This is a genomic window from Mangrovimonas xylaniphaga (assembly GCF_001280435.1).
Lineage (GTDB): Bacteria > Bacteroidota > Bacteroidia > Flavobacteriales > Flavobacteriaceae > Mangrovimonas_A > Mangrovimonas_A xylaniphaga.
This window is the reverse complement of sequence record NZ_LBIP01000018.1, coordinates 230686-346028: the sequence shown is the minus strand read 5'-3', so window position 1 is coordinate 346028 and position 115343 is coordinate 230686. Positions and strand designations below refer to the sequence as shown.

Annotated in this window: 96 protein-coding genes and 3 tRNA genes (2 of these 99 only partly in view); 51 read left to right on the top strand and 48 right to left on the bottom strand. The window is 37.7% G+C overall.

Features of this window, described 5'->3' with window-relative positions; all coding sequences use genetic code 11:
- Positions 1 to 74, bottom strand: partial view of a nickel-binding protein gene (locus ZA06_RS12565; RefSeq protein ID WP_053977817.1) — the 5' portion only. Its footprint begins 1009 nt before the window's first position; only the first 74 of its 1083 coding nucleotides appear in the window; it begins with the start codon at positions 72 to 74; its stop codon lies off the left edge, out of view.
- Between the two features lie 119 nt (positions 75 to 193).
- On the opposite strand from ZA06_RS12565, the gene ZA06_RS17195 reads away from it, so the two are divergent.
- Positions 194 to 325: a hypothetical protein gene (locus ZA06_RS17195; RefSeq protein ID WP_256385857.1), complete on the top strand. Its 132-nt coding sequence runs from the start codon at positions 194 to 196 to the stop codon at positions 323 to 325.
- Positions 326 to 397: 72 nt separating this feature from the next.
- Here ZA06_RS17195 and ZA06_RS12560 read toward each other — a convergent pair whose 3' ends face one another.
- Positions 398 to 1954 carry a DEAD/DEAH box helicase gene (locus ZA06_RS12560; protein WP_053977816.1) on the bottom strand — a complete coding sequence of 519 codons (1557 nt, stop codon included), beginning with the start codon at positions 1952 to 1954 and terminating at the stop codon, positions 398 to 400.
- A 72-nt stretch (positions 1955 to 2026) separates the two neighbouring features.
- Positions 2027 to 2200 (bottom strand): hypothetical protein, encoded by a 174-nt coding sequence (locus ZA06_RS16940; RefSeq protein ID WP_157503254.1) that lies wholly within the window; start codon positions 2198 to 2200, stop codon positions 2027 to 2029.
- A gap of 93 nt (positions 2201 to 2293) precedes the next feature.
- Here ZA06_RS16940 and ZA06_RS12555 point away from each other — a divergent pair, with 93 nt between their 5' ends.
- The 4 genes from ZA06_RS12555 to ZA06_RS12540 all read left to right on the top strand — a co-directional run bounded on the left by ZA06_RS12555 (position 2294) and on the right by ZA06_RS12540 (position 8253).
- On the top strand, positions 2294 to 3103 hold the full coding sequence (locus tag ZA06_RS12555; RefSeq protein ID WP_053977815.1) for a DUF1853 family protein: 810 nt from the start codon (positions 2294 to 2296) through the stop codon (positions 3101 to 3103).
- Positions 3104 to 3188: 85 nt separating this feature from the next.
- On the top strand, positions 3189 to 5282 hold the full coding sequence (recQ, locus tag ZA06_RS12550) for a DNA helicase RecQ (protein ID WP_053977814.1): 2094 nt from the start codon (positions 3189 to 3191) through the stop codon (positions 5280 to 5282).
- 105 nt (positions 5283 to 5387) lie between these two features.
- The gene (locus ZA06_RS12545) at positions 5388 to 7679 is read left to right on the top strand and encodes a type IA DNA topoisomerase (RefSeq protein ID WP_053977813.1); all 2292 of its coding nucleotides are present in this window, start codon (positions 5388 to 5390) and stop codon (positions 7677 to 7679) included.
- Complete coding sequence (locus ZA06_RS12540; RefSeq protein WP_053977812.1) at positions 7666 to 8253, top strand: pseudouridine synthase; 588 nt, start codon at positions 7666 to 7668, stop codon at positions 8251 to 8253. Before ZA06_RS12545 ends, ZA06_RS12540 begins: the two co-directional genes overlap by 14 nt.
- Positions 8254 to 8263: 10 nt before the next feature.
- Here the strand turns inward: ZA06_RS12540 and ZA06_RS12535 are convergent, their stop codons facing one another.
- From ZA06_RS12535 to ZA06_RS12525, 3 genes are all read right to left on the bottom strand, one after another.
- Positions 8264 to 8959, bottom strand: coding sequence for a hypothetical protein (locus ZA06_RS12535; protein ID WP_157503252.1), 696 nt, complete (start codon positions 8957 to 8959; stop codon positions 8264 to 8266).
- A 93-nt stretch (positions 8960 to 9052) separates the two neighbouring features.
- On the bottom strand, positions 9053 to 10576 hold the full coding sequence (locus tag ZA06_RS12530) for a DEAD/DEAH box helicase (protein WP_157503250.1): 1524 nt from the start codon (positions 10574 to 10576) through the stop codon (positions 9053 to 9055).
- A gap of 128 nt (positions 10577 to 10704) precedes the next feature.
- On the bottom strand, positions 10705 to 11184 hold the full coding sequence (locus tag ZA06_RS12525; protein ID WP_053978086.1) for an Hsp20/alpha crystallin family protein: 480 nt from the start codon (positions 11182 to 11184) through the stop codon (positions 10705 to 10707).
- Positions 11185 to 11828: 644 nt separating this feature from the next.
- Here ZA06_RS12525 and ZA06_RS17225 point away from each other — a divergent pair.
- Together ZA06_RS17225 and ZA06_RS12520 are read left to right on the top strand one after the other, a co-directional pair.
- A complete protein-coding gene (locus ZA06_RS17225) occupies positions 11829 to 12026 on the top strand; it encodes an ExbD/TolR family protein (RefSeq protein WP_316931781.1) in 198 nt (65 codons plus the stop codon).
- Positions 12023 to 12388, top strand: a complete 366-nt coding sequence (locus ZA06_RS12520; protein ID WP_316931780.1) for a hypothetical protein — start codon at positions 12023 to 12025, stop codon at positions 12386 to 12388. Before ZA06_RS17225 ends, ZA06_RS12520 begins: the two co-directional genes overlap by 4 nt.
- Here ZA06_RS12520 and ZA06_RS12515 read toward each other — a convergent pair.
- Both ZA06_RS12515 and ZA06_RS12510 read right to left on the bottom strand, forming a co-directional pair.
- Positions 12360 to 12812: a 3D domain-containing protein gene (locus tag ZA06_RS12515; RefSeq protein ID WP_053977809.1), complete on the bottom strand. Its 453-nt coding sequence runs from the start codon at positions 12810 to 12812 to the stop codon at positions 12360 to 12362. The genes ZA06_RS12520 and ZA06_RS12515 overlap by 29 nt on opposite strands.
- Before the next feature lie 31 nt (positions 12813 to 12843).
- Entirely contained in the window at positions 12844 to 14844 is a 2001-nt protein-coding gene (locus ZA06_RS12510) for an alpha-ketoacid dehydrogenase subunit alpha/beta (protein WP_053977808.1), read from the bottom strand.
- 149 nt (positions 14845 to 14993) lie between these two features.
- Between ZA06_RS12510 and ZA06_RS12505 the strand changes: the two genes are divergently transcribed.
- Genes ZA06_RS12505 through ZA06_RS12485 form a run of 5 tightly spaced genes read left to right on the top strand, consistent with a single transcriptional unit; the run spans position 14994 to position 18946 of the window.
- Positions 14994 to 15944, top strand: coding sequence for an isopenicillin N synthase family dioxygenase (locus ZA06_RS12505; RefSeq protein WP_053977807.1), 951 nt, complete (start codon positions 14994 to 14996; stop codon positions 15942 to 15944).
- A 7-nt stretch (positions 15945 to 15951) separates the two neighbouring features.
- Positions 15952 to 16281 carry a translation initiation factor gene (locus ZA06_RS12500; protein WP_053977806.1) on the top strand — a complete coding sequence of 110 codons (330 nt, stop codon included), beginning with the start codon at positions 15952 to 15954 and terminating at the stop codon, positions 16279 to 16281.
- A gap of 4 nt (positions 16282 to 16285) precedes the next feature.
- Complete coding sequence (locus ZA06_RS12495) at positions 16286 to 17221, top strand: hypothetical protein (RefSeq protein WP_053977805.1); 936 nt, start codon at positions 16286 to 16288, stop codon at positions 17219 to 17221.
- Complete coding sequence (locus ZA06_RS12490; RefSeq protein WP_053977804.1) at positions 17211 to 18086, top strand: nucleoside phosphorylase; 876 nt, start codon at positions 17211 to 17213, stop codon at positions 18084 to 18086. Before ZA06_RS12495 ends, ZA06_RS12490 begins: the two co-directional genes overlap by 11 nt.
- Before the next feature lie 2 nt (positions 18087 to 18088).
- Positions 18089 to 18946 carry a substrate-binding domain-containing protein gene (locus ZA06_RS12485; RefSeq protein ID WP_053977803.1) on the top strand — a complete coding sequence of 286 codons (858 nt, stop codon included), beginning with the start codon at positions 18089 to 18091 and terminating at the stop codon, positions 18944 to 18946.
- A 228-nt stretch (positions 18947 to 19174) separates the two neighbouring features.
- On the opposite strand, the gene ung is transcribed toward ZA06_RS12485, so the two are convergent.
- Positions 19175 to 19840, bottom strand: coding sequence for a uracil-DNA glycosylase (gene ung / locus ZA06_RS12480; RefSeq protein ID WP_053977802.1), 666 nt, complete (start codon positions 19838 to 19840; stop codon positions 19175 to 19177).
- A 33-nt stretch (positions 19841 to 19873) separates the two neighbouring features.
- Complete coding sequence (locus ZA06_RS12475) at positions 19874 to 20851, bottom strand: alpha/beta fold hydrolase (RefSeq protein ID WP_053977801.1); 978 nt, start codon at positions 20849 to 20851, stop codon at positions 19874 to 19876.
- A gap of 157 nt (positions 20852 to 21008) precedes the next feature.
- Between ZA06_RS12475 and ZA06_RS12470 the strand changes: the two genes are divergently transcribed.
- From ZA06_RS12470 to ZA06_RS12455, 4 genes are all read left to right on the top strand, one after another.
- Entirely contained in the window at positions 21009 to 23177 is a 2169-nt protein-coding gene (locus tag ZA06_RS12470) for an endonuclease MutS2 (RefSeq protein ID WP_053977800.1), read from the top strand.
- Positions 23174 to 23590 carry a thiol-disulfide oxidoreductase DCC family protein gene (locus ZA06_RS12465; protein ID WP_053977799.1) on the top strand — a complete coding sequence of 139 codons (417 nt, stop codon included), beginning with the start codon at positions 23174 to 23176 and terminating at the stop codon, positions 23588 to 23590. Before ZA06_RS12470 ends, ZA06_RS12465 begins: the two co-directional genes overlap by 4 nt.
- 140 nt (positions 23591 to 23730) lie before the next feature.
- On the top strand, positions 23731 to 24402 hold the full coding sequence (locus tag ZA06_RS12460; protein WP_053977798.1) for a hypothetical protein: 672 nt from the start codon (positions 23731 to 23733) through the stop codon (positions 24400 to 24402).
- 399 nt (positions 24403 to 24801) lie between these two features.
- Positions 24802 to 26952: a DUF4139 domain-containing protein gene (locus ZA06_RS12455; RefSeq protein ID WP_053977797.1), complete on the top strand. Its 2151-nt coding sequence runs from the start codon at positions 24802 to 24804 to the stop codon at positions 26950 to 26952.
- A gap of 179 nt (positions 26953 to 27131) precedes the next feature.
- Here the strand turns inward: ZA06_RS12455 and ZA06_RS12450 are convergent, their stop codons facing one another.
- The 3 genes from ZA06_RS12450 to aroC are packed head-to-tail and all read right to left on the bottom strand — an operon-like array spanning position 27132 to position 30370.
- Entirely contained in the window at positions 27132 to 27965 is an 834-nt protein-coding gene (locus ZA06_RS12450; RefSeq protein ID WP_053977796.1) for a sulfurtransferase, read from the bottom strand.
- A gap of 7 nt (positions 27966 to 27972) precedes the next feature.
- Positions 27973 to 29289 carry a dicarboxylate/amino acid:cation symporter gene (locus tag ZA06_RS12445; protein ID WP_053977795.1) on the bottom strand — a complete coding sequence of 439 codons (1317 nt, stop codon included), beginning with the start codon at positions 29287 to 29289 and terminating at the stop codon, positions 27973 to 27975.
- A gap of 19 nt (positions 29290 to 29308) precedes the next feature.
- Complete coding sequence (aroC, locus tag ZA06_RS12440) at positions 29309 to 30370, bottom strand: chorismate synthase (protein WP_053977794.1); 1062 nt, start codon at positions 30368 to 30370, stop codon at positions 29309 to 29311.
- A gap of 186 nt (positions 30371 to 30556) precedes the next feature.
- Between aroC and ZA06_RS12435 the strand changes: the two genes are divergently transcribed.
- The gene (locus ZA06_RS12435; protein ID WP_053977793.1) at positions 30557 to 31399 is read left to right on the top strand and encodes a UDP-2,3-diacylglucosamine diphosphatase; all 843 of its coding nucleotides are present in this window, start codon (positions 30557 to 30559) and stop codon (positions 31397 to 31399) included.
- Positions 31400 to 31401: 2 nt separating this feature from the next.
- On the opposite strand, the gene ZA06_RS12430 is transcribed toward ZA06_RS12435, so the two are convergent.
- Positions 31402 to 34317 (bottom strand): FAD-binding and (Fe-S)-binding domain-containing protein, encoded by a 2916-nt coding sequence (locus tag ZA06_RS12430; RefSeq protein WP_053977792.1) that lies wholly within the window; start codon positions 34315 to 34317, stop codon positions 31402 to 31404.
- Positions 34318 to 34470: 153 nt separating this feature from the next.
- On the opposite strand from ZA06_RS12430, the gene ZA06_RS12425 reads away from it, so the two are divergent.
- Entirely contained in the window at positions 34471 to 34977 is a 507-nt protein-coding gene (locus ZA06_RS12425) for a hypothetical protein (protein WP_053977791.1), read from the top strand.
- A gap of 76 nt (positions 34978 to 35053) precedes the next feature.
- Here the strand turns inward: ZA06_RS12425 and bshA are convergent, their stop codons facing one another.
- From bshA to ZA06_RS12385, 8 genes are all read right to left on the bottom strand, one after another.
- The gene (gene bshA / locus ZA06_RS12420; RefSeq protein ID WP_053977790.1) at positions 35054 to 36190 is read right to left on the bottom strand and encodes an N-acetyl-alpha-D-glucosaminyl L-malate synthase BshA; all 1137 of its coding nucleotides are present in this window, start codon (positions 36188 to 36190) and stop codon (positions 35054 to 35056) included.
- 3 nt (positions 36191 to 36193) lie between these two features.
- Positions 36194 to 39136, bottom strand: a complete 2943-nt coding sequence (locus ZA06_RS12415) for a glycoside hydrolase family 3 N-terminal domain-containing protein (RefSeq protein ID WP_053977789.1) — start codon at positions 39134 to 39136, stop codon at positions 36194 to 36196.
- 181 nt (positions 39137 to 39317) lie between these two features.
- On the bottom strand, positions 39318 to 39800 hold the full coding sequence (locus tag ZA06_RS12410; RefSeq protein WP_053977788.1) for a hypothetical protein: 483 nt from the start codon (positions 39798 to 39800) through the stop codon (positions 39318 to 39320).
- Positions 39801 to 39846: 46 nt separating this feature from the next.
- Complete coding sequence (gene serB / locus ZA06_RS12405) at positions 39847 to 41070, bottom strand: phosphoserine phosphatase SerB (protein ID WP_053977787.1); 1224 nt, start codon at positions 41068 to 41070, stop codon at positions 39847 to 39849.
- Positions 41071 to 41251: 181 nt separating this feature from the next.
- The gene (locus tag ZA06_RS12400) at positions 41252 to 42043 is read right to left on the bottom strand and encodes a (Fe-S)-binding protein (protein ID WP_053977786.1); all 792 of its coding nucleotides are present in this window, start codon (positions 42041 to 42043) and stop codon (positions 41252 to 41254) included.
- A gap of 56 nt (positions 42044 to 42099) precedes the next feature.
- Positions 42100 to 43410: a (Fe-S)-binding protein gene (locus tag ZA06_RS12395; RefSeq protein WP_053977785.1), complete on the bottom strand. Its 1311-nt coding sequence runs from the start codon at positions 43408 to 43410 to the stop codon at positions 42100 to 42102.
- An 18-nt stretch (positions 43411 to 43428) separates the two neighbouring features.
- Complete coding sequence (locus ZA06_RS12390) at positions 43429 to 44400, bottom strand: MlaD family protein (RefSeq protein ID WP_053977784.1); 972 nt, start codon at positions 44398 to 44400, stop codon at positions 43429 to 43431.
- 56 nt (positions 44401 to 44456) lie between these two features.
- The gene (locus ZA06_RS12385; RefSeq protein ID WP_053978085.1) at positions 44457 to 45578 is read right to left on the bottom strand and encodes an N-acetylmuramoyl-L-alanine amidase family protein; all 1122 of its coding nucleotides are present in this window, start codon (positions 45576 to 45578) and stop codon (positions 44457 to 44459) included.
- Positions 45579 to 45688: 110 nt separating this feature from the next.
- Between ZA06_RS12385 and ZA06_RS12380 the strand changes: the two genes are divergently transcribed.
- Positions 45689 to 48448 (top strand): putative LPS assembly protein LptD, encoded by a 2760-nt coding sequence (locus ZA06_RS12380; RefSeq protein WP_053977783.1) that lies wholly within the window; start codon positions 45689 to 45691, stop codon positions 48446 to 48448.
- Positions 48449 to 48452: 4 nt separating this feature from the next.
- The gene (locus ZA06_RS12375; RefSeq protein ID WP_053978084.1) at positions 48453 to 48833 is read left to right on the top strand and encodes a RidA family protein; all 381 of its coding nucleotides are present in this window, start codon (positions 48453 to 48455) and stop codon (positions 48831 to 48833) included.
- A gap of 82 nt (positions 48834 to 48915) precedes the next feature.
- On the opposite strand, the gene ZA06_RS12370 is transcribed toward ZA06_RS12375, so the two are convergent.
- The gene (locus ZA06_RS12370; RefSeq protein ID WP_053977782.1) at positions 48916 to 50700 is read right to left on the bottom strand and encodes a DUF885 domain-containing protein; all 1785 of its coding nucleotides are present in this window, start codon (positions 50698 to 50700) and stop codon (positions 48916 to 48918) included.
- Positions 50701 to 50776: 76 nt separating this feature from the next.
- Positions 50777 to 51355 (bottom strand): YdeI/OmpD-associated family protein, encoded by a 579-nt coding sequence (locus ZA06_RS12365; RefSeq protein WP_053977781.1) that lies wholly within the window; start codon positions 51353 to 51355, stop codon positions 50777 to 50779.
- Between the two features lie 194 nt (positions 51356 to 51549).
- Between ZA06_RS12365 and ZA06_RS12360 the strand changes: the two genes are divergently transcribed.
- Entirely contained in the window at positions 51550 to 52590 is a 1041-nt protein-coding gene (locus tag ZA06_RS12360; RefSeq protein ID WP_053977780.1) for a GMP reductase, read from the top strand.
- Positions 52591 to 52639: 49 nt separating this feature from the next.
- On the opposite strand, the gene ZA06_RS12355 is transcribed toward ZA06_RS12360, so the two are convergent.
- From ZA06_RS12355 to ZA06_RS12340, 4 genes are all read right to left on the bottom strand, one after another.
- Positions 52640 to 53509: an N-acetylglucosamine kinase gene (locus ZA06_RS12355; RefSeq protein ID WP_053977779.1), complete on the bottom strand. Its 870-nt coding sequence runs from the start codon at positions 53507 to 53509 to the stop codon at positions 52640 to 52642.
- Positions 53510 to 53594: 85 nt separating this feature from the next.
- Positions 53595 to 54596: a type I glyceraldehyde-3-phosphate dehydrogenase gene (gene gap, locus ZA06_RS12350; protein ID WP_053977778.1), complete on the bottom strand. Its 1002-nt coding sequence runs from the start codon at positions 54594 to 54596 to the stop codon at positions 53595 to 53597.
- Between the two features lie 15 nt (positions 54597 to 54611).
- The gene (gene pfkA / locus ZA06_RS12345) at positions 54612 to 55598 is read right to left on the bottom strand and encodes a 6-phosphofructokinase (protein ID WP_053977777.1); all 987 of its coding nucleotides are present in this window, start codon (positions 55596 to 55598) and stop codon (positions 54612 to 54614) included.
- 141 nt (positions 55599 to 55739) lie between these two features.
- Complete coding sequence (locus ZA06_RS12340; protein ID WP_240472273.1) at positions 55740 to 60122, bottom strand: translocation/assembly module TamB domain-containing protein; 4383 nt, start codon at positions 60120 to 60122, stop codon at positions 55740 to 55742.
- Between the two features lie 126 nt (positions 60123 to 60248).
- On the opposite strand from ZA06_RS12340, the gene tsaD reads away from it, so the two are divergent.
- From tsaD to ZA06_RS12295, 9 genes are all read left to right on the top strand, one after another.
- Entirely contained in the window at positions 60249 to 61271 is a 1023-nt protein-coding gene (gene tsaD, locus ZA06_RS12335; RefSeq protein ID WP_053977775.1) for a tRNA (adenosine(37)-N6)-threonylcarbamoyltransferase complex transferase subunit TsaD, read from the top strand.
- Between the two features lie 3 nt (positions 61272 to 61274).
- Positions 61275 to 61979, top strand: a complete 705-nt coding sequence (locus ZA06_RS12330; RefSeq protein WP_053977774.1) for a 16S rRNA (uracil(1498)-N(3))-methyltransferase — start codon at positions 61275 to 61277, stop codon at positions 61977 to 61979.
- Between the two features lies 1 nt (position 61980).
- Positions 61981 to 62622: a DUF4159 domain-containing protein gene (locus tag ZA06_RS12325; protein WP_053978083.1), complete on the top strand. Its 642-nt coding sequence runs from the start codon at positions 61981 to 61983 to the stop codon at positions 62620 to 62622.
- A 12-nt stretch (positions 62623 to 62634) separates the two neighbouring features.
- Positions 62635 to 63138 (top strand): TrmH family RNA methyltransferase, encoded by a 504-nt coding sequence (locus ZA06_RS12320; RefSeq protein WP_053977773.1) that lies wholly within the window; start codon positions 62635 to 62637, stop codon positions 63136 to 63138.
- A 23-nt stretch (positions 63139 to 63161) separates the two neighbouring features.
- Complete coding sequence (locus ZA06_RS12315; protein WP_053977772.1) at positions 63162 to 64250, top strand: AI-2E family transporter; 1089 nt, start codon at positions 63162 to 63164, stop codon at positions 64248 to 64250.
- A 1-nt stretch (position 64251) separates the two neighbouring features.
- Positions 64252 to 65430 carry a THUMP-like domain-containing protein gene (locus ZA06_RS12310; RefSeq protein WP_053977771.1) on the top strand — a complete coding sequence of 393 codons (1179 nt, stop codon included), beginning with the start codon at positions 64252 to 64254 and terminating at the stop codon, positions 65428 to 65430.
- Positions 65431 to 65534: 104 nt separating this feature from the next.
- Positions 65535 to 66197, top strand: a complete 663-nt coding sequence (locus ZA06_RS12305) for an HAD family hydrolase (RefSeq protein ID WP_053977770.1) — start codon at positions 65535 to 65537, stop codon at positions 66195 to 66197.
- Between the two features lie 142 nt (positions 66198 to 66339).
- Positions 66340 to 66423: transfer RNA gene (locus ZA06_RS12300), tRNA-Ser, on the top strand.
- Positions 66424 to 66432: 9 nt separating this feature from the next.
- Positions 66433 to 66507: transfer RNA gene (locus ZA06_RS12295), tRNA-Pro, on the top strand.
- 47 nt (positions 66508 to 66554) lie between these two features.
- Here the strand turns inward: ZA06_RS12295 and ZA06_RS12290 are convergent.
- The 4 genes from ZA06_RS12290 to ZA06_RS12275 are packed head-to-tail and all read right to left on the bottom strand — an operon-like array spanning position 66555 to position 71468.
- Positions 66555 to 66884 (bottom strand): Hpt domain-containing protein, encoded by a 330-nt coding sequence (locus ZA06_RS12290; RefSeq protein WP_053977769.1) that lies wholly within the window; start codon positions 66882 to 66884, stop codon positions 66555 to 66557.
- Between the two features lie 14 nt (positions 66885 to 66898).
- The gene (locus ZA06_RS12285) at positions 66899 to 67285 is read right to left on the bottom strand and encodes a response regulator (RefSeq protein WP_053977768.1); all 387 of its coding nucleotides are present in this window, start codon (positions 67283 to 67285) and stop codon (positions 66899 to 66901) included.
- Positions 67282 to 70188 carry a tetratricopeptide repeat-containing hybrid sensor histidine kinase/response regulator gene (locus ZA06_RS12280; RefSeq protein WP_053977767.1) on the bottom strand — a complete coding sequence of 969 codons (2907 nt, stop codon included), beginning with the start codon at positions 70186 to 70188 and terminating at the stop codon, positions 67282 to 67284. The genes ZA06_RS12285 and ZA06_RS12280 overlap by 4 nt, the downstream gene beginning before the upstream one ends.
- 47 nt (positions 70189 to 70235) lie before the next feature.
- The gene (locus ZA06_RS12275) at positions 70236 to 71468 is read right to left on the bottom strand and encodes an alpha/beta hydrolase-fold protein (RefSeq protein WP_053977766.1); all 1233 of its coding nucleotides are present in this window, start codon (positions 71466 to 71468) and stop codon (positions 70236 to 70238) included.
- Between the two features lie 187 nt (positions 71469 to 71655).
- On the opposite strand from ZA06_RS12275, the gene ZA06_RS12270 reads away from it, so the two are divergent.
- Both ZA06_RS12270 and ZA06_RS12265 read left to right on the top strand, forming a co-directional pair.
- Positions 71656 to 72414 carry a LytR/AlgR family response regulator transcription factor gene (locus ZA06_RS12270; protein ID WP_053977765.1) on the top strand — a complete coding sequence of 253 codons (759 nt, stop codon included), beginning with the start codon at positions 71656 to 71658 and terminating at the stop codon, positions 72412 to 72414.
- Positions 72415 to 72611: 197 nt separating this feature from the next.
- A tRNA-Arg gene (locus ZA06_RS12265) sits at positions 72612 to 72685 on the top strand.
- A gap of 109 nt (positions 72686 to 72794) precedes the next feature.
- On the opposite strand, the gene ZA06_RS12260 is transcribed toward ZA06_RS12265, so the two are convergent.
- A complete protein-coding gene (locus ZA06_RS12260; RefSeq protein ID WP_053977764.1) occupies positions 72795 to 74840 on the bottom strand; it encodes an HD family phosphohydrolase in 2046 nt (681 codons plus the stop codon).
- 212 nt (positions 74841 to 75052) lie between these two features.
- Here ZA06_RS12260 and ZA06_RS12255 point away from each other — a divergent pair, with 212 nt between their 5' ends.
- Together ZA06_RS12255 and ZA06_RS12250 are read left to right on the top strand one after the other, a co-directional pair.
- A complete protein-coding gene (locus tag ZA06_RS12255; protein WP_053977763.1) occupies positions 75053 to 76231 on the top strand; it encodes an acetyl-CoA C-acyltransferase in 1179 nt (392 codons plus the stop codon).
- A gap of 9 nt (positions 76232 to 76240) precedes the next feature.
- Complete coding sequence (locus ZA06_RS12250) at positions 76241 to 76990, top strand: C40 family peptidase (protein WP_053977762.1); 750 nt, start codon at positions 76241 to 76243, stop codon at positions 76988 to 76990.
- 55 nt (positions 76991 to 77045) lie between these two features.
- Here ZA06_RS12250 and ZA06_RS12245 read toward each other — a convergent pair whose 3' ends face one another.
- Together ZA06_RS12245 and gyrA are read right to left on the bottom strand one after the other, a co-directional pair.
- The gene (locus tag ZA06_RS12245) at positions 77046 to 78362 is read right to left on the bottom strand and encodes a tetratricopeptide repeat protein (RefSeq protein WP_053977761.1); all 1317 of its coding nucleotides are present in this window, start codon (positions 78360 to 78362) and stop codon (positions 77046 to 77048) included.
- Between the two features lie 44 nt (positions 78363 to 78406).
- Positions 78407 to 80950 (bottom strand): DNA gyrase subunit A, encoded by a 2544-nt coding sequence (gene gyrA, locus ZA06_RS12240; RefSeq protein ID WP_053977760.1) that lies wholly within the window; start codon positions 80948 to 80950, stop codon positions 78407 to 78409.
- Positions 80951 to 81211: 261 nt separating this feature from the next.
- Here gyrA and ZA06_RS12235 point away from each other — a divergent pair, with 261 nt between their 5' ends.
- Together ZA06_RS12235 and ZA06_RS12230 are read left to right on the top strand one after the other, a co-directional pair.
- Positions 81212 to 83761 carry an ATP-dependent Clp protease ATP-binding subunit gene (locus tag ZA06_RS12235; RefSeq protein WP_053978082.1) on the top strand — a complete coding sequence of 850 codons (2550 nt, stop codon included), beginning with the start codon at positions 81212 to 81214 and terminating at the stop codon, positions 83759 to 83761.
- Between the two features lie 233 nt (positions 83762 to 83994).
- Positions 83995 to 85050, top strand: a complete 1056-nt coding sequence (locus ZA06_RS12230) for a redoxin family protein (RefSeq protein WP_053977759.1) — start codon at positions 83995 to 83997, stop codon at positions 85048 to 85050.
- A 59-nt stretch (positions 85051 to 85109) separates the two neighbouring features.
- Here ZA06_RS12230 and ZA06_RS12225 read toward each other — a convergent pair whose 3' ends face one another.
- Positions 85110 to 86654 (bottom strand): bifunctional ADP-dependent NAD(P)H-hydrate dehydratase/NAD(P)H-hydrate epimerase, encoded by a 1545-nt coding sequence (locus tag ZA06_RS12225; RefSeq protein WP_053978081.1) that lies wholly within the window; start codon positions 86652 to 86654, stop codon positions 85110 to 85112.
- A 367-nt stretch (positions 86655 to 87021) separates the two neighbouring features.
- Between ZA06_RS12225 and thrA the strand changes: the two genes are divergently transcribed.
- From thrA to thrC, 4 genes are read left to right on the top strand one after another with little or no spacing between them, the layout of a single operon-like run.
- Positions 87022 to 89466, top strand: a complete 2445-nt coding sequence (gene thrA / locus ZA06_RS12220; protein WP_053977758.1) for a bifunctional aspartate kinase/homoserine dehydrogenase I — start codon at positions 87022 to 87024, stop codon at positions 89464 to 89466.
- Positions 89459 to 90121, top strand: a complete 663-nt coding sequence (locus tag ZA06_RS12215; RefSeq protein WP_053977757.1) for a class I SAM-dependent DNA methyltransferase — start codon at positions 89459 to 89461, stop codon at positions 90119 to 90121. The genes thrA and ZA06_RS12215 overlap by 8 nt, the downstream gene beginning before the upstream one ends.
- Positions 90122 to 90128: 7 nt before the next feature.
- Positions 90129 to 91055: a homoserine kinase gene (locus ZA06_RS12210; protein ID WP_053977756.1), complete on the top strand. Its 927-nt coding sequence runs from the start codon at positions 90129 to 90131 to the stop codon at positions 91053 to 91055.
- Positions 91052 to 92347: a threonine synthase gene (gene thrC, locus ZA06_RS12205; protein WP_053977755.1), complete on the top strand. Its 1296-nt coding sequence runs from the start codon at positions 91052 to 91054 to the stop codon at positions 92345 to 92347. The genes ZA06_RS12210 and thrC overlap by 4 nt, the downstream gene beginning before the upstream one ends.
- Position 92348: 1 nt before the next feature.
- Here thrC and ZA06_RS12200 read toward each other — a convergent pair whose 3' ends face one another.
- The 3 genes from ZA06_RS12200 to ZA06_RS12190 form a co-directional block, all read right to left on the bottom strand.
- On the bottom strand, positions 92349 to 94121 hold the full coding sequence (locus ZA06_RS12200; RefSeq protein WP_240472249.1) for a cytochrome-c peroxidase: 1773 nt from the start codon (positions 94119 to 94121) through the stop codon (positions 92349 to 92351).
- A 16-nt stretch (positions 94122 to 94137) separates the two neighbouring features.
- Positions 94138 to 95586, bottom strand: coding sequence for an alkaline phosphatase PhoX (locus ZA06_RS12195; protein WP_157503246.1), 1449 nt, complete (start codon positions 95584 to 95586; stop codon positions 94138 to 94140).
- A gap of 181 nt (positions 95587 to 95767) precedes the next feature.
- On the bottom strand, positions 95768 to 97234 hold the full coding sequence (locus tag ZA06_RS12190) for a carbohydrate porin (RefSeq protein ID WP_053977753.1): 1467 nt from the start codon (positions 97232 to 97234) through the stop codon (positions 95768 to 95770).
- Positions 97235 to 97431: 197 nt separating this feature from the next.
- Here ZA06_RS12190 and ZA06_RS12185 point away from each other — a divergent pair, with 197 nt between their 5' ends.
- Positions 97432 to 97923 (top strand): cupin domain-containing protein, encoded by a 492-nt coding sequence (locus ZA06_RS12185; protein WP_053977752.1) that lies wholly within the window; start codon positions 97432 to 97434, stop codon positions 97921 to 97923.
- Positions 97924 to 98112: 189 nt separating this feature from the next.
- Here ZA06_RS12185 and ZA06_RS12180 read toward each other — a convergent pair whose 3' ends face one another.
- The gene (locus ZA06_RS12180) at positions 98113 to 99261 is read right to left on the bottom strand and encodes a cysteine desulfurase family protein (RefSeq protein ID WP_053977751.1); all 1149 of its coding nucleotides are present in this window, start codon (positions 99259 to 99261) and stop codon (positions 98113 to 98115) included.
- Between the two features lie 152 nt (positions 99262 to 99413).
- Here ZA06_RS12180 and ZA06_RS12175 point away from each other — a divergent pair, with 152 nt between their 5' ends.
- The gene (locus ZA06_RS12175; protein WP_053977750.1) at positions 99414 to 100322 is read left to right on the top strand and encodes a hypothetical protein; all 909 of its coding nucleotides are present in this window, start codon (positions 99414 to 99416) and stop codon (positions 100320 to 100322) included.
- On the opposite strand, the gene ZA06_RS12170 is transcribed toward ZA06_RS12175, so the two are convergent.
- On the bottom strand, positions 100319 to 100873 hold the full coding sequence (locus ZA06_RS12170; protein ID WP_053977749.1) for a Smr/MutS family protein: 555 nt from the start codon (positions 100871 to 100873) through the stop codon (positions 100319 to 100321). The genes ZA06_RS12175 and ZA06_RS12170 overlap by 4 nt on opposite strands.
- Positions 100870 to 101223 (bottom strand): hypothetical protein, encoded by a 354-nt coding sequence (locus ZA06_RS17155; protein ID WP_240472247.1) that lies wholly within the window; start codon positions 101221 to 101223, stop codon positions 100870 to 100872. Before ZA06_RS17155 ends, ZA06_RS12170 begins: the two co-directional genes overlap by 4 nt.
- Positions 101224 to 101234: 11 nt before the next feature.
- Here ZA06_RS17155 and ZA06_RS12160 point away from each other — a divergent pair, with 11 nt between their 5' ends.
- Both ZA06_RS12160 and ZA06_RS12155 read left to right on the top strand, forming a co-directional pair.
- A complete protein-coding gene (locus ZA06_RS12160; protein WP_240472246.1) occupies positions 101235 to 101516 on the top strand; it encodes a DUF2752 domain-containing protein in 282 nt (93 codons plus the stop codon).
- A gap of 16 nt (positions 101517 to 101532) precedes the next feature.
- Positions 101533 to 101877 carry a CCC motif membrane protein gene (locus tag ZA06_RS12155; protein WP_053977747.1) on the top strand — a complete coding sequence of 115 codons (345 nt, stop codon included), beginning with the start codon at positions 101533 to 101535 and terminating at the stop codon, positions 101875 to 101877.
- A 61-nt stretch (positions 101878 to 101938) separates the two neighbouring features.
- On the opposite strand, the gene rocD is transcribed toward ZA06_RS12155, so the two are convergent.
- Positions 101939 to 103183, bottom strand: a complete 1245-nt coding sequence (rocD, locus tag ZA06_RS12150) for an ornithine--oxo-acid transaminase (protein WP_053977746.1) — start codon at positions 103181 to 103183, stop codon at positions 101939 to 101941.
- Between the two features lie 135 nt (positions 103184 to 103318).
- Between rocD and rlmD the strand changes: the two genes are divergently transcribed.
- The 4 genes from rlmD (at position 103319) to ZA06_RS12130 (ending at position 106690) form a co-directional block, all read left to right on the top strand.
- The gene (gene rlmD / locus ZA06_RS12145; RefSeq protein WP_053977745.1) at positions 103319 to 104731 is read left to right on the top strand and encodes a 23S rRNA (uracil(1939)-C(5))-methyltransferase RlmD; all 1413 of its coding nucleotides are present in this window, start codon (positions 103319 to 103321) and stop codon (positions 104729 to 104731) included.
- 37 nt (positions 104732 to 104768) lie between these two features.
- Positions 104769 to 105302 carry a DUF6452 family protein gene (locus ZA06_RS12140; RefSeq protein WP_053977744.1) on the top strand — a complete coding sequence of 178 codons (534 nt, stop codon included), beginning with the start codon at positions 104769 to 104771 and terminating at the stop codon, positions 105300 to 105302.
- On the top strand, positions 105268 to 106014 hold the full coding sequence (locus tag ZA06_RS12135) for a DUF6048 family protein (RefSeq protein ID WP_053977743.1): 747 nt from the start codon (positions 105268 to 105270) through the stop codon (positions 106012 to 106014). Before ZA06_RS12140 ends, ZA06_RS12135 begins: the two co-directional genes overlap by 35 nt.
- Before the next feature lie 142 nt (positions 106015 to 106156).
- Complete coding sequence (locus ZA06_RS12130; protein ID WP_053977742.1) at positions 106157 to 106690, top strand: lipid-binding SYLF domain-containing protein; 534 nt, start codon at positions 106157 to 106159, stop codon at positions 106688 to 106690.
- Between the two features lie 69 nt (positions 106691 to 106759).
- Here the strand turns inward: ZA06_RS12130 and ZA06_RS12125 are convergent, their stop codons facing one another.
- On the bottom strand, positions 106760 to 107917 hold the full coding sequence (locus ZA06_RS12125; RefSeq protein ID WP_053977741.1) for a THUMP domain-containing class I SAM-dependent RNA methyltransferase: 1158 nt from the start codon (positions 107915 to 107917) through the stop codon (positions 106760 to 106762).
- A 123-nt stretch (positions 107918 to 108040) separates the two neighbouring features.
- On the opposite strand from ZA06_RS12125, the gene ZA06_RS12120 reads away from it, so the two are divergent.
- Genes ZA06_RS12120 through ZA06_RS12110 form a run of 3 tightly spaced genes read left to right on the top strand, consistent with a single transcriptional unit; the run spans position 108041 to position 109919 of the window.
- On the top strand, positions 108041 to 108772 hold the full coding sequence (locus ZA06_RS12120; RefSeq protein ID WP_053977740.1) for a class I SAM-dependent methyltransferase: 732 nt from the start codon (positions 108041 to 108043) through the stop codon (positions 108770 to 108772).
- Between the two features lie 18 nt (positions 108773 to 108790).
- A complete protein-coding gene (locus ZA06_RS12115) occupies positions 108791 to 109465 on the top strand; it encodes a ZIP family metal transporter (RefSeq protein ID WP_082332033.1) in 675 nt (224 codons plus the stop codon).
- Positions 109466 to 109487: 22 nt separating this feature from the next.
- Positions 109488 to 109919 (top strand): DUF4268 domain-containing protein, encoded by a 432-nt coding sequence (locus ZA06_RS12110; protein ID WP_053977738.1) that lies wholly within the window; start codon positions 109488 to 109490, stop codon positions 109917 to 109919.
- Positions 109920 to 109924: 5 nt separating this feature from the next.
- Here the strand turns inward: ZA06_RS12110 and trhA are convergent, their stop codons facing one another.
- The 4 genes from trhA to ZA06_RS12090 form a co-directional block, all read right to left on the bottom strand.
- Positions 109925 to 110551 (bottom strand): PAQR family membrane homeostasis protein TrhA, encoded by a 627-nt coding sequence (trhA, locus tag ZA06_RS12105; protein ID WP_053978078.1) that lies wholly within the window; start codon positions 110549 to 110551, stop codon positions 109925 to 109927.
- Positions 110552 to 110559: 8 nt separating this feature from the next.
- A complete protein-coding gene (locus tag ZA06_RS12100) occupies positions 110560 to 111237 on the bottom strand; it encodes a DUF4294 domain-containing protein (protein ID WP_053977737.1) in 678 nt (225 codons plus the stop codon).
- Between the two features lie 210 nt (positions 111238 to 111447).
- Complete coding sequence (locus tag ZA06_RS12095; RefSeq protein ID WP_053977736.1) at positions 111448 to 115098, bottom strand: ABC transporter permease/M1 family aminopeptidase; 3651 nt, start codon at positions 115096 to 115098, stop codon at positions 111448 to 111450.
- A gap of 44 nt (positions 115099 to 115142) precedes the next feature.
- Positions 115143 to 115343, bottom strand: partial view of an ABC transporter ATP-binding protein gene (locus ZA06_RS12090; protein ID WP_053978077.1) — the final stretch only. It continues 687 nt past the right edge of the window; 201 of the gene's 888 nt are visible here — the last part of the coding sequence; the start codon falls outside the window, past its right edge; it ends in the stop codon at positions 115143 to 115145.

Below are 115343 nucleotides of genomic sequence, written 5' to 3'. Positions count from 1 at the left end.
TCTTGATGCATTCTTGCCACGTGCTCCGACGTTATCTCGGCAGGAATGTTGTGACGATCCATATAGATTGGCATATTGGTGGTTTTTATGCAATTTAACAAATTTAAAGTGATTTAACAATTAAAGCGCATTTCCTTCAATTTCATTTACTTATCTTTAAATAATTCTTTATGGAATATAAAAATGCTATAAAATGAAAAATCTACTACGTGCTTTATTGGCTGGCTTTGGGGCTAAAAAAATTGGAGGAGGAAAATGTGGTTGTATTGGTGTGATTATTGTATTTATTATCCTGTATTGGCTTTTGGGCTATGTCATAAATTAAATTCTATAAAAAAGGGGCAACTGTTTAGTTGCCCCTTTTTTATTTGTAATATTTATTTTAAGCCTTTACCAATTAATCTTCTGGTGGATATCCATGAATATCCTCGAATACTTCATCAAAATTCTTTCTTAAATACGTTTTTAAGCGCATACGGTAATCCTCATGTAACCATTTCACAAAATTATGGGTACTATTACTGATACATTGCGTATAACGCTCCAAACGGTGGTTGATATCGCCATCCAACAATTTCACCAAAGCCAAAGCATCGTAAACATCTTCGCTGTTTTCTACACAAATTTTGGCATGATGCTCTATAGAACGCTCTAACAACACTTTTGAAGATTCTCCATTATTGACTGAATCGATATAAGCCTGCTTCACATCAAAATAAACATCCTCAGACTTTGCAAATTCAGCTCGAATATCATCTGGCATTTCGTATCTGAAATTGCTTTCAATATCTTCATCATTGGTGATATTGTCTAAATAGTAATCTGGCGAACTGAATATTTTCTGCCAATCGATATCGGCACCCCAAGGTCCAAATCGATGCAGGTTGTTCCCCAAATCGATAATACTGAATTTACTCTTGTTTTTGAAGATCCTGGAACCACGACCAACCATCTGGTAATACAATGCCAAGGACTTGGTGGCTCTGTTCAATATGATGGTTTCTACAGACGGTTCGTCAAAACCTGTGGTCAAGATACTCACCGAAGTTAAAATGGCATCTGGGGTTTCCTTAAACCATTTTAGGATTTGTTTACGTTCCTTTTTAGAAGCCGTATTATCCAAATGCGCTACTGGATAGCCCGCTCTTTTAAACGTATCATACACGTACAAAGATGTATTGATACCATTATTAAAAATCAAGGTCTTCTTCCCTTTGGAATGCGCTTCATAGGCATACAACAGCTTTTTAAGCATGTCCGTATTCGTATACAAGTCTTCCGAAGATTTTACGGTATAATCACCGTTAGAACCAATTTCCAAAGTGGTTAAACCAACATTATAGGCGTAAGTTTCAGCACGTGCCAAAAACTCATTTTCAATAAGCGATTCAATGGTTTCACCCGTAATCAACTCATTGTAATTCTTTTTCATTGGGAAATCCTTGTTGGAACTAAGCGGTGTAGCCGTAACTCCTAAAATAAAGGACTTCTCAAAGTATTTAAACAATTTGGTAAATGAGTTATAGTGCGCCTCGTCAATAATCACCAAACCAACATCTGAAATATCAAGCATGTCCTCCTGTAAACGATTGTTTAAGGTTTCTACCATGGCCACAAAACAGCTATACTCCTTTTGATCATCAAGGTTAGCCTTACTGTGTATCACCTTGTTAGTAACCTTAAACTCTGTAAGCATTTTAGAGGTTTGCTTACACAACTCGATTCGGTGGGTCAATACCAAGACCTTCTTGTCATGATTTTTCAAGTATTGGCGAACCAATTCCGAAAAAATTACGGTCTTCCCTCCACCTGTTGGCAACTGGTACAAGAGGTGGTAATCATCTGGCGCTTCATCAAATCGCTTGAATACTTTTTCAATCGCTTTTTTCTGGTAACTGTATAAGTCTTTCTCAACGGTATTCTCCTTCACTTCTAAAACGGTAGTATCAGACATTGATATCAATTTATAGTTTAAATATTACACATTAACATGTTGAAATATAATAAATTACAATGAAATAATTTATTAAAAAGAGCTGTAAGATGTTTTACAGTTTACAAATACCAAATGGCTTTGTTCCTGTAACATAAATGGAATAATTACTTCTTCCATCGAGCCTGAAATATAAGCCCTAATGGATTGGAAGAGTTCTGTGAAAAGTGTATTACGGATTCCTAAATCTAATAATGCAAACATCATTTACGCAATTGGGCTGCAAAGGTAAAGTTATTATAGATGTTTTTGGAATTAAAACTCTAAAAGTTATCGTAAATTCGAATTTTAACACTTGTAATGGACTACAAAAAGTTGAAATTACGCTACATTGGATACTACGAAACACCTATACTCTGGAAAGGTGACACTATTTATGGTTTACGGCAGCTGGAATTGCAAAAGCTCCCCTTACAACCCTTCAATGAAGATATTAAAGGTCATTTACGTTTAGGGAAGCTAGCCGAACAATTTGTATCCCATAGTTTTAAAGCTCATCAAAACATCCAAGTTATTGCTTCAGGAATTCAAATTCAAAAGAACCAAAGAACACTGGGAGAACTGGACGCCATCATTACATTGGATGATACACCCATACATCTTGAAATTATTTACAAGTTCTATTTGTATGACGAACAAACGGGAACGAATGAGATTGAGCATTGGATAGGCCCTAACAAAAAGGACAGTCTCATTCAAAAATTGGAAAAACTGAAAAATAAACAACTTCCATTGTTACATCAACCTGAAAGTCAAAATTTCCTAAAACAGCTATCAATCGAGCCAGAGCTCATGGAGCAACGAGTTCTTTTTAAAGCACAACTCTTTGTGCCGTGGAACAAGGAACATATTGAGTTCTCTAAAATCAACCAAGATTGTATTCAAGGATTTTATATTAAGGAAAAGGAATTACCACATTTCAAAGATTGTAAGTGTTACATGCCTCCCAAATTGGACTGGTTCATAATCCCTCATCCAGAAGTAGACTGGCAAACATATACCGCTATTGAACCTTTACTTTTAAACCTTCTAAACCAACAAACCTCCCCACTTGTTTGGGTCAAACATCCCAACGGAATGATTTCAAAATGCTTCCTGGTTTGGTGGTGAGTGTTTATTAAATTTGATAACTCTTACCAATTTCCCTTTAATTACAATTACGATTTATCTAATTTGCGCAGCTCTTATCTATACTATGCAAAGCACCTTAATTTCCACACTAAAAACCTATTTTGGGTATGACACCTTTAGAAGCGAACAACAACAGATTATAGAAACCGTTGTTTCAGGAAAGGATTGCTTAGTAATTATGCCTACAGGAGGCGGAAAATCTATCTGTTACCAACTACCAGCTTTACTTTTTGAAGGCATCACTTTAGTAGTTTCTCCTCTGATTGCGCTCATGAAAGACCAAGTGGACGGTTTACTTGCCAATGGTATTTCTGCAGCCTTCTTTAATAGCAGTCAAAGTAGCGAGGAACAGCAGCAGATTCTTGAGAAAGTTTACAAAAAGGAACTCAAATTATTATATGTAGCCCCGGAAAGCCTTGCCGGCTTACAGCCAATTTTAACCAAACAGCATTTGAGTTGCATTGCCATAGATGAAGCTCACTGTATTTCAAGTTGGGGACATGATTTTAGACCTTCCTATCAAGCTTTGGGTTTTCTAAAAAACTCATTGCCTAATATCCCAATCATTGCTCTAACGGCAACAGCAGACAAAGCCACACGCGAGGATATTGTATCCCAATTAAACATTCCAACAGCAAAACAATTTATATCCTCATTTGACCGAAAAAATATAGCACTAGATGTAAGACCTGCCAATAACAGAATAAATCAGATAGTCAAATACGTGACCGACAGGCCGAATCAATCAGGGATTATATATTGTTTAAGTAGAAAAACCACCGAAAGCATTTCTAAAAAACTTAATGACTTTGGCTTTTCATCTTGCGCCTACCACGCAGGCTTGAGTCACGAGGAACGAGAGAGAGTTCAAGAGGATTTTATCTACGACAATATTAAAATTGTTTGTGCCACCATAGCTTTTGGAATGGGAATTGACAAATCCAACGTCCGTTATGTCATCCATTATAATATGCCTAAAAACATAGAGGGCTATTACCAGGAAATTGGTCGTGCAGGACGTGACGGTCTGGATTCCAATGCCATCTTATTCCATAGCTACGCAGATGTCATCCAACTGCGGAATTTTGCTCAAGGTGCCAGTAATGAAGAGGTACAGATTGCAAAATTAGATAGGATGAAACAGTTTTCGGAAGCTACCAGTTGCCGCCGAAAAATTTTGTTAAGTTATTTTGGAGAGTTACTTTCTGAGAATTGCAATAATTGTGATGTCTGTAATAATCCACCTCAGTTTTTTGACGGAACTATCATCGCTCAAAAAGCATTGTCAACAATTGCGAGGTTAAAAGAAACTGAAGCCATTGGGACCGTAATTGACGTTTTGAGAGGTGCCCAAAACGCTACCGTTCTAGACAAAGGCTATAACCAACTGAAAACTTACGGCATTGGCAGGGAAATTCCTTGGAATCATTGGCAAAGTTATATCATCCAACTCATCAACCAAGGCTATTGTGAAATCGCTTTTCATGAATTTAACGCTCTTAAACTTACGGCGTTTTCAAAGAACGTCCTATTCCAAAACGACACCGTATTGTTAACCAAAGTCCAGGAAATTAACTCTAAAAAAGCGACCAAAAAGGTGCCACCCCGAGCAGCTTTTGAAAACAGTGCCTTGTTTGAGCATTTGCGCCAACTGCGTCATCAAATTTCAAAAGCCAAAGGCATTCCTCCCTATCAAGTGTTTAGTGATGCAGCCTTAAAAGATATGGCGCGTCTTGAACCAACTACAGAAACCGATTTTCTGGAAGTAAGTGGTGTTGGACAATACAAGCTTAACGCATATGGTGAAGATTTCATAAATGCCATTATTACTTTTAAGACCCAGAAAAAAAATAGTAAAAAAGATACTTACCTAGCTACTTTCAATCTTTACAAACAAGGAAAATCTGTTGAGGAAATTGCTGAAGAGCGTCAGTTGCATCTCAACACCATCTTTTCCCATTTGGCAAAATTATATCAAGAAGGCAAAGACATAAATATGTATGATTTTGTTTCCAAAAGTGATGTGGAAGCCGTTAAAATAGCCAAGGACAAACTAAACACTCCCAAAGCTTTAAAACCCTATTTTGAATACTTTAATGAACAAATGGACTATTTTAAAATTAGAATAGCCCTAAGTATATTGGAAAAGGAATCATAGAAATATTACTTTTTCTCATCTCTGTTTTTCCTTTATAAATAAGAATGAAAAGCTCATAAAATATTACCTTGCGCCTTTATAATTACAAAGCATAAAATTTAGCCCGTGAAAGTCTGTATTGCCGAGAAACCAAGTGTAGCCCGTGAAATTGCTTCCGTTTTGGGAGCCAATACAAAGCATGATGGCTATTTTGAAGGCAATGGCTACGCGGTTACTTACACCTTTGGTCATTTGTGCACCCTTATGGAGCCCAACGACTATAAACCCCATTGGAAAAGTTGGGATTTGAACAACCTCCCAATGCTACCCGATAAGTTTAAAACCAAGGTATCTCCCAATGCAGGGATTCAAAAGCAATTCAAAATTGTAAAAAAACTGTTCGACCAGGCCGATGTAGTGATCAACTGTGGGGATGCCGGCCAAGAGGGAGAGTTAATTCAACGTTGGGTGTTAGATCAAGCCAATTACAAAGGCGAAGTACAGCGCTTATGGATTTCCTCCTTGACCACGGAAGCCATTAAAGAAGGCTTTGATAACTTAAAGCCTTCAACCCAATACGACAACCTTTTTTATGCTGGCTTTTCTAGAGCTATCGGAGATTGGCTTTTGGGTATGAATGCCACAAGGCTTTACACTTTAAAACATGGCGGCTACAAGCAGGTATTATCTATAGGAAGAGTACAGACCCCTACCCTTGCCATGGTAGTTAATCGCTTTAAGGAAATCGAGAATTTCCAACCGCAACCCTATTGGGAACTTCAGACTCTTTATAGAGACACCTTATTTAGCTATGAAGAAGGTCGTTTCCTGAAAATGGAAGAAGGAGAAGTCTTGGCCAACAAGGTGAAAGAGGATGAATTTGAAATTGAATCCATCACTAAAAAGAAAGGAAAGGAATACGCTCCTAAACTATTCGACTTAACAGGACTTCAGGTTTATTGCAACACCAAATTTGGGTTTTCTGCCGAAGACACGCTTAAAATCGTTCAACGTTTATACGAAATGAAAGTGGTTACCTATCCAAGGGTTGATACTACTTTCTTACCAACTGATATTTACCCAAAGGTACCTGGCATTCTTCAAAAATTGACCAATTACAGTACTTTGGTGCAGCCTTTATTGGGTAAGAAAATTAAAAAGTCTAGTAAGGTGTTCAACGATAAAAAAGTTACCGATCACCACGCGATCATTCCTACGGGAATGCAAAGCCAACTGCAATACAACCAACAACAGGTTTACGATATTATAGTAAGGCGTTTTATTGCTGTTTTTTATGATGAATGTGAAGTATCGAATACCACAGTCATAGGAAAAGCGGCCGAGGTTAATTTCAAAACAACCGGAAAGGAAATTCTGAAAAAGGGCTGGCGTGTTGTTTTCGAAAATCCTGATAAACCCGAAAAGGAATCGGATATTCTACCTGTATTTACCAAAGGAGAAAAAGGCCCACATGAGCCTTCCTTTTTGGAAAAGCAAACCAAACCACCAAATCAGTTTACGGAAGCCACCTTACTTAGAGCCATGGAAACCGCAGGAAAACAGGTGGATGATGACGAAATGCGGGAATTGATGAAGGAAAATGGTATTGGAAGACCTTCTACTAGGGCAAATATCATTGAAACTTTGTTCAAAAGGCAATACATTAAACGAAATAAAAAGCAAATCTTACCGACTGTAACGGGCATTGCCCTGATAGACATTATTCAAAATGAACTATTGAAATCTGCCGAACTTACTGGATTGTGGGAAAAGCAGTTGAAGGACATTGAAAAAGGCAGTTATAGTGCTAGTATGTTTATAAAAAACATGAAGCGCATGGTGGACGAGCTGGTCTATGAAGTACGAAGCGAAACCAAGCGTGCCAACCTTTCTCAAGCCTCCGTAGTAAAGCAACGTGCTGTTAAAGCAGTTGCCACGAAAAAGGCCGGGATTACAGCCGAAACATGTCCAAAGTGCAAAAAAGGACAGCTCATTAAAGGTAAAACAGCTTACGGTTGCAGTAATTATAAATCGGGGTGTGACTTTGTGCTTCCGTTTAAAGTGTACAACAAAACCATTTCTGAAAAGCAGTTTATCAGATTACTCAAAAAAGGATCCACCGTAAACTTAAAAGGGTTTAAGGATGGCTCTTCCTCACTTGAGGGATTGCTTCGTTTTGATGATAACTTCAAATTGGTTTTGGAACCTAAAAAGACCAAGAAGAAGGAAGTCCCGGAGGTATTGACTTGTCCAGAATGTAAAAAAGGAACTATCCTAAAAGGTAAAACTGCTTACGGATGTAGTGCCCATAAAGAAGGTTGTGATTTTAGGATTTCATATGAAGACATCAGAAACAGGGCTAACGGACAACAACTAACTAAGGAATTGGTTTTTAAAATTATAAATGACTCCATCTAAACCAGAACATAAACACTTCAAAATCTACAAACCTTTTGGAATTTTAAGTCAATTTGTTAGCAATGCCAAGCATGAACAAAAGAAAAAGTTCCTTGGCGACTTGCATGATTTTCCCGAAGGCACCATGGCTATTGGACGTTTAGACAAAAACTCTGAAGGCCTCCTACTCTTGACTACAGATGGACAATTGAGCTATGATATTTGTAGTTCAAAAATTGATAAGGAATATTACGTTCAGGTGGACGGTATGATTACCCAAGAAGCGATTATCAAACTTCAAGAAGGTGTTGAAATTGGGTTTAAGGGCATAAAATATATCACAAAACCTTGCGAAGTTACCTTTTTGGAAACCCCTCCAAATTTACCAGAACGCATTCAAAAAATAAGGGACGACAGACATGGCCCAACATCCTGGATATCTGTTATTATTAATGAAGGGAAATATCGCCAAGTTAGAAAAATGACCTCTGCTGTGGGCTTTCCAACCCTACGATTGGTAAGAATTCGTGTGGGAGATTTTACCCTTGATGACATGCAACCAGGTGATGTTATCCCTACAGAAGTGAGTTTATAATAAAAAGCTGTTACGGGGTTTCTTTAATAACAAGAATACTGGCTTTAACCCCAGTGAGCAAATTCCACTCCTTAGCCGACACTAAAGTACCATTATCATCATACACCTTGAATTCCGCAGTATTGGGCCCAGATTGCCCTTGATTTAAAGCTAAAAACACAATCCTGTTAAACCCTTCTTGTAAAGGAATGTCAAAAGATTTGTAATTTGAAGTCAGCACCAACCTTGGAACTACAATTTCATCGTTTACAAACACTCGAACCATGTCACCGTCAGGATACTCGTGATCTCGACACATGATATTGACAAACTTTCCATTGCTCCTATAATCTCCCAGAAATTGGTCAGCCATCGCTTCGGGTTTGATACCAATGTCAGCCGCAGCTTTGTTCCATCGTTGTTCGTAAATGGTTCCTGGATTGATAAGCGTACTATTGTCAATCATGGAGAATTCCTCCTTCAACTCCCTAACTTCAACTTTACTTTTTAAAGGAATACCATTGATATTATCGTCGGTTTTGGTCAACGAGGGAGCATCTGAACTGGGCTTTATCTTTAAATCTGTTGGTATAGAATCCTTTTCCTTAGTTTCTTTCGCAGGAATCTTAATGGACTTATTCTCCTTTTTATCTCCTACCTGGGCTTGAGATTGTGAATATGCCATAAACAGAAAAGCAATTAAAAACAGAATTTTGGAATTCTTCATAACTCTAAACATTTCTTTTTCTTGTAGGAAATCAAAGACTATACCTTTTTGCCGAAAATAAGGTGTTTTGCGGAAATAAATTTTAAACTTTAGTTAAAACTTCCCGTTAAAGCTCAAGCGTAATTTTCTGTTATACTCCTCGTGGAGCCAATCTTTATAATTGTCTGTACAATTCATAATGCAGTAGGAATATTGCTTGATACGATAGGCAATATCATCCTGTAAATGTTTAATTAAGGATCGTGCTTCGTAGACATCTTTACTGCTTTCAATACACATTTGGGAATGTTGCTGAATGGAGCGCTCAATAGCCACAATAGACTTCTGCCCCTCCTGAACTGCCTTTTGATATTCTGCTTTCATATCAAAATCGAAGCTTTTTACCCCTTTAAATTTTTGTTTGATAAGTTCTGGCATGGTATAGACGAAGTCTCGCTCTATATCTTCATCATTTCTGATGTTATCCAAATACAGGTCTGGATATTTAAAAATATGCTGCCAGTCTACGTGTTGGTCCCAAGGGCCAAACCTGATGATATTATTTCCAAGATCCAACACCAAGAAATCCTTTTTATTGCCAAGAACCCTAGAACCTCTTCCTATCATCTGAAAATACAAAGTCAAAGATCTTGTAGCACGATTTAAAATAACCGATTCAACAGTTGGCTCATCAAACCCTGTTGTCAAAATACTCACAGAAGTTAAAATGCCATCTGGCGTATTTTTAAACCATTTTAAAATATCCCGCCGTTCTTGTTTTGAAGCTGTATTATCCAAATGCCTTATATTTTCGTACCCTGCCTTTTTAAAGGAATAATACACTTCCTTGGAAGTATTGATACCATTATTGAAGATCAAGGTTTTTTTGCCTTTGGACATTTCTTCATAAGCATATAGCAGCTTACTCTGCATCACCGAGTTGGTATAAAGGGCTTCGGATGATTTTACCGTATAATCTCCATTCACCCCAATTTTCAAAGTGCTTAACTCTACATCGTAATTATAAATTTCGGCCTTGGCCAAAAAACCATTCTTTATCAATGTAGAAATATCATCGCCTACTATGAGTTCGTCATAATTGTCCTTCATTGGAAGTTTGATATTGGAACTCAACGGTGTAGCCGTCACGCCAAGAATAAAACAATCCTTAAAAAACTTAAAGAGCTTTCTAAAGGAATTGTAGTGGGCCTCATCGATAATCACCAAGCCAATATCTTCCAACTTCAACTTATCGTCATTCAGCCTATTGTTTAAGGTCTCTACCATAGCCACGAAACATTCAAACTCATCTTGATCCGGAAGTTCCTTCACTTTACTATTAATGACTTTGTTTTTCACCCCAAAACCAGACAGCATTCTAGACGTTTGTTTACACAACTCAATTCGGTGGGTTAAAATGACCACTTTTTTCTGATGATGCTTAATGTATCGTCTCACAATCTCAGAGAAAATCACAGTTTTCCCCCCACCTGTTGGCAACTGGTACAATAGATTATAACTATCCGATTGGGTTTGAATCACATCAAAAATCCGATTGAGATCCGCCAATTGATAATCGTATAAACGTTTCTTGTTTTTTAGTTCCTGGGTGAGCTGTAGAGTTTGAGACATAGACATAATTCCTAGAAAAAATTCTAGTAAAGTTAAGATTTTACATGATTTAATGGAATAGTTGTTAAAAACATTTGAAAAAAATAGGGAGGCTTTAACACCTCCCTTTAAATATAATAAATTGTAAGCGATGTTTAAGAAACCTCAATACGTTTTGCAGGTTTCTGCTTTGCTTCATCCCTTTTTGGAAGATTGACCTCCAAAATTCCATCTTGATAAGTAGCCTTAATTTTATCTGACTCTACGGTATCTGGCAAGGTAAATGTTCTTTTAAATGAAGAATAACCAAATTCCCTTCTGGTGTAATTCTCGTTTTTCTCTTCATCATGCGTTTTGACCTCTGAGGAAATCGTCAAAATTTTGTTCTCGATGTTAATATCAAAATCTGATTTTTTCATTCCGGGAATAGCCAATTCCAAATGGAAGGCATCATTGGTCTCTTTTATATTTACTGCAGGCGCTGTAATACCAGTGTTAAAATTGGACAAAAACTCTGTACCAAAACTAGGGTCAAACAAATTGTCAACCCAAGATGAAAAACTTGGCAGTGTGGCAACGCTTCTTTTGTTTGAAGTTGTTTTGCCTGGTTTAGGCAATGTTACTAAAGTACTCATGTTGTTCATTTTTTAAGTTAAACAAAAATTCACCTATCACTAAACAAAATAGATACCAAAGCAATATTTATGTTAAAAAACTGACATTTCTACACTGCACAAGTCATTTTGTCGGGCAAAACTCACTGTAAACCAATACTAAAGAACATTTTGACTGTTAAAATCTGTTAAAAACCAAAACTTCAGTGTTTTAACCGTAACATTTTTTAATTGGGGGCGTCTATAAAGTAAATCATCAATCATTAAAAACGAAATATCATGAGAACTTTAGACACAAATCAATTATCAGAAACCTTACACGGAAGCAAGAGCAATTCTTGGAATAACAAGAGACGATTTAGAATAACATTCTAAAAGCGAAAAGAAAAATTACCAATTACATCATCAATCAAATTTCATCATCAATCAAGAACCAACAGTTAACAATCATTAAAAATCAAAAGCTATGAAAGCGTTATCTAAAATTATTGACAGTACTCACAGTAGAGAAGATGATTTGGAAACGTTGAAGTGACAACAGAATTTTCATCAATCAATCATCAGGAAAATCGGCATAAATCCATTATTTATGCCGATTTTCTTTTTAACAAAATTTTATGGTATCGTTTTTGTGAAGGGTTCATTAAATCATAAATCCTCGACATATGAAAACTTCACGACACGCCGCACCCCAAGTAAATGCAGGCTCCATGGCCGATATTGCATTTTTATTGCTCATCTTCTTTTTGGTTACTACCACCATCTCCATGGACTCAGGCTTAAGCAGAAAACTCCGCCTCCTTGCCCTCCAAATACTGATTGCAATGCAGATGTTAAGGAACGAAACATCCTTAGAGTCATGATAAACCCAAATAATGACATTTTGGTGAACGAAAAAATTGTTGAGATTCAAGACCTAAAACAGGTTGTAGCCAACTTTATAGACAATAATGGCACAAAAACCTGTGACTACTGTCACGGAAAATCTGAAATCACGTCCTCCGAGAATCCTCAAAAAGCAGTGATCTCTTTACAAACTGCAGCGAAGACTAAATATGAGTTTTACATTGAAGTTCAAGATGAAATCACTAAAGCGTATTACGATTTAAGAGCCACATACGCCAGTGAAATCCTAAGAAAGCCTAGTGATAATTTAACCGAAAAAGATTTAAAGGAAGTAAAAGAAGCCTATCCTTTTATTTTATCTGAAGCTCAGACGGAATAGAGTCAGGTACGATCTCCACCTGATATTTGATTTTCACCTTTTTTCGCCCCCAATTTCTAGCAGAATCCACATCCACTCCCATATAGATATCAATTCTATTGGTCCAGCGGGTGTGCATTTTGTCTTTCACCAAAAATAACCCATCAAAACCTTCAATCATTACAGGCGTATCGTGTTTAAGGCCTTTTTTCAACAAATCCCTAGACACTGCAATATATTTTAATCCTGGTTTCAAACTATCGCCAAAAGCTGTAATGTGAGGATTGGAATTGGTCTGACTTTCGAGAGAATTGTATGCTGTCGCCGTAACCTTCAAAGTTTTCCATTCATGTGTTTTGGGTGGTTCAACTTCCTTTTTACATGATATTGCAAACACAAAAAACAGAACTCCCAAAACTTTTATAATACTAGTGTTGGACTGCATAATTTAAATTTTCAACAATGAACTTTTCAATCTAATAGGCAATCAATTCCTTAAGCGCCTCTTCAAACCTAGCTTTTGCCAAATATTGATTTTCCAATTGCGAAATAAACGGAATTGGGGTTTCCAAACTTGCTACACGCTTCACAGGCGCATCCAAATGCTCAAAACACTCCTCCATAATCATTGCCGACAAGTCGCTGGCAATACCTCCAAACAAAGAGTCTTCCTGAAGAATTATTACTCTCCCTGTTTTTCTCACCGAAGCAAACACCGTTTCTATATCCAAAGGCTGTAAAGTCCTCAAATCGATCAAATCTGCTTTAATATTTGGGTTAGCTTCTAAACTTTCCAAGGCCCAATGTACCGCCGCTCCATAACTAATAATCGTGACATCAGTACCTTCCTTCAAAAGAGCAGCTTTCCCCAATGGCAAGGTAAAATAATTAGTAGGAACTTCCTGTTTCACACTTCTATACAAAGCTTTATGCTCAAAAAACAGCACTGGATTGGGATCATTGATCGCTGTTGCTAATAAGCCTTTGGCATCATATGGAAATGCTGGGTATACTACTTTTAACCCAGGTGTTTTGGTAAACCAAGCCTCATTCGTTTGCGAATGGAATGGCCCCGCAGCAACACCAGCACCACAAGGCATTCTTACTACAACATCGGCCTGTTGCCCCCAACGGTAATGCGATTTGGCCAAATAATTGACAATAGGATTAAAACCAGAACTTACAAAATCGGCAAACTGCATTTCTACAACCGCCTTCATACCTGCAATAGACAGCCCCATCCCGACTTCAACAATGGCCGATTCGCAAATCGGGGTATTTCTTACGCGGTCTTTGCCAAAGGCATCCACAAAGCCTTCAGTGATTTTAAATACACCACCATATTCGGCAATATCCTGTCCCATAACCACCAAATCCTTATGGCGTTCCATGGACTGTTTTAAGCCTTCAGAAACCGCATCTATGAAACGAATTTCAGCAACCTTAGAGCCGGCTTCAACATGTTCATACTTAAAATCTTTATAGACATCCCCCAATTCCTTTTCTATATTTGGTTCTATAGGCGATTCATCATAAGCCATTTGCAAATGCGCATTGATTTCTTCTGCAATACTTTCTCTTGCAGCGGCTATTTGCTTATCGGTAATGACATTGGTTTCCTTTAAATACATCTCAAAATTGCTCAAAGGATCCTTTACTGCCCATTCGTCCATTAATTTCTTTGGAACATATTTGGTACCGCTAGCCTCCTCATGGCCACGCATTCTAAAGGTTTTAAACTCAATAAGAATTGGTCGCGGACGCTTACGGATACTTTCGGCCAATTTTGAAACCTTGGTATACACTTCAATAATGTTATTTCCATCTATAATAAAGGATTCCATACCATAGCCCTTTCCTCTATCGGCAATATCCTTGCAGTTATACTGCTCGTTAGTTGGTGTTGAAAGTCCATACCCATTGTTTTCCACACAAAAAATAACGGGCAATTGCCACACAGAAGCCACATTGAGCGCTTCGTGAAAATCTCCTTCACTAGTCCCTCCTTCTCCCGTAAACACCGCAGTAACCTGTTTTTTCTTTTTTAACAAACTCGCCAAGGCAATACCATCTGCCACACCTAATTGAGGTCCCAAATGGGAAATCATTCCTATAATATTGTATTCTTGAGTTCCAAAGTGAAAAGAACGATCGCGTCCATTGGTAAAACCACTGGCTTTTCCTTGCCACTGACTGAACAAACGATGCAACGGAATGTCCCTAGAAGTAAATACTCCCAAATTTCTATGCATTGGCAACACATACTCTTCCTTTTGTAACGCCATAGTTACCCCTACAGAAATAGCCTCTTGACCAATACCTGAAAACCACTTCGAAATTTTCCCTTGACGCAGTAAAATCAACATCTTTTCTTCTATCAAGCGTGGCTTTAACATCTGCTTATAGAGTTGGATCAATTTCTTGGAATCTAAATTCTTTTTATCGTAGGTAATGTTGCTTTTGATGGACGTTAGCATATTGATATTGTTTCTTTTCTCAGCCAAATTTAATTAAAAATTATATCTGCCTTTCTTAAACTTATTTTTTTTTACCCAAGACCATTTGTACTAAATTTTAGCTATGTTTTCGTTATTTTTGTATTATTACAACTATAAATACCTTAATAATGAACGCAATACCAAGTGTTGACCTTCAGGATTTTATTTCAGGAGACCCCATTAGAAAACAAAAATTCGTAGATGAAATAGGAAAAGCCTATGAAGATATAGGATTTGTTGCCCTTAAAGGCCATTTCTTGGACGACAAGTTGGTGGAGTCGCTTTATTCCGAAGTAAAACGCTTTTTCGATCTTCCCCTAGAAACCAAACAGAAGTATGAAATCCCAGGAATTGGAGGGCAACGCGGTTATGTTTCCTTTGGAAAAGAAAGTGCCAAAGGCAAAAAAGAAGGCGATTTGAAAGAATTTTGGCATTTTGGTCAATACGTGGAAGACAATCCCAAATTAGCCGAAACATATCCTGACAATGTTACTGTTGAGGAAGTTCCCGAATTTAATGCTGTTGGAAAAGAGGCCTACAAGATGTTGGAAAAAACGGCTAAATACGTATTGCGCGCTTTAGCTCTTAGGCTAGGGCTTGAGGAAACTTATTTTGATAATTATATCCACAACGGCAACTCTATTTTAAGACCTATCCACTACCCTCCTATTATAGAAGAACCCAAAGAGGCGGTTAGAGCGGCAGCCCATGGCGACATTAATTTGATTACTCTTTTGATGGGGGCACAAGGTCGCGGTTTACAGGTGCAAAATCACAAGGGCGAATGGATTGATGCCATTGCCCAACCTGACGAACTAATGATCAATGTGGGAGACATGCTATCAAGACATACCAATAATAAACTAAAATCTACTATTCACCGTGTGGTGAATCCTCCAAAGGAACTTTGGGGAACGTCTCGCTATTCCATTCCATTTTTTATGCATCCCGTTTCTGAAATGAAATTGGACGTTTTGGAAACTTGCGTAGATGAAGAACATCCCAAATTATACGAAGACACCACCGCAGGGGAATTCCTTCACGAACGTTTAGTAGAACTAGGACTCATTAAACAATAATTACTTTATGGATTTACAGGATCAATTAAAACACCTTTTCCCAGATCACAAACCTGAACCTGAAACCGAAACTGCCACACCAGAAGATGATATCTGGATGCAGGACGACCCCATTATTTGCAAATACGAAAAGCGTAAAGGAAAGCCTATCACCATCCTTGAAGGCTATACAGGTGCTACCGAAGATTTTAAACTCTTGGCCAAAGAACTCAAAACCAAGCTAAGCGTTGGGGGAAGTTTTAAAGACGATAAAATTATCATTCAAGGAGATTACAGAGATAAAATCATGCAGATTCTAAAAGAAAAAGGATTTGCCGTAAAACGCGTAGGAGGATAACTTTATGGAGACGCTTCACATTACAAATGGTGGTCAACTCACCAAAAAATTGTTAGAGTACGATATTACCGGTGACATTCTCACTTGGGACGAAATGCTTTGTGAAGGCCCTACCACCGAAGATATCGACTCCAAGGAGTTCGTTCAATTGCGAAAGGAATTCTTTAGGGATATTTACGGTTTGGAATTTGATGAAAAAAAATTCTACATAGACATCAATAAACTTAATAACCCCGAAAACTATTCGGAAATCATCTTGTGGTTTGAATACGATTTATTTTGCCACATCAATCTTATTGCAGTACTGAGCCTTATTCTTCAAAAGAAAATGAACCTCCCACTCTACCTCGTTTGCAGTGGGCGTGTGGAGGGTGAAAAGAACCTTAAAGGACTTTCGGAGCTTACCCAAGATCAACTCTTGGAACATTATGATGACAGGATACTCTTGAAGGATTTTGATATTAATATGGCAGATACTTTATGGAGTATTTACTGCGGAAAGGACCACAACCTGTTAAAACCCTACATTACAACAAATTCTTCTTTTGAATATTTAAGCAATTGCCTAAAAGCACATTTGGAGCGTTTTCCGGATTCTAGAAGCGGATTGAGCGCCTTGGAACAAAACATCCTAATTATTGTTAGGGACAACACCATAAAATCACGCCATCACCTGTTGGGCTACATTTTGAATTACCAAGGATATTACGGTTTTGGTGATATTCAAATTAACCGATTGATTGAGCATCTCTCCATGTTTTTTGATGAAAGTGAAACCGATATTTCACTGAACAGAAAAGGACATGAAGCCCTTTTAAATCAATCGAATTTTGCCATGGACATCAACAATAATATTTGGTATGGCGGTGTGAACCGCTTGGATTTCCAATTCAGCAAACAGGAGAACAAACTCATCAAAACCCCCATAAATGCCATTTAAAGCTTCGGAACTTATTTTAAATCCAGACGGTTCTATCTACCATCTCAATTTATTACCCGAAAATGTTTCCGAAACCATCATTTTGGTTGGAGATCCAGATAGAGTTGATCAAGTTTCTCAATATTTTGATTCCATTGAATTCAAAAAAAGAAAACGGGAATTCCATACCCAAACTGGCACTTATAAAAACAAACGCATAACCGTAATCTCCACAGGAATTGGAACCGACAACATTGACATTGTACTAAATGAACTGGATGCTTTGATGAATATTGATTTTTCCAAAAAGGAAATCAAAGAAAACCTTACTTCATTGGACATTGTTAGAATTGGAACTTCCGGCTCTATACAAGAGCATATTCCTGTAGATAGCTTTGTTATAAGCAAACAAGCTATTGGTTTTGATAATCTTTTGACATTTTACGATTGTAAAGGTTTAGAACTATTGAAAGATGTTTCTGAGAGCTTTATGCAACACACTAAATGGTCCAAAGACAAGTCAAAGCCCTATGTTATAGGATGTGACACTTCTTTGTTTGAACGTTTAAAATCACATGAAACCATTGATGGTTTTACAGGTACCAATGTTGGATTTTATGGCCCACAGGGAAGAATATTGAGATTAAGCATTGAAGATCGGGATTTGAACAGTAAATTAGCAACCTTTAAGCACAAAGGATTATCGATCACCAATTTAGAAATGGAAACTTCTGCTATCTATGGGTTATCAAAATTACTGAACCACAAAGCGGTATCTATGAATGCCATTATAGCAAATAGAGCTACAGGACAATTCAGTAACAATCCTAAAGAGACAATTTCGCGTTTAATACGCTATACATTAGATAAATTAACGGAGAATTAAAGATGAAGACCGTAAAAATAGGTGGAGTACCGGAACATTTTAATTTAGCTTGGTACTTGACTTTGAAAAATGGAGAATATAAGGATGCAGGCATCAATCTAAGATGGAAAGATTATTTTGGTGGCACAGGTGAAATGTGCAATGCCTTGCGTGAAGGAGAAATTGATTTGGCCGTAATTTTAACAGAAGGCATCATTAAGGATATTATTGAAGGCAACCCGAGTAAAATAGTACAAACCTTTGTAGCATCGCCACTTATTTGGGGAATTCATGTCGCTCATGATTCCCAATACCAAACCATAGAAGACCTTAAAGGCACTAGAGCTGCCATTAGTCGTTTTGGCTCTGGTTCTCATTTAATGGCCTACATCAATGCGCAAAATAATGGTTGGAACCCTGAAACGGATTTAGAGTTTGAAGTTATAGACAATTTGGATGGCGCTATAGAAGGACTCACCAACAATGTAGCCGATTATTTTATGTGGGAGAAATTCACCACTAAACCCATTGTAGACAACGGTATTTTTAGAAGGGTTGGCAATTGCCCAACACCTTGGCCCTGTTTTGTGATTGCGGTAAGAAATGAATTTTTGGAAACGAACCCAGAAACGGTTAAAACCATTTTGGACATCGTTAATAATACCACCAAAGGTTTTAAAGACATTCCAAATATAGACCAAACTATTTCGAAAAGATATGATCAAAAATTGGAAGATGTTCAGGAATGGTTAAGCTTAACCGAATGGTCACAAGAAAATCTGGACAAAGAAACTGTTGAAGTAGTTCAAAACAAGTTGTTTCATTTAAACATTATTAATTCTAAAGTAGACTATGAAACCCTTGTTTCTAAAGTTAATTAGAAGTTAACGATATATTATCAACGTTAAATTGGGGTTTATATAAAAATAAAGTCCTAAATTTAGGTTAAAATTTATCCAATCACCACCAACCTATGTTTTTAACCATTGTTTATATTCTTTCTTTTTTAGTCGCATTAAATTTTGCGCTACTCTTTTTTAGTTGCAACAAAACCACTAAAAAAACATCTCAAAAGGAAGTTAAACCAATACCGGTAGTAAAGAAAAAAGTTACCACTCAATCCGCTCCTGTCCAGCTTTCTCGAGCAGCAAGTTAGTTTTACTGAAGTGCTTATTTCCAAACCAATACCCTCTGTTGGCACTTAATGGAGATGGATGTCCAGAAGTTAAAACCTGGTGTTTGGATTGATCTATAAGTTTGATTTTCTTTTTGGCATAACCGCCCCAAAGTAAAAACACAACATTCTCTTTTTGTTCACTAATGCACTTTATGACCTGGTCCGTAAAGGTCTCCCACCCCTTATTTTGATGGCTTCCCGCTTCATGCGCCCTTACCGTTAAAGTAGCATTTAAAAGCAGTACCCCTTGTTGCGCCCATCGTTCCAAGTTACCCGAAACAGGATATGGCACTCCAAGATCGGTTTCAATTTCCTTGAAAATGTTGATTAAGGACGGTGGATGTGCAATACCATCGGTCACTGAAAAACAAAGGCCGTTAGCTTGTTTTGGTCCGTGGTAGGGATCCTGACCAATTATAACCACTTTAGCGTTTTCAATGGGACACCATTCAAAGGCTGAAAATATTTGCTTTTCTGGAGGGAAGCAGATGTGTTGACAATATTCATTTTTTACAAACTCGGTTAAATTTTCAAAATAAGGTTTACTAAATTCTTCTTCTAAATACGCTTTCCAAGTAGGCTCTAATTGTACTTCCATGTAATGTATTTCCTTAATTTTGGGTAATATATTTTATTTGTCCTCAGACCCTGAATCCAAAAATTCCAATATTTTGGTGTTCACCATTTCTGCTTGGTCAATGGATAAAAAATGACCTGCATTCGGAATAATTTCAGCGTCAATATTAGGAATATTTTCCTTGGCAACCTCTAAACTTTTTTCGTTATTTATCAAATCATCATCGCCAATCAATACTAAAATAGGCATTCCCAAGGAATGTAACTCCTCTTTGGAATAGGGCTTCATATCCACTACAAACCTATTGATAGAATCCAATTGACTCCCCAAGAAATATTGATCGATATACGTTTGATCTATCTTCTTCACATTTGCAGACATCGATTCCAAAACATTCTCCAAACGCTTTTTTTCTGGAGACAAGGCATATATAATATTGGCCAACAAGCCTGTGCTGGGCTGAATCCATTTAAAAGTCTGAGCAGGACTTAATAGAATCATTTTCTTAATTTTAGTTTGCTCATGTAAAGCTATTTTCACCGAAAGCCAACCTCCTCGAGAGGCTCCAATAATATTGAACTTCTCAAGTTGCAACTTTTGAAAAATCTCAAAATACCAAGACACAATCGATTCAATGTCCTTCACTTCTCCCATCAAATCAGATTTTCCTGGTTCAATGAGTAAATCAATAGCAAACACACGATGATTTTTAGACAAAGCTTTAGCATTGGGGTACCAACTTGTGGCACTGGCATTCATTCCATGCAACAAAACAATCGGCTCACCATTTTTTGGACCGCTTACGATTACATGGGCCATACCAAAACTGGTTGGCACGTAAAGTTCTTCATAATTCGTACCCCACAATTTCAAAGCCTTATCGTAAGCTTCAAAATATGGACGCTGCTCCTCATTCATTTGTAAGATATATGAAGGCTTTGCTTTAAATTCAGCATAATCATTGTAGTTCTTTTGACATTGAATTGTCAAAATCCCAACAGCAAATAGCCATAAAAGTGTCCTGATTTTCATGCGTATGAATTTATTCTCAAATCTAAGCATTTAAAATTCAATTACTGAGAAAACAATTCACCTCAAAACATGCAACCGCTTTTAAAACATAATACGTAACTTTGCTTTCTTGTAAAATTTAGATAGTTTCGTCTGCCCTTTTTATTGCAGGAATTCCATGATAAACATTCATAAAAAAACATTACAGGATATAGAGTTCAACGTTGTGCTCTCACAAGTATCTGAACATTGTATTACGGATTTAGGCAAAACTGAAACCTTAAAAATTGTGCCGTTTCCAGATAAGGAGACTTTACACATGGAATTAGGTTTCACCAACGAATATTTGTCCTCCTTTTATAATGAAAACCGCATTCCTAATCATGGTTTCGATTCCATTGCAAAAGAACTCCAATTTTTGAATTTGGAAGGGGCTTTTTTGGATCCTTATGGCTTCAAAAAAATTGTAAATATCTCTGTGACCACCAACGAAATATTGACGTTTTTAAAGAAGTTCGAGGATTACTACCCAAGTCTTAGTAAAAATGCGGCTTCCATTGAAATTACCAAAATTCTTATCGATAAAATAAACACGATTGTTGATCGATTTGGGGATATTAAAGATGGTGCCAGTGAACACCTTTACGAAATAAGGCAAGCCATTAATTTGATTAGGGGAAAAATAAACCAAAGTTTTGTTACGGCGCTAAATGCCTATACCAGTCAGGACTTTTTGGATGACATCAGAGAAAGTGTCATTGAAAACAAACGGGTTTTGGCTGTTAAGGCCATGTACCGCCGAAAGGTAAAAGGCAGTATTTTGGGAACCAGCAAAACAGGAAGCATCATTTATATCCAACCGGAAGCGACCTTTCATCATGTTCGGGAACTCAATAATTTGGAATTTGATGAAAAAGAAGAAATAGAGCGCATTTTAAAAGCCCTTACGGAATTTACAAGGCCATTTGTGGACCTACTGAAGCAATATCAAGCGTTTCTTGTAAAAATGGACGTTGTTTTTGCCAAAGCAAAATACGCTCAATCTATGAATGCTGTTTTGCCTGAAATAAATGATACCAAAACTTACACGGTTAGAGATGCCTTCCATCCACTATTGTTGCTTTCAAACAAGAAAAAAGGTCTAAAAACATTTCCACAAAGCATTGAACTTAATTCTGAAAATAGGATTATAGTAATTTCAGGACCTAATGCAGGAGGAAAAAGTATCACATTGAAAACCATAGGCATTCTGCAAGTAATGTTGCAAAGCGGGATGCTTATCCCTGTGCATGAACGCAGTTCTCTTTGTTTGTTTGACAGAATCCTCACCGATATTGGAGACAATCAATCCATAGAAAATCATTTAAGTACCTATAGTTATAGGCTAAAACAAATGAACTACTTCCTAAAGAAATGCAATCATAGCACCTTGTTTTTGATTGATGAATTTGGAACAGGAAGTGACCCTGAATTGGGAGGGGCTTTGGCTGAAACCTTCTTGGAAGAGTTCTACCATCGGGAAGCGTATGGCATCATAACCACCCACTACTCCAACCTAAAAATATTGGCCAACGAATTGCCATACATGCAAAACGCCAATATGATGTTCGATGAAAAGAGTTTGGAGCCCATGTTTAAATTGGTGTTGGGACAAGCAGGAAGCTCCTTTACTTTTGAAGTTGCCCAAAAAAATGGAATCCCGTACAGTTTGATCAATAGAGCGAAGAAGAAAATTGAACGCGGTAAAGTAAGGTTCGACCAAACCATTGCTAAACTTCAAAAGGAACGCTCTAAACTGGAAAAAACCGAAAGGTCCTTAAAAGTCAACGAGCAGAAAAAGCAAAATGAGGCGGAACGATTGGAAGAAATCAATTCCAAAATCCAGAAAAAGCTGGAAAGCTATCAAGAATTATACGACAGTAACCAACGCTTGATTTATTTAGGTCAAAAAGTAAACGAATTGTCTGAAGGCTATTTTGAGAACAAAAAGAAGCGCCAACTTATGGACGAATTGTTCAAATTGGTGCAAATAGAAAACTCCAAGCGTAAAAAGGTTTCGGCCAAAAAGAAAAAAGAACAAAAAGCCAAAGAACAAAAAGTAAAACAGGAAGCAGAAAAAAAGGTTGAAGAAATCCGACAAAGGAAAAAAGTAGCCAAGGAAAAAGCTGCCCAACAACCAGCTAAACCAAAAGTTGCTTTAAAAGTTGGCGACCGCGTGAGAATGCAAGACGGAAAAGCCGTTGGAAGTATTGACAAAATAGAAAAAAACAAGGCTACCGTAAACTATGGTATCTTTACCACGACTGTAAATATTGACCAGTTGGAACTTGTCCAAAGACAAAAATGATAACATTGCCAGCAAATAAAGAATTGATTCTGTTTGATGGAGTTTGCAACCTATGCAACACTTCCATACAATACGTCATCAAACATGACAAACAGAATAAGTTTGTATTTGCAGCCTTGCAGAGTGACATTGGAAAATCCGTAATTAAAGAACACGGTATTGACACAACCAAAATAGACTCCATTTTACTGCACAAGCCTAACAATAAAATATACTACAAATCGACTGCAGCACTTAAAATTGCCTCAAAATTAGGATTTCCAATATCAATTATGAGCATTTTTTTGATTGTACCAACTTTCATTAGAAATTGGGTATACGATTTCATAGCCAAAAATCGCTATAAATGGTTTGGCAAAAAACAATCGTGCATGATCCCCACACCAGAACTCTCCTCAAAATTTCTTGATTAGAGAAAATTTGGATTAATAAAATTCGTACATTACCATCATAAATTACTGATTATTAAAATTTTATTGTAATTTTAATTACCACCTAAATTTTGCATTCTGGTGGCACCAGAACCATATTATTAATCCATTTTTAACTTCTTATGAAAAATACCTTAAAAATCTTTTCGGTTTTATTGTTGTTTATTGTTGTTACGGGCTGCTCAAGTAGTATCAAAGTGTTGGATTCTTGGAAATCTGATAATGTAGCCCAAATCAAGGACAACAATGTTTTGGTCATTGCCAGAACAGATAATAATCAGGCGCGAATCGCTTTTGAACGCGATATTGCAGACAAACTTATCAGCAATGGTATTAAAGCTACTCCAAGCTATTCTGTGCTACCATCCACCATTAAATTGGAAGAAAAGCACACTGAAGTGGAGCTTGAAAATTTCAAAACCTTTCTAAAAAATGAAGGCTATAATGCCGTTGTTTTAACAGTAATTAAAGACTACCAAGAGGCCTCAAAAACCTATACCGATGGAGGTTACTATGCAGGGGCCACTTATCCAAGCTACTATCCTGGGTATTATGGAGGCTTTTATGGGTACTATATGCACCCTATGTCCTACTCCACCTATGGAAGTTATACACCAATGACCTCCACAACTGTTACCCAAAAAACTTTTATTTTAGAAACTGTGGCATATGACCTTGACCAACCTGATGGTAAGCAATTGGTTGCTGTGGTTACTACCAAAATTGAAGACCCACAGAGCGTCACTAAAAATGCCGAGAAATACACAGAGGAAATAGCAAAAGCGCTTAAATGACAAGGCAATTTGTTATTTTATATTCAATAAAAAAGGTCTTGAAATTCATCAAGACCTTTTTTAACAATTAACAACTAATTAAAAACTAATTTAACTCTATAAATTGCTTTTTAATAATGCTTACAACCAACCTCTTGAGTAATAAGACATTATTCTTTAACCATTTTAAAATTACATATTCCTACTCTTTTTTGTTAAAATTATCGTTTAGTGGCAAAAAAAATTGATTAACATATTAAAAATACAAATATCCTCCATAAACAACCATTTCTTACACAAACTTCATCCATTTAACTCATCGAAAAAAACATTTCACTAAACAAATTGGAGCCTTAACTCATTTCCTTTTCCTTACTTTCCTATTCCATGATAGTTTTATGACACTTTAAAACTACAATCATGAAATCATACGTTATCCTTTTTCTTTTCCTTACAGCTGTTTGCTTTGCAAATACAAATGAAACAGAGTCTTCATTAAAGGAAGTCACCGTCTACCTTGATGGTGCCCAAATAACCAGAACTGCCACTGTAAACTTACCTGTTGGAACTTCGGAATACACCTTTTCCAAACTTTCCCCTTATATTCAGGAAAGCAGCATTCAAGTTTCAGGCTTGCAAAACGCCTCTATTCTCTCTATCAATTATGGTATCAACTATCTTTCCAAACAACCAAAAACCAAAGAAATAGAAGCCCTTCAGGAGCAAATAAAATCCATTTTGGATCAAATTCAATTTGAAGATGATTTAATTGCTGGGTATAAAGAAGAATTGTCTATCATTCAACAAAATCGCCACTTGGGTAGTGACACGCAAGTGGTTTCTTTGGAAAAACTAAAGCAATTTGCCGCGTATTACAGACAACGAATTACCGAAGTGAATACTTTGATATATGAGTCTTACAAAAAGAAAAGTGATTACGAAGACAACATTGCAGACATTAGAAAACAGCTTCAAGAATATAATGTTGAAGAAAAAGTTCAGACTGGAGAAATCAAAGTGAAATTCAATACCACAATACCAACTGCCCTCAATATCACTTTAAAATATAATGTCAATAATGCGGGATGGTTCCCTACCTACGATTTAAAAGCCAACAGTATCAATGCTCCCATTGACATGCAATATAAAGCACATGTATACCAAAACACGGGTGTAGATTGGAACGATATAAAAGTGACGCTTTCCACCAGCGATCCCAACACCAACAACGAAAAACCAGATCTAGATCCTAAATACCTAAAATTTATAACCCGAAATAGTCATTACGAAAGAACACGAGCCACAAAAAGCTATAATTACAAATACAACCCAATGGTACAAACCGTATCTGGTATCGTAACTTCAGCGGCTGATGGATTACCTCTACCAGGAGTAAATGTTACGGAAAAAGGAACCAGCAATGGTGTACAAACCGATTTTGATGGCAAATATACATTGCGAACCACTGGAGGCAAAGAGCTTGTATTTTCCTTTGTGAGTATGATGACGGAAGAACTCCCTATTCATTCCAGCATTATGAATGTAGCCTTGGAGGAAGATGTGGAAGCCTTTGAAGAAACTGTGGTTGTCGCTTATGCAATAAGGCCAAAATCTGATAATACTCCTGGTTATACAAACAAAGTACAGGCCATGATGGATAATGCAAATTTAGATGATACTTCATATACAGGAGCAGTTAGTACCTTAAAAGGCAAAGTTTCAGGCCTAGACGTAAATATTAGAGGAATTAATTCAATCTCAAATTATAGTGAACCATTATATGTTCTTGATGGGGTTCCTATCTCCGAAAAGGAATTTGAAAATATATCACCAAACAGTATTGCTTCAGTAGAAATATTGAAGGGTAGCGAAGCTTCGGGACTCTATGGAAGTAGAGCATCAGATGGTGTCATTATGATTTCTACAAAAAAACTTACCGCTACGGGAGAAGTCATTGAAGAAGGTGTTACCAACAAGCGTTTCGAAATACAAAAGACCTACAGCATGCCTTCCAACGGAGACATCACAGTAATTGAAATTGATAAATTCTCGATTCCGGCAAGCTATTCCTATTATGCGGCACCTATCTTAAACGAAAATGTTTTTCTAACAGCAAAAATTGGGAATTGGGAACAGTACAACTTACTGCCCGCCGAAGCGAATATCTATTTTGAAGGCAGTTACTCAGGGAAAACCAATATCAACCCACAAACTACTACAGATACCTTAACCGTATCCCTTGGGGTTGATCCTAACGTGGTGGTGAAACGAAATCAAGTAAATGATTTTAAAAAGACCAATTTTATAGGAAACAATAGAATTATCAACAAAATGTATGAACTAGAACTAAAAAACAACAAACAGACTCCTATCGATATTGTGATTATGGACCGTATTCCAATCAGCCAAAACAAGGATATTAAAGTTGAGGACATCGAAACCGGAACCTCTCAGTACAATGATGAAAAAGGATTGATGGAATGGAAAACAGTACTTTCCCCTGGCGCTACAGATACTTTCAAATTTTCATACTCGGTAAAATATCCTAAGTACAGGCAAGTCAACCTATAAAGGCCCCCAAAATCCCAGCACGATTACATCAACTTAAGCCTGTCTTCCGTTAGGCAGGAACCTCTTAAGTTCCCAAGTGAGACATGTCTAATCTCCCTTGGGTAGCAAAAAACTGCTAGAACCATCGTGTTGGGATTTCTTTTTTATCAAAATTTAGACTGGATTTTGAATGCTGGAAATTAAGCTTCGGTTAACGATCCCCATTCCGTCCAAGAGCCATCATATACTGAAATATTTTCATATCCAGACAGTTCCGCGCCCAAAGCCAAAATACAGGCCGTAATGCCTGATCCACAGGAAAACGTGATAGCGTCTTCAGGTTTTGCTAAAGCAGCAAATAGCTCTTTTAAGTTTTCTACATTTTTAAACACCCCATTCTCAAGCAAGTCTGTGTAAGGTAAGTTCACCGAATTGGGAATAGAACCACTTCGCAAACCTGCTCTTGGCTCCACTTCCAAGCCTTTGAATCTACTTTCCGAACGGGCATCAATGATGGTTTGAGTACCTTCTCTGGATTCCTTCAACATATCCTCAAAAAACTTCATGAATTGTGGATGGTAACTTCCTGTAAAATTCCCTTTAACGCCCGTATAAGCTGCCTTAGGCTCCACTGCAAAACCAGACTTGATCCATTCTGGAAGTCCGCCGTCCAACACAGCTACATTATCATATCCAAAAGCTTTAAAAAGCCACCATGCCCTTGCACTTGAATAGATTCCTTGATCGTCATAGACCACAATTGCACTATCATTGTTGATTCCCAAGTTTTGGGCTTCCAAAACAAATTGTGCTTCGGAAGGAAAAGTATTTGGAAATTCCCCAAATGCATCACTGAATTTGTGTTTCAAATCAAAAAATCGCGCTTGAGGAATTTGCACTCCTGATTCCGCTTTCGAATCGGCTGCCACAGCTTTCGGAATGGTTGCGTCCAAAACAACCAAATTAGGCGCTTCCAAATGAGCATTTAGCCATTCGGCAGACACCAAAGGGCTAGGTAATATAATAGGTTTCATAATTAAATTAAATTGATGTTTGTTGCTTGGTGTAGTTATCGTCCCAATTCCTTACATGAGGTTCCCCAAGTTTTCCAACCGATTTGGCAACAATCATGGAAACTGCGGCATCCCCAGTTACATTTACCGTGGTACGACACATGTCCAAAGGTCTGTCCACTGCAAAAATCAATGCTAAACCAGCTTCAGGAATTCCTGCCTGAGCCAAAACAATCACCAGCATTACCATACCTGCTCCCGGCACTGCCGCACTCCCAATGGAAGCCAAAGTGGCCGTAGCAATAATTCCCAATTGCACCCCAAAACTTAATTCCATACCAAAGGCTTGAGCGATAAAGACTGCTGCAACAGCTTGGTACAAACTGGTACCATCCATATTGATAGTAGCTCCAATAGGCAAGACAAAGCTGGTCACTTCTTCTTCCACACCTAAATGCTCTTCAACCCGTTCCATGGTAACGGGAAGGGTTGCCGCACTACTACTGGTTGAAAATCCGAGTAATTGGGCTGGGGCAATTCCGTTTAGGAAGAAAAGTGGCGATTTTTTTGTGAATAAGAATACCAAAATCACATATACCACCATCATGAGCAATAAACCCAAAACCACACAAAACGCATACCATCCCAAAGCCGCAAACAAATCGGTGCTAGGAGATTCAACCACTAAAGCAGCCAAAAGTGCAAATACACCAAAAGGCGCAAATAACATGATCAGGTCAATGAGTTTAAGAATAACTTCGTTAAAACTATCAAAGAATAATTTGACAGGTTGTGCTTTTTCCTCAGGAATCAAAATAAGACCAATTCCAAAAATTATAGCAAAGAAAATCACTTGAAGCATGTTACCATTATCACTGGCGGCATTAAAAATATTACTAGGGACGATATCTTCCAAAGCCTGCAAAGGACCTGCATTTTTCTGTTTTTCAGCAGCGGCAATTTTGGAATCAGCATCGCCTTTATAACTTTCCACAAGTTCCATACGTGTCGCCTCAGTTATCGAAGCCCCGGGTTTTATAAAATTCACCACCAAAAGCCCAATAGAAACAGCGATGACTGTGGTAAAAATATACAACCCAATGGTACGACCTCCCATTTTGGATAATTTTGAAATGTCCTTTAAATCGGAAACACCTTTTATCAGTGAGGCCAAAATTAACGGCACTGCAATGAGCTTTAGCAAATTGATAAAAATGGTTCCAAAGGGTTTGATCCAATCGGTAATGAAGCCACTGCCCCATTCAAATTTAGCCATTACTAGGGCAAAGACTACCCCTAAAACCATTCCTAAAATTATTTGCCAATGCAATGCCAGTTTCTTCATAGAATCATTGTTCTTTTAATTATTGATAAGATTTATTGAGCAACATGAAATCGGCCAAAACCAAGGCTGCCATAGCCTCCACAATTGGTATTGCCCTAGGAACTACACATGGATCATGACGTCCTTTCCCTTGCATTTCTACAAGTTCGCCTTCTGCACTCAACGCTTCCTGCTTTTGCATTACTGTTGCCACAGGCTTAAAGGCCACCCTAAAATAGATATCCATACCATTACTGATGCCTCCTTGAATACCTCCCGAGAGGTTTGTTTTGGTAGAACCATCAGGATTAAACAAATCATTATGCTCACTACCTTTCATTTTGGTGCCACAAAACCCACTTCCATATTCAAATCCTTTAACAGCATTGATGGACAACATGGCTTTACCCAATTCGGCGTGAAGTTTATCAAATACAGGTTCTCCCAAGCCAACAGGCACATTGCGAATCACACAAGTTACCGTTCCTCCTATGGTATCTCCTTCTTTTCTGATTTTCTTGATTCTGGCAATCATTTGCTCAGCCACTTCAGCATCGGGACAACGCACGGCATTACTTTCCGTTTTGGAAAAATCAAGTGCTTGATAAGGCTGTTCCAAATAAATATCACCAACCGAAGAGGTATAGGCGTTTATTGTAATTTCACCAAGGACTTGTTTAGCAATGGCACCTGCAACAACCCTTGATGCTGTTTCACGAGCAGAGCTTCTTCCTCCTCCTCGATAATCTCTGGTGCCATATTTCTGTTGATAGGTGTAATCGGCATGGCTTGGACGGTACACATCCTTAATATGGCTGTAATCCTTCGACTTTTGATTGGTATTGTGAATTGTAAAACCAATGGGCGTTCCTGTAGTAACGCCTTCAAAAATACCCGACAAAAATTCCACAGTATCTGGTTCCTTACGTTGGGTAACAATGTCTGATTGGCCAGGTTTTCTTCTGTCCAATTCCTGTTGAATTGCCTCAAAATCCAATTGGATTCCCGGAGGACAACCATCGATAATTCCCCCAATTGCAATACCATGCGACTCCCCAAAAGTGGTGAGTTTAAATAACGTTCCAAAGGAGTTTCCTGCCATACTACTATTATTTTATGCTAATGTAATTGTATTCTCAGAGAATCAAAAATGTAAAACCACAAAGCTCCTATTTTATTCATTTCCACATAACAATATCTTAACAGAATGCTCACGGTTAATTAATTACATCTTAATCTTTAAGTAATAAAGAAAAGTGTTATTTGTACCAAACAACTTTATAAACTCTTGAAAATTAAAAGAAAAGTAGAAATCGCCGTAATCTCTGATGTCCATCTAGGAACCTATGGGTGTCATGCCAAACAATTATTGACCTATTTAAACAGCATTCAACCTAAAAAACTCATCTTGAATGGGGACATTATTGACATTTGGCAGTTCAGCAAACGGTACTTTCCAAAATCCCACCTAAGAGTTATCAAGAAAATTATGGACATGTCTGCCGACGGTGTTGAAATTATTTATGTTACAGGCAACCATGACGAAATGCTTCGTAAATTTAGCGACATGACCATCGGAAATATTTCTATAGTGGATAAAGCGGTTTTGGAATTGGACGGCAAAAAGGCATGGATTTTCCACGGGGATGTATTTGATGTCTCTATTCAGAATGCCAAATGGTTGGCCAAATTGGGAGGTTATGGATATGACTTATTGATATTATTAAACCGTCTCAGCAATTGGCTTTTGGAGAAATTGGGAAAAGAGAAATATTCCTTATCCAAAAAAATCAAAAACAGCGTAAAGCGCGCCGTGAAATACATTAGTGATTTTGAACAAGTAGCTTCGGACCTTGCTATTGAAAATGGCTATGACTATGTGATTTGTGGTCACATTCACCAACCAAAAATGGTGATTAAAGAGAATAAATACGGAAAAACCATGTACCTGAATTCAGGGGATTGGATTGAAAACTTTACTGCTTTGGAATACCAATTCAAACGTTGGAAAGTCTACAGTTATAACAATGACAAGCTATCTCCTTTCTATGCAGATGAAGATATCAAGGACATGGAAGTAAAGGATTTAATTGCTGCCATTACCATTGTAGACCAACACGCCAAACACTAATTTCAAATTAAAGCTTGTCTCAGAATTGTAATAGGATGTAAAGCTTCTACCGAAGTTCCATCTTTTATTTGGTGTCTACAACTGGTTCCATTCGCAGCAATAATGACATCTTTTGAAGCATTTCTAATTGCAGGAAAAAGAGTTTGCTCACCAATGTTCATGCTTACTTCATAATGTTCCTTTTCATAACCAAAACTTCCAGCCATTCCACAACAACCACTCGGGATTAGGGTAACCTTATAGTTTTTAGGGAAATTCAACGTATCAAAACTCGCTTTTTGATGGCTCAAAGCTTTTTGATGGCAATGCCCATGAAATTTAATGGTCTTGGGCTCTTGGGTAAACTGCTCTTTTTTAATGTTTCCTAAATTGATTTCATTCTGAAAAAATTCCTCAAACAAAAACGTATTGGCCGCAATAGAATTGGCTGCCTCCCTGTCATCTGCCAACGTAAGATATTCGTCCCTAAAAGTTAAAATTGCTGACGGTTCAATACCTACTAAAGGGGTTTCTTTTGAGATTTTACTTTTGAACAATTCTACATTTATATCTGCTACTTTTTTAGCCTGTTCCAACAACCCTTTGGACAGAAAACTCCTTCCTGATTCTACATTCTCCAAAACGATGACTTGGTAATTTAGGCGCTTCATCAACTCTAGAAAATCAACACCTATATTGGTGTCCAAATAGTTAACAAATTCATCATTAAACAGATAGACAGATTTTACAAAACCACCTTCAATAGATTGATTTTCAATCGATTTAAAAACACCGCTTAAACTCTTAGGTGAAATAAAAGGAAGCGTTCTTTCAGAGGCTACCTGCATAATATTTTTCAATCCAGAAGCGATGGTTTTGTTGGAAAACATAAAGTTAGTAAGTCTTGGTGACAGACTCCCAAACCTGTTCAGGGCATTATTGTAGACGAATAATTTGGTACGCCAAGAGATGCCGTTTTCTTTTTGGTACTGATATAAGAACTCCGCTTTCAAACGTGCCATATCCACGCTGCTCGGGCATTCACTGGCACAGGCCTTACAGCTCAAACACAAATCGAAAACCTCCTTTAATTCCTCATGGTTAAATCTATTTGGCTTTTCGCTATTGGTTAAAAATTCCCTTAAGGTATTTGCTCTGGCTCTTGTGGTATCCTTTTCATTTTGGGTTGCTCGATAACTTGGGCACATGGTCCCTCCAAATTCAGGTAGTTTTCTACAATCGCCCGAACCGTTACATTTTTCGGCTTCTCGCAGAATACCTTGAGACTCCGAAAAATCCAAAAAGGTTTCTATTTCTGGTTCCTTTCTATCCGCAACATATCGCAAAGATTGGTCCATCGGAAATGCTTCTACTATCTTTCCTGGATTGAATATGCCTTTAGGATCAAAAGCTGTTTTGATACGTTTCAGAATTTGATAATTCTCATCACCAATCATGAATGGAATGAACTCTCCTCTCACGATCCCTTCGCCGTGCTCCCCACTCATGGCTCCATTGTATTTTTTCACTAAATGGGCCACATCAGTCGTGATTTTTCTAAATAGCAATACATCGTCACTTAATTTCAAATTCAAAATGGGACGCAAATGCAACTCTCCAGCACCTGCATGCGCATAATAAATGGCCTTTTGGTCATACCCTTCCATTAGTTTTGTGAACTCACTAATATAGGCATCCAAATCTTCTAGCGCGACAGCTGTATCCTCAATACAAGCAGCCGACTTTTTATCGCCAACCATATTCCCTAAAAGTCCTAATCCAGCTTTGCGCAATTCAATGGCCTTATCCATCTCATCTCCATATAACAAGGCATTTGCATAACTTTTGGTTTGTACTTCAATATCTTTTAGCAAATAGGAAGTCATTTCCTCTACTTCCGTTTTGCTGTTAGCCCTCACTTCGCACATCAAAATAGCCTCGGGATCTCCTTCTATAAACTGCCTGTTTTGTTGCTGTGTTTTGTTGTGCTTGGTCAAATCCAGAATGGTTTTATCCATCATTTCGCAACTGTACAAATCGTGCTTCATTACTGGTACAACTGCCTTCATACAGTCGGCTATTGAAGTAAAATGAAGAGCTATCATGATGCTTTCTGTAGGTGACAAGACATCAAGTTGCAAAGTAATTTCTGTTGAAAAAGCCAAAGTCCCTTCACTGCCCGCCAAAAGCTTACACATATTAAATGAGGTCTCTGTTTCCGAAAATATTTCAGATTTTATCAATTCATCTATGGCATAGCCTGTATTCCTTCTGTGAATTTCTGGTTTGGGATAGGTGGTAATGATTCTCTCCTGAACTTCTTTTGATTCCAATTCTTCATAAATCGTCTTGTAAATATCTCCTTCTTTATCCTTTTGATGACGCTTTTGTAGGAATTCCTTTTTTGAAATCGATTCAAATAGAACAGTACTTCCATCACTCAAAATTGTTTTTAATGCCAATACCTTATCCCTAGTAACTCCATATTTAATGGAAGTCGATCCCGAAGAATTGTTCCCAACCATACCGCCAATCATACAACGATTGGATGTGGACGTGTTGGGAGAAAAGAAGAGACCAAAAGGTTTTAGATAGTTGTTTAAGGCGTCCCTAACCACTCCCGGCTGCACAGTTACGGTACGTTCCTTTTCATTGATGTTTAGAATCTTTGTAAAATATTTCGAGACATCCACAACAATCCCGGGCCCCACACATTGCCCAGCCAAAGAAGTCCCTGCTGTACGCGGAATCAAGGAAGTGTTATTGTTGCTTGCAAAGCTGATAAGAGCTTGAATATCCTTTTCAGATTTTGGATAAGCCACGGCCAAGGGTAACATTCTATACACCGAAGCATCGGTGGCATACAGGGCTTTCATTAAATCGTCATAATATAATTCGCCATCCAACTGCGCTTCTAATGTTTGCAAAGCCTTAGTCATTCCCTTACAATATTTTAAGTGATTTATGTGTTTAGAATTTCGACTAAATTAGAATAAGAAATCCAATTTTAACATATTTTCAACGTTATTCTTTATTAAGCCAATTCCAAAAGTTGTAATTTCGATTTAACAAATCTTAAACTTAAATTACTTATGAAAAAATTGTTTTTAATAGCATTAGCCTGTATTGGTTTTTCGTTTGCTTCCCAAGCGCAGATGATTTCTCCAAACGCCATTGGTCTACGCTTAGGTGATAGCGACGGGATTGGTGCTGAAATCTCTTATCAAAGAGCCCTTGGCTTGGACAATCGTTTGGAAATTGACTTTGGTTGGCGTGATGGTAATCACCATGACGGAGTTAAATTAACTGGAATCTACCAATGGGTTTGGAACATTGATGGCGGCTTTAATTGGTATGCAGGACCCGGAGGAGGATTAGCATCCTATTCTTATGATGACTACTATCACAATGACAAATGGCACCATGATGAGCATGACACCTTTATCTTTATTGGTGGAGATGTGGGAATTGAGTACAGTTTCGATTTCCCGTTATTGCTTTCTTTAGACCTAAGACCTGAATGGGGCTTTGGAAATGGAGACCACGACAATAATGATTTAGACTTTGATCTGGCCTTTGGGGTGAGATACCAATTCTAGAGCAAACAACATTCTTATAATAAAAAAACCACCTTTTACGGGTGGTTTTTTTATTACAGAACAGAAGTAAATCACTTTAAATGACCACGCTGTTTTTTAAAGTTCTTTCATAAATGGCCTCATACTGCGGCACTATTTCGTGAATGTCAAAATTTGCCGCTTGCGCTTTAGCTTGTTTTTTAAAGAGCTTAAGCGTTGATGGCTCACTTAAAATAGTTAGAGCATTTTTACTCATGCCCTCAACATCCCCCACAGGACTTAAAAATCCAGAGACACCATTGATGTTCACTTCTGGAATTCCTCCGGAATTGCTGGATATAACAGGTACACTAGAAGCCATGGCCTCTAGAGCAGCCAAACCAAAACTTTCAGTTTCCGAGGGCAATAAGAACAAATCTGAAAAACATAGAATCCTATCTATTTCATTACTATTTCCAAAGAATACCACTTTCTCCTGAATGCCCAATTCTTCACACAACCTTTCTGCGGGTTCTTTTTCCGGTCCTTCTCCTACCATCATCAATTTGGCTGGAATTTCCTTTTGAATATTATAGAAAATCTTCACTACATCTGTAATACGCTTCACCTTTCTAAAGTTACTGATATGGGTTATGATACGTTCCTCTTCATTGGCCATCATACTACGTTGACAGTTGGTGAAATTGTTTCTGTGTTTATCCATATCAATAAAATTGGTCACCACATCAATATCCTTTTTGATATCGAACAAACGAAGTGTGTCCTGCTTTAAATCTTCAGAAACAGAAGTCACCGCATCAGATTTATTGATGCTAAAAGTAACCGCCGGTTTATAAAAGGGATGACTTCCTACCAAGGTAATATCGGTTCCATGGAGAGTCGTTACTATTGGTACATAAATGCCCTCCTCAATCAACATTTTCTTGGCCATATAGGCTGCATAGGCATGTGGAATGGCATAGTGCACATGCAAAATTTCAATGCCATGTAATTTCACCATATCTACCAATTTGCTGGAAAGTGCCAACTCATATGGTTGATAATGGAATAACGGATATTCCGGCACATTCACCTCGTGAAAATGCACATGGCTTCCCAAAAGCTCTAACCTTACAGGCTGTTTATACGTAATAAAATGAACTTCGTGCCCACGTTTGGACAATTCTATACCTAATTCGGTAGCTACAACCCCACTTCCTCCAAAAGTAGGATAACATACTATACCTATTTTCATGATTTAATCTTCAATGGCCTCGTAAATGAGGCGTTGTATTTCAGTTCGAATATTTTCCCTCAGCAATAGATTCTTTCCTGCCGTTGGGTACGTTCTATTTGCCAAAAATACATATACTATTTCTTCTTCTGGGTCTGCCCAGGCATAAGTTCCCGTAAAACCTGAATGCCCAAAGCTTGTCATGGACAAACAACCACAGGTAGGACCACTATCTCCCAATTGTGGCTTATCGAATCCAACCCCGCGTCTGTTATCGGCATCGCAATAGTAACAGGTGTTAAATTTCTCAATAGTTTCAGGTTTTAGATAGCGCCTACCACCATAAAATCCTTTTTGCAGATACATTTGCATGATCTTGGCCACATCATTGGCATTACTAAATACCCCAGCATGACCACCAACCCCATTTTCCATGGCTGCACCCATATCGTGCACATAGCCTTGAATGGTTTGATAGCGGTAATAATCATCCACTTCAGTTGGCACTATTTGTGAATTACTGAACAGTTTGGACGGATTATATGTGGTGTGGTTTGCTCCCAAAGCTTTATAAAAATGTTCCTGAACCAATTCATCCAAAGGTTGGTCGTAAAACTTTTCAATATATTTCTTTAAAATATAATAGGGCATATCACTATAGCGGTAACCTGCTTTGGGAAGCAATTCGCTTTCCATTATTATTTTTTGCATGGTGTCTGGATAATCATATCTTAGATAGACTTCGTCCGCGACCTTAATATTGAACTTTGGGCTCGGTTTTCGTCTGTAATACTCTGGACTTGGCTTTTTCAAGGAATCCAAAGTAGCCGTATAAAAAGGAATCCAAGGCGTTAAACGAGCACAATGCGAGAGCATTTCCTTAATTGTAATGTTCCTTTTATTGGACTCTTTAAACTCTGGAAGAATTTTAGACAATTTAGTGTTCAAACTAAACTCACCACGCTCTTCCAATTCCATCACCAAAGGTAGCGTTGCCAAAATTTTTGTAAGCGATGCCAAATCGTAGATATCATTGGATTTTACCACTTCATCTCCTTCGTAAGTGTGTTTCCCGAAATTTTTATTGTAAATCACCTTTCCTTTTCTGGCAACCAACAATTGAATTCCTGGAGTCATTTCGTTGTAAACGGCATAATTAGCAACAGAATCCAGTTTCTTTAATTTTTCTGAACTCATCCCTACACTTTCTGGCAGACCATAGCCCAACAACTCTATATCGGTATATTCCACACCAACACCAACCTTAAAATACTCACCTGCCGATATGGGCAAATGTCCTTTTGCAGGCAAAGCTCCAAATAGGATTTGCGCCGATTTTTCCTGAGCAATCTTACTGTTTTGGTAACTAACCACAATACTCTCAATGTTTTCAATAGATTGCAGATCCATTAAGGCATATGGACGAGCAAACACATCCAAAATCACGTTATTGGTCCTGGCTATTTCATATAACCAAACCAATTCTTGATTGGTAAACTGGTACGGTTTCCAAGGAGATGCATTAGATTTATGCAGACCAATGATAACAGTATTGTAATTTTGAAGTTTGGTGAGAAGTTCATCTAATTTATCTGCACTTACTTCGTGCACCTTAGTATATTTTTGAAGCTCATTTAAAAACACCGATCCATCATCATCTCCAAATTTTACATAAGCAATCTTTTTAGTGTCCAAATGTCTAATAGGTAATACCTGCTGCTTGTTACGCACAACAGTAATAGCAGATTCCATCAATTGACTATATAGCAAATCGTCCTTAAGTCTGTTAAGGTCTTCCTCCAAATGTTCTGTCTCAATTGGCACATAATGGTCCAACCCAACTTTGTATTTGGCCATTAAAATTTTCTTTACCGAATGTGACAAACGCTCTTCAGAAATCACTCCTCTGGCATAGGCTTCTCCCAATTTGGATACACCAGCAGGCACATCTTCAGACATCAACAACACATCATTTCCTGCCAAAAAGGCCGTTAGGTCCACATCACCAGATTCGCTGTAATTAGACACTCCTTTCATTTCCAAAGCATCTGTAAAAATCAACCCTTGAAATTGAAGACGTTCACGTAAAATATCGGTAACAATTCTCTCTGACAAAGAAGATGGATAGCCTTGCCTAGGTTCTAAACTAGGTACATTTAAATGTGCCACCATCACACTGGACAAACCTTCCTTAATCAACCTTTTATAAGGGTAAAGTTCTATAGAATCAATACGTCTTTCATCAAACCCAATAGTAGGCAATGTTTTATGGGAATCCCCTTCGGTATCTCCATGACCTGGGAAGTGTTTGGCATTGGCCAAAACACCAGCGCTCTGCATTCCCCTCATAAATGCCAAGGCCTTGACCGTTACATTATCGCGATCTTCTCCAAATGAACGATTTCCAATAATGGGATTGGCCGGATTGGTATTGATATCCACCACAGGTGCAAAATTGAAGTGTACGCCCAAACGCTTACAGTGCTCCCCTACTTGATACCCGGTTTGTTGAACCAAGGCATTATCCTTAATAGCTCCCAAAGTCATATTCCATGGAAAGGCATAAGTGGAATCCAAACGCATGCTCAAACCCCACTCCGCATCCATACCAATAAGCATTGGAACTTTTGAAAGGGCTTGTAGCTCATTGTTGAGTTTGGCTTGTCTTACAGGACCTCCTTTGGAATAAATGATTCCACCAATATGATGTTCTGCAATTAAATTTTCAATCTTTTCCCTTGTCTTTGCATCTTGACTAGAAAACACCTGCACCATAAACAATTGCCCAAGCTTTTCCTCCAAGCTCATACCGTTGTAAATACTGTCCACCCATTTTTGTTGAGCCACAGGATTTTCTGCTAATAAGGGATTAATTGGAGTATTGGTTTGCATTGGACTTGACTGTGCCCAAGCGTAGTAAAAACAAGATAAAAGTATGATAGAAGTTAGGGGATCTATGTATTTCATAAAGGTATTTAGGCCAAAGAATTAATTATTAGCCAAAATAATACTTTTACAAGGAAGTGTAAAAAACTTTAAGACAGTTTTATAAAGAAGCTACTAACAATACCCAAAAATAAAAAGAAGCTGCTTTTGATTATAAAGGCAGCTTCTTTTTGATATCATGATAATTTTGGACTAAGGATTTTTATAAAAATCTAGAATGCCAACTATCCTTGGCAGGAACTTCCCAATTCTCATTAAACTCGGCAATATTGGTCACCAAATTATTGAAAACGATTGTATTTTGCGATACTGCCTTGTCCTTGGCCATCTTTTTAAAATCGATTAAACTTTTGTAAGCGATAAATTCTCCCTGTTTATAGGATACGTTCATTTTGTCCAACAAATCCACATTATACTCCTTTTCCAATAGTTGAATAAAATTTACCGAAGCATCAATGGAACATCCTGTAGCCTTGTTTAAACTTTGGTTTAAAGCAATTACAATAAAGCGCTTATACATAATTTTGAATCCTGCATGCAAATCGCTGCCGTGTGCTGTCCAATTATGGATAAATTCGTCTAATTTGGTCTCCAATTCCTGAATTTCTGTATCTGTAAAAGTTCTATTGGCCTGGTAGATCCAAACTCTAGATTCTTCTGGTAATGTATCGAAATCAACTAACATAGCTCTTTGTTTTTATGCACACAAAAGTACAACTTTACATCTTAATTTAATTCACCAAATCTATATGCCTGTCGTGGTAACCCAATAAATACAAAACACCATCCAGACCAATACTTGATATGGAACTTTGGGCATTGTTTTTTACTGTTGGTTTGGCATGGAAGGCAATTCCCAAACCTGCCAAATTCAACATAGGCAAATCATTGGCCCCATCACCAACAGCAATGGTTTGACTAATATTGATTCCCTCTTCTTCTGCTATTTTTTTAAGATATTCGGCCTTTTTCTCTCCGTCCACAATTTCTCCGAGATAACCTCCGGTTAAAGCACCATCTTTAATCTCCAATTGGTTAGCATACACATAATCTATCCCTAACTCCTTTTGCAAATAGTGACCAAAATAAGTAAAGCCTCCAGATAAAATAGCAGTTTTAAATCCGTAACTTTTTAAGGTGTCTATCAATCGTCTAGCTCCTTTCGTAATTGGTAGATTTACAGCTACAGACTGAAGCACTTCTTCACTTAAGCCTTCAAGAAGCTTCATACGCTTAGTAAAGCTTTCCTTGAATTCTATTTCACCTTGCATGGCAGATTCCGTAATGGCCTTCACTTGATCACCAACACCTGCCAATTCAGCCAATTCGTCAATAACTTCAGTTTGTATTAATGTAGAATCCATATCGAAACAAACCAAACGTCTGTTTCTTCTATAAATATTATCTTCCTGAAAGGCAATATCCACATCTAAATCATGCGAAATTTCCATAAACTTTTTGGTGAACTCAGATTTATCGTCAATCTGCCCTCTAATGGAAAGTTCAATACAGGCTCTAGGATATTCTTCTTCCTTAGACAAAGAAATACGACCTGTAAGTCGTTTAATCGCATCGATGTTGAGATTTTTTTCTGAAATAACCGCAGTAACCTTAGCAATCTGCTCAGCCGATAATTTTTCACCTAAAATGGTCACGATATAACGATCCTTTCCCTGCAAATTCACCCAGTTTTCGTAGTTCTCTAAGGTGATTGGAGTAAATTTTGCCGTAATCCCTAGCTCATAAGCTTTAAAAAGTAAATCCTTTAATACCGCAGCCGATTTGGCCTTAGATTTGATTTCAAACAAAATCCCCAACGAAAGCGTATCATGAATATTGGCCTGACCAATATCCAGTACCTTCGCATCATACTCTGCCAATACCGCCGTTAAATTGGACGTTAAACCAGGTTTATCCTGCCCTGAAATATTTAAAAGGAAAATCTCATTAGCCATACTATCGTTTTTTAAACCTTATAGCTGTAAAATTCAATATTCTATTTGAAAAATAAAAGCTTTGCATTAAACAAAGCTTGATATTTAAAGATTCAGTATGATTTCAAAAGATTTGCTAATCTTTCATCAAAGAAAGTGCTTAAAACAACCTTGAAAAATGAGATTTTTTAACGCCGAATACTTAAAGGTTTTCTGCATTTGCAATCAACTCAGCAACATCGAGCACCTGAATAGAATCTTCCTTCTCTTTAGCTTTCACCCCGTCTGTCATCATGGTATTACAATACGGACATCCCGTTGCAATAATGGACGGTTGTGTTTCCAAAGCATCTTCGGTTCTTAACACGTTAATGTCTTTGTCTCCTTTTTCTGGTTCTTTAAACATCTGTGCTCCACCAGCTCCACAACATAAAGCAGTTTGCTTATGGCGCTTCATTTCAACCAAATCCACTCCTAAAGCTGTCAACAAGTTTCTTGGCGCCTCGTAAACTTCATTGGCACGCCCTAAATAACAAGGGTCATGAAAAGTGATGCGTTTTCCGTTCAAGGTAGAACTGCTCTCTATTTTCAAACGTCCATTGTGCATCAATTCTTCTATAAATTCTGTATGGTGCTGCACTTGATACTGACCTCCCAAAGCTGGGTATTCGTTTTTAAGTGTATTATAGGAATGCGGGCAAGCCGTAACAATGCGTTTCACCTCATAGCCATTCAACAATTCTATATTCATCATGGCCTGCATTTGGAAAAGAAACTCGTTCCCGGCACGTTTGGCAACATCGCCAGTACAACTCTCTTCGGTTCCCAAAACAGCAAACTCTACTTGCGCTTTGTTTAACAACTTAACAAAAGCTCTTGTTATTTTCTTAGCTCTATCATCATAGCTTCCAGCAGACCCCACCCAAAACAAAATTTCAGGTTCTTTGCCTTCAGCCATATAATCGGCCATGGTTTTTACTATAAGTTGTTCCATCTTAATTTTCGTTTTGTAGTTTATACATTCCTATGTTTAAATGTTGGAATGCCATACTAGTTTTCATCTACCCAGTTTAAACGATCCATCTGGTTATACGGCCAAGGGGCACCGTTATTCTCGATATTGCTCATCATGTTGTTCAATTCCATTGGAGCAGCACTCTGCTCCATCACCAAATAACGTCTCATTTCCAAAATAATGGATAACGGATCTATGCTCACCGGACAAGCTTCCACACAGGCATTACAGGTAGTACAGGCCCAAATTTCTTCATGTGAAATATAATCTCCCAACAACTGCTTACCATCATCTTTGAATTCCCCATTGTTGGCATCGATATTTTTACCAACTTCCTCCAAACGATCACGGGTGTCCATCATGATCTTACGAGGAGATAATTTCTTCCCTGTCAAATTCGCAGGACATTCACTGGTACAACGCCCACATTCCGTACAGGTATACGCATTTAACAACTGTACCCAACTTAAATCCTGAACATCGCTTGCTCCAAATTTTGCAGGTACTTCCTCATCTGCACCTTCTTCCGGCATGGCATAAGGATCTGCATCGGGATCCATCATCATTTTTACTTCTGCAGTTACAGCTTCAACATTGTTAAATGCTCCTTTAGGTTTTACCTTCCCAAAATAAGTGTTCGGGAACGCCAGTAGAATATGAAGATGCTTTGAAAAGTATAAATAATTAAGGAAAACCAAAATTCCCAAAATATGCAACCACCAAGCACTACGCTCTATAACATGTAACGTCCCTTCGGACGCTCCGGAAAACAATGGGGCAATAAATTGACTAATGACATTTCCAGAATGCATCTCCTGAAAATGAATGTCGGTAGCATTCATAACCAAAAACAAGGTCATCAACACCATTTCAAAGTAAAGAATGAAATTCGCATCATTTTTAGGCCAACTGGTCATTTCTGGTTTCCAGAATCTTTGTAGCTTCATGATGTTTCTTCTAATCCAAAAGATGACTACTGAAACAAACACCAAAAAGGCCAAAATTTCAAAAGAGCCTATTAAAAACCCATAAAAACCTCCCATAAATGAGAACAAACGGTGCTTTCCGGTTAGACCATCAAGAATAATTTCAAGTACCTCGATGTTGATAATGATGAATCCTACATATACTATAATATGAAGAATTCCTGCCACCGGACGACGAACCATTTTACCTTGACCCAAGGCAATCCTGATCATGTTCTGCCAACGTTGATCCTTATGATCGCTGACATCCACATCTTGTCCCAATTTAATATTACGGACTAATTTCTTTACATTTTTAACAAAATAGCCGATGCCCAGTGCAAGAGCCACGGCAAAAAGTATGTTTGGAATATAGTTCATTTCTGTAAGTGTAGTCGTTTATTCCCCTGATTCGGAATCTTTGATTAGGTTACCTTCGGCATCATATTGATCGGCTTTCTTGCCAAACATCGAAAAATGCACATAACGTTTAGGGTTTAATTTTAGGTCTTGTAATAGCTCTTCCAATTGCTTGGTAGCCCCTTCCAAGTTATCATAGAGTTTGTCGTCCTTCAAGAATTTTCCCATAGTACCATCGCCATTTTCAATTCCTGAAAGCAATTGATTCAGGTTGTTCATGGAGCTTTGTAAATCTCTTGCTGCACCTGCCAAATCCACTTGTGAAATAGAATCTGAAATTTTGGAGAAGTTACCAAAAGTGTTTTCTGCGCTGGAAAGTGTGCTTTTTAAACTTTCCTGATTTTCCGCCAATATTTTATTCAAACCGTTAGCTGTATTTTTATAGGCAACAATGGTTTGATCCAATTCTGCCAAGGCCACACTCAAATTCTTCTTGTTTTCGGCACTAAAAATAGAATTGATATTTCTTATGGCTTCATCGGCACTTACCATTACCATTTCAATTTTTTCCTGTAAAGGTGTCAAGCGTTGGTTTACCAATTCAGAAAGACCGTCTTTAGTCTTCGATTCCAAGAAGGTTTCTGTTTTTGCAGGAGCTGCACCATCAAATGCAGGGATAATGGCCACGGCCTTCCCTCCTATCAATCCAGCTTCATATAATTCGGCCGTACTGTTTTTAGAGAACTCGAAATCATTGGTGATTAATAATTTCACTACCAATTTCCCTGAACCGTCTTCCTTGAATTTAATATTTTGAACCTTTCCTACAATCTGCCCATTAATTGTTACTGGAGCAGATGGCGTCAAACCTTCAACATTATCGTAAACGGCATAATATGTACGTGAAGAATCCAGTAGGTTCTCACCCTTTAAATAATTGAATAAAAAAATAAGTAAGGCTATTCCTGAGATAACCAATATTGCGGTTTTAACTTCTCTTGAGATTTTCAATGTGAATTTGTATTTGGTTGCTCACAAAATTAGTGATAAATATATTAAGAATACTTTTAATTGGTAGCTGTTTTAAGCGCTTCGGAAAGATCTATGCGCACACCATTTTTATAGGCTACAATAAAACTACCACTGTACCCCTTTTGTTTGGCTACCTCTTGGAACTTCTGAATTTCGTTATAATCGGAAGTTTCACCGTAAAAATACTTATAGGTATTTCCTGCCTCTTCCATAGAAGACACTTCCAATCCGTTGAAATTATATGGCTTTAATTTTAATCGTTTCGAGCTTGCCGCAATCTGAACCTTAAAGGTAACATCTTTATAAACTTTGGGTAATTCCGTTTCTATTTCCAATTCTGTTTCGGTGGCCATTGCCAACTCATCATCATCAAAAATATTTTCACCTACATTCTGCTCTAGGTACTTTTTATAACTCACTACCGCATTTTTAATAGAATTCGCCATTTGACTTTGCCCTGATCCCGAGTGTAAATACTGTCCTTCTGGCTTATAAGTCAAAAAACCTACCTCAATCAAAACGCTTGGCATGTAGGTATTATGTAATACCCACAAACTGGCCTGTTTGATACCACGACTTTTACGTTTTAAAGAATTTGAAAAATTATCCTCTATCATTCGTGCCAAAAGAATGCTATTATGGGTGTATTCTTCCTGCATGATAGAAATTCCAATCATGGATTCAGGAGAATTAGGATCGAATCCTGCGTAGTGCTTCTCGTGATTACTTTCCAAAAAGATTACCTCATTTTCCTTTTTGGCAATTTCAAAGTTTCGCTGATCATTAGCTTCTCCCAGAACAAATGTCTCCGTCCCGTGGGCCGAAGAACCGTGAGCATTACAATGAACTGACACAAACAAATCGGCATCTGCCCTGTTGGCTATGGCAGCACGTTCGCGTAATTCTACAAACACATCGGTTTTACGCGTATAGATTACCTTAACATTGGGTAATCTTTCTAAAGCAGCACCTAAATCCAATACAATTTTCAAGGCAATATCCTTTTCTTTATAGCCATTTCCCAAATTTCCAGGATCATGCCCACCATGTCCTGCATCCAAGACCACCACAAATTTGTCCCGATCCTTTCTTGGTGTTGTAGCAAATGTTAAAGAAATTGTAAATAATACGATTATTGATAATAAGTACGTTCTCATAAATGTTTTCAACGACAGAATATCTTTATTTATTACCTAAAAAATTGAGGCTGAGTTAATTTTTAAATTTTAATTGAATAATAATTAATCCCAAAAAAATATATGTAATTTTGGCTTTTCAAAAACCGAGCCATACTTTTACAAAAATACATTTAAAAGCGTTGCGTACAAACATCTTTCAAATACTTTTTAGCCTAAGTTTTACAGTGCTTATTAACACTTTGGCGTTCGCTCAGGACTTACCAAAACCAGTCGAAACCATTAAACCAAAAGTAGAAAGAGACACCCTTGATGTGGTTGCCGATTCCCTTCTGGCAGCCCCCCTAAATATAAAGGAATCAGACTCCATAAGTACCGATTCCATCCCGAAGAAAAAAGAGTTCCTAACGGGTATTGTAAAGTACCGAGCACAGGACTATGTTTCCATGAACCAAAAAACACAAAAAATCACTCTGTACAATCAAGCTGAAGTATTGTATCAGGATATGGAAATCAAATCGGGAGTTATCGTAATTGATTACAGCAAAAATTTGGTTTACGCGGGAAGATTGAAGGATTCTACTGGTGTTTATACCCAACCACCTATATTCAAACAGGGAAGCAATGTAGTGGAACCAGATTCCATTATTTTCAATACCGAAACCAAAAAGGCCTTGATTTTCAATTCCAAAACCGAACAAAGTGGCGGAACCATCATTGCCGATGTTACCAAAAAAGAAAATGATTCGGTATATTTTATAAAACGAGGAAAATTCACCACTTCAGAAAATCTAGATGACCCTGAATATTACTTTTTGATGCGTAAAGCAAAGGTAGTTCCCAATAAAAAAGTGGTTACTGGCTTTACCAACATGTTTATTTATGACGTACCCACGCCAATTGGTTTACCTTTTGCGTATTTCCCTATGACCAAAACGCAAACCTCTGGGATTATATTTCCTTCTTTTGGAGAACAAAACGACAGAGGGTACTTTTTACAAAATGGGGGATATTATTTCGCTATTAGTGACTATACAGATTTAGCAGTTTTAGGAGATTATTATACCAATGGAAGCTATGGTTTACGTCTAGAAAACAATTATGCGCTCAGGTATAAATTTAGAGGAAACCTTAGTTTTAGATATGAAAATTTAATTAGTAGCGAACGTGGTTTTCCGGATTATTCCAGATCTACAATTTACAACATTAGGTGGTCCCACAGTCAAGATTCCAAAGCCAATCCAAACTCGCGCTTTTCTGCCTCGGTTAACTTAGGAAGTAGTAACTACTACCAACAATCCATTAACCAATACAATGCTGCCAACTTTTTGAATAATACCATGTCTTCCTCGATCTCCTATTCCAAGACTTTTCAGGGGGAGCCACAAACAAACTTGAGCCTTACTGCCACTCATTCTCAAAATACTCAAACCGAACAGATCAATATGACACTTCCAACCTTACAGGCTAGTGTTGGTCGTGTTTTTCCATTTGCACCAAGGGAAGGCACCAAAAAGGGCGCATTTCAAAACATCAATTTTCAATACAATGTTCGGGGGGAAAATAGAATCCAAACCACCGATTCATTGTTCTTCAAACAAGAAATGTTTGATGATGCCAAAATTGGTATGAAACACAGCATTCCATTAAGTACCAACTGGAAATTGTTTAAATATTTCAGTATGAGTGCCAGCACCAATTTTGAAGAAAACTGGACCCTTAATACTATTAAGAAATATTATGACGAATTTGAAGACGAAGTGGTTACCATAGACCGTAAAGGTTTTGACAGCTTTAGAACCTACAACTTCGGGACTAGTTTAGGAACGACTATTTACGGTTTTTGGGATTTCAAATTGAAAGATCGAGACCCAAAAATACAAACTATAAGGCACATTATGCGTCCTTCGGTAAGTTATAACATCAATCCGGCTTTCGACCAATATTATGAAACCTACGAAGTGATTTCCGCAGACGGACTTACCACAAGAGAAGTAGAATATAGCCGTTTTGAAGGTTCTATTTTTGGATCTCCAAACAAAACCTATGGAAGCTCTGTAGGGATTTCCCTTTCCAACAATTTAGAGGCAAAAGTTAAGGATAGAGACTCTACAGCTACCGAAGCTAAAAAAGTGGTTCTATTGAACAACTTGAACTTCTCTACTTCCTACAACATTGCAGGAGATTCATTGAACTGGAGCCCTGTAAGGGTTTCGGGAGGAACACAAATTTTAAACAACAAGATGAGCATCAACTTCGGGATGACCTTAGATCCGTATGCTCTAGACAACAATAATCGTAAAATAGATAAGTTCAATATTGAAAATGGAGGAAGCTTGTTCCGTATGACTTCTGCCAGTATGAACATGAGCTACACCCTTTCCAGTGACACATTTAAAGGGGAGACCGAAGAAGACAAACGCGCCATTGAGGACAATGTAAGAAGCGGTGGACGTGCCGATGACCTTTTTGGGAAGAATGAGGACTTTGCAGATAAACGCTTGAATGATGATAGCGGTAAATCCAAAGCCGATGAAAACTCCGAATTCTATAAATATGAAATTCCTTGGAGTTTGCGCTTGGCCTATGCCGTGAACTACTCCAATTCTGCTAGGCAAAATGAAATCTCTTCTCATTCCTTAATGTTCTCTGGAGATATCGATTTGTCGCCTCGTTGGACGGTTGGTGCCTCTTCCGGTTACGATTTTAAAAATCAAGGATTCACTTATACCCAATTACGCTTTGAACGCGACCTTTTAAGCTGGAGAATGAACTTTAGTTGGATTCCATTCAGTAGTCGTAGCTCTTGGAATTTCTTTATCGGGATTAAATCAAGCCTACTTAAAGATCTTAAATACGATAAACGTAAACAACGTGACCAACAACTATAACATCATGAAAACAATCATCAACACTCCTAAAGCCCCTGCGCCAATTGGCCCTTATAACCAAGCCGTGTTAACGGGAAACACCCTTTACACTTCTGGGCAAATTGCCCTAAATCCAGACACTATGGAATTGGTGATGGATGATATCCAAACCGAAACAAAACAAGTGATGGAAAACCTTAAGGCCGTTCTGGAAGCAGCCGACATGAGCTTTGAGAATGTAATTAAATCTTCCATCTTCATTAGCGATATGGATAATTTCTCAAAGATAAATGAGGTTTACGGTGCTTATTTTGATGAAGCTACAGCTCCTGCAAGAGAAACTGTTCAGGTAGCAAAATTACCAAAGGCAGTGAATGTGGAAATCAGTATGATTGCAGTTAAATAAGGATTAAAATACAAAATAAAAAAGGCCCAATAATTATTTATTGAGCCTTTTTGTCTAGTAAATATAAGCTTAGCAACTTGACTTATTCATAAGAAGCTATCCAAGCATTTATTTTTTGTTCCAATAATTCCAAAGGCACGCAACCTGTTTCCAATACTTGGTCATGAAATGCTTTGATATCGAAGTTATCACCCAAAGTCTTTTGGCTCTTTTCACGTAATTCAATGATTTTTAACTGTCCAATTTTATACGACAGGGCTTGTCCCGGATTAGCCATATAACGTTCTATTTCACTAATAATCTTAGATTCGGATTTCGCTTCATTCTGCAAGGAATATGCTATGGCTTCTTCCCTAGTCCACCCTTTTGCGTGAATCCCAGTATCAACCACCAACCGAATGGCTCTATGTATTTCAGCTCCCAACATTCCCAAATATTGATAAGGATCCTTATACAACCCTAGCTCCGTCCCCATAGACTCAGCATAAAGCGCCCAACCTTCTCCAAAAGCACTATACCACAAGGTTCTTCTAAAATCAGGTAGTTCTTCATTTTCCTGTGCCAAGGAAATCTGGAAATGGTGACCAGGAATAGCTTCATGCAAAAACAAATCCTCCTTATCAAAAATATTGTACTCTGTCACATTTGGAATTGGTGTATAAAAAATTCCCGGACGGGTACCATCCAAAGATCCCGAGCTATAATTGGCGGCCGCCGATTTTTCCCTAAAAGGCTCTGTTCGTCTAACTTCAAATGGTGTTTTGGGCTGCTTCCCAAACAACTTATTCAATTGAGGTTTCATCACATTGTGGATACTGTCATAAAAAGCAATCACCTGTGAACGCTCGGTAAAAGGCATTAAAGCCTTATCCGTTCTTACAAAGTCAAAAAACGCATTCAAATCACCTTTAAAACCAACTTGCTCCTTGATTTTTTCCATTTCCTTTCGGATACGGGCAACTTCATTTAAACCAATTTGATGAATCTCCTCAGCGGTTAAATTGGTAGTAGTGTAGAACTTTATTTGATGATTGTAATAAGCTGTGTCGAGCGGTGTTGCAGCAATACCACTACTCTCTCGGCCAGCAGGCAAATAGGAGTCTTTAAGAAACTTTGCCATATCGCTATATGCAGGAATCACCTTGTCATTAATCATTGCCTGATATTCTGAAGTAAGACGATCTTTCGAAGCTTGATCAAAATCCTCAGGCATCAAGTTAATCGGGCCATAGAACAAATGTGCTTCTGCTGGACCATTTGCCAAGGATTCAAACTGAGGAATTACCTTTACAATCAATGCTTTTGGCAGTACATAACCTGCCGTCATCCCTTGCTGCATGTTGGATTTTGCTGTCGCAAGCCAAGTTAAATAGCCATCCACGCGCTTTAACCAGTTTTCGTAATCTTCAATAGTTTTAAATGGTTGGGCCGTAGAACCGCTGGCCAATTGATTGAAATCCAAATTCAAAGACCACATTTGGTCTATAGGCATTAAATCTTTCTTAAAACCTAAAGCCTCCAATTTAATATTGCAATCCCACAACAAAACTGCTTTACTCATTTGCTCTGATGGACTCAGCAAGGAATCAGCAATATCACCAAAAGCAGCTTTATATTTTTCATAAAATGCCTTTTCCTTTGCTTTATGGGCTTCCGAAAGATAATTGGGAAACTGATCATTGTAACGGTTGTCTCCCGCCTGTGTAGCTAACAGTGGATCCAATACCAGTTTCTCTTGGTTAAAATCCTTCAACAATTTGGAAAAAACAGTACTTGTTGAATCATCTTTAACCGCAGGGGAACCCGTCTCCTTTTTACATCCTTGCAGAGCCAGAAACACAGCACAGCAGATAATAATTTTCTTCATTGATTATTTGTTTTGTCCTCTAAGATATTAAAATAAGTGAAGTTTGAAGATCTTTATCAGCCAGTTAAAAAAACACTTAATCATTCAACCCTTTTCCTTCTAACATTTTTGGAATGCATTTTTCAATTCTAGAGCTTCGAGTCTTGGATTGTTTAGCACTTGAAAAGAATAACAAGTATGCGCGTTGTCTTCCGGGGGTCAGGCTTTCAAAAGCAGTTTTCAGGCTGGGATTGGAAGCCAAAACATCTTGAAATTCTTCTACCATGATAAATTCCGAAGTTGGTTTCATTTTAATTTCCAAACCAACCCGTTCCACTTCGATAGCCTCAAAAACATAAGCCTTTATGGTAGCCGACAAGTCCCTAATTTCTTGAAGGCTTGTAAAACGTAATTGCCTTGCAGCTTGCACGTTTTTGGTTTGCTGCACCAAAATACCTTCAGGGTCTTTTAACAGAGCTCCTTTATGGAATAAAAGGGCACAATAGTCCTTAAAACCATGAATCAAGACCACATTTTTTCCGTTTATGGAATAACAAGGTTTCCCCCATTTTAATTCCTCCGTCATGCCACATTCAGCAACAATGTTCCTTAAAACTTCAAATTCCTTTTGCCATTTTGAGGATTGGCTTAAAAATGCATCTACTTTGGGATTCATTTCTTTTAAATTTTAAGGCCAATTTAGAAATTTATTCCCTAATGACTTGCATATCTAGTTTCTCTTGGAATTTTATAAAAAAAACGTCTGAATTACATCCTCATAAATCTTCAATTGTTGACAACTATATATCTACAAAATACACCGTTTACAAAACAAACTTGTATTTTTAGGAATAACCAAATTATCATTCCATGCGTATAGAACAAGATTTAAAACTCGGTTTTAAGGATGTTATGATCAGACCCAAAAGGTCCACCCTTAAAAGTAGGTCCCAAGTGAATCTGGAACGAGAATTTACCTTTTTGAATAGTAAAATTTCTTGGGAAGGCGTTCCTATTATGGCGGCCAACATGGATACCGTTGGTACTTTTGAAATGGCCTTGGCTTTGTATAAAAAACAGCTTTTTACAGCTATTCACAAACACTACTCCCCTTCAGAATGGACCAATTTCTTGAACTCAGCACCTAGTGGTATCGAAGATTACATAGCCCTTAGTACAGGTACAGGCAAAAAAGACACCGAGCGTTTGCACGCCGTTTTCAGCCAAAATCCCCAAATAAAGTTTATTTGTATTGATGTTGCCAATGGTTATTCAGAACACTTTGTTCATTTTGTAAAACGGACTAGAGAAGCTTATCCACACAAAGTTATTATTGCTGGAAATGTTGTGACAGGTGAAATGGTTGAAGAACTTCTTTTGGCGGGTGCCGACATTATTAAAGTAGGTATAGGCCCTGGAAGTGTGTGCACTACTAGAGTGAAAACAGGTGTGGGATATCCCCAATTATCGGCCATTATTGAATGCGCGGATGCGGCCCATGGTTTGGGAGGTCAAATAATTAGTGATGGTGGGTGTGCCACACCGGGAGATGTTGCCAAAGCTTTTGGTGCCGCTGCCGATTTTGTAATGCTTGGCGGTATGCTTGCTGGTCATGATGAAAGTGGCGGACAACTTTTGGAGCGTGATGGCAAACAATACAAACAATTCTACGGGATGAGCTCTTCAACAGCCATGGAAAAACACGTAGGAGGTGTTGCTGAATACCGTGCCAGTGAAGGTAAAACCGTGGAAGTTCCTTATCGAGGTCCTGTAGATACGACATTGCAGGACATTTTGGGAGGCTTACGCAGTACTTGTACTTATGTAGGTGCCCAAAGACTAAAGGAATTAACCAAGCGCACCACTTTCATTAGGGTTGCCGAACAAGAAAACCAAGTTTACAATGGATAAAAAAAAGCCTTGAAGAATCTTCAAGGCTTTTTTATTGATGTATATTGATTTATACATGTTTCAATGCTTTAACGTGATAATCTACCAATCCTTCAATTGGTCTTCTCACAAAGTTACCAACGGTAAAGCCCATTTCTGTGGCTACTTCCTTAATGTGCTCTTGAGTGAAAAACGATATCGATCCCGCAAAATGTACCGGAACACTTTTCAATTCATCCTTAAACTGCATGATCATATTTTTTGCAAAAGATTTAAAACCTCTTACAATTAAATCGTGCATATATACGGATTCCTTGTTCAAAATCATAAACTCTGCGAAGGTTGCCAAATAGGCATTAGGGTTGGGTTGCTTGTAAAGATTGTATTTAATATGGTCTGCTTCCATATTATATTTATGGTCAAATGCCACTCTTAATGAAGAAGGCATATGCTTGTAATAATAATCTTTAATAAGCTCCTTTCCGTAGTAATTTCCACTGGCTTCATCCATTAATGAATAACCTAGAGATACTACCCTTTGGTGCAGCTTATTCCCATCGTAATAACTACAATTGGATCCTGTTCCCATAATACATACCACTGCGGCCTCATCATCATGGTTGATGGTAGACCTTACGGCTGCCATGGTATCTTCTTCAATCTCGATGTGTGTAGATGTAAATATTTCCTTTAAGACATCGCGAAGCGCCAATTTTGGTTTTTCAGTCCCACAACCCGCACCATAAAAGTACAAGTGTGTAGCTTTGTCTTTATAGGCCATAAGCTCCTCGTTCTCCAAAATCCTTACTCGAAGCTCATTGCGCTCCAAAATGGCAGGGTTGAGACCTTTGGTTCTTATTTTTTCCGAAAGTTGGTTCCCTTCCAAATCAACTGGCATCCAATCGCACTTTGTAGAACCGCTATCAACTATTAAAATCATAAGAATAAAATAAAAAAAGACCGTAGCATTCCATTTAGTTTCCCAAATTTTATACTGCGGTCTTCTATTCGTATAAAAAGTGTTATTATAATTTGCTTACATGTAAAGCTAAATCAATCAGTTTGTTTGAATAACCAAACTCGTTGTCATACCAAGACACAACTTTAAAGAACGTAGAGTTCAATTCGATCGCTGCATCGGCATCAAAGATACTTGTACGTGCATCGCTTACGAAATCTTGAGATACTACTAACTCATCTGTATACCCTAACACACCTTCCATAGCTCCTTCTGAAGCAGCTTTAAATGCTTTCTTGATTTCATCCAAAGAAGTTTCTTTTTCCAACTTCACTGTTAAATCAACTACAGAAACATCAGCAGTTGGTACACGGAATGCCATACCTGTTAGTTTTCCATTTAATTCTGGAATTACCTTCCCTACCGCTTTAGCAGCACCTGTAGACGCAGGAATGATGTTCAATAGAGCACTTCTTCCACCTCTATAATCCTTTCTAGAAGGACCATCTACTGTTAATTGTGTAGCAGTTGTAGCGTGAACTGTAGTCATTAAAGCTTCAACAATTCCGAAGTTGTCGTTCAATACTTTAGCTACAGGCGCCAAACAGTTTGTAGTACAAGATGCATTGGATACAATAGTATCTGAAGCTTTAGCCTCTGTGTGGTTTACTCCCATTACAAACATTGGAGCATCCTTACTTGGAGCTGAAATAACTACCTTTTTAGCACCAGCCTCAATATGGTATTGTGCAGTTTCCAAAGTAGTGAAGATCCCTGTACATTCAGCTACGATCTCTGCGCCTACTTCATCCCATTTAAGAGCTTTAGCATCTTTTTCAGCAGTGATTCTAACAGTTTTACCGTTAACAACCAAATGTCCATCCTTAACCTCTACAGTTCCATCAAATTTTCCGTGAACAGAGTCATATTTTAACAAATACGCCAAGTGATCTACATCCAATAAGTCGTTGATGGCTACTACTTCAACATCCGGTCTGTTGATAGTAGCTCTAAATACTATTCTTCCAATTCTCCCGAATCCGTTGATTCCTAATTTTAACTTTGACATAATCTTAATTTAATGTTATGTGGTCATGATATCTGACACACGAAGTAATTCTAAATTTATTTTTGATTGGCCTTTGATGGCTTGATCCAATGGTGTTAGTGCCATTTTATCATCCAATAACCCGACCATAAAGTTGGTTTTTCCTTCCATAAGGCTTTCTACAGCTTTCACTCCCATTCTACTTGCCAATACACGATCGAAACAAGATGGTGAGCCACCACGCTGCATATGACCAAGTACAGATACACGTACTTCATATTCACCTAGGTTTTCCTCTACGTAATCCCTAAGTTCAAAAACGTTCTTTCCTATTTTATCACCTTCGGCTACAATTACAATACTAGAGGTCTTTCCTGAACGCTTGCTACGTCTTAGCGATTCCAACAAACGATCCAATCCTAAATCTTCCTCAGGAATCAAGATTTCCTCAGCTCCAGCTCCAACACCCACGTTTAAGGCAATGTGCCCTACATCGCGGCCCATAACTTCAATAAAGAACAATCTGTTATGTGAACTGGCCGTATCTCTAATTTTATCAATGGCATCTACACCTGTATTCAAGGCTGTATCGTAACCTAAGGTATGTGAAGTTCCATAGATATCATTATCGATAGTTCCAGGAATCCCCATGATTGGCATATCAAATTCGCTACTAAAAATCATAGCTCCGGTAAAGGTTCCATCTCCACCAATGGCAACCAAAGCGTCTACTCCTGCCTTTTTCAATTGCTCGTAGGCTTGCTTTCTACCTTCTGGTGTTCTAAACCTATCAGAACGTGCCGACTTAAGAATGGTTCCTCCCTTATTAATGATGTCCTTAACACTACGGGCATTCATTTCTACAAATTCACCTTCAATCATACCTTCATATCCACGGTATACACCTATGGATTCAATGTTGTGGTATGCACAAGTTCTCACAACCGATCGAATAGCGGCATTCATTCCAGGAGCATCTCCTCCCGAGGTAAATACGGCTATTTTTTTTATGCTTTTACTCATTAATTTTTATGTTTTGAAAAGTCAACATAACAAAGATAACCAATAAATACGACCATTTATGATATTTTTATTTTGGTACGAAAATTCAAACGATTTCGTTAATAACTTATTTAAATACCTAAGAAATTAGTACTAAATATGCTATTTGTTGGTCGTTTTTTCTTTGACGTTAATAAAATCTGGGAAGTTGTCGTCGGCTGTATTTTCGTTAGTATCATCTTTCTTTTCTGAAACTTTCTTTTTGTTTTTTCCTGTAAAGATGATTTGAAGCAATTCCTTAAAAGTATCAAATTCTACATTATAAGACAAGCCCATTCCTTGGGTATATCCAATTTCCTCTCCAAAATTGCGAATACTGTTCTCTCTATTGAAGAATTTTGCAGATAAAGTTCCCTCTTCATTGAGCAAAACCTGGATCTCTACATCACCTGCAATTACACTTTGTTCCACTCCACCAATAGGCACCCCTACTTTTCCATTAATAAGCACCTTGTCACTAAGCTGCGTACTCAAGGTTAACCCTAAACGATCGTCCGTAGCATAATCTGGGGTTACTTCCCCCGGTTGTAAATTCACACCAATTTGTAGTTTGCCATCTTCATCTTCAAAAAGACTATTGAAAAGACTGTTCACACGATCGGCAATTGTTCCATAGGCCTGTTGCCCCAAACTAATTTCACTAGCAAAGGCACCAAAGGACAATAAATTCAAAGCTTGGAACTCACGACTCTCTTTTGTTTCCAAACGATATTCCAACTCCGACTTGATGGTAGATCCCACATTAGGGAAGTTGAAGCTGAATTCCGGCTCTGGTTGTTCCAACTGCCCCTGTAGACTAATTTCTACATTCACAGGAATACTTCTATTAATAGGATTATCCAATAGCACCGAAGGATTCGCTTGTGTTTTATAAACGGCCGTCAAGTTAATTTGGGCCTTCATTGGGTCACCTTCCCAAAGAATATTTCCACCGGGTTCTACTTCAAGCTCCTTTTGAATTAAGCCTCCATAGGCAAAATTGTAAATTCCCTTTGTAACCGCAAAGTCTCCCCACATATTAAACTTACCATTGGTATTGATTTCAAACAGTAAGTTCCCGTTACCAGAACCTTGAATGGTGCTTCCCGAATTTCGATCGATCACAATCTCAATATCGGCATCTGGCGTTACAATAAGATCAAAATCCAACTCCAACCCTTTCACTTCCGGAGCTACATAGTCCTCCCCTTTTAAACGGGCTTCCTTCTCTTCTGGCGTTAAAAAATGTATATAGGAATTATCTCCATAGGTTTCCAAATCATTCAATGGCACCTTAAACACCGTTCCCTTTTCTGTGCTACCATCAAAGGTTATCACCAATTCATCGGCTGGACCTTTAATAGTGGCTTCTCCTTCCACGAACCCAGTTCCATAATATAAAGCTTCTTCAGAGTCGTCTGTATTCAAAACCAATAGACGATCCGTTGCCAATTCCAAGCCCAGGATCCAATCATCAAAATTCACATGGGAAATATATCCGTTCAGGTAAGCTCTAGAGAAGTATTTTGAATCGGTAAGCGCGACGTCCTGAAATATAAACTTTTGCTGCTCCAAAGTCACCCTAGAATCGAAATCGAAACTATAATCGACATTTAGGTATGGAATAGTTATCCCTGCATTATCCAGATATAGATCCCCACGAATATCCGGCTTTTTAAGACTCCCCAACACTTGGGCCTCTCCCGAGACCATCCCCCTAATATTGGTAATGATTCCAGCTCCCAAAGGCGCCAAAGGATCCAATATAAAGCGATCAAAATCAATATTGACATCTATATAGGAATTGGCCTCACTAACATCCACCTCGCCATGGGCTTCCAATGACCTTAAACGGTCACTCTTCAACACAAGATCCAAACTGTAATTGGTCAGGGATTGATTTCCTTCAATGTCGGCCTTTAAATTTCCTAAATCGTAGTTATTTGCCTTAAAATTATCTATGGTGATACTTGAAGACGGTAAATACACACCATGCTTCTGAAGAACTTGCAATTTCCCATTAACAATTCCCTCCAAAAGCAAACTGTCAAGCCTTGGTGTGATTTTCATTAATTCAACTTCAGAGAAGTTTAAACTCAAATCCTTATAAGTAGAATCTCTTACAACTCCAGAAAATTCAATTTCTTCATCTAAATTGGATAATACCAAATTCTTGAAATTAAATTCCTTGAATTTACGGTCAAAGACTATTTTATTAAGCGTGTCCTTCTTCTCGTTGATCTGCCAAGTAAAATCCTTAAATGTAGCATTGGATTTTTGGAAACCTACAACAGACTTATCCATTTCGTCGATGGTATAGAACATACTCAAGTCATATTCGTCTCCATTATGGGCACCTCCCCTAAAATTGGACTTTATAAATAAGGTGTCGTTTTGGGTTACGTTAATCAAACTAAACCTTGACACGTCATAATATTTTGTATGCAGCGAATCCAACTCTACATAGGTGTTGTAAACAGGATTGCTATTATCAACTGTTAAATTGACGTTTTGGGCGAAATAATCAAAGACCTTTATCTGTGGAGAGCTAAAAGATAGTTTAAACCCTTTTTCACTGTTTTCTATACGTCCTTTTATAAAAGTGTTTTCTGCCAATTCCACATTATGGAAAAAGGCCTCTACAATTTTATTATATATATTGAATTTGAAATTGATGTATTGATGTCCCTTAACTTCATTAGGAACATATTTTGAATACAGACTTCCAAACGAATTTCTCACCAATTTGCCCAAATCCTTAAACTTAAAATCACCTCTTATAGTACCCTCAATAATATCGGGAGAATTGATCCTGATAACTCGTTTGTTTTCCTCAAATCTGGACTTTATGTCAAAATCTTCAAAGTAAAACTCATTACTCTGGTTGATATAGGTTGTATTTTTAAACCTTAGGCTTCCCCTGGCATCATCCACACTAGAACCTTGCATGGACATAACTACATTTCCCTTGAAAATGGAAACACTATCCTTTTGCACAAAATTCAAGGCTTTCAAGTTGGCATACGCTACATCTGCCTTAAAATCTAAGGTTTTGATGTCCTTGGACAAATCTGCCAAACCATCAAATCTAAACTTAAAATTAGGATCGCTGGAATTAATAATTCCATTAAACACATCACTCTCCAAACGCCCAGCTACATCAATATTTTGATAGTCATAATTATTTAATACCAAGGAAAATACTTTCCCTTGAATTTGTGTTTTTAAGTTCTTAACCAAGAAACCTTTTCCATCTACATCAAGATTAAATGAAGTGGTTCCTACTTCCTCTCTTTCTATAAGCTTCCCCAAATCGAATTCCTCAAAAACCACATTACCCACATACTTCGCATTATCCACATCATTCAAATGCTCCATATTCAAATCGGAGGATACATGTCCAAGTTCTGTATCCATTTTCAATTTGGCGTCGATAGTTGTGGCCGTTATAAAGGAATCACCAGTAATCGTAAAATCTCCCAATTTGGAAAAAACGGTTGGAATGGAATTACCCAAAACATTAGGCAACAACCCTGTTAAATCGTAGTAATTTGAAGTAAGATTGGAAAACTTTCCATCCATGGAAAAAGTCCCGGCCTCATTATTGAAAAGGTTTTTAAAATTGATATCACCATAAATTTTGCTTCTACGGCTGGTCGTTAAGCGTAGGTTATTGGTGTTTAAATCATTAAGGGTTCCACTAATTTCTACATTGAATTTTGCCTGTTGATTTTCACCAAATTCGTTGTAAAAAGTATTTAACTCATCCAACTGGACTTCGGAATTTTCAAATTTGGCGGTGATGTCCACTTTATCCGTAAAAAACTGTAAATCCTCACGCAAATAATCAAACCTTAAGGATCCTTTTATATTGGAATTGGTAGTTTTAATCTGAAGATTATCAAAATTCATATAATTGACCGTGTATTGAAAATCGGTAATCATATTCTGGATTTTCACCCCTCTACTATCAACGAAATTTAAGGTGTTGATTCGGGTGCTTACATTACTTCCGTCAATCAAAAAATTGGTAGCGTTAATGTTTAAATCATTAAACTCCAAAATCTTTGGATTCTCCTTGTTTTCATCCGAAAATTTAAACACACTATTATAAATAGACACATCACTTGAGGACATCAAGAAATTACCTTTCACCTTGTCTGGGTTGTCCTCATCAAAACGAGCTACAAAAACATCCAGATTGGTCTGTTTTTCCCCTTCATAAGTTTTGATATTGAACACCAAATTCATGATATCTATATCTCCAAACACCAATTTCCCTTCAGATAAATTTCTATAATTAAGGATGGAGGTATTCAGTTCCTGAACACTAATCAACGTATCTTTCTTGTAGTCTTCAATATAAATCTGCTTCAGCTCCACATCGCCATTAAACTGCAAACCAACCCTTTCTATGGAAATATGCGTTCCAAACTCATCATTAAGTCGTTTGGTAGCATATTTACCCAAAGAGGTCTGAATTGCTGGAATGGAAAGTATTAGCACCAAAATGACAAACAACAGTAAAACTATTGCAACGAGCTTTGATACTATTTTTAAAAATTTTTTGATACGTATTAATGTTTTAACTTTGAAGCCAAAATTAACAATTATTGTGCCTAATTTTCAGTAATGACTTCACAAAATATTTACATACTTGCTATAGAATCCTCTTGCGATGATACGGCAGCGGCTGTAATGCTGAACGGAAAAATTTTGAGCAATGTTGTGGCCAGTCAAAATATTCATGAAGAATATGGCGGCGTTGTCCCCGAACTTGCCTCTAGGGCCCACCAACAAAACATCGTTCCGGTGGTGCACCAAGCGTTAAAAAAGGCCAATATAGATAAATCCCAGTTAAGTGCCATAGCCTTTACAAGAGGTCCTGGACTTATGGGCTCACTTTTGGTAGGAACCTCTTTTGCAAAATCTTTGGCTTATGGACTTAATATTCCATTGATTGACGTCAACCATATGTCGGCTCATATTTTAGCACATTATATTGAAGAAGAAGGTTTCAACAAACCACCTTTTCCTTTCTTGGCCATGACCATTTCTGGAGGTCACACACAAATAGTAAAGGTGAACTCCTATTTTGATATGGAAGTAATTGGTGAAACCATCGATGACGCCGTGGGAGAAGCTTACGATAAAAGCGGAAAGATTTTAGGGCTTGGCTATCCTGCCGGGCCACAAATAGATAAACGCGCTCAAGTTGGAAACCCAAAAGCATTTAAATTTACAAAACCGAAGGTAGATGGGCTAAATTTTAGCTTTTCGGGATTAAAGACGGCAATTTTGTATTTCATTCAAAAGGAAACCAAAAGCAATCCTGATTTTATAGCACAAAACCTGGACGATATTTGCGCGTCCATTCAATATACTATTATCGGAATTTTAATGGACAAACTAAAACTTGCCAGCAAAGAAACAGGTATCAAACACATCGCCATTGGTGGTGGAGTGTCTGCCAATTCGGGCATTCGAAAAGCACTTAAGGATGGTGAGAAAAAATTTGGATGGACTACCTATATCCCAAAATTTGAATACACTACAGACAATGCAGCCATGATTGCCATCGTTGGACATTTAAAATATTTGGAAGGTGATTTTTCCGATTTTAACGTAACCGCTACAGCTCGTTTAAAAATTTAATTTATGCAGTTGTTCTACAACCCAGAGCTTTTAGAAACTTCCTCCCAAATTTCTTTTGATAAAGAAGAAAGTCGGCATATCGTAAAAGTGCTTCGGAAATCCCAAGGAGATGTATTGCACATTACTAACGGACAAGGCTGGCTGTTTACTGCTGAAATAGAGCTTGCAGACCAAAAACACTGTCGTGCCAATATTACCTCTAAAACCTTTCAAGAAAAACGAAACTACAAGCTCCATTTGGCGGTAGCTCCCACAAAAATGAACGATCGCTATGAATGGTTTTTGGAAAAGGCCACCGAAATTGGCATCGATACCATTACCCCCATCATTTGTGAACACAGCGAAAGGAAAGTTATCAAAACAGAACGGTTTGAAAAGATTTTACAATCGGCCATGAAACAGTCCTTGAGCAATTATATGCCGCAACTGGAAGCTGCTATTCCTTTTAAAGATTTTGTCGAACAGGAATTCAGTGGACAAAAATTTATTGCGCATTGCGAGGAATTGGATAAAAAATCTCTAAAATCACAATTGATTCCAAATACGGAAGTCACCATTTTAATTGGCCCCGAAGGAGATTTTAGTGTGAAAGAAATTGAAATGGCTCTTAAGAATGATTTTATTCCTGTAACTTTGGGTAACACCCGACTTAGAACAGAAACAGCGGCCATCGTTGCCTGTCACTCGGTTGCCTTTACAAATGAATAATATGAAAAAGTACCTAGCCCTTGTAATTTGCCTATTTCCATTATGTTTTTCGGCTCAAAATTTGGCCGTTGCCAAATATAAGGGCGGTGGCGATTGGTATGGAAATCCTACCTCCTTACCCAATCTTATTGCTTTCTGTAATGCCAACATCAACACCCAAATGAACAGCACACCAGAAACGGTTGAGATAGGTAGCACCGATATTTTTCAATATCCGTTGATACATATGACTGGGCATGGCAATGTGTTTTTCAGCCCCGAAGATGCCGAGAACCTTCGGAACTATTTAATGTCAGGAGGATTTCTTCATATCGATGACAATTATGGTATTCGTCCATATATTACCAAGGAACTAAAAAAAGTATTTCCTGACCTAGAACTTGTTGAAATCCCAAAAACCCACGAAATCTTCAATATCGCTTACAAGTTCCCCGAAGGTCTTCCCAAAATTCATGAACACGATGGCAAACGCCCACAGGCTTTTGGCATTTTTTATGAAAACAGATTGGTATTACTATTTACCTATGAAAGTGATTTAGGTGATGGTTGGGAAGACACCGAAGTACATAATGACCCGCAAGATGTTAGGGAAAAAGCTCTTAAAATGGGCGCCAATATAGTAAAGTATGCCTTTGAGCATTAATATCACACCACAGTGACACAACTTACCCACTACACTTCCAATTTTACTAAAAAGCAATTTCCAATCACTATTGTCTGTGACAATATTTCTAATGCACCAAATATTGGAAGCTTGTTCCGAACCGCTGATGCCTTTGGAGTGGAACAACTCATTTTTTGTGGGAATGATATCCCTATGGGCCGTAAAATGACAAAAACAGCAAGAGCTACAGAAAAAGTAGTTTCGTTCAAAATTGAAGAAAATACATTGGAAGTTGTGTTAGGTCTAAAACAGAAGGGATTTCAAATTATTGCGCTTGAAATTACCTCTAATAGTATTCCTTTACACACCTTCAATTATAGTGACCAATCCCCTATAGCCTTGGTAATTGGAGATGAGAATTTTGGTGTGTCGGAAGAAATTCTAAAAAACTGCGACCACATATTGCACATTGAAATGTTTGGACAAAACAGCAGTATGAATGTTGTGCAAGCAACAAGTGTGGCACTCTATGAACTTACAAAGCAAATTATGTAATCCAATTTTCTATATTTACAGATATGGATTCAAAAGTAATTGCAAACGGAATTTTAAGGGCATTAGGCATTATCTTAGCCATTGTACTCATCCTATTCTTTTTATACAAAATTCAATCGGTAATCACTTATATCGTGATTGCAGGGGTAACGTCTTTAGTAGGAAGACCAATAGTCATCTTTTTAAGAAAGCGGCTTAAATTTGGTAATACTGCTGCCGTAATTGTTACCATGCTAATTTTGGTTGGCTTGTTGGTTGGGCTTATTGGGATGTTCATTCCTTTAATTGTAAAGCAGAGTCATAATTTAGCTTTGTTGGATATCAAAAAACTAGAAGATAATATTGAAAGTCTCTATATCCAAGTCATTGATTATTTTCACATTTATAATATCAATATGGAAGAATCCTTCAAGTATTCCAATTTGATTGAAAAGCTTGATTTCGCGGCCATTCCAAATTTTATCAATGCTATTATTGGTGGCTTTGGAAGTTTTGGAATTGGGCTTTTTTCTGTATTGTTTATTTCATTTTTCTTCCTAAAGGATAGTAAACTTTTGGAGAATAGTATACTCTCATTTATTCCAGATAGCAAGGAAACTCGTTTGAAAAAATCCTTTGATAAAATCAAGGATTTATTATCTCGCTATTTTATTGGATTGATCATACAGATTTCAATTCTATTTTTCATTTATACAATAGGACTGCTTATTGTAGGCGTTGAAAACGCTGTGGTTATTGCTTTCCTGTGTGCTTTAATTAATTTGATACCATACATCGGTCCGCTAATTGGCGCTGTTATCATGGTAACACTTTCTATGACTTCCAATCTTGGCGGAGGTTTGAGCACTGTCATTTTACCAACCACTTTTTATGTGCTCATCGTGGTTGCCGTTGGCCAGTTAATTGATAATTTTATAAGCCAACCATTTATTTTTTCAAAAAGTGTAAAATCTCATCCATTAGAAATTTTCCTAGTGATTATCATTGCTGGCATCCTTTTTGGAGTCGTTGGAATGGTTGTAGCCGTGCCGGCCTATACAGCCTTAAAAGTTATTTTAAAGGAATTTTTGTACGATATAAAATTGGTACAAAGACTCACAAAAGATCTCTAAATTGAATCCTGACATTTTAAATACCACGCACCAAGAATTTATACTTACACATTTAAATTCTGACACAGTTGCTTTGCTATTCAAAAACCATCCAGAGATTTCAGTTGACATCAAACTTTTGGTAGAACAGATTGAAGCTAAAAAACGCTGTCAACATAAACTTCCAACTTGGTTTAATGCACCTCTCATAGTTTATCCCAATAAACTCAATATTGAACAAACTTCCTCTGAAGCTACAGCAAAATACAAAGCTGGGCTTATTGAAGGGAAGTCCTTAATTGATTTAACAGGTGGCTTTGGAGTAGATTGTTATTATTTTTCCAAAAAGTTTCAAAATGTCACGCACTGCGAATTGAATTCTGAACTTTCGGAAATCGTTACGCATAACTATTCCCAATTAAATGTCAATATTAAAACATTGAACGTTGATGGTATTGAGCATTTAAAAAAACATCAAGATACTTACGATTGGATTTATATAGATCCTTCCAGACGCCATGACAGCAAAGGCAAAGTCTTTTTTTTAAACGACTGCCTGCCCAATGTGCCTTTACATTTGGATATGTTGTTTCAACGTTCCAAGAACATCATGATAAAGACCTCCCCTCTTTTGGATATTTCTGTAGGAATGGGAGAATTAAAGCATATCAAAACCATTCATATTGTCGCCCTTAATAATGAAGTTAAAGAGTTGTTATGGGTTTTGGAGGACAATTTTAAAGGAGATATCGAAATAAAAACGGTTAATCTTACACAGGCTATCGAAGAAAAGTTTGATTTCAACTTTAATGAAGAAAAAAATGCTAGCGCCGTATTTGGCGAACCACTTTCATATTTATACGAACCTAATGCAGCCATTTTAAAATCAGGTGCTTTTAAATCTGTTTCAGAAAAGTTAGGAGTTCCTAAACTCCATCAGCATACACACCTGTATACCTCAGAAACCTTAATTGAATTTCCTGGACGAAGTTTTGAAATTGTTAAAACACTCACTTTTAACAAACAACTTATGAAAAAGGAAGGAATCTCGAAAGCGAATATTACCACTAGAAATTTCCCCGAAACGGTTCAACAACTTAGAACTAAATTGAAAATAAAAGATGGTGGAGAACTCTATTTATTCTTCTCCACCAACTTAAACGATGAAAAAATCGTGATTTTTTGCAAGAAAACCTCTTAATTACACTCTAACTTTCCTATTTCAATAATCATCTGATTATTAGCTCAAATCAATAGTTAGTTTGTTCCAAAGGTTCTGACTATCTTCGCGCAAAATTTTTATTGATGCTAAAAGTAGTCTTATTCGATATGGACGGTGTTATTGTGGACACCGAACCATTGCACCACAAGGCCTACCACAAAATGTTTGATGACTATGGTATTGACGTTTCAGATGAATTGTATGAAACTTTTACTGGAAAATCTACAAGGAATGTGTGTAAGTTTCTTTGTTCGCATTTTGGACTGGATGAAGATCCTATAAATCTCGAAAGGAAGAAACGCAACCATTTTAATCATTTGTTCGATTATGATGAAAGTTTGCAGCTTTTAGACGGTGTGTTGGAACTAATTCAAGAATACCACGCCAATGGACTGACCTTAATTTTGGCGTCTTCTGCAACCATGAGCACCATTGATCGCGTCTTTAAAAGATTTGAGTTAGATCAATATTTTAAAGCCAAATTAAGCGGCGCCGATTTAAAAGCCTCCAAACCACATCCCGAAATATTTTTAAAGGCTGCAGAAGTTTCTGGACACGAAAAACACCAATGTATGGTGATTGAAGACTCTACCAACGGTATTGTAGCGGCCAATAGTGCCGCCATTTTTTGTGTTGCCTATAGAAGTGAAAATTCCAAAAATCAAGATTACACCCTAGCGAATTTGCTAATTGACGACTTTAAGGAAATTTCATTTGAAAAAATTCAAAATTTACAGATCGTCTAAACATATTGGCTTCAAGCTATTTAAAACTCTAGTGGTTTGAAATTTCAAAATATTGACGAAAAAATTCAAAAAATAGTTGTGAGATACGCAATGTTATCCTACATTTGCATCCGCAATTAAGAAAGGTTCTTTATTTAATATTGGAGAGGTGCCAGAGTGGTAATGGAGCAGATTGCTAATCTGTCAACGCGAAAGTGTTGCCAGGGTTCGAGTCCCTGTCTCTCCGCTTTCTTTTCGGGGTGTAGCGTAGCCCGGTTATCGCGCCTGCTTTGGGAGCAGGAGGTCGCAGGTTCGAATCCTGCCACCCCGACAAAAAGCTGAACAATAATTTTGTTCAGCTTTTTTTATGGAATTCTTTCAAGTTTCCAAATAGCCTTCCAAAACTTGTTTAGATTGCCTATGGACAACCAAAGCTTGCTCAAAAATTTCATTTATGGAATATGTATCTTGAGCTTTTGACTTCTCTTCAATTTTCAACAACAATTCACTCAAATTAGTCAATCCCATATAAGTTATCTGTGGTTTAAGAGAATGGACATTCGCACAAACCTTTTCCCAGTCTTCAGCAGCAATCCCTTCACCAATGGAATTGAACAGCACAGTTGCTGTATCTAGATAAAGTGCAATATACTTCTTCATCTTTAAAGTATCCCCCCCCGTAAACTTCTCTAAAAAAGATAAATCCATAGACATCATTCTCTTTAAATATTCGCCTTAATAATACTATTCACCTTTTCAAATGCTTCTTCATCTTTTATCACATAGTGCAACACACCTAAACCAATGGCTTTAGCCGCCGTGTAGTAGCTTTCCTGTCCAGAAAGCATTACTACTACAGGATGACTTTTCATTTTCTTTATTTCACTCAACATATCCAATCCATTTAGATGGACTGAATTACTGGAGCTTAAATAATGATCCAAAATAATAAGAGCTGGATTTTCATATAAAGCCTCTAAACAAGCCTCTCCAGACATAAAACTCTTTACCTTCAACGAGGGATTATGTTGCGTTAAATAGTCACTAAGCATCATAGAAAACAAAGGCTCGTCATCTACAATAAATACTTTGTTTTTATATTGATTCATGATTTTAATACTTTATGTTCTTTGTCAGTTACCTTATAGATTTTCTGAAGCAAATCTGCCACATCAAAAGGCTTGGGAACAAAATCATTCATTCCCGCTTCAAAACATCTTACCACTTCTTCCTTCAAGACATTTGCTGTCATAGCAATAATGGGAATATGGCCTACAGAATCCTTCAGTTGACGTATGGCTTTTGTACACTCAAAGCCATTCATAACAGGCATTTGAACATCCATTAAAACAACATCAAACAATTCAGTTTGCAATTTATCCAAAGCCACTTCTCCATTTTCGGCAATCCTTACTTCAACACCTTGGATATTGTCCTCTAATTCTTCTTTTGCCACAACGGCATTAAAGGCATTATCTTCAACCAACAATACTTTAAGCCCCTTCAATTGATCTTTCAAAATTTCTAATTCGTCTTTATGTGTCTTGCCATTTAAATTTGAAGGAATAATAAAGGGCTCATACGGAATCACAAAATGAAATGTACTCCCCTTACCTCTTTTACTCTCCGCCCAAATTTTCCCTCCATGCAGTTTAACTATCTTCTTAGATATACTCAAACCTAATCCGGTGCCACCAAACTTTCTACTGGTATCTGTTTGGGCCTGTTCAAACGATTTAAAAACATTCACAAGTTTATCTTCTTCGATTCCAATACCAGTATCTAAAACAGAAAAATGAACTTGAAGATTTCCTCCACTTTCCTCTATTTTAGATTCTACTTTTACAACAACTTGGCCAGCAGATGTAAACTTAATAGCATTCCCAACAAGATTTAAAAGCACCTGTCGCAATCTAACGGAATCCCCCTTTACCATTGGAATATGTTGATCAAAATCGACATTTAGGGACACTCCTTTCTCTTCCGCTTTAAACTTCATTATTTGGACTACTTTATGGACTTCTTCTGAAATTGAAAAGGGAATTTTCTCCAACTCGATTTTACCGGATTCAATCTTGGACAGATCCAATACATCATCAATAATTACCAAAAGGGAATTCAACGATTCTTTAATGGCATTTAAATAATCCAATTGTTCCTTTTTGGGGTTTCGTCTTAATAAAATATCCGTCATTCCCTTAATGGCATTCATTGGTGTCCTTATTTCATGACTCATATTTGCCAAAAATTGATGTTTTGCGCGCTCTGAGGATTTTGCCTTTTCCTTTTCAGCTTCTATAACACGATTTTTTTCCTTTAAGACACCTTGGGTCTTTTTGATAAAATTCAAACGGTTATACAGGCCCAAAGCAACCAATAACGCTAAAATTGCAGCCCCAATAATTAAATTTCTAAAGGTTTGCTCCTTGCCCAATTGCTTCTCAAATCTCAACTCTCTTTCCAAGGCCTCCTTTTCCACTACCAAACTATCCTTAAACCTCTCTTGATTAAAAGCATTTTCAAGCTCCAAACGTGTTGTTCCCTGGCTATTTCTAAATTTTGTAATGGAATCATTTGCGGCAACAACCTTTTCATAAGCCTCAAGCGACTTTTGATAATTACCAAGCTCCTTATAAGATTGGGCTAATATTTCATAATTCCGTTTATCATCAAGCAAGGTTACATGAGGATATGTCATTCCTTTTTTAATGGAAGAAACAGCCTTTTTAAATTCACCAAGTCCTACATAAGCCTTCCCTATTTCTTGATACATTAATGGTTGCACCCTACTAGCCAAATTATCTTTGTAAAAGGGCTCTAAATCCAACAACTGCAACAATGCTTCCCTGTGCCGAGCAAGCCCATTAAATACTTTAGATTTTACCAATAAGGCATAATTCATACATTGCTCACAAGTCTTATCTTCACTAGCTCTTGGAGCCATCAACACTACTGCAGAGTCTATGTATTTCAATGCCATTTCTGGCTCTTTCATTTCTGTTTTAACGGAAGCCATTGATAAGTAGATTCTGGCCAAGTTCCTACTTTCGTCTTTTTGCTTGGCTATTTCCAAGCCTTTTAAAGTGTATTTTTGTGCTTCCTCAAAATTTTCAATGTTTGAATGAATTTCTCCCATAGACACCCAAACATTCTCCAAATTATCAATTTCAAAATGCAATTCTTCAGAAAGTTTCAATGCTTCTTGGAACGCCTTTAAAGCTTCTGGATATTTTTCATTCAACACATAAAATTCCCCTAAACTCAAGTACATCGGAATCAATTTATCACGAGCCTCTGGCACATCCAATACCGTCTCAATCCGATTAAAAAGTGGTCTTGCTATTTCGGAATCTAAATTTCTCAATACCTCCGAAAAGAACCCCTGCAATTTATAGTTTCTTACAGTTTCCGATTTTAACGTTGCGGGAAGATTCTTGAACAAAATGGATTTAATAGAATCATTTTCTATAAATCGACTCATGGAACTATATAAATTCAATTGTTCCTCTGCCATCAAATTTTTTGAATTCAGATCCAACATGAGTTGGATGGCTCGTTCTTTCGAAAGATTTTTGCAATTAAAAGCCAATAAGCTTTCTAAAGCACCTCCTATAACCGCATAATCCTGCTCCTCCATGCCTATCTCCAAGGCTTTCATCAAATAATCACAATCCATAGACTGATTATTATTGATAAAACTATAAGATCCTTTTAGTAGATATACTTTTCCTCTATTAAAGGCTTTGCTTGATTTATTGCTTAAATCAAGAGCTGCATCGCTTCCAAAATTCAATTTATCCACAATACCGAATAAATCCTTAGGTGCGATTCCCTTATTTTTTTCAGGATCCACGAGGTAGCTATAAAGCTCGTCATAAGCCTCCAACCTCATTTCTGGAGTTTTGGAAGTATTATTAAAAACCTGAAAAATAGAATCTATAGGTGCTATTTGCCCTTGTACTGAATTGACAAAAAGAAAAACAAAAAAGAATAATGTAATCAAATGTTTCATCTTAGTAAGTTACTAATTTTAACAATTAAAAGGTCAACATGGCTGAGCTACTGCTGTTTAAGCTGTTCCAATTTTTCCCTGGTAAGTGGGTATTCCTTTAGTTCTAGAGCCTTTTGGTAACTTTCAGCAGCCTTTTCCTTATTGTTTGTTGCCACGTAGTAATCACCAAGGGAATCAAACACATTAAAACTATCCGAATGGATCTTTGCATTATATGAGAAGAACTGCCCCGCCCTATCATATAATTTACCATTCAACATGCCATATCCCAACCTATTTATCAAGCTTTCATCTGGCTTAACTTCATAGCCCATGTATCTTGAAACATTTTGATAATGCCCCGCAATTTGCGCCACCATATCAACATCCATATTTTCAAAATCCTTTTCATTAATTTCAATTCTATGGAATTCAAACAAAAACCGTAAACCATCATATTCCGTAATCAATGGTACCGATCCATGTGTATCATTTTCGTAAAATTGACTTTTGTATCTAAACCCTTCTATTAAATTATCCTTTAAATAGCTGTCTAAAGACAAAATAGATCGTATATGAAGCGTCTCCTCTGTTGTGTCTTTACTTACTGTTGAAATATCGTAACCTTCTACCAAAGTATTCGCGTAACCTAGGTAAAGAGATGTTCCTTTTAAATCATTTAAGTTTGGACGGTTTTGGATTTCCTTTAAGATTTCTTGATTGTTCCACCATATCGATGGGTCAATGGCAATATAATTTTGAAACATTTGAGGCCTTTGGAACATGGTGTAAATGGCCATCATTCCTCCAAGAGAATGTCCTACCAACATACTATAGGGAGCCGTAGGATACTTTGATTCTATATAAGGCTTCAATTCCTTTTCAATAAAGTCCAAAAACAAATCACCTCCACCTGTATTTTTTCTCATATCATCTGGGTTATACCCTGATCTTTCAACCATTTGTGTTGGTGATAAATCTCTAAATCTATTTGTATTGTGTATTCCCACAATAATCATTTCAGGCAAAACCGTATTACCATTTGCAGTACTCAATTGCTTTATCATACCTACAACGGAATAGAAATGTGTAGGACCATCCAACAGGTACAAAATAGGGTAAACCTTATTAGATTGATAGATACCAGAGTTCTTTTCTGGATTATATATCCAGACTTTTCTGTGCTCATTCAACACTTTAGAGAATATACTATCCTCAACGCCAAAGTCTACTGTCTTTTGCTGTTGTGCACTCACTAACAAAGTAAAACACAACACAATTGATGTCATTAAAGTTTTCATAATTTGGAAGTATTAATGGTTATTCTTTTTACTTAATGGAAAAATTTCCCATTTTTAAGGTTCTATAAATTTAGAAACCAACTCTTTTTAATGATGCTTTTGAATTATCGAGCGGCCTTAATTATTATCAAGTGGTAACTATTTTATGGTTTATGCATACCCCTATTGGGATAAATTCCAGTTTAAAATGAGTATTAAAACCTTACTAATAGATGACAACCCCTTCATTTTGGAGCTGTTAAAAGATCATTTAGCTGAAAACCATAAACATTTAAATGTGGTAGGTATAGCTACCAATGGCGAAGAAGGCATTGAAATGATACATTCTCTAAAACCCGAATTGTTATTCCTTGATGTAGAAATGCCAGACATGACAGGGTTTGAAATGCTTAACACTGTTACCAATATTGACTTTAAAACCATTTTCATTACTTCACATAGTCATTATGCCATAAAAGCTATACGGTTTAATGCATTGGACTATCTTTTAAAACCTTTTAATACCGAAGAACTAAAAAATGCCATCAATAGGTTTTCCAATCAAAAAAATAGAATCTTAAATCAAGAAAAGGTAAAAAATGCCTTATCAAACCAAAAGGTAAAACACATTAAAGACCAAACGCTATTATTGCCTAACCATTCGGGAACCTTACGTTTAAAATTAAAGTCTATTAAATACATTGAAGGCGATAGAAATTACAGTAAATTGATTTTGCAGAACGGAAACCAAGAATTGTCTTCGAAAAATTTGGGCTATTTTGAGGATATTTTAGGCGATTTTGGGTTCTTTAGATGTCACCGATCAATGATGATCAACCAACATTTCATAGAAAAAATGGAAAATCAAGCATTTTTTTTTCAAGACGGCACTTCAATTGAAATCTCTAGGAGAAAGCTTAAATCTGCAAAAGAATGGTTTCATCATTTTCGCGAAGACAGGCACTAAACTACTCACCCTTAAATCATTTAAAAAACAATAGCAGCCTAAAACTTTTTCAAAGCAGGCAACACCCAAATGAACCAAAGCAAGTACATGAAAGATGCTCAGAAAAAAAAATTCAAAAAAATCAAAAACAGAGTTGTTTTGTATGAAGTATGTACTTATATTTGCACCGCCTTTTTGAGGAACGCTCTTAAAGTTTTGGTCGCGTAGCTCAGTTGGATAGAGCATCTGCCTTCTAAGCAGACGGTCACAGGTTCGAATCCTGTCGCGATCACAAAAAGCCTTACTAGAAATAGTAAGGCTTTTTTGTTTTTATGTATATCGTTAAGATATATTCTTCGAGGGGAACAATACCTCTCTAGCCAATTTTAAGAACAATATTCCTATTCTGGGTATTCAATCCGTAAATGGTAAATATTGGCCAATTTGCTCTTTAAAACCTTCTTGATAGCTTCAATTTCCTTAAAGGTAATGTTGGCATTCAAAAACTGACCACTCTCCATCTGCTTCCCTATAATGGATTCTACAAACTTGTCGATTTTGGTTGAAGAAGGTTCCTTTAAACTTTTGGAGGCCGCCTCTACGCTATCGCACATCATTAAAATGGCAGTTTCCTTACTAAATGGCTTTGGTCCTGGATACCTAAATTCTTCCTTATTCAAATTCTCATCAATTTCACGCTCCTTTAAGTAAAAATAATACACTAGACTCATTCCATGGTGCGTTCTTATAAAATCAATCACGCGGTCTGGCAGGTTGTTCTTTTTGGCAATTTCAATACCATCTATCACGTGATCTATGATAATTCTAGCACTTTCCTTTGGAGACAATTCATCATGAGGATTGATACCTGTAGATTGGTTTTCGGTGAAATAGGTAGGATTCTTCATTTTACCAATATCGTGGTACAAGGCTCCTACCCTCACCAACATGGCATTCGCTCCAATTTCATTGGCCGAAGCTTCAGCCAAATTGGCCACGTTTAAGGAGTGGTGAAAAGTTCCTGGCGCTTTATTGGCCAATTCCTTCAACAGTTTAGAATTGGTATCTGAAAGCTCCAATAAAGACACATCTGACACCAACCCGAACAATTTCTCATATATGTAAATTAAAGGCTGAACGAACAAAGTGGCAAGTCCACACAAAATAAACAATCCAAATGTTCCCCATTTTAGGCTAGCCACACTTCCTTCATGAATCACGAAAAAGGCGAAATAGGCAATAATGTAAATAAGGGTAATCTGCCCTACGGAAATAAACAAATTGGCTCGTTTATAAAGTTCTGAAACCGTTAAAATGGTTACAATTCCCGCAATAATCTGAAGGAAAATATACTCATAACTATTAGGCACAATAAACCCAAGGAGCAATACCGTAAGCACATGAGAAAACAAGCCTAAACGCGCATCAAAAAAGGCTTTCAACACCAAAGGAAGAATACACAACGGAATTACATAAACATACCTCGAATCGTAATTTACCACCAAGGTGGTCAATAATATCACGAATACAATATTGAAAAAAATGAAGGTGACTTTGGTATTGTCCAAAAACACTTCCATTCTATATTTCCTAAGGAATAAAAGCAGCATCAATAAGGCCAAGGCCACCAATAATGTGTAAGCAAAAATTACCCAGTTGTAGTTGGACTCACTCCAAACTTGGGATTCGTATTCTGATTTTAAGGATTCTAGAATATCATATTTCTTGCCTTCAACCAATTCACCTTTCGAAATAATCAAAGTTTCCTTTTCAATACTTCCCCTTGTTGGTGACACACGATCCAACTCTTCCTTCAAAGCATTATCTGTAATGGCTTTGTTCAAAGAAATATTTGGTTTGACAATATCGAAAAACAAGGACACAAAATTGGAATCATATTCAGATAAGTCTTCTTCAGCAAGTGATTGTTCCAAAATATTTATGAAAGCATTGGTCTTGGTAAGATCTTTATAGGTGATCGAGGCCACTTGGGTTTGGTTGTCCAAAAGCACAACGTTTTTGTCTGGTCCATAATTATAGCTGTCATCTAAAACACCATTTTTATATATACGCTCTATAACATCCTTCCCTATTTTGTACAATGCATTACTTTTTTGCTTGACACTGTCGGGAAATGCTCCTTTAAACTGGCTTTTATAGGATTGTAAAACGGTGCTTTTTACACCTTCATTTACATTGAAATAAATGGTACTGTTCTCTTGAATGGTCCTTTTTTCCTCATTGATTTCTGCTTGGGATTTTTTTATGGCAAAATTGAAGGGTGCATATAAGTTTTCAGACTGCCAAGGTTTTCCTTGTTCGAAACTGTATTTGAATTTTCCACTTTTAGGAAAGAGATATACAATCAATAAAGTGGTAGCAATAAACAGCAGTACTTTATACAAAAGCGCATGGTTTCTGTACCATTTATTTATTAGTTCATTCATAGCGTAGTATTGACACAATTTCAAATGTAAGAAATAAAGCCAAACTATTAAATTTTAAGAAATTCTAATTCCCGTCCCCTCGCTTATTCATTTTACAGCTATGCATTTCACAATGAATTACTTAAAATTTACGATAACGTTATAATACCATTTCGTTCCTAACTCTGTAAAAAAATGATTAATTTTGCTCGAACTAATACAAATGCATAACAATGAGTAAAGACGTCGTAATTGTGTCTGCAGCAAGGACACCAATAGGTAGTTTTTTAGGAAGTTTATCAACTATACCAGCCCCTAAATTGGGAGCTATCGCCATAAAAGGAGCTTTAGATAAAATCAACTTGAAACCAGAACTGGTACAGGAAGTTTTAATGGGTCATGTGGTTCAAGCCGGAGCTGGTCAAGCACCTGCTAGACAAGCAGCTATTTATGCAGGAATTCCTGATACAGTTCCTTGTACAACCGTAAACAAAGTATGTGCGTCTGGAATGAAAGCTGTGATGCAGGCTGCCCAATCTATTGCTTTAGGTGATGCGGATATCGTAGTTGCCGGAGGTATGGAAAACATGAGTTTGATTCCGCATTATATGCATGCCCGCATGGGAACAAAATTTGGTCCTGCAAGTTTAATTGACGGGATGCAAAAAGATGGTTTGGTAGATGCTTACGACCAAAATGCCATGGGTGTTTGTGCCGATGCTTGTGCAACCGAATATAACTTCTCCCGTGAAGACCAAGATGCTTTTGCTATTCAGTCTTATGAAAGATCTGCTGCTGCTTGGGAAGCTGGAAGATTCGACAATGAAGTAGTTCCTGTTGAAGTGCCTCAACGTCGTGGTGATGCTCTAGTTGTGAACAAAGATGAAGAGTTTACAAACGTAAAAATTGACAAGATTCCTTCTTTACGCCCTGCCTTCACAAAAGAAGGAACTGTTACTGCAGCCAATGCTTCTACCATTAATGATGGTGCTGGAGCTGTAGTCTTGATGAGCAGAGAAAAGGCTGAAGAATTAGGATTGCCCCCATTGGCTACCATAAAAAGTTATGCCGATGCAGCTCATGAGCCAAAATGGTTTACAACTGCTCCTGCCAAGGCCCTTCCTAAGGCATTGGACAAAGCAGGCATTGCTATAGAGGATGTAGATTTCTTTGAATTTAACGAAGCCTTTTCTGTAGTAGGATTGGCTAACATGAAACTTCTAGGATTAAATGATGATAAAGTAAACGTAAACGGTGGAGCCGTTTCATTAGGACATCCACTTGGGTGTTCTGGTGTTAGAATTATCATCACCCTTATAAATGTTTTGGAACAAAACAATGCTAAAATTGGAGCGGCTGCCATTTGTAATGGTGGCGGAGGAGCTTCTGCAATTGTTATTGAACGTAACTAAAACAGATACATGCAATACGGAATTTGTAACTTAAGCATTGTTCCTTTACGATTAGAGCCTTCCGATAAGAGTGAACTCGTTTCACAGGTTTTGTATGGAGATTTCTTTAAGGTGTTGGAACAGCGCAAACATTGGAGCAAAATCCGTTTGCATTTTGATAATTACGAAGGTTGGATAGACAACAAGCAATATCTTGAAATTGATCAAGAGAACTATAATACCTTGAAAGGTGAATTGCCTAAACTTTCCTCCGATCTTGTTGAATTTGTACAAGATGTCAATGACAACTTAATCACCATACCGTTAGGTTCGTCATTAAATGGCTTATCTGTGTTGGAACATCAACACGATGGTAATTTGGTTCAAGGAATTCAACCTAGAGAACAGCTGCTTAAAACTGCATTCACCTATTTGAACGCTCCTTATTTGTGGGGAGGAAAAACACCTTTTGGAATAGACTGCTCTGGTTTTACACAAATGGTTTACAAACTTAATGGTTACAAACTTTTACGAGATGCTTCGCAGCAAGCCACACAAGGGGAAGCATTAAGTTTTATTGAAGAAAGTGAACCTGGAGATTTAGCCTTTTTTGACAATAACGAAGGACATATTGTTCATGTTGGCATCATCATGGCTAACAATTACATTATCCATGCGCATGGTAAGGTAAGAATTGATCGTTTGGACCATTCTGGAATTTACAATGTAGACAAAAGGATGCACACCCATAAATTAAGAGTCATCAAAAAAATAATCTAACAAAAAAAGCTACTTGAAATTAAGTAGCTTTTTTTTATGATATATCCTTCAAGTTTTAGTTTCCGCTTTGGATCGCTTCAACTTTTGCTTTCATCTTTTTATAGTTATCAGTATCTCCAATAGCACTATAAATATTCATTAACGTTTGAGCCGCTTGCAAATTGTTAGGTTTTAACTGTAATGTTTTTTCTAAATAAGGAACAGCATCTCTATACAATTGCATACGTTGCTCCTTCAATTCGTCATAACGTCTATTATCAGCCGAAGAGTTACCCAAACCATTCATTTCTTCAATGATGCTTTGCTCACCGGCTAACGTTACAACTGCAAGGTTATTGTAAGCATCAACATACCCAGGATCTAATTCAATAGCCTTTTTGTAATATGCTTTTGCAGCTTCTGTTTCACCTGCTTCTGCAGAAATAACACCTAAGTTATATTGTAACTCTGGATTATTTGGATCTTTAACAGTTGCTTCCTGCATTAAACCTTTGAATTTCTCTTTATTACCCATTTTCAAATGCAAATTGGCTTCAGTCAACAATAAGTTAAAATCATCTGGATTCTGCTTTCTAGCATCATCAATTGCTTCAATAGCTTTTTCAGTATCCCCTTTAGACACATAAATCAAAGCGATGTTTTTGATGATTTCGGCAGACTTTGGATCTGTCTTTCTTACTGAAGGCTTGATGTGAGTTCCTGCCTTTACACTAATATCACGTAAAGATGCTGAACCGAAAGTTTCAACCTCATTACTTGCTTTATTTATAGCTGTATACTCAGTTTCAACTCCTTCATAACCTAAATCTCTTAATTCTTCATAATACTCCAAAGAGGTATCATAATCTTTAGCAGTTACAGCAGTAGAAGCTGCATAATAAAGATATAAAGTGTCTTGTGGAGACATTCTGTAAGCTTGCTCGAATCCTTTTGAAGATTTCATATAATCTTTCGCCTCAAGTGCAGAATTTGCATCGGTTAAGAATCCATTTAACATCTGTTGCTTCATTTCATCAACATCGCTAGAATACTTTACTTTACCATCGGCACTTTCAATAGCTTTAACTTTATCCAAACTTTCAATTGCTTGTTCTATATCAGCTTCTGATCCAGTCCCATTAGCATACAAAGCCTGACCTTTAAGGAAATAAAATTTAGCCTGAGTTTTAGAATCTGTACCTGATATTAATGACTCTGCTGAATTGATTGCCGTTTTGGCATCTGCATAATTTCCAGATTTAATAGCCTTTTCAGCATCCTTAAGTTCATTCTTTTGTGCATAGGTGAAAGAACCTGCCAAAAGAGCCAAAGCAACTGCCAGTTGCTTTTTATTCACAATACTTCTCTGAATTGAGTATTTATGATTGTTCATTGAAAAATTCATTTTGAATTACTATTTATTAATATTAGTTATTTTTATTCTTGTGCATTGTCGATGGCTGCACCATCTTCATTTGCGGTTTCGATATCTTCTGCTGCTCCTTCAATCTCTTCTTGCTCGTCCTTCATTACCTTAGCAACAGCGGCGATAGAATCTTTTCCTTTCAAACTGATAAGTCTAACACCTTGTGTAGCTCTTCCCATTACACGTAAATCCTTAACCGCAATTCTAATGGCGATACCAGATTTATTAATGATCATCAAATCATCTTCATCAGTAACGGTTTTTATAGCCACAAGACTTCCTGTTTTTTCAGTAATGGAAATAGTTTTCACACCTTTACCTCCACGGTTGGTAATTCTGTACACTGGTTCTCCATCTTCCGGATCGTCAATATAGGTACGTTTTCCATAACCGTTTTCAGACACTACCAAAACAGATTCTTCCTGAGGATTCTCAATGGCAATCATACCTATTACTTCATCTGTATCCGTAGCTAAAGTAATACCTCGTACTCCAGAAGCACTACGTCCCATAGGTCGTGTTTTCGCTTCCTCAAATCGAATGGCCTTACCTGATTTCAATGCCAGCATTACTTGACTGTTACCAGTAGTAAGTCTTGCTTCTAATAGCTCATCGTCCTCCTTAATGGTAATAGCGTTGATACCATTGGTTCTTGGTCTAGAATACTGCTCCAATGACGTTTTCTTAACCTGACCTTGTTTGGTAGCCATGATTACATAGTGGCTATTGATGTATTCTTCATCCTTCAAATCTTGAGTACAGATGAACGCTTTCACCTTATCATCCTGCTCTATGTTGATCAAGTTTTGGATAGCTCTTCCCTTAGAAGTTTTACTTCCTTCTGGAATTTCATAAACACGCATCCAGAAACATTTTCCTTTTTGGGTGAAAAACAACATGTACTGGTGGTTGGTCCCTACAAACAAATGCTCCAAGAAATCTTCGTTTCTTGTTGTTGATGCTTTTTGCCCAACTCCTCCTCTATGTTGAAGCTTATATTCACTCAATGATGTACGTTTGATATAACCCGCATGCGAAATGGTAATTACCACTTGGGCATCAGGAATCATATCTTCAATACTTAAATCACCTCCAGCATACTCGATAATAGAACGTCTGTCGTCACCATACTTTTCCTTAACTACCAAAAGTTCTTCCTTGATGATTTCCATTCTTCGCTCTTTCTTAGCAAGAATATCCTTCAAGTCTTCAATAGTCTTCATCAATTCTTCATATTCAGTACGAAGTTTGTCTTGCTCCAGTCCTGTTAACTGACGCAATCTCATTTCAACAATTGCCTTCGCTTGAATTTCTGAAAGCTTGAAACGCTCGATCAACTTCTCTCTTGCTTCTTCTGCATTTGAAGAGGCTCTGATTAATGCAATAACTTCATCAATATTATCCGAAGCAATAATTAACCCTTCCAAAATGTGGGCACGCTCTTCAGCTTTGCGCAATTCGTAAGTTGTTCTTCTTACTACAACCTCATGTCTGTGCTCCACAAAATGATAAATCAAATCTTTTAGATTCAACAATTGTGGACGCCCATTCACCAGTGCAATATTATTAACACTGAACGACGATTGAAGCGCTGTATATTTGTAAAGTTTGTTTAAAACAATGTTTGGAATAGCATCTCGTTTAAGTACATAAACGATACGCATTCCGTTTCTATCGGATTCGTCACGAATGGTAGAAATTCCTTCCAGTTTCTTATCGTTAACCAAGTCGGCCGTCTTCTTGATCATTTCGGCCTTATTCACCAAATAAGGGATTTCTGTTACCACAATGCATTCGCGGCCTTGAACTTCCTCAATATTGGCAATACCTCTAATAACGATTCTTCCTCTACCTGTTTTGAATGCTTCCTTAACACCATCATACCCGTAAATAGTACCTCCTGTTGGAAAATCAGGCGCCTTAATATGGGTCATCAACTCCTCTATTTCAATATCGTTGTTATCAATATAAGCAACAGTTCCATCTACAACTTCAGAAATGTTGTGTGGAGGCATATTGGTAGCCATCCCTACTGCAATCCCTGAAGCACCATTCACCAACAATCCTGGAATTCTGGTAGGCAATACAGTTGGTTCTTGTAAAGTATCGTCAAAGTTAAGTTTGTGGTCTACGGTTTCCTTTTCAATGTCTGCCAACATATCTTCGGAAATCTTACGCATACGCGCCTCTGTATAACGCATTGCTGCAGGGCTATCTCCGTCAATGGAACCAAAGTTCCCCTGCCCGTCTACCAACATATAACGCAAGCTCCATTCCTGAGCCATACGTACCATTGTATCATAAACAGAACTGTCTCCGTGAGGGTGGTACTTACCTAAAACCTCTCCAACAATTCTGGCCGATTTTTTATAAGGTGAATTGGATCTTACACCAAGCTCATGCATCCCAAACAATACACGTCTGTGCACTGGCTTCAATCCGTCTCTAACATCTGGCAAAGCACGTGACACAATGACCGACATTGAATAGTCAATGTAGGCCGATTTCATTTCATCTTCAATGTTAATTGGAATGAGTTTTTCTCCTTCTACCATATATATTTAATTAGATTTTTTGTAGGTTTTCAAATCGTGCTAATATAAGTATTTTGTTAGTCCTTATCCGACTTTTAAGAGGGTTTTTTAACTTTTTTTATTAACAAATATAAGGCCTTCTTTCGTTAATAAGTAAAAGTCTAAAAGTTTTGAATTTTTAAACTTTTTTCCTCTATTAGCTTTTATGAAACATTTAAGGTACAGTTTTTGCCTTTATAACTATGTTTTTTATTATTTTTAATGCAGAAAGGATTTTTAATTATGGACGATAATTTTTCCCCAAGAGTCAAGGACGTCATTGCTTACAGTAAAGAGGAAGCACTACGACTTGGCCATGATTTTATAGGTACCGAACATTTAATGCTGGGCCTACTTCGTGATGGCAGTGGAAAAGCAATTGATATATTGAGTGCCCTTGATATAGATTTGAACCATTTAAGGCGCAAGGTTGAAATATTGAGCCCAGCAAATTCTAATGTGGCAACTGCCTCTAACGAAAAAAAGAACCTACATCTCACTAGGCAGGCAGAGCGTGCTTTAAAGACCACCTTTTTGGAGGCAAAACTGTTTCAAAGCACATCTATCAATACAGCGCATTTGCTGCTATGTATCTTAAGAAACGAAAACGACCCCACAACCAAGCTTTTGAACAAGCTAAAAGTGGATTATGATAACGTTAAAGAGCAATTTAAATTTATGATTACAAACGATGATGACTTTTTGGAATCTCCAAAAGCCGAGTCTTACTCAGACGACGATATGGCCGATGACGATGATTCTAAACAAAACCCTTTTGGTCAATCTTCATCTAAAACAACAAAAAAATCTAAGACCCCAGTTCTAGACAATTTTGGTAGAGATCTCACCGTATTGGCAGAAGAAGGCAAACTAGACCCTGTTGTTGGTAGAGAAAAAGAAATACAACGTGTGTCTCAAATATTGAGCAGACGTAAAAAGAACAACCCGCTTCTTATTGGAGAACCTGGAGTTGGTAAATCTGCTATTGCGGAAGGTTTGGCACTGCGTATCGTAAAACGAAAAGTATCTAGAATCCTTTTCAACAAGCGAGTAGTGACTTTAGACCTGGCAAGTTTGGTGGCAGGAACGAAATACCGTGGCCAGTTTGAAGAGCGCATGAAAGCCGTGATGAACGAGCTTGAGAAAAATGACGACATCATTCTTTTTATTGACGAGATTCATACCATTGTAGGTGCCGGAGGTGCTACAGGAAGTTTGGACGCTTCAAATATGTTCAAACCAGCTTTGGCACGTGGAGAAATTCAATGTATAGGCGCTACCACTTTGGACGAATACAGACAGTATATTGAAAAAGATGGTGCTTTAGAGCGTCGTTTCCAAAAGGTAATTGTAGAACCTACAAGTGTGGAAGAAACTATTGAAATCCTTAACAACGTTAAGGAAAAATATGAAGACCACCATAATGTAGATTACACTCCTGAAGCCATTGAGGCCTGTGTAAAATTGACTAATAGATACATGACCGATCGATTTTTACCGGACAAGGCTATAGATGCTTTGGATGAGGCTGGATCGAGAGTACATATTACCAATATTGAAGTTCCGAAGCAAATTTTGGAATTGGAGAAAAAGCTAGAAGAAGTTAGGGAAACCAAAAATACGGTTGTTAAAAAACAAAAGTATGAAGAGGCAGCCAAACTTCGAGATGACGAAAAACGCCTGGAGAAAGAATTGGCCGTGGCCCAAGAAAAATGGGAAGAAGAAACCAAACTTCACCGTGAAGTTGTTACTGAAGATAACGTTGCTGATGTGGTATCGATGATGACAGGTATTCCCGTTAACAGAATAGCACAAACAGAAAGCAACAAATTAGCCAAGTTACCTGAACACATCAAAGGTAAAGTTATTGGTCAAGATGAAGCTGTAGCTAAGGTTGTAAAGGCAATTCAACGCAACAGAGCTGGTCTTAAGGATCCTAACAAACCTATTGGGTCGTTTATCTTTTTAGGGCAAACTGGAGTTGGAAAAACCCAATTAGCCAAAGTATTGGCCCGAGAATTATTTGACAGCGAGGATGCTCTTATCAGAATTGATATGAGTGAGTATATGGAGAAATTTGCAATTTCCAGACTTGTCGGAGCACCTCCGGGATATGTAGGTTATGAAGAAGGCGGACAATTAACCGAGAAGGTTCGTCGTAAGCCTTACGCCGTAATCCTTTTGGATGAGATTGAAAAGGCGCATCCAGATGTATTCAACATGCTTTTACAGGTATTAGATGACGGGTATCTTACTGATAGTTTAGGAAGAAAAATAGATTTTAGAAATTCTATTATCATCATGACTTCCAACATTGGCGCTAGAAAACTTAAAGATTTTGGACAAGGTGTTGGTTTTGGAACTGCTGCAAGAGAAGCCCAAGCTCATGACAACTCAAAAAGCATTATTGAAAATGCCTTGAAAAAAGCATTCGCGCCAGAATTCTTAAATAGAATTGATGATGTCATTGTGTTCAATGCTTTAGAAAAATCAGATATCGATAAAATCATTGATATTGAACTTGCCAAGCTTGTTGAGCGCATCAAAGGTTTAGGTTACGAACTTAAATTGAGTGATAAAGCCAAAGATTATATCGCAGATAAAGGCTTCGATAAACAGTATGGAGCGCGACCTTTAAAACGTGCTATTCAAAAGTATATTGAAGATGCTTTGGCAGAAGAAATCATCAATGCCCAATTACAGGAAGGCGATACTATTTTTATGGACTTAGATTCAAAAACTGAAGAGTTAACCATAAAAATAGAAAAGGCTGAAAAGCATACAGAGTCTTAAATAGATATTTTATATTTATTAAAAGGGTCCTTGTAAAACAAGGACCCTTTTCTATTTTAACACAACCTCAAGGAAACCAATTCACTTCCCCTATTACATATAAAATACACAACCAACAATTCATACTTTCCCTCCCCCAATACCTAAAAATAACTTTAATTGTTAATAATTGATTAATTAGCATACAGGGAAACATATTTCTATTATTTTTGAATGAACACAAAAACTTTATCATGAAGAAAACATTGTCCCTTTTACTGATTGCTTCGGCATTTGCATGTAAGCAAGAAGCACCACCTAAAGATTACGTTACTTTTTCAGGACAAATAACAAAACCAAACAGTGATTCCCTTACTGTTAGAAACCGTACTTATTCAAAAACTATTAAGGTAGCTACAGATGGTAGCTTTAGCGACACTCTTAAAGTAGATCCTGGCGTATACAGCTTGTTTGATGGTGCTGAAAGCACTATGATGTACCTAAAAAATGGTTACGACATCAAACTTACATTGGACACCAACCAATTTGATGAAACTGTATCCTATTCTGGAGCAGGATCGGAAAACAGCAACTTTTTAGCTAAAAAATCCCTTAAGGAAGAAGAATTACTTGACCTTGATAAATTAAGCCAATTGGACAACATGGAAGCTTTGGACAATTCCATTGAATCCATTAAAAATGAATTGACTACATTTTACAATTCAGATGCCACTGTGGACTCCACAATCGTTGCTGATGCCATGAAAAATGTAGATCCTATGCTTAAATCTTATCATAGATATTTAGCGAGTTCCATTACTTTGAAACAAGACCTTCCACAAGGAAGCCCTTCTCCAGTTTTTGAAAATTTCGAAAATCACAAAGGAGGGACCACTTCCTTAAGTGATTTAAAAGGTAAATATGTTTACGTAGACGTATGGGCTACCTGGTGCGGACCTTGTAAGGCTGAGATTCCTCACCTAAAACGTATTGAAGAGGAATACCATGATAAAAACATCCAGTTTGTAAGTATTTCTGTTGATGACGGAAGAGGTTTCAAAGGTGAAAATCCTGAAGCCGCTGCAGCTGCTGCCAAAGAAGGTTGGAAAAACATGGTTTCAGAAAAAGAATTGGGAGGCATCCAATTATTGGCTGACAAAGGATGGAAATCGGATTTTGTTCAAAACTACAAAATCAACGGGATTCCTAGATTTATCCTAATTGATCCACAAGGAAATATTGTGACTCCAGATGCTCCTAGACCTTCAAGCGCAGGTTTGGTAAAACTATTGGAAGAATTAGACATTTAATTAATTGTCCTTGATATAAAAAAGGCCAGCTTAATTAAGTGGGCCTTTTCCATTTTATTCTATTCATTATTCTTTTCCTGCTCTTCCATTCCTGGCTGTTTAAACAGATCTAAATAAGCTTCCCCTATAGCCTCTATAACAACACTCGCATTAAGGGCTTGATATCCTAAATCCATTACTGCAATATCAGCCGCTTTGCCATGTAAATACACTCCAAACAATGCTGCCATCAATGGTTCATAGCCTTGCGAAAGCATACCAGTAATTACTCCTGTAAGAACATCACCAGTCCCCGCAGTTGCCAATCCAGGGTTTCCTGTTGAATTTACATAAATTCTATCTCTAAACACGGTCATGGTATTGGCTCCTTTTACTATCACAATAAGATTGTACTTAGATGTAAACGTCTTAATTTTTTCGAGTTTGTCAAAATCATCCTTCCACTCTCCTATCAAACGCTTCAACTCTTTTGGGTGTGGCGTTAAAATGGTTTGCGGCTGCAACAATTCCAATAACTTTTTATTGGCGGCTAACATGTTAATGCCATCGGCATCAACTACCAAAGGCCCACTATACCTTTTTAAAAATCCTTCAAAAGCTGAAACGGTCTTTTTATCTATCCCCATCCCTACGCCAATCCCTATCGCAGAAGGTTTCAATTCAAAAGAGATGTCAGTAAGCAATTCATCTTCGTTATCTGTCATTACCATTGCTTCCGGAAATGAAGACTGCAGCGGGACATAGCCACATTTGGGCACATAGGCTGTAATCAATCCTGCTCCAGCGGTCAAAGCTGCTCTAGAGGCCAAAGTAACAGCTCCAATTTTGCCATAACTTCCCCCAATAATCATGGCGTGACCAAAATCGCCTTTATGACAAAATTTATCTCGAGGTTTATAGACGGACAGCATTTCGAATTTCCCTATCAGTTCAGCTTCTGTTTTAACCTGTTGTAAATAGGAAGGATCAATACCAATATCCAATATTTCCCATTCTGTAGTAAACTTACCTGTTTCCGGTAAAAAGAACACCAATTTAGAGGTTTGGAAACTCAATGTGTAATTGGCCCAAACCACGCCATTTTCATCTTCAGGCACTCGATCCGTAAACAAACCCGAAGGAATATCCACTGATAATGTAAACGCCTTTGAGGCCCTAAAATGCTGGAAAAGTTTTTTGACCCAATCATGAGCAGGCCGATTCAATCCAATTCCAAAAACGGCATCCACAATAATAGCATCTGGAGTAATATTTGGGAATTCATCTTCTTCATTCAACAATACTGGCCAGTTTTTGGAAGCTTGTTTAATTCGATCATAATTGATCAAAAAATCTTTGGAACGTTTATCGCTATAATTCACAATATAGGTATTCACATTATAGCCATAATTGATCAAGTGGCGAGACAACACCAAACCATCCCCTCCATTGTTTCCTATCCCGCAGAACACATGAATAGGAATTGGCTGTCCCTGCAATCTTGTATGGATCCAATTAAAAATTTTGGTAGCGGCCCGTTCCATCAATTCGGTGGAACTAATGTTTTGGCGTTCGGCCGTAAGTCTATCTCCTTCATAGACTTGCTCTTTTGAGAGTATTTTCATAAGTGGGATACTATTTTTATATGTAAGACCTTGCTTAGCATTACATAATTCATTTTTCAACAGTTCAATTTCTCAATGCATTTTATGTTTAAATAAAAACTCAGAGCTTTTATTGTTAATTCCCTAAAAAGATTGAAATAGTTTTTTAATTAAAGTAAAAATAATACATTTGATAGGCATATGAATACGAAGTTAACATTAAATAGTAACACCTTTGACTCCCATGTTTTTACGGGAGCTGCTACTATTCATTTCATTTTTGGCATTACAACCCGTTTGGGTTGTTAACTATATTCTCTCCGTACACAATGTGCTGTCAAAGCACCAAAAGTCTAAAAACCTTTACTACAATCAAAATTGATTAAAAATGAACGTATTAAAATTTGGAGGAACGTCTGTAGGCTCTGCAGAAAACATAAACAAAGTCGTTAACATTCTAGAAAACTATGCCGAAAAATCCCCCTTGGTTTGTGTGGTTTCGGCCGTTGGAGGCGTTACTGACAAGCTTATCATTCTTGGTAAACTAGCACAAAACAAAGATGAAAGTTTCCAATCGGAATATGAAGAACTTAAAACCCTCCACTTGGAACTCCTTTCGGAATTAATCCCTAATGCAGGTCCTAAAGTGGTGAGTCAGCTTGAAGAAATTCTGAATGCTTTAAAAAGTCTTTTGGATGGTATTTTCCTTATCAACGAATTGTCACCAAAAACATCCGATAAATTAGTGAGTTTTGGAGAACTTCTCTCTTCCTTTATCATTACTGAAACTTTAAAAAGTAAAGGACTGGATGCGGTTAGAAAAAACAGCCAAGATTTTATCATCACCAATACTAACTATACAAAGGCAGATGTGATCTACGAACTGACATTGCCAAAAATCCAAGAATACTTTAAAACAGCTGAACAACAGGTAACCGTTTTACCTGGATTTGTAGCCACTTCCGAGCTTGGCGAAGCGACTACCTTGGGTCGTGGTGGATCAGACTTTACGGCGGCGATTGTCGCTACTGCTATTGAGGCTGAACAATTGGAAATTTGGACAGACGTAAGCGGTATGTATACCGCCAATCCAAAATTGGTAAAACAAGCCCAACCAATTGAAAAGCTCTCCTATCAGGAAGCCATGGAACTCTCGCATTTTGGAGCCAAAGTACTGTACCCGCCTACTATTCAGCCCGTATTGATCCAAAACATTCCTATTGTTATTAAAAACACTTTGGAGCCTGAAGCTCCAGGAACCTATATTACCAACGACGAACAATCCAATGGATTGACAGTAAGAGGTATCACCAATATTGACAATATTGCCCTTTTAACTTTGGAAGGCAACAGTATGGTGGGCATCCCAGGATTTTCAAAACGCCTATTTGAAACTCTTGCGATAAACAAAATAAATGTGATTCTTATTACTCAAGCGTCTTCGGAGCACACTATTTGTTTTGCTGTAGACGAGGCCGATGGGGACCATGCCAAGGAAGTTATCGACTTTAATTTTGGGTATGAAATAGCCCTTCGAAAAATCAATCCGATCCTTATTGAAAAGGATTTAGCTATTGTTGCCCTTGTAGGTGATAATATGAAAAGTCACCAAGGTATCAGTGGAAAAATGTTCAGTACGCTTGGTAAGAACAACATCAACATTAGGGCTATTGCGCAAGGCGCTTCCGAAAGGAACATCTCAACCGTTATTGCCCAACAGGACGTTAAAAAAGCGCTCAACACTTTACACGAAACCTTCTTTGAAGTAAAAACCAAACAGCTTAATGTTTTTATCAGTGGTGTTGGGAATGTAGGGGAACGATTGGTTGAACAAATTAATCAGCAAAAAAAATATCTAAGGGATACCCTAAAAATCAATTTAAGGGTGGTTGGATTGTCTAATTCCAGAACCATGCTTTTTGATGAAGATGGTATTCCGCTTAAAAATTGGAAAGAACTTCTGTCAAAAGGAGAAAAAGCCTCGATGGAAGGGTTCTTCAATCGTATTAAGTTGCTCAACCTTCGCAATAGCGTGTTTGTGGACGTCACGGCTAATGAAGACGTTGCAAAACTCTATGGGAAATATCTAAAAGAAAGTATTGCCGTGGTGGCCTGTAATAAAATTGCCTGCTCAAGTTCTTATGAAAACTATTCAGAACTTAAAAATTTATCAAGAAAGTATAACGCTCCTTTATTGTTTGAAACCAATGTAGGCGCAGGATTACCGGTTATTGACACTTTAAACAACCTCATCGCTTCTGGTGACAAAATCAAGAGCATTCAAGCGGTACTTTCAGGAAGTTTGAACTTTGTGTTTAACAACTTCAATGACACCACAAAATTTCATGACGTGGTAAAACAGGCTCAAGCCGAAGGGTATACAGAACCTGATCCGCGTATTGATTTAAGCGGTGTGGACGTTGCCAGAAAAATATTGATTTTAGCTAGGGAAAGTGGTTCAAAAATGGAACTTGAGGATATCACCAATCATTCCTTTTTAACCAAAGCTAATTTGGAAAGTAAGTCGGTGGATGATTTTTACAAAACCTTGATTGATGATGAAGCGCATTTCCAAAAATTATACAGCGATGCGAAGGCTAAAAATTGTCAATTGAAATATGTAGCAGAATTCAACGAAGGAAAGGCCTCTGTAGGTTTGCGCGAAATTCCCCAGGGACATCCATTTTATAATCTTGAAGGAAAGGATAACATCGTGATGTTTTACACCCACCGTTACATAGAACAGCCCATGATTATCAAAGGAGCTGGTGCTGGTGCTGATGTAACCGCTTCTGGTTTGTTTGCCGATATTATACGGACTGGAAATGACTAAGTCCAGTGTACATAAAGATGTAGCACAAACTGAAGCGACGCTTAAGGTCTTTAATGACTGTGCCTCCATGTATGATCAAAAGTATGTGGATATTTCAGCCTATGAACCTTCGGTCCTTCAGTTTTGTGAACTTCTTGACAACCATGACCAGCAATCCAAAATTTTGGAATTAGGTTGCGGGCCAGGCAATGTGACGCGTTTTGTTAAGGAGCGATTTCCAAACTTTAAGATTTCAGGAAGAGACCTCTCGCCTAACATGATTAACATTGCTTCTAAAAATGTGCCTTCGGCCAACTTTGAGGTGATGGATTGCCGAGACCTTGAAAGCATTCAAGAGGTCTATGATGGCGTGATGTATGCTTTTTTGTTCCCTTATCTTTCAAAAAGTGATGTGGAGCAACTTATTTCTGAAAGTTCCAGAATTCTGTCCAAAAATGGATATCTGTACATCAGTACAATTGCAGGAGATTATGAGTCATCCCAATGGACTGGATCCAAAAATTATCCAAAACTGCGTTTGTTCATTCATTATTATCGGGAAGAGGATTTAAGAACCATCTTAACCAAACATCATTTTCAAATTGTACATACAGAACAGTTGGTCAATCCAACGAATGGAGACAACGAATTGATTATTATAGCCAAAAAAAATTGAACCAATATTGAAAAACGAAATAAAAATATTTTCGCCTGCAACGGTGGCCAATGTAGCCTGTGGCTTTGATGTCATGGGTTTTTGCTTGGACGCGGTTGGAGATGAAATGATTGTAAAAAAATCAGCCCAAAAAGGGATTCGGATTACTAAAATTGAAGGTTACGACTTACCTCTTGAGGCTGAAAAGAATGTTGCAGGGGTTGCCGCTCTGGCCCTTTTGGAAGATGCCAAACCAGATTTTGGTTTCGATATGGAAATCTACAAAAACATCAAACCCGGAAGTGGTATTGGTAGTAGTTCCGCCAGCGCTTCGGGTAGTGTATATGCTATCAATGAACTTCTGGGAAAACCTTACAACAAAACGCAACTCTCCTACTTCGCAATGAAAGGCGAAGCTTTGGCAAGTGGTTGTGAACATGCCGATAATATTGCGCCTGGCATTTTTGGAGGATTCACTCTAGTAAAAAGCGTGGACCCATTGGAAATTTTGGAAATTCCAACTCCCGATGAATTATACGCTACTATAGTTCACCCACAAATAGAAATCAAAACCTCCGAGGCCAGAGCCATTTTGCCAAAGGAAATTCCATTGCAAAAGGCCATTACACAATGGGCTAACCTTGGAAGCTTGGTTCATGGACTTCACACCAACGATTATGAATTGATCAGCAAGTCACTTCACGATGTAGTTATTGAACCTTACAGAAGTACTTTGATACCTTATTTCAAAGAAGTAAAAGTACTTGCGCAAAAACATAGTGCCCTTGGTTCTGGAATCTCAGGTTCTGGACCTTCCATTTTTATTTTGTCAAAGGGTGAAGATATTGCTAATCAAGTGGCACATGCCGCAGAAGACTTATATTCCAAAACCAACTTGGATTTTAATATACATGTTTCAAAAATTAACATCCAAGGAATAAAAACGTTGCTATGAAATACTATTCCCTCAACCGAAAAGCCCCAGAAACCACCTTCAAGGACGCCGTTATCAAAGGATTGGCACCAGACAAAGGCTTGTATTTTCCTGAATCTATAACACCATTGCCAAAATCATTTTTTGAGCAGATGGATCAAATGGATAATGTAGACATTGCTTTTGAAGCCATCAAACAATTTGTAGTCCCCGAAATTCCTGAAGACACTTTAAAAGAGATTATCTCAGAAACATTGTCTTTTGATTTTCCCGTTGTAAAGATCAATAATCAAATTTCCTCCTTGGAATTGTTCCATGGCCCAACCATGGCTTTTAAAGATGTTGGTGCTCGATTTATGGCGAGATGCCTAGGCTATTTCAATGACAGCAATCCAAATGAAGTCACGGTTTTGGTCGCTACTTCTGGCGATACTGGTGGAGCCGTTGCCAATGGATTTTTAGGAGTTAACGGTGTGAACGTGGTTATTTTGTATCCTAGTGGCAAAGTAAGTGATATTCAGGAAAAGCAACTTACCACTTTGAAAAAGAACATCAAAGCTTTAGAAGTAGATGGCACTTTCGACGATTGTCAAGCGATGGTGAAACAAGCTTTTTTGGATGAATCCATAACAAGTCATATGCAGTTAACCTCTGCCAATTCCATTAATGTGGCGAGATGGCTTCCGCAGATGTTCTATTACTTTTTCGCTTACAAAGCATTATACAAAACTCACAAGGACCTTGTATTTTCAGTACCTAGTGGAAATTTTGGAAACATCTGCGCTGGTATGATGGCCAAACAATTAGGCCTTCCTATTCAACATTTTGTAGCTGCCAACAATGCCAATAAAGTAGTCACAGATTATCTGCGTGAGGGGATTTATGATCCTAAACCCTCCGTACAAACCATAAGCAATGCCATGGATGTGGGAGACCCTAGTAATTTTATTAGAATTCAGGAAATCTATCAGAACAATTACAAGAACCTAAAAGAAGATTTATCCGGATATAGTTTTACCGATAGGGAAACCAAAGAAGCTCTCAAGGAACTTTACAACGATTACAGCTATGTAGCCGATCCGCATGGTGCTGTTGGGTATTTGGCCTGCAAGTCCTATTTAAAGGAAAACCCAAATGCTCATTGTGTGTTTTTGGAAACAGCGCATCCTACCAAATTTTTAGATATTGTGGAAGAAGTTATCAGAGAAAACATCGAACTTCCTCCACAAATCCTTAAGGTAATGAGTAAGAAAAAAAGAGCGACTTCCATTGCTTCGTATGAAGAATTGAAATCATTTTTGTTGGACTCTTAGATTAACTATCCTCTAAAGATTCCATAAAGCTGATGATATCTTTCATTTCGCTTTCGGTTAACCCTAGAGCATCGGGAGGCAAGGTTTGGTATTCCAAGTCTAGACCTAACCCGGCTCCTCCTCCATCATTATAAAACTCCATAAGCTGCTCCAAATTTACAAACACACCGTTGTGCATGTAAGGAGCAGTTTTGGAACTATTCCTAACGGTAGGCGTTTTGAAAAAATACTTCTTTTCTATAGTGTTGAATACATTGTAACGTCCCAAATCACTGTCTACAAGTGTTTCCTGAAGCGTGTCCTTTGGTACTCCCAACAGTTCAAACTCGGTGTCTTTAAAGTTTGGAGGCACCGTTCCGTTGAATACCGGTGCAAAATGACAGGTGGCACATTTGGCCTTTCCCATAAACAAATTGAAGCCATTTACTTCATGCGAAGACAAAGTGTTTTCCAAACCGTTAATATTGTTGTCGAATTTTGAATTGAATTTGTTCAGACTTCTAATATAAACCGCAATGGCATTTCTTATAGAATGATCTGAAACTTCGGAACCATACAATTTTGAAAACTGTACTGCGTATACAGAATCACTACTAACCACTTCTTTCAAATCGTCTAGGTTAGTGTGAAATTCATGTTGGTTATTCACCACATCTACAATTTGCCCTTCAAGGTTCCCTGTTCTACCATCATAAAAGAAACTTCTTTGCAAAGCCGCATAGGTTAATGTTGGTGTATTTCTCAATTGCTTTGGAAATGTTTTCAGGCCATCTGTAAATGCTTTATTTTTATCGTGACAGGTAGCACAACTCATAGAATTGTCGCTCGACAATCTCTTATCATTAAACAAACGTTGCCCCAAACTGATTTTTGAAGACAGCAAACTATCCACTTCTACATAACCGGAAAAATAATCCATATTGAAGGTACTGGAAGAGAACAAGGATGTCATGTCATTGTTAAAGGCCAATTCCAAAGGAAACTCAACTTCCCAATCGGTTTTGGTGCGTTGCAACAATTCCAATTGTTTATGGGTATGATTTTTAATGAAATTGAATCTGTCAAAACTTTCAAAATCAGAATTCAAATTCACAATAGCCTTATCAAATGCTTCTTGAAACTCATTATACAATCCTTCCGAAGCAAATTCATCTTTATAAACATTCAGTAACTCTTTTAAACTTCCATAGGCAATGATGCTTTCCTTCATGGAAGCCTCCAAAACTGGCGAATCAAAGCCTGTAATTCCCGTAAGGGCAATACGCGCCACTTCATCTCGAATGAGCCATAAAATATGGTATGGCTTCAATTTTAAGCGTGTGTTCTGTTTGATGAGCTCCAATCGGTTTCTAGTTTGTTGTACCACCTTTTTAAATTCGACTTTATCAAAAGGTTCTTCAAACAAGAGTTCTTCCATAACCTGAAATCCAAACGGATTGTTGATTTTGATATCGGTAGCATCTTCTTCTTCTACACTTAAAATATTTGGGGCGTTCAAACTTTTATAGTTGCCCTTGTCTACATAAGACAATACGGGTTCCGCCATTTTAAATTGCTCTCGCGCATTTAAATACCCCTTTAACATCAAGTCTCTGTTAGTCCTAGCCAAGGTTGAATCCAAAAACTCGATACAGCGTCCTAAAGTATTCACATAACTGCGCTCCAAGGTAACAATAGGCTCAACAGCTTCTTGGGTTTCAGTCTTTTTGCAAGACCCCAATACAATGCACAAAAGACACACTAAACCATAGTGTGCCTTCTTTATGTGTTTCAAATAAAAATTTGTCATTCTATCTGTCCAAACCTTCAATAATGTATAACATACTTCCTTCATTTGAAGTACTTGAAGCATTAGCCGTGGAATCTGTAAAACCATCGTTTTCCCATCCGTGGTTTTGAGTAATCACCAAGAAAGTGTCATCCTTTCGAACAGTTTCAGAAATGTCGATCATTCCAGTGATTTCCCAAGCAGAACTTGCTGAACCATAACCTAAACCTTCTGCAGTTTCTTGGTCACATTCCAATACCACTTTTAAAGCTCCTGTATTCAAGTTATATTGGTACAATCTAGCGTAGTGAGTCTTATCAGCTGTATCGTAGTATCCATTTGGATCTTCTTGGATATACGCATAGTTTTCAGTTACTACGATGTTATCTGGACTGTGGAATGATTTTGCTTTCCCGCTTAATTTATCCCCATCCAATACACAAGTAATCGTACCAGCTCCTGTTGGGTCGTTAGGGTTCATGGTTACTTTGTACACACGACCGTAGAAAGTTCCTTTACCTTCCAAGTCTGGCTTGCTACGTCCCGTTACACAAAAATAGATTTCTCTGTTGTTGTCTGCAGAACCTCTTCTCCAATCGATATCCTCCAATCTAGAGAATCCCATTACTCCTTTGTTTTTGGCCTCGGCATCCAACAAATCCAATTGGGTTTCCTCCAATTCAACAAACTCCATAGCATACGATTGTCCTTCAACCATATCCATTTCAAAATTTACGTTAGAATCAGTAACTTTAAGTCCGTATAAAGAACCACCTTCCAAGTCTCCTTGGTTTCCAACATACATTCCTAACTGTCCTGAAGGTACCGTATTATCGGAATGGTCATCTCCAATAAATACTACCGTTTTCCCTGGGTAGGCATCTTTACCAATAGCTACTGCATTTTCAGTAGACCACTGCCCCATTGCTGTAAGCATTTGAGCTGTAGAAGCCCCTCCAGTACTTTTGAAAGGATCCGTTAAGAATACACCATTGGAAGATCCACCCCATTCACCACCTGATAAATATAAAGGTCCAAAACCGTGTTCTTCGGGAGTAATCAACGATCCTGAACATTGTGCAGTAGATGCCGTAGCTTGAGCATTCAAAATGTGCTCACCTCCTACAGGCTTAAAAGTTTCATCCAAAGTAATTCTTGCAATGGAATAGTCGGCTTCTATATTGTTTATTAAAGTGAATGTATCATCAGCGTTTTTGATTAGCCCAGCGCCGTCTGCCATAGAGCCGTACACAAAATTTGGAGTGTTTGCCAATTGATCTTCCGATGTCAACAAGTTATAAATGTTCACATCTGAAAACTCTGGGGTCAATTTCAATAATACTGGAGATTGAGAGTGCGATTGCAAAACCACCTCATTTTTTGGTTCATTATTGGAACCGTCATCATCATTACATGACATAAAGTACAAAAGCCCTAGGCCAACACAAGCAAATTTGTAATAGTTGTTCATTTTCATGTTTTTTTAAAAGTTTTCACAAATGAACAACGGCAAGGTAAGAATAACCTTAAGTCAGATTTAAGATAAATTCACTAAAGTGTTAATAGTGTTATGCTTATGTTAATAATTGGAATTAAAACAAATAAGCTCTTTTCTCTTGAAAATAAAGGCAGTTTACCACCTTTTAAAACAACTATTTCCAAAGCCACCACTCTGCTTTCACCCCAAAGTAATAGCCCCAGCGTTTGGGCCCCGTGAACAACAAATAAGGAGAATGCAGGTTTTCTTTGGCAAAATCGTTATAACGAGCAAAGGATGCCACAAACCGAAAATGCGGCCTTGCCCAAATATCCCGGGCTCCGGTAGGAACAAATACCGGCGCAATACTAAATTTGGTCATGCTTGCATTGGGATTGGTACCATCTTTACGTTGGGCATAGTGCAGTTCTGCCAAAATATGAAAGTAATCGGTGATGTAGAATTCATTCCTGGTCCCAATAGCTAAATCCAATTTTCTATTGAAAACCTCCTTACCAAAATAGGTTTCAGCAATGTGATTGCTATCTGCACCACCCTTACTTTTGGTAAAAATCACATAACCATTCAGACTATAGAAATTGGAAATATTCAACATAGCCTGATTGACCACCGACCATGAATAGGCGCCTCTAAAATTTAAATCTTCCGCATTAGGTGCTCCAAAAGTATACCAAGTTTTAGATATCCCACCATCACCTCCATTGGCTATCCCTGAGCCATACCTGACCGCTAAATCGTTAAAAGAGCCATCTAGAAGTTTTCTAAAACGCCTATGGTACCTTGCTCCAAACACTAAACCATAGTCTGATGGAAAATTCACAGCTTCCCCAACATCTCCTGGTTCGGTCAAATCATTGTCCTCATCACCGCCTCCCATATAATGCACCTCTCCAAGCGCCGTAATCCTATTGTCTTGATTCAATTCAAAATCATGCTCGCCTATTACTACAGTGCGCTGCCTAAGGGCGGCACTAAGAGTTCCCGTTTCAATGTTCAAATAGAAATATGGTGGTAATGTAGAGGTGGTATCCACCGAAGCCACAAACACGGCTGCCATTCTCGACTTTTTATATTCTACACCAAACCCTTGTCCAGAATGATCATTGAAATAATAGTGGTCGGCTATATGAACATCCGGACCTCTATATAATCGGGAACCGATCCATATATTTAAATCCTTTCCCTTAATATTCCTAGCTTCCGCATAAATCTCGGGTAAGGCGAAATTAAGGCCTCCCAAACTTGTGGTAGAACTATTTCCTATAGAAGTAAGGCTGGTAGCATAAACCGATAAGCGCATTTGCACGTGGATGGTAGTACTATCACCTTTCTTGGGTTTGAACACAAAATTGGGAACCAACTCCAAATAATCCTGCTCCTCCAACCTTCCGCCAATACTTCCCATATTGCTCAGGTTTAAACGTCTTCCTATAGATTCGCCATTCTCAAAAGACCAGTCCACTCCTACACGTCCATAGGATCCCAAATAAAAACTTTTGTTGGTGGTATATTCATAACTAATTTGGGCATTTAGCCAATAACAGCTTAAAAATGCCCAAACACAAACCCCTAACTTCCAAAATGTCTTTTTTCCTTTAAATCGTATTCTTGTTTCATACATATTACTGTTGGTTCTTCAATTTAATGCTTCAATGCGTATCATTGTTGCATTATAAATATACATAACATTCATATATCATTCAAATACAACTAATTACAAATCGATTTCACAACTTTATTTAGACTTCTATTTTTACAACCCCTTTTTAAAAGCTTTCTGCATAACTTTACATGACCTAAACTTTTGAATACACCTCTATGAAGTCCAAAATAACCATCAAAAACAAACATGAAGGTCAATATTTGGCGGTTGCCGGCAGCAATTATCATATTGTAATTTCTGGTGAAGACACCAACGGCGATTATGCGGTTATTGAAATGTTGGTACCTCCAGGAGGTGGCCCACCTCCTCATGACCATCCGCACGCGCAGGAGCTATTTCATTTAACCGAAGGTGAATTGGAATTTAAAAGTGAAGAAGGTCATATTACCGTAAAAGCTGGGGAGTTTGTCACCATTCCATTCAATGGACCTATTCATTGCTTTAAAAACACCTCCAACAAAAATGCCCGACTCACCTGTACCATTATGCCTGCTGGTTTGGAAAATTTGTTTGTAGATATTGGAACACCCGTAAAAGAAGGAGAGTTTTTGCCCCTTACCGAAGCTACACCAGAATATTTGGAGTTTATTAAGGAAATTGATAGAAAATACGAACAGAAAACCTATCCGTGGGAATATCTGGATTGATATTATTGTAAAAAAAGAAAAGGATGGCTGCCCAGACAAATGTCCAGTTGTCAATAATGGAATTGTGAAACACTAAAGCCTACACTACTAATGGCAAAGAGCAAGTGTAGGCCCCATATTGATATAACTTTCTACAGATCAAAAAAGAAATGTTGAAGGCAGCCATTTATTTATGGCCTTATCTAACTGTTAAGCCTCAACTATTTCTTTAAGTACCTCTACGATATAATCTATTTCTTCTTTGGTGTTGTAACTACTGAATGAAAAACGAATGGAAGGTTTCTTCAAGTCTTCTTCAGACAATATTTGGGTTAATACATGGGATCCCAATGAACTTCCACTTTGGCAAGCACTACCTTTTGAACAAGCAATTCCCTTTAAATCCAATTGAAACTGCAATGTCAAAGCTTTTTCAGCAGATAATGGCAAACACACATTCAATAAAGTGTAGGTACTCTTTTCATCATCACCACAGTTCCCGTTAAAACTTACGCCTGGGATATGTTTTTCAACTTCCGATTTAAAGTAATTCTTTAAGTCTAAAATATAATTGCGTTCTTTATCCAAATGGTCATAGGCCATAACAAAAGCGGTTTCCAAACCTTTGATATTGTGTACAGGTTCTGTACCTGCTCTAAACCCACGCTCTTGAGCGCCACCAAAAATAAGCGGTTTCAAATGGCTATTCTTTCTTATATAAGCAAACCCAATTCCCTTTGGTCCATGAAACTTATGGGCTGCAGCCGTCATAAAATCAATTGGCACATCTTGGACGTCCCATTCAAAATGTCCAATGGATTGTACCGTATCACTATGGAACAAAGCATTGTTTTCCTTACACATCAAGGCCACCTTTTTAACATCCAAAAGATTCCCTATTTCATTGTTAACATGCATCAAGCTTACCAATTTCAAATCTTCAGAAGCTTGTAACAAACGCTCCAAATCTTCATAATCTGGGGTTCCGCATTTTTGAAGTTTTACATATTCTACATTGATTCCGTATTCCTTTTCCAGTTCTTCCGCCGTATGCAGCACAGCATGGTGCTCAATACATGAAGTGATGATTGTTTTTACACCTGCATCCCTAACAGCGCAACGCAAGATCATGTTGTCTGCCTCGGTACCTCCAGAAGTAAAAATAATTTCTTGAGGCAGGGCGTTTAAGTATTTGGCAATGGTTTTTCTGGCTGATTCTATAATAGATTTTGAAGACCTCCCAAAAGCGTGGGTTGATGATGGATTTCCGTAGTTTTCAGATAACACTTTATGCATTTCTGTAATCACTTCGTCCCTAACCTTTGTGGTTGCGGCACTGTCAAAATATACTTGTTTCATGTTGTTTTGTTTATTGGTAATTCTTGGGAAATTGGCAATGGAACACTTCCCCCTTCGCCAATCAGCCGCAAAAGTACAGGAAATAAAATTATTTCCCAGATGCCACGTTATAAATTAACAATTCTCTTATTTTTGTGACTCAAATTACCACTATGCGAAACTTTATATACCTTCTGTTTGTTGCCTTTTTTATAGTATCCTGTGATGATGGTGACATTCTTGACGTGGAACTTGATTTTGAAGACGAATTAACGCTCTGCCCAGAAACATCAGAGTCTTACCTATTATATAAAACCAAGGAATCTCCCTACGAATCCTTGAGCCTACTGTTTCCTTCCAACAGTACAAACGATGGTATTTTTAATCCTGAAGACGGTATTGTTGAAGGTTCAATGGCCATAAACGGGACAAACGTAAGATTTCATTACAGAACCTACGATAACAATCCCGAGAACTTTATCTGTAATTTAGTTCCTGATGAAACGGTTACCGTTACCAATAACTACGAGGCTACCTCGGGTACCGTTGAATACTATTCCACATTTTTAGACGATGATAATGATGGTATTCCTTCTTCTGTAGAAGATGCCAATTTAGACGGTGATAATGATCCTAGTACCAACCCAACCGATACAGATGGTGATGGTATTCCTGATTATTTAGATGAAGATGATGACAATGACAATGTGAAGACCAAAAATGAAGCACCAGATCCAAATGGCGATAATAATTTTGAAGACGCTAGAGATACTGATGAAGATGGCACCCCAGATTACCTAGATAATGATGATGATGGGGATGGTATCCTTACAAGATACGAGGATGAAAATGGCGATAAAAATCCAGCAAATGACTTTGCTGTTGATGCCACCATTGCACGATACTTAGATAGCAATGCTCAAGATGAATTTCCACTTGATGAGTTTATTGAAAACACCTATACCAGAACCATTTCAATTTATTTTACAGTACATAATGTAGATATCACGGTATTAAGTACAGATGAAATAGACTTGGGAACTTATACCTTGGAAGTAGATTTCTCTACAGAGGAAGATTAAGGCTCTAAATTCTGATAGATGTAAACTTCGGTAGCTCCCATGCCATATTTTTGGTAATCGGCGGCATAGAACGTAACATTGTTATATCTGCCAAAAAGGTATTCCAATTCAGTTTTTAAAACGCCTTCTCCCACGCCATGGATAAACACCACTTTTTGAATGCGCTTGCTAATGGCAAATTTCAATTGGCGTTCGGCAGTATCTAACTGAAGAGTCAACATTTCATGATTGGAAAGCCTATTTGGTTTGGGCGTTAATTGATGGATATGCAAATCCACTTCCATAGCCGGTAAATTGCGCTCCTTAGGTTTGGTCCTTTGCGATTTTCTTTTCTGCGGAATTTCCTTCTCTTGAATCACTTCAAAAGCAGATTGCTCCGAAAACACTTCCGATTTTAATGATGCCTCAATAACAATAAGTTCATGGGCATAAAATTCCAGCACAAAACCATCGGTGGTTTCTATTCCAAATAAATCACCCTTTTTCGTGGTGATGATTCCTGTGATATCCTCATCCAACACCGAAACTTTGTCTCCAATTTGTAAACTCATGCGTCTAGGTCGTTTTCGTCCGTCTCGTCCTTATCAAATTTACTTGGAATATTTTTAGATATTCCATAAATGCCCAGCATCAGCATTGCAACGCCGCCAATTAACACAAAAGTATTTTGCTTTTCTTGGGCTTGTGCATAAAATGCCACGATTCCCCCAATGACTATAAAAAGATAGTTGATTCGTTTTGGAATATTCATATTAAACTGTACTAAAAGAGGCTTCAAAAATACAGCTTTTAGAAGTAATATTAATAGCTTGACTTGCAATTCATTTACATTTTCATATATGAAAATACTTGCAATTTCATTTAAATAGTATCTAGATTTCATACATTTGTTAGAAGTCATTACTAACAATTATGTCATCACTAGAGTCATTCATGCTCCCCTGCCTTTGGAAGCAAACCTTCGGAATGGAATGCTTGGGCTGTGGTACACAACGTGCCTTAGTACTAGTACTTCAAGGTGAATTTTCTGCAGCGTTTAAAATGTACCCTGCAATTTACACCTTGTTACTCTTGGGCATTTTTCTATTGGCGCATATTAAATACCAATTCAAGTACGGGCATAAAATTATTTTAGCGCTATTCATCCTGAATATTACAATTACCTTGATAAATTATTATTTAAAACACTTTTAACTTTAAACTAATCAACATGGAAAAACAAACTTTACCAAATTCAACCTTAATCTTAGTAATGGGAATCCTATCAATAGTAGGCTGTTGCTTTTATGGAATCCCAGGACTTATCTGTGGAATTATTGCTATTGTATTAGGTTCAAAAGCTACAAAACTTTACCAATCAGCTCCAGAAGAGTATTTGGGGTATGGCAATGTAAAAGCAGGAAGAATTATGGGTATTATTGGTGTTATTTTAAGCATCATTTCCATTGCTTACATAGCATGGATCATTAGCTTTATTGGATGGGAAGCATTATCAAACCCAGAATTATTGCAAGAACGTTTGCAAGAAATTCAACAAGGTTTACCTCAAGAATAACATCACTTCACACAATAAAAAATGCGACCAATTGGTCGCATTTTTTTATAAATCATTTGGATTAAGCTTCAAATTCTTTGAGTGTTTTGGTAATGATGTTCACACAATCCAATAATTGCTCCTGGGTCATTACTAAAGGTGGTGCAAAACGAATAATGTTACCATGGGTTGGTTTTGCCAACAATCCATTATCGCGCAATGCCAAACAGATGTTCCATGCCGTATCGCTTTCCTCATCATCATTAATTACAATGGCGTTCAACAAGCCTTTTCCCCTAACCAAACTTACCAATTCACTGCTTGCAATGTACTTGTTCATTTCGCTTCTAAACAATTGCCCTAATTCCTCGGCATTAGCAGCCAACTGTTCTTCTTCAATTACTTCCAGAGCAGCAATGGCAACTGCAGCCGCCACCGGATTTCCTCCAAAAGTACTCCCGTGATTTCCAGGTTTTATAACATCCATGACGGTGTTATTAGCCAATACCGCGCTTACAGGATAGGCTCCACCACTCAAGGCTTTCCCTAAAATCAAAATATCTGGTTTTACATTTTCATGGTCTACCGCCAATAACTTTCCTGTACGGGCAATTCCTGTTTGTACTTCATCGGCAATAAATAGAACATTATATTGCTCACACAAAGCCTTGGCCTTAGCCAAATACCCTTCACTAGGCACATATACTCCGGCTTCCCCTTGGATAGGCTCCACTAAAAATCCAGCAATATTTGGATTGTTTTTTAAAGTCTCCTCCAGAGCTTCTAAATTGTCATATGCAATCTTGATAAATCCCTTGGTATAAGGTCCAAAATGTTCACGCGCTACAGGATCGTTTGAAAAAGAAATGATGGTAGTTGTACGTCCGTGAAAGTTATTTTCACAAACTACAATTTCGGCATCATTTTCATGAATTCCCTTCACTTCATAAGCCCATTTTCTACATAATTTCAAAGCTGTTTCCACAGCCTCTGCTCCCGTATTCATAGGAAGCAATTTATCGAAACCAAAGTACTCACAGGCAAACTTTTCATATTTCCCCAAAACATCATTGTAAAATGCTCTTGAAGTCAAGGTTAATGTTTGTGCCTGCGCTACCATAGCCCCTACAATTTTTGGGTGACAATGCCCCTGGTTAACTGCAGAATACGCCGATAAAAAATCATAATATTGTTTCCCTTCAACATCCCAAACATGCACACCTTCACCACGACTCAAAACCACTGGAAGTGGATGGTAATTGTGAGCTCCATAGTTGTTTTCTAAATCAATTGCTTGCTGGGACGTCATTTGGTCTAAAACCGCCATTTTATTTACTTTTAATTAAAATATTTGCAATTCCTTCTTTCAGGAGAGAAATCATCCGTCTTTGTAGTGGCTGCAAATTACTAAATCTTGTCCTATTTTTGGAATTTTTACCGGCATTTATTCTATTTTTGCCACATGTCAAGAAGAAACAAAAAGCAGGTATTTACCAACGTAGAAGTGATAGATGCCGGGGCCAAAGGCAAACTGGTTGCCAAGGCGCCAGACGGTAAAGTGATATTTTTGTCTAATGCCGTACCAGGTGATGTTGTAGACATCCAAACCTATAAAAAGAGAAAGGCTTACTATGAAGGTAAAGCCATTGCATTCCATAAATTATCCGAGAAACGCAGCGAACCCAAATGTGAGCATTTTGGGGTTTGTGGTGGCTGTAAATGGCAGGATATGGATTACCAATACCAATTGGAATACAAACATAAAGAGGTTGAAAACAACTTGAGACGTATTGGGCATATAGAACTGCCTGAAGTCACTCCTATTTTAGGATCTTCAGAACAATATTTCTACCGAAACAAAATGGAATTCTCCTTTAGTGACAGCAGATGGCTTACTCAAGAAGAAATCCAATCTGATGAAGATTTGGGCGACAAAAATGCTTTGGGATTCCATATTCCAGGTATGTGGGACAAGATTTTGGACGTGAAGAAATGTTGGCTACAGGGAGATCCTTCCAATGCCATCCGTAATGAGGTAAAATCCTTCGCCATTGCCAACGACATGGAGTTTTTCAACACTCGTAACCAAGCTGGATTTTTGCGCTCGCTCATGATTCGGACTTCCACAACGGGAGACCTTATGGTCATGATTCAATTCTTTAAGGAAGATAAAGCAAAGAGAGAATTGTTGTTGGATCATTTGGCTGAAACCTTCCCAGAAATTTCCTCATTGCAATACGTGATCAACGAAAAAGCCAATGATACTATTTATGACCAAGAAGTCATTTGCTACAAGGGTGAAGATCATATTTTTGAACAAATGGAAGACCTAAGGTTCAAAATCAACGCAAAGTCCTTTTACCAGACCAATTCCAAACAAGCTTACGAGCTTTACAAAATTGCCCGAGAATTTGCCAACCTTAAAGGAGACGAGCTCGTTTACGATTTGTATACAGGTACAGGAACCATTGCACAATTTGTGGCTAAAAAGACTAAAAAGGTTGTGGGTGTAGAAGCGGTTCCTGATGCGATAACTGCCGCCAAGGAAAATGCACAATTAAACGGCATTGAAAACGTTGACTTCTATGTAGGTGATATGAAAAATGTATTCAACGATGCGTTCATCAGCCAACATGGCCATCCAGATGTGATTATTACCGATCCTCCTCGTGACGGGATGCATAAAGATGTGGTTCAGCAAATATTAAACATTGCTCCAGAAAAAGTAGTGTATGTAAGCTGTAACAGTGCCACACAAGCTAGGGATTTGGCCTTAATGGATGAAGCCTATAAAGTAACCAAGGTACAAGCGGTAGATATGTTTCCGCAGACCTACCATGTAGAAAATGTTGTACTTTTAGAACGCCGAAATTAATAAGGCACCCTAATTCTGCTAATCAGAACATCTAATTATGGTAAGATATTTGAAAATTGTATGTCCGCTTTTAGCCATCCTGGGATACCTTGTTTTGGGTTGCGAAAAAGATGATATATGTGCCGAAACCACGGCTACCACTCCTCATTTGATTATTCGTTTTTACGATGTCAATAATCCTACAAATACGCTTTCTGCAAGAAAACTTACTGTAAAAGGTGAAGGTTTGGATGAGGAAATTATCTCCAATACAACTACAGATTCTATTCTGTTGCCTCTGAACTTTCAAGAGGAAGGCATCACTGCCATTTCTAGATTTGAATTAAAAATAAACACCGATTACGACAGTGACACTGAGGAAACCACTGCTTCCAATACCGATATTATAGAAGTCAACTATACTCCTGAGTTTGTCTACGTTTCCAGAGCTTGTGGTTATAAAAGTACCTTTGCCGGAACAGAAATAGATGTAGATGAAACCAACGATGAGGACATTTGGATCATTAACGCCGTAACCGTAAACACAACCATAGAAAATGAAACAGCAGCGCACATCAACATTTATCATTAAAATATTGGTTTTGCTGTTGTTCCCTTTATTAGCAACAGCTCAAGAGGAAAAAGACTCTATCAGCAACGACACCTTAGTTTACAAACAGAAATACGGCCTACGAATCGGGGCTGACATCAGCAAACCCATTCGTAGTTTGATTGATGAGGACTATTCTGGGTTTGAAATTATGGGCGATTATCGTCTCACTCAAAAATTATATTTGGCTGGCGAGATAGGCACCGAAGAAAAAACCACCAAAACAAATTTTTTGAATGTCACTACCAACGGAGGTTATTTTAAGGCTGGGGTTGATTATAATATGTACACCAACTGGTTGGATATGCAAAATATGATCTATGCAGGTTTTAGAGTTGGTGCCAGCACCTTTAGCCAAACTGTAAACAGTTATACCGTTTATAATGCCGATCAATATTGGAGCAATCCATACACCTCTTACGACTCTCAGAAATTTGATGGCCTGACAGCGTTTTGGGGAGAACTTATCATTGGTATAAAAGCCGAAACCTTTAAAAATTTGTTTATTGGTATCAATGCCCAACTAAAGGGACGTATCACCGAAACTGAACCAGGAAACTTTGAGAACATCTACATTCCTGGTTTCAACAGAACCTACGACAGTGGCGCTTTCGGAATGGGGTTTGGCTATTCCATTTCTTATCTAGTTCCTATATTCAAGAAAGACAAAAAAGTAATTCAGGAAGAAGAATAACATATTCTATTTCCTATACATTTATTAAAGAGGGCCTATTTGGCCCTCTTTTATTTATAGAAACTTTAAACCATTAACAAACAACACTTTACGCTAAAATCATTACCTTTAAGCTTCTATTTTTAACAAAAACACCACCATTATGAAAAAGTTAAAAAAATTAGTTTTCGTTTTTGCACTTAGCATGTTTGCCTTATCTGCCTATTCCCAAACTGAGAAAGACAGAAAAATTATTATCGATGCTGAAAAGGCCCAAATTGAAATGTTGGAACATTCTCCGGATTTAAAAAAGTATTTTGAAACCTCTGCTGGTTATGTCATCTTCCCAAATGTTGGTAAAGGAGGTCTTATTGTTGGAGGGGCTTCGGGAAATGGTGTGCTCTATGTTTCTGGAATTGCTCAAGGAATGGCCAGTGTGAAAGAAATTAATATTGGAGCCCAAATTGGAGGACAGGCCCTTATTGAAATCATCTTTTTTGAAACTGCCAATGCTCTTGATGAATTCAAGAAAGGTGACTTCAAGTTTGATGCTGGTATCTCTGCAACAGCTTTAACCATGGGCCAATCCCTAGATGCCAAATACACCGATGGCGTAGCCGTGTTTACCCATACCAAAGGAGGTTTGATGGCTGAAGTGTCTGTTGGAGGCCAAATATTTAACTACAAAGGATTTTAGAACTATGATACAAACAAAAAAGCGTTTCAATTTTGAAACGCTTTTTTTATAACATATCTAGTTTATCAATTAGGACATATACTTTCCCTTTTTACTGCCTTCGTACATCACATATTTCACAAGTTTAGATTCCAACTTGGCATTGTACAATTGAATTTTTCTGGAAGGCCTTAACCCTACAAATTTCAAGGCGTCCAAATTAGACGTAATAAACCAAGCATCGGTTCCAGGATAGCTTTGCTTCAGCGTGTCCCCAATCGATTTGTAAAAACTTTCCATTTCTATATCCAAACGCTCGCCGTAAGGTGGATTAAACAACATGTGGAGTTTCTCATTTCCTGCCTTTTGGGTTTTAAAGAAATCCTCATGTTTTATGGTGATAAACTCTTCCAAGTGGGCATTTTTCACATTGTCCTTAGCCTTGTTCACTGCGCTTGGCGATTTGTCGTAACCTATAATTTTATGGTGAAAATCACGTGTCTTTTTCAATAGGGACTCTTCAATGGTTTCAAACAAATCGACATCCCAATCCTGCCAACGCTCAAAAGCAAATTCCTTACGCATTAGATTTGGCGGAATGTTACAAGCTATCATCGCTGCTTCAATTAAAATAGTCCCACTACCACACATTGGGTCCATTAAATCGGATTGGCCGTCCCAACCTGACAACATTACCAACCCAGCCGCAAGCACCTCGTTAATTGGGGCAATGTTAGTAGCTGTCTTGTACCCTCTTCTATGCAAAGATTCCCCTGACGTATCTAAGGAAATAGTGCATTGCTGACGATCGATATGCACGTTGATTTTTAAATCTGGAAAACGTAAATCCACACTAGGACGATGTCCCGTAGTGTTTCTAAATTTATCTACAATGGCATCCTTTGTTTTAAGGGCAATGTATTTGGAATGTGTAAACGTTTGGGAGTGTACAGTGGCATCAATAGCCAAAGAGCCAGTAGACTTCATATAATTCTCCCAAGGCATTTGATAGATTTTATCATACAAATCCTGCTCACTCACCACCCGAAACGACTTGATAGGTTTCAAAATCTTTATAGCTGTACGCAGCGCTAAATTAGCTTTATACATAAACCCCTTGTCTCCCACAAAGCTTACGTTACGTACACCAGGTTTTACCTCTTGGGCTCCAAGTTGCGTCAATTCATTAGCCAACAATTCTTCAAAGCCAAATAAGGTCTTGGCCACCATCTTAAAATTATTCTCCATAGTTTACTCCAAATAGATTGCAAAAATAAAGTATTTTTGTGGCACATAATAGCATTATGTAAATAGGTTGAAACCACAATCAACCAAGGTAACATCAAATGTTCCTTTTCTCTTGAAATATTTATGACAAAAGATACAACACAATGGTATGCGTCATGGTTTGACTCGCCTTTTTACCATATACTTTATAAAGACAGAAACCACCATGAAGCCCAACGCTTTATGGACAACCTAACCAAGTACCTCAACCTTTCAGACGATTCCAAAGTTTTGGATTTGGCCTGTGGGAGAGGTCGCCACTCCAAATATTTAAATTCACTGGGGTATGATGTTACAGGAATTGACCTTTCTGAAAACAGCATAGCCCATGCCAAACAATATGAAACCGAAACGCTTCGTTTTAAGGTTCACGATATGTGTACGCCTTATGAAGAGGAGTTTGATGCCGTATTGAATCTTTTTACAAGTTTTGGCTATTTTGATGAAGATGCTAGTAATCTAGCTACCATTACCGCCATCAAGAACAATTTGAACACCTACGGTTTGGGAGTGATTGACTTTATGAACAGTGATTACGTTATTTCGAACCTTGTTCCTGAAGAAACCAAAACTATGGAAGGCATCGATTTTCATCTTAAACGTTATGTGCAAGACGGTTATATCTATAAGGATATTTCATTTACACATGAGGGACATGACTATAACTTCCAAGAGCGTGTAAAAGCCTTTTCTTTGGAAGATTTTGAAGCGCTTTTTGAAGAAGCAGGCGTGTATTTGTTGGATGTTTTTGGCGGTTACAATTTACGAAAATTCTACAAAGGCAGCTCCGAACGTTTAATCATGATTTTTAAATAATTGTATCTTGGTAGTATGATTTATCAATATCTCTTGCCCATAATTGCTGTATTGTCTGGTATAGGCATTGTTATTGTCACAAAAAAAAGCAATACCCTTAATACAAAATTGCTATTGGCTTTTAGTGGTGCCTTTTTATTAGCATTGACCCTTTTTGAATTACTTCCTGAGGTATATGAGCATTTGGAAGCCAAACAAACTGGTCTCTTCATCATGTTTGGAATACTCTTTCAGGTGATATTGGAATTCTTTTCCAAAGGTGCCGAACATGGCCACGTACACATTCACAAGCATGAACATGCATTTCCTTGGGCATTGTTTATCAGCTTATGCATCCATAGTTTTTTTGAAGGATTTCCAATCCACGAACATAACGATATGGTCTATGGAATTTTAGTCCACAAAATCCCTATTGCCATTGTTATTACTGGGTTTTTATTGCATTCGCACTTTAGCAAACTTCAAATTGTAGCTTTCCTATCCATTTTCGCCATCATGACACCTTTGGGAACTTTATTGTCTCAAAGCTGGGAGTTGATTGCAGATTATATCACGATGATCAATGCTATTGTAATTGGAATATTTTTCCATATTTCAACTACCATTTTGTTTGAAAGCGACGAAGGCCACAAGTTTAGCGTTACCAAACTATTTGCTATCTTGTTTGGGATTGCCATAGCTTATATGATTTAAGAATACAGAAACAGCATTATCCATGTTTAGCAAAGAAGAATCGAGATTGATACGTCAGGAGTTTTGGACCAGTTTTGGAAAATCCTTCCCAAGAAAGTGGATTCTGTACGATACCAAGATTAAGGAGTTCAGTTTTAAATTTCATTTTGACACAAAAAAAGCCTTGGTCTCTCTGGATGTTGAAGGTGATTTGGAAAACCGCATTACCTATTGGGGACAATTGGAATCTTTAAAGACCATTTTATTGGAAGACTATTTACCAGAAGCTATTTTTGAAGAAGAACACCTATTGGAAAATGGCAAGGAAATTTCCAGAATCTATGTGCCGTTAGAACAGAAAGTATCCATTCACAACAAAAACACTTGGCAGGATGTGATGGTGTTTTTCAATACGACCATGGACCGATTTGAAACATTTTTTGAAGATTTCAAGGACGTTATTAAGTTGGATTAACCAATCTATATTACGTAAAGAAAAATCATAAAGAAATGGCTAATGGCACCAGCCAATACAAAAAGGTGCCAAATCACGTGGTTGTAAGGAATCCTATCTATGGCATAGAAAATAATGCCCAAAGTGTAAAAAAGTCCTCCTGCAAACAACAATGTTAAACCACCACTGGATACTTGTTCGGTTAAAGCTGAAAAGTCAAAAACAATCAACCAGCCCATCACCAAATAAAGGATTACCGAAAAAACTTCAAAGCGGCCCGTAAAAAACAGTTTCAAGAAGACTCCAAAAGCCGCAATCCCCCAAACCACCCAAAACAGGGGCCACCCCAAACTATGTGGCAAGGCAATTAAAAGGACGGGAGTGTAGGTTCCAGCAATAAGCAAATAAATGCTTATATGGTCCATAATCCTAAAATAGTGCTTCTTCTGTTCTTCCCTAATGCCGTGATAAAAAGTAGAAGCTAAAAACAGGACAATAATGGAAATACCGTAAATCACCACACTAAAAAGTCCCCAAGGAACACTGGAACTGCAAAAGACAACCAACAACACCAAACCAACAATGCCCAAAACCGCTCCTAAAGCGTGGCTGCTGGCATTTAACTGTTCTTCAAAATGTGTTTGTTTTCGCATGGACCCATCTAATTTTTCACATTGGTAACCGTCCATTTATCTGTAAGGTCGTAGTAGTCAAAATCGATAGCGGGTTCTTGACGAATCAACTGACCATTTTGAAAGGCGCGTTCCAGAATGTCTTCTATTAAATAATCTTCCTTCACATTCATGGGATCAAATTCTTCCTTTAGAGAAATGTCGAACAACCTTGCGGTGTTTTGAAACCAAAAGGCACGCCAACTATTGCGAAGATCCTTAATCAAATCGAAAGTAGTGCTCCCTGTTTGTCGATGGATAAGTTTCACTAAAATTTGCCCTTCGGTCCTGGTCAACTTTTTAAGTTCTGCTGAAAATTCATCCTCGATATAATGCTGAACCATTTTGGCGTATTTCTTTTTATCCCGATTGTTATCCAATTTGCCAATACGCTCATTAAGGGCTACCAATCGCTCTGCCGCCAATTTGGCATAAGGATATACTTTTATGGTTTTTCGTTTCAGGATCAAATAGCGCTTTCTCGCTTCTTTATCATCAAACTTTAGTTTGTGTAGTAAAATAACTTCATGTAAATCTATGGAAGTACGTGGGATGGAATCTCCTTCCACAATAATATAATCCACCTGTGTAGAATCTTGTTCTACAGGTTTCACTTGCGCCCATATGGCCAAGGGACAACTAACCATTATGTAGCAAAGCCACTTCATAGACAATTTTTAAATCCAAAACCATTCCAAATATAACAGAAAGTGCCTTTGGTAAAGGAATATTCTAATTCTACAGGTTTTAAATGTTAGGGTAAAATTAATAATTTACAGTCTCTAAAACCTTAAAATACTATTAATATTATATAACAACCTTATTTATTGATGCCTTAAAAAAACCATAAGCAATTCTTATGGTTTTCTATAAATGGCTTACAACTTTTTCCGGTTGTCGTTACTGTTCGTATCAATCAACTTGTTGTATGGGTCTACACCTACTTCTACAGGTTTTTCGTCTACTATAATTGAGATATGATTGTCTATTTGGGTAATCTTTTGCTTTTTCAAATAGAGCTCTGTTTCCTTTTTAACACCATTTACTTCCTCTTCTCCAAAAATTCCAATATCAATATAATCGGCCAATGGCACAGAATATTCCGGTTTCTTCATAGTTTCCGATTGGTATTGTAAAGAATCCTTTCCGTTATCGGAAAAGAAGCGTTTTCCCTTTTCGTCATTTCTATATTTGCTCACCTGAAAATGAATATCAACCTGGTATTTTCCGTTTTCCAACTCTGTAGAAGTGACATCTGCCACTCTATTTTCATAAAGGGTAATGGTTTCAAACATGTCCTTGATAACGTATTGCAGACTGTCTGGAGTCACTTCCTTGATATAATCCACCATTTCCACGGAAGTCGTGTAAGGCGCTTCTTGAAACTTCACCTTCTCCACATAAGCTTTCAAGGCATTGTTCAGTTTTTCTTCGCCTATATAATCGCTTATAGCATAGAACACCAAAGAACCTTTTTGGTAACGGATATAACCTTGCCCATCGTTGTACATCAATGGTTTTTCACGTTTAGACTCAAAGGTACGCTGGGTTAAATAATCATCTAAAGCCTCTTTTAAAAACTTGCGCATTTGGCTCTTGCCCTGTTGATGTTCCAACACTTTAAGTGACACATACTCTGATAAACTTTCAGACAACATAGTAGCTCCTAACACATCGGCACCAATTACTTGATGTGCCCACCATTGGTGCGCCACTTCATGCACCGTAATGGCAAATGGATAATCTACCCCACCTTCTTCTGTTTCATCCACATCGGCAATAAACCCTACACCCTCAGAAAACGGAATGGTATTAGGAAAGGACTGAGCAAAGCTGCCTCCCGTTCTTGGGAATTCTATAATGCGTAATTGTTTATGCTGATAAGGGCTAAAATTCTTGGTATTATACTCTAGAGAGGCTTTCATCCCCGCCATCATGCGGTCCAAATTGTATTCGTGCCCTTTGTGGTAATAGATTTCCAAATTCACATCCTTCCATGTATCCTTTTTCACTTCATATTCAGCAGAATTGAATCCGTAAAAATTCAAGATTTTACTGTCCATTTTATAATGGAAATAACGACGGCCATTTTCTGTCCATTCCTTTTGTAAATATCCCGGTGCAATCGCTATTTGATCTTCGGAAGTACTTACCGTAGCTTCAAAATCTACCCAATCCGAATCTTTGCCAATATAGGTATTGCCCAATGCCGTAGAATCGGTTGGCATTGGCTTGAGTTCATTTGGAGGCAGATCATATTTCTCACGGATTTTATTGTCTTGCAACTCTCCGCCATTATATCCCAGATTTGGAAAAATCTGAAAGTTATTGATAAATGTCCCATTGTGTCTTACAGGCGAATTCTTTTCCAACAAACTATTGGGTTTATTCTTCACCGTAAAACTCAAGGTAAGACTATCGCCTGGCAACATAGGCTGCTTCAGCTCATAGATATCGAAATTGTAGATGGTATCTTCAGACACCAAAGTATTTGGCTTATCAAATTCAAAAGTGCTTGGATAACTATTGTGGTTTAAAAAAATGCTATCGATAGCCACATCGGTTTTATTGATCATTACATATTCCCCAGAAGCATCAAAATTGAGTTGCTTCGGAAAAATATTCACATTGGCCTTCACAGCAACAATTCGAGGCTGAGCGGCATTCTCATATTTCTTATAGGTTTTCTCCCATTCCACAGTCCTAAGCTCTGATTCTTTGGAAGAAATTCGGGTATTCAAAATATTGTTCTGATAATAAATTCGAAATCCGAGTGCCAAAAAGCCAATTACAAATACAGAAAGTAAGATGGTCATTTTAAGGGTCAATCTTCTTTTCGCAATTTGTATGCGCTCCTTAAATGAATCTGGTAATCCTCGCACCCAAAATAGTGCCGTAAAAACCAATAGCACCAAACCGCAGAACAACCAATACAGTTTGTAAATCATGTAAAGACCAAAGGAATCCCCATAACCGTTCATATCGGAATACGCGTATCCAGGGCCTTGATTATATTTAAAAATAGCCTGCTCCACTCCCGCCAAACTCAACAATGGCATACCTATAGCTAATACAATCAATACAAACAGCCCCAAGTAAGGATTTCTCATAAGGGTTTGCACAAACATTGACAAAAAGGCCCAAATGGCATAGCTAATGAAACTCAACACAAACAGTTCGTACACATAATGCCCAATTTCAAAATTGTAATAGCCATTATAGATTTGAAACAACATTCCAGACGCCATGATAATGGCCAACATCACCAATTGCATTTTTAACAAGGCAATGAATTTAGACAGGAACAACGTCCAGTTTGGAATAGGAGTTACATCTATTAAATCTTCCATTCGGGTGATATTACCTCGGTGTACCAACAAACCTGCATATAAAAATGTACAGATGTTGATAGCAATCACAAATGCCGAACCTCCATTCAACATCTTCCAAGTAACGGGTAATGTAGGTGTTCCGAAGAGGTTGCCAATTTCAGAAAGTGAAATCAAAACAATGATCAAACCAACAATCAATATGCTAATAAACGGCCAACTTTTCACAATGTAGAGAAACTCCATATTGGACAATTTCCACATAGTTTTTAGGTTTTGAAGAAAGGAATAATCAAAACTCACCTTTGGAAGGTTGATTTTTGTAATGCCTCCAAAATTGCGTTTAACCGAGCGTTCTCCCTTATCTTTTCTAAACGAAAAACTAACGGCATTTTGACTAAAGGAAAAGAATTTGTATACCAATCCAAAGATCAGAGAAGCAATCCCCAGCCACAACAAACGGTTATAGATAATGAGCCCTTTAAAAGGTAAATGCCATTCGTTCTGTTCGGCAACGGTCCAATATCTTACATAATAATCTGCTGCAGAAGCGCCATAAGGATCCAACATGGCTGCTAAGGCCCTGTTATCTGAATCCGACAACAAACCTTCCATCAAACCTTGAATAAAGATTAACAGCACGATGGTGATAAACCCCGCTGCAATATTCCGGGTGAAGGTTACTACAGCAAAAACAATGGCACCAAAAAGCAATACATTAGGAAGAATATAGACCAAGTAGGTATACAAATAAGATTGCAAATCGAAAGGGGCCACCAGTTCAGAATTGGTTCCAGGAAACCTGAAACCTATAAACATGCCTATCCCGATAACAAATACAATTCCGGTTACCACCACAATAGCACTGAAGAATTTGGCAAACAAATAATTGGCCTTGCTAAACGGGTAGGAATACAAAATGGTATGCATTTCACTTTTATAATCCCTGTAAATGGAAATTCCAATTATGGATGGAAACAAAAAGAAAATAAAAATGGTTAAAGCATTATAAAGGTTGAAAATCCCTATAGGTGAGTTGACAATTCGTGAGGACCCTGTGGTAACCGTGACACTGTCAAAAATTCCTGCCGATGCAGACGCCATAAAAAAGGCCAACACAAAAAATATGGCAGCGTAAATATAAGTGGCTGGCTTTTTTAGCCAATAACGAAGTTCGTGTGTAAATATCGTGAAGAACATAGATGTATTTTTAAATTAGAAAATGACAAGACTTTCCTGTTTGCTTAGGAATCTATTGGTTCGTCCTGTTTCAAGGCTATAAAATATACATCGTCCAATTGCGGTTCGGCAGCAACAAAATCATCGGCTGGAAGTGTGTCTGAATGCACCCGAATATTCAAGGTATTATCTTCATTGTAATTAGAAGAAAGTACATTGTACATAGCTTCCATTTGCTCCAACTCGTCACGCTCTACAACTTTGGT

What these genes read in the sequence shown, in the direction of transcription:
- ZA06_RS12510 (WP_053977808.1), bottom strand. Translation starts at nt 14,844, where the DNA reads ATGCTAACGTCCATCAAAAGCAACATTACCTACGATAAAAAGAATTTA.
- ZA06_RS12260 (WP_053977764.1), bottom strand. Translation starts at nt 74,840, where the DNA reads ATGAATGAACTAATAAATAAATGGTACAGAAACCATGCGCTTTTGTAT.
- rlmD (WP_053977745.1), top strand. Translation starts at nt 103,319, where the DNA reads ATGTCAAGAAGAAACAAAAAGCAGGTATTTACCAACGTAGAAGTGATA.
- ZA06_RS12185 (WP_053977752.1), top strand. Translation starts at nt 97,432, where the DNA reads ATGAAGTCCAAAATAACCATCAAAAACAAACATGAAGGTCAATATTTG.
- ZA06_RS12225 (WP_053978081.1), bottom strand. Translation starts at nt 86,654, where the DNA reads ATGAAAATACTCTCAAAAGAGCAAGTCTATGAAGGAGATAGACTTACG.
- ZA06_RS12430 (WP_053977792.1), bottom strand. Translation starts at nt 34,317, where the DNA reads ATGACTAAGGCTTTGCAAACATTAGAAGCGCAGTTGGATGGCGAATTA.
- ZA06_RS12375 (WP_053978084.1), top strand. Translation starts at nt 48,453, where the DNA reads ATGAAAACAATCATCAACACTCCTAAAGCCCCTGCGCCAATTGGCCCT.
- ZA06_RS12365 (WP_053977781.1), bottom strand. Translation starts at nt 51,355, where the DNA reads ATGAATCCCAAAGTAGATGCATTTTTAAGCCAATCCTCAAAATGGCAA.
- aroC (WP_053977794.1), bottom strand. Translation starts at nt 30,370, where the DNA reads ATGGCAGGAAACTCCTTTGGAACGTTATTTAAACTCACCACTTTTGGG.
- ZA06_RS12285 (WP_053977768.1), bottom strand. Translation starts at nt 67,285, where the DNA reads ATGAATCAATATAAAAACAAAGTATTTATTGTAGATGACGAGCCTTTG.
- ZA06_RS12325 (WP_053978083.1), top strand. Translation starts at nt 61,981, where the DNA reads ATGAAAAAGTACCTAGCCCTTGTAATTTGCCTATTTCCATTATGTTTT.
- ZA06_RS12415 (WP_053977789.1), bottom strand. Translation starts at nt 39,136, where the DNA reads ATGAAATACATAGATCCCCTAACTTCTATCATACTTTTATCTTGTTTT.
- ZA06_RS12445 (WP_053977795.1), bottom strand. Translation starts at nt 29,289, where the DNA reads ATGAAGAAACTGGCATTGCATTGGCAAATAATTTTAGGAATGGTTTTA.
- ZA06_RS12425 (WP_053977791.1), top strand. Translation starts at nt 34,471, where the DNA reads ATGAAAAAATTGTTTTTAATAGCATTAGCCTGTATTGGTTTTTCGTTT.
- ZA06_RS12230 (WP_053977759.1), top strand. Translation starts at nt 83,995, where the DNA reads ATGAAGAAAACATTGTCCCTTTTACTGATTGCTTCGGCATTTGCATGT.
- ZA06_RS12175 (WP_053977750.1), top strand. Translation starts at nt 99,414, where the DNA reads ATGCGAAACTTTATATACCTTCTGTTTGTTGCCTTTTTTATAGTATCC.
- ZA06_RS12160 (WP_240472246.1), top strand. Translation starts at nt 101,235, where the DNA reads ATGTCATCACTAGAGTCATTCATGCTCCCCTGCCTTTGGAAGCAAACC.
- ZA06_RS12170 (WP_053977749.1), bottom strand. Translation starts at nt 100,873, where the DNA reads ATGAGTTTACAAATTGGAGACAAAGTTTCGGTGTTGGATGAGGATATC.
- ZA06_RS12195 (WP_157503246.1), bottom strand. Translation starts at nt 95,586, where the DNA reads ATGAACAACTATTACAAATTTGCTTGTGTTGGCCTAGGGCTTTTGTAC.
- ZA06_RS12535 (WP_157503252.1), bottom strand. Translation starts at nt 8,959, where the DNA reads ATGAAGAATTCCAAAATTCTGTTTTTAATTGCTTTTCTGTTTATGGCA.
- ZA06_RS12515 (WP_053977809.1), bottom strand. Translation starts at nt 12,812, where the DNA reads ATGCAGTCCAACACTAGTATTATAAAAGTTTTGGGAGTTCTGTTTTTT.
- pfkA (WP_053977777.1), bottom strand. Translation starts at nt 55,598, where the DNA reads ATGAGTAAAAGCATAAAAAAAATAGCCGTATTTACCTCGGGAGGAGAT.
- ZA06_RS12470 (WP_053977800.1), top strand. Translation starts at nt 21,009, where the DNA reads ATGATAAACATTCATAAAAAAACATTACAGGATATAGAGTTCAACGTT.
- ZA06_RS12465 (WP_053977799.1), top strand. Translation starts at nt 23,174, where the DNA reads ATGATAACATTGCCAGCAAATAAAGAATTGATTCTGTTTGATGGAGTT.
- ZA06_RS12140 (WP_053977744.1), top strand. Translation starts at nt 104,769, where the DNA reads ATGGTAAGATATTTGAAAATTGTATGTCCGCTTTTAGCCATCCTGGGA.
- ZA06_RS12395 (WP_053977785.1), bottom strand. Translation starts at nt 43,410, where the DNA reads ATGAACTATATTCCAAACATACTTTTTGCCGTGGCTCTTGCACTGGGC.
- ZA06_RS12455 (WP_053977797.1), top strand. Translation starts at nt 24,802, where the DNA reads ATGAAATCATACGTTATCCTTTTTCTTTTCCTTACAGCTGTTTGCTTT.
- ZA06_RS12235 (WP_053978082.1), top strand. Translation starts at nt 81,212, where the DNA reads ATGGACGATAATTTTTCCCCAAGAGTCAAGGACGTCATTGCTTACAGT.
- ZA06_RS12095 (WP_053977736.1), bottom strand. Translation starts at nt 115,098, where the DNA reads ATGTTCTTCACGATATTTACACACGAACTTCGTTATTGGCTAAAAAAG.
- ZA06_RS12385 (WP_053978085.1), bottom strand. Translation starts at nt 45,578, where the DNA reads ATGAGAACGTACTTATTATCAATAATCGTATTATTTACAATTTCTTTA.
- gyrA (WP_053977760.1), bottom strand. Translation starts at nt 80,950, where the DNA reads ATGGTAGAAGGAGAAAAACTCATTCCAATTAACATTGAAGATGAAATG.
- ZA06_RS12305 (WP_053977770.1), top strand. Translation starts at nt 65,535, where the DNA reads ATGCTAAAAGTAGTCTTATTCGATATGGACGGTGTTATTGTGGACACC.
- rocD (WP_053977746.1), bottom strand. Translation starts at nt 103,183, where the DNA reads ATGGCGGTTTTAGACCAAATGACGTCCCAGCAAGCAATTGATTTAGAA.
- trhA (WP_053978078.1), bottom strand. Translation starts at nt 110,551, where the DNA reads ATGCGAAAACAAACACATTTTGAAGAACAGTTAAATGCCAGCAGCCAC.
- ZA06_RS12275 (WP_053977766.1), bottom strand. Translation starts at nt 71,468, where the DNA reads ATGAAAACTTTAATGACATCAATTGTGTTGTGTTTTACTTTGTTAGTG.
- thrA (WP_053977758.1), top strand. Translation starts at nt 87,022, where the DNA reads ATGAACGTATTAAAATTTGGAGGAACGTCTGTAGGCTCTGCAGAAAAC.
- ZA06_RS17225 (WP_316931781.1), top strand. Translation starts at nt 11,829, where the DNA reads ATGAAAACTTCACGACACGCCGCACCCCAAGTAAATGCAGGCTCCATG.
- ZA06_RS12540 (WP_053977812.1), top strand. Translation starts at nt 7,666, where the DNA reads ATGACTCCATCTAAACCAGAACATAAACACTTCAAAATCTACAAACCT.
- ZA06_RS12135 (WP_053977743.1), top strand. Translation starts at nt 105,268, where the DNA reads ATGAAACAGCAGCGCACATCAACATTTATCATTAAAATATTGGTTTTG.
- thrC (WP_053977755.1), top strand. Translation starts at nt 91,052, where the DNA reads ATGAAATACTATTCCCTCAACCGAAAAGCCCCAGAAACCACCTTCAAG.
- ZA06_RS12215 (WP_053977757.1), top strand. Translation starts at nt 89,459, where the DNA reads ATGACTAAGTCCAGTGTACATAAAGATGTAGCACAAACTGAAGCGACG.
- ZA06_RS12110 (WP_053977738.1), top strand. Translation starts at nt 109,488, where the DNA reads ATGTTTAGCAAAGAAGAATCGAGATTGATACGTCAGGAGTTTTGGACC.
- gap (WP_053977778.1), bottom strand. Translation starts at nt 54,596, where the DNA reads ATGTCAAAGTTAAAATTAGGAATCAACGGATTCGGGAGAATTGGAAGA.
- ZA06_RS12180 (WP_053977751.1), bottom strand. Translation starts at nt 99,261, where the DNA reads ATGAAACAAGTATATTTTGACAGTGCCGCAACCACAAAGGTTAGGGAC.
- ZA06_RS12100 (WP_053977737.1), bottom strand. Translation starts at nt 111,237, where the DNA reads ATGAAGTGGCTTTGCTACATAATGGTTAGTTGTCCCTTGGCCATATGG.
- ZA06_RS12450 (WP_053977796.1), bottom strand. Translation starts at nt 27,965, where the DNA reads ATGAAACCTATTATATTACCTAGCCCTTTGGTGTCTGCCGAATGGCTA.
- ZA06_RS12130 (WP_053977742.1), top strand. Translation starts at nt 106,157, where the DNA reads ATGAAAAAGTTAAAAAAATTAGTTTTCGTTTTTGCACTTAGCATGTTT.
- ZA06_RS17155 (WP_240472247.1), bottom strand. Translation starts at nt 101,223, where the DNA reads ATGACTTCTAACAAATGTATGAAATCTAGATACTATTTAAATGAAATT.
- ZA06_RS12485 (WP_053977803.1), top strand. Translation starts at nt 18,089, where the DNA reads ATGAAGACCGTAAAAATAGGTGGAGTACCGGAACATTTTAATTTAGCT.
- ZA06_RS12360 (WP_053977780.1), top strand. Translation starts at nt 51,550, where the DNA reads ATGCGTATAGAACAAGATTTAAAACTCGGTTTTAAGGATGTTATGATC.
- tsaD (WP_053977775.1), top strand. Translation starts at nt 60,249, where the DNA reads ATGACTTCACAAAATATTTACATACTTGCTATAGAATCCTCTTGCGAT.
- ZA06_RS12255 (WP_053977763.1), top strand. Translation starts at nt 75,053, where the DNA reads ATGAGTAAAGACGTCGTAATTGTGTCTGCAGCAAGGACACCAATAGGT.
- ZA06_RS12495 (WP_053977805.1), top strand. Translation starts at nt 16,286, where the DNA reads ATGGAGACGCTTCACATTACAAATGGTGGTCAACTCACCAAAAAATTG.
- ZA06_RS12525 (WP_053978086.1), bottom strand. Translation starts at nt 11,184, where the DNA reads ATGAGTACTTTAGTAACATTGCCTAAACCAGGCAAAACAACTTCAAAC.
- ZA06_RS12555 (WP_053977815.1), top strand. Translation starts at nt 2,294, where the DNA reads ATGGACTACAAAAAGTTGAAATTACGCTACATTGGATACTACGAAACA.
- ZA06_RS12270 (WP_053977765.1), top strand. Translation starts at nt 71,656, where the DNA reads ATGAGTATTAAAACCTTACTAATAGATGACAACCCCTTCATTTTGGAG.
- ZA06_RS12520 (WP_316931780.1), top strand. Translation starts at nt 12,023, where the DNA reads ATGATAAACCCAAATAATGACATTTTGGTGAACGAAAAAATTGTTGAG.
- ZA06_RS12125 (WP_053977741.1), bottom strand. Translation starts at nt 107,917, where the DNA reads ATGGAGAATAATTTTAAGATGGTGGCCAAGACCTTATTTGGCTTTGAA.
- ZA06_RS12490 (WP_053977804.1), top strand. Translation starts at nt 17,211, where the DNA reads ATGCCATTTAAAGCTTCGGAACTTATTTTAAATCCAGACGGTTCTATC.
- ZA06_RS12290 (WP_053977769.1), bottom strand. Translation starts at nt 66,884, where the DNA reads ATGGATTTATCTTTTTTAGAGAAGTTTACGGGGGGGGATACTTTAAAG.
- ZA06_RS12370 (WP_053977782.1), bottom strand. Translation starts at nt 50,700, where the DNA reads ATGAAGAAAATTATTATCTGCTGTGCTGTGTTTCTGGCTCTGCAAGGA.
- ZA06_RS12400 (WP_053977786.1), bottom strand. Translation starts at nt 42,043, where the DNA reads ATGGAACAACTTATAGTAAAAACCATGGCCGATTATATGGCTGAAGGC.
- ZA06_RS12245 (WP_053977761.1), bottom strand. Translation starts at nt 78,362, where the DNA reads ATGAACAATCATAAATACTCAATTCAGAGAAGTATTGTGAATAAAAAG.
- ZA06_RS12315 (WP_053977772.1), top strand. Translation starts at nt 63,162, where the DNA reads ATGGATTCAAAAGTAATTGCAAACGGAATTTTAAGGGCATTAGGCATT.
- ZA06_RS12410 (WP_053977788.1), bottom strand. Translation starts at nt 39,800, where the DNA reads ATGTTAGTTGATTTCGATACATTACCAGAAGAATCTAGAGTTTGGATC.
- ZA06_RS12190 (WP_053977753.1), bottom strand. Translation starts at nt 97,234, where the DNA reads ATGTATGAAACAAGAATACGATTTAAAGGAAAAAAGACATTTTGGAAG.
- ZA06_RS12280 (WP_053977767.1), bottom strand. Translation starts at nt 70,188, where the DNA reads ATGAAACATTTGATTACATTATTCTTTTTTGTTTTTCTTTTTGTCAAT.
- ZA06_RS12460 (WP_053977798.1), top strand. Translation starts at nt 23,731, where the DNA reads ATGAAAAATACCTTAAAAATCTTTTCGGTTTTATTGTTGTTTATTGTT.
- ZA06_RS12560 (WP_053977816.1), bottom strand. Translation starts at nt 1,954, where the DNA reads ATGTCTGATACTACCGTTTTAGAAGTGAAGGAGAATACCGTTGAGAAA.
- recQ (WP_053977814.1), top strand. Translation starts at nt 3,189, where the DNA reads ATGCAAAGCACCTTAATTTCCACACTAAAAACCTATTTTGGGTATGAC.
- bshA (WP_053977790.1), bottom strand. Translation starts at nt 36,190, where the DNA reads ATGAAAATAGGTATAGTATGTTATCCTACTTTTGGAGGAAGTGGGGTT.
- ZA06_RS12500 (WP_053977806.1), top strand. Translation starts at nt 15,952, where the DNA reads ATGGATTTACAGGATCAATTAAAACACCTTTTCCCAGATCACAAACCT.
- serB (WP_053977787.1), bottom strand. Translation starts at nt 41,070, where the DNA reads ATGGCTAATGAGATTTTCCTTTTAAATATTTCAGGGCAGGATAAACCT.
- ZA06_RS12475 (WP_053977801.1), bottom strand. Translation starts at nt 20,851, where the DNA reads ATGAAAATCAGGACACTTTTATGGCTATTTGCTGTTGGGATTTTGACA.
- ZA06_RS12530 (WP_157503250.1), bottom strand. Translation starts at nt 10,576, where the DNA reads ATGTCTATGTCTCAAACTCTACAGCTCACCCAGGAACTAAAAAACAAG.
- ZA06_RS12120 (WP_053977740.1), top strand. Translation starts at nt 108,041, where the DNA reads ATGACAAAAGATACAACACAATGGTATGCGTCATGGTTTGACTCGCCT.
- ZA06_RS12505 (WP_053977807.1), top strand. Translation starts at nt 14,994, where the DNA reads ATGAACGCAATACCAAGTGTTGACCTTCAGGATTTTATTTCAGGAGAC.
- ZA06_RS12250 (WP_053977762.1), top strand. Translation starts at nt 76,241, where the DNA reads ATGCAATACGGAATTTGTAACTTAAGCATTGTTCCTTTACGATTAGAG.
- ZA06_RS12155 (WP_053977747.1), top strand. Translation starts at nt 101,533, where the DNA reads ATGGAAAAACAAACTTTACCAAATTCAACCTTAATCTTAGTAATGGGA.
- ZA06_RS17195 (WP_256385857.1), top strand. Translation starts at nt 194, where the DNA reads ATGAAAAATCTACTACGTGCTTTATTGGCTGGCTTTGGGGCTAAAAAA.
- ZA06_RS12355 (WP_053977779.1), bottom strand. Translation starts at nt 53,509, where the DNA reads ATGATTTTAATAGTTGATAGCGGTTCTACAAAGTGCGATTGGATGCCA.
- ZA06_RS16940 (WP_157503254.1), bottom strand. Translation starts at nt 2,200, where the DNA reads ATGATGTTTGCATTATTAGATTTAGGAATCCGTAATACACTTTTCACA.
- ZA06_RS12330 (WP_053977774.1), top strand. Translation starts at nt 61,275, where the DNA reads ATGCAGTTGTTCTACAACCCAGAGCTTTTAGAAACTTCCTCCCAAATT.
- ung (WP_053977802.1), bottom strand. Translation starts at nt 19,840, where the DNA reads ATGGAAGTACAATTAGAGCCTACTTGGAAAGCGTATTTAGAAGAAGAA.